Consider the following 115,343-nt stretch of genomic DNA (forward strand, 5'->3'; position numbering starts at 1 on the left):
ATCTGCCTTTTCGCCAATCGCTTTCTGATATATGTTTATTAACACTTGAAAGCACTTCACCAAGAAATCCGGCAGCAAATGCCTCAGTAGATGCCTTAGCTGATACTTCCAGGGATCTGAAATCCATAGGGTCTTTCAAAAATCTTTCTTCAGCCTCAACTAAACTATTAACTAATCCTTCCAATAGTGCTACAATGTTCATGAGAGTATCTTCCTCCTTGTTTTGGGTTTTTTGGTCAAAATCATTATATCAAAGAGGCTTGATACTCTCTCTTTATTTTTTTATTAAACTGACAAAAACTTTACTCTATTTGCCTTGTATTCAACCCCCACGTTAACACTAAAATTCGGATTATTTGAATTAATAGTGTATTGACTCATTTCTAGCGGATTAAATTGTTTATTAATCACAAAGCGATGACTTTTCAGCCTCTTCAACATCGAATTTTTCCATCACTTTTCGACCGTAAGCAATTTCCTTTGTATGGCTGTAGTGGCTATGCGGAGTCTGATTATATTTTTTTACACATCTAAGTACAAGTATTATTTCAAGGATAAGCGGTACAAAACTTACCGTTCCCAAAATGAACATAACATAAAATGTATTGCTTCTTGTAACCAGTGCAGATATAAAGTTTGCAATGCATACACCATTTATACTTACAAGCATATATTCAATACCGTAAAGCAAAAAGTTTCTTCCGATGACCTGGCGCCATTTTGCCTTTTCACCATTTTCGGAAACAATTTTAAGCTTTAGCATTTTCTGTCCAAAAGTTCTGCCCTTCATAAAGCAAGGAATAATAAGATAATACAGTATCATTGTTCCTGTCCATGCAAGAATAGTGGTTCTGAGTGAAACAGCGCTTGTAGGAATGATCGTAAATTCCATTAACGCAAATATAAAATTAAAGAATAATATATCTATTATAAATGCATATACTCTTCGTAAAAATGTTACTCGTTCTCCCTTCTTATATGAGATTCTATCAATCTCATCTCGCTTAGGAAGGAAAAAGGCTATCAGTGGCTCTATAAGAAAACCAATAGCCGCCCCAAGAGTATTGTTGATCAGATCATCCATTTCCGTAAATCGATATGCCTTTGGATAAATTCCGTAAAGTCCTGTATACTGAGTAACTTCGAAGAAAAGGCTTGCGCAAAATCCCATAAGCACTGTTTCTCTAAATGTAAATTTAAAATAATATCTGAGATACAACCCAAGTGGTATCGTCATTACGATATTACAAAGCACTTGAAGGAAATCGCTGCATTTGAAAAATGCTTTCCATGCACCTGCATCGAATAAATTTGAAAATGAAATGCCGCACTTCTTCATTCCTTGAACCATATCTTCATATGGTATCCATCCGATACCGTGTTTCGGCATGGCAAGTACTGCTTCTCTTGAAGGAAGTGGCAGTACCGTCAAAAGGAATGTACACATACAATAAAGAATAAATGAATAAACAATAACTGTTCTCATTATTGCTATGCCACCGAATTTTCTGTAATGTCTTATGACAAATGGCAATGTAAATACCGCTGCAATCGCCGGAAAAAGCATACATGCGACTGTTATTGGTTGTAAGTAAGAATTTAAGTATTTCAACATTTTGCTTAATCTCCGTTTCGTTCTAATTTCAACCTAAAAATTATAACACTATTCTACTGTCTACAGCTATTAAGATTTTTTACAAAATTAAAAAATCCCGGTCCTTAACAGGACCGGGATAACCTCCCCATAAACGAAATAAAATTATAACCTAATTTCTTTTTTGCCTGCTTCAACGAAAGTTGCTGCCTCTTCGTGATCATCAACTATTAATTTATAATCACCCTTAAATACATCAACTTCAGCGACACCATTATCATCTGTTGTAATCTCTGTATCTGTCCACCACTCTTCATGAGTAAGTTTCTTAAGCATTTCAAATGAAGGCTTCTTAGAATTATCTTTTCTTACGAAACCACTTGGTGCTCCAAGCCATGCACCGTCTCTGTAGTCCCAGGTTGTAATAGCCTGAACAAGCGGATTTTCAAAAAGTATTCTATACATCTCTTCAATCTCGCGAGCCTGTCTTTCTTCTCCTTCCGGAGTTGTCGGCCAGTCTTCAACCTGCCAGTCATTAAGATCTTCAATATATGCCGGTATTATATCTCCCGAGATAAGTGTATTCTCAGTAAAATGAATAGGTAAGCCAAAATGAGAAAATCTCTCAAGAACTTCATAAACTTTCTTGGCTCCCCAATATCCCTGATGCTGATGTGACTGAATACCTATAGCACTTATAGGAACTCCTGCTTCAAGACATCCATCAATAAGAATCTCATAGCTGATAGATGTATTGAAATCATTAAGGAGAAGCACCGCATCCGGATTCATCTTATAAGCCTCATCAAATACAGTTTTGATGAGTTTAACTCTTCCTTTATCTTTACAAATTCTTGTAACAGCATTGTCGTATTTATCAAAAATAGGCATGATCACAACTTCATTTATAACATCCCACATATCGATGACGCCCTTATATGAAGTTACTTCTCTGTCGATTCTTTCAAGCTGTTTCTTGAGAATAGTCTCATTATCATATTTCATAAGCCAGTCTGCACATACTGTATGCCAACAAAGCGGATGACCTTTAACAGTTATACCTTGACTTTTCATAAATTTGGCAGTTGCCATAAGCGCTTCGAAATTCGGCTTTCCTTCTTCAGGTTCATATTGTCCCCAGTAAAAAGGAAGTGTACCGTAATTAAATATTTCCTGCCAAGTATCTACAAGTTCTTTATGCTCTTCATCCTTATTCATCACATATGGAATAAAATCGAATGAACCGCATCCAAAAAGGAAGCTGTGTCTTGTCTGCTTAACCTTTATTTTCTTTCCCGCAGCCGGAGTTCCATCAGCATTAAAAACTCTGATCACTTCTCTTGCTTTTCTGTGTGAAATATTTGCACTATCTTTCATATTCTACACCCTCCAAACACATAAAATATTTGTCTTTGAGATTTACCTCCAAATCTCATTTACATATAAAATTGTACCAAAAGCTGATTATGTCTTAGATAAAAGATAAACAGACCGGACATACGCAGGTTATCGATACAATCTATAGAATTAAGTTGTTAATCCCCCGCAGATAAGACTATTTTTTGCCCAATTAGAGTAATTATATTAACTTTCAGCTTAATACTTTATCAAGATATTTATTTTTTTTACAAAAATATAGTCTAAATAGTTATTTTATTGTATAATTGGTTTACTAATTATTGCTCTTGCTAAAACTACAGTTATATCAATAATGGTTTTATTTTCAAAACTTATTAAAATAATAATTGTTTGAAAAAAAGAGGAATGCACTATGGATACAGGAAAAGAACTAATTTATAGATTATATATACAACGTGAAGAAGCTTTTGTCAGAACGGATATCAAAAGAGAATTTTCCAGATATGAAGATATCAAGAATGGCGATGTTGAAAAGGTTAAAGAGAATTTCAAAGAAATACGTAAAGATTTCTTCAAAGGAAAAGGTACTCTCTCTAAGAACCCGCTCAGAAACTGCATGTATCATTTTGTAGTATCCGTTGGCGTTATCGCAAGAATATGTCTCAATGCAGGTATGCCTCATGACGAAGCTTATACTATAAGTGATATTTATATTTTTGCCGCCGACGAATGTAAAACAACTGAGAAGATCATCGACCTTTTGGAACAGGCACATATAGATTTTGCAACAAGGATGAAAAAACTTAATATCAAGAATAACTATTCCGTATATGTCCGCCATGCAATTGATTACATTTATGATCATCTTCATGACCAGATCACACTTGAGCAGCTTTCAAAAAATGAAAATCTTAACCCAAGCTATTTCTCTAAGATTTTCTCTAAGGAAATCGGAATTCCTGTAAAATCTTATATTCTTTCTGTAAAAATAAATACAGCCAAGAATATGCTTAAGCGTTCTGATTATTCTATTTCGGATATCGCATTTTCACTTGGATTTTCGTCACAAAGCGCATTTACAGCTGCCTTTAAGAAACTTACCGGCAAGACACCTGCCAAGTATCGTAAAGAATTGTCATATATTGCACCATTCTAATATTTTGCTGTGGATCATCTATATCTCTTATCAGGATTTTTTTCATAATAATCCTTTTTGTTGATATACATATTTTCATCTGCTCTGCGCATTGCTTCTCTGAGATCATCACCCTCATGCAGAGTATATGATCCAACAGCAAGGAAAACCCCATAATATAACATCAATACATCTTAATTTTTTACCCCATATTATTACTATATCACAAACTGAAAATTTTTTATAGAAGTTTCATTAATTTACAGTTTTCTATTCCCGCACTCCAGAACTCTTCTCTCGGAAGTTTTTTTATCTGAGAAACGATACTCGAATTCATTGCCCCATGCCCAACAATAAGGACTGATTTTCCTTCTTCATGAAGAGGAAGAGCCTTCTCTCTAAGAAACTCTCCTGTTCTTTTCTCCAACTCCTCAAATGTTTCAGCTCCACCTATAGATTCAGTATACTTCTCAGGATTTTTAAATATTACATTGATCGGGCACCCCTCCAGACCAAATGAATCCTTAACTCCTTCAAACTCTCCAAAGCTCATCTCAAGAAGTCTGTCATCAAAAACAATAGGTACATTCCGGCCCTTAAGCAAAATCTCAGCCGTCTCTCTGGCTCTTATAAGCGGTGAGCAAAAGCAGATGTCGAAATGCACATTTTTATATAATTCTCCTGCATTAACTGCCATAGTCCTTCCTGTATCATTAAGTGGAATATCTGTTCTCCCCTGAAGTTTATGTTCATCATTCCAATCTGTTCGTCCGTGTCTTAAAACATATAGCATTTATCTTTTCTGCCTTTCGTTTTTTACTGATACTCTTTATTAATATTAATCATATGCGTTCTTTAGACTTCATTATCTAAAAAACCACCTGACTAAAGCCAAGTGGTTTTATATTATACCGATATATATTATTTTGCAAACTTGAAGAAATTAAAAAAAATAAGAAAACCAAAAACTAAAAACATAAATCAAAACTATCAATCTACTATTCTGTAAATTTTATATTCACCATTGTATTTTCCGACAATGCACTTCTTATTGTAATCTCTTGAGTATGTCTTATCCCCCTCGATCATTTTCATTTTACCTTTTACCTTCACATATTTCAGGTCTGATATCTTTATATCATCACTGCCGAAATAATCAGCTTCTTTTGCCTTTATCTTTTCAACCTGATTCTTATCAACTTTTCCGGCAACCTTTAATTTAACATCAAATTTAATCTTGACTCCACCTTTTTTGGTCTCTTCAAAGGCCTTACCATACGCTTCAAGTAATGTATCACCTTCATCATTTCTTTTTTCCATCATTCTTGGAATCCATAACTCTGACATGGTATCGGTATCAAATGATGAATAAGCATCAAAATATTTCTTTACAATCTTTTCATGCTGAGTCTCACGATTCTTAAAGACAAACCAAACAGCGAACCCTACGATGGCAATAAATCCGATAAATATCAGTGCTGCAACAGTATTTTTTTTCTTCTTATTATTTGAGTCGTTGTATAAATCCATCGTACGATTTGGTGTTTTTATAACAACATCATCAAATCCGACAGTCGGGTCGAAATCAGAATCCCCATTATTTCCGCTGATACTGCTTCCGTAATTTCCGACTTTTAAATCCAAATTATACTTATTAACATTACGACTTCCGCAAAATCCGCAAACCATCTGATCAGAATATATTTCTTTTCCGCAATTTGAACATTTCATATTAATTCCCCTTCTTATTCAATTACTTTTGGTTTTTCCAACGAATATATACTTTTATCTTCCACCAATGACCTTTTTACCATTCGATCACAAACATTTTCATTCTATAATCATATATTTTTTCATCATTCGAAGATAACATTTTTATCTTCTGAATATCAAATCAAAAATATATCGATACAGTATTCTGAATCTTCTCGGAATCCTATACCAGGCCGCTGTTGCATCGCTTCGCCTATAATTTTTTTTCACAGTGAGTCTCCTTTCATTTTTCATAGTATTCATGTCAACAAACAAATCTCTACCGGTATGAGATTAATTATAAGAACAATCTTTTCATGTGCTAAAAAGATTGTTCTTATGTAAATAATTCTAGTAAAATCACCTCATAAAAACAACCAATCCGAATATGTATTTTTGTCTACTTTCAGTTGCAAATGTTAAACTGAATTTCCATCAATATATTTTTTTCGAAAATCCAAAATAATTATCTATTATCTAAATTGTCCAAACAAAAAAGATCTAACGGAAAACCTTTAGGGTTTATCTAATCCATTAGACCTTTTTGTTAATTTCGATAATACTTAATTTTTGAATGCAAAAATCGAAATTCGAAAAAACAATAACAATTCATCAAATTACATTTACTTAGATTTTGCTGAAAGCTTCATTTAAATCATAAATGATGTCATCAATATGTTCTGTTCCTATAGACAATCTGATTGTATTCTGCTTGATACCCTGATCAAGAAGTTCCTCAGGACTGTCCTCAGAATGAGTTGTTGATGCCGGATGAATAGCCAGTGACTTAACATCGGCAACATTTGCAAGGAGTGAGAAAAGTTTTAACTCGTCGATAAATTTCTGTGCTTCCTCAGCGCCGCCCTTAATCTCAAATGTAAAGATTGAGCCGCCACCATTTGGAAGATACTTCTTGTAAAGTCTCTGCTGTTCAGGGTCAGAGCTTATTGAAGGATGATTTATCTTCTCAACCTTATCATTCTTACTTAAAAATTCTACAACTTTCAGCGTATTTTCAACATGTCTTTCCACACGAAGGGATAATGTCTCAAGTCCCTGAAGGAAAATGAATGCATGAACCGGTGAAAGTGTTGCACCTGTATCACGGAGAAGAATGGCTCTTATGTATGTAACATATGCTGCGGGTCCAACAGCATCTACAAAGCTTACACCATGATAACTTACATTTGGCTCATAAAGCCAAGGATGTTTTCCGGCTCCCTTCCAATCAAATTTACCTCCATCTATGATAACACCACCGATTGTGGTTCCATGTCCGCCTATAAACTTAGTTGCTGAATGAATAACTATATCTGCACCGTATTCCAGTGGTCTGATAAGGAATGGTGTTGCAAATGTATTGTCCACAATAAGTGGAACATTATGCGCATGTGCAATCTGTGCGATTCTCTCGATATCTACTACTTCAGAGTTTGGATTACCAAGTGTCTCGATCTCAACTGCTTTTGTATTATCCTTAAAAGCTACTTCTAAAGCGTCATAATCAAAAGGATCAACGAATGTTGTTTCGATTCCGTAATCAGGAAGTGTATGCTTAAGGAGGTTATATGTTCCTCCGTAAATATTCTTTGCTGCGATTATATGATCACCTGCATGAGCTACTGCCTGAATTGCATATGTGATAGCTGCTGCTCCGGAACCTACTGCAAGTGCTGCAACACCACCTTCAAGTGCTGCGATTCTCTGTTCAAATATATCCTGTGTAGGATTTGTAAGTCTTCCGTAAATATTTCCTGCATCTCTAAGACCAAATCTGTCTGCTGCATGTTTTGAGTTATGGAAAACATATGATGAAGTAAGATAAATAGGAACTGCTCTTGAATCTGTAACCGGATCCGGTTTCTCCTGTCCTACGTGTAACTGTAATGTTTCAAACTTTAAATTTCTTTCCTTTAATTCTGACATAATATATACCTCCACAATTTAAAAATCTCTTTTGTTTTTTGCGTGTTCAACTTATACGCTTATTATATTTAGTTTTTTCTGTAAGTGTTAATACCTATAACCATGAAATAGTTATAGCCGTGGCTTATACCTAAGGTATCTTGTTTCTTTTATTTCTTTTATTTGTTTATCCGTGTATTCAACGCTGATAATTTGCTGTTTTCAAATATATTCAATGCTATCTTTCACTGTATTTTATCCTTGTTTTACACCCTGTATCGTTATATATTTATGTTAGGTATTTATGTTTATAAACTATGAGATTCACTTTAAAAAACAGCAGAAAGGGGTTTATATGAAAGAATTTTTATTTGAGTCGTCCGATGATCTTAATCAGATTCATGCATATTTATGGGAACCGACATCGACTCCGATTGGAATCGTTCAGATCGTTCACGGTATGCAGGAACATATGGGCCGATATAATGAATTTGCAGAATATTTAACTAAGAGAGGATTTGTAGTTGTCGGCCATGACCAGTTAGGACATGGTAAGACCGCGGTTACTCCTGACCAGCTGGGATTTATCTCCAATCATCATCCATCAGATATACTCGTACATGATATTCACCGAGTTCGAAAAGGCGCTACCAAAAAGTATCCTTCTCTTCCGTATTTTATCTTCGGTCACAGCATGGGATCATATCTTCTCAGAAAATATATTTCTAAACATGGAGAAGGTCTTTCCGGTGCAATAATCTGCGGTACAGGAGAAGAAAATGTTGCAAAATCCAAAGCAGGTCTTGCTCTTATCGGAGCCCTTACCAAAAAATACGGTCCTTATCACAGAAGTAAATTCATAACACAAATGTTATTCTCAGGTCCATATAAAGAATTTGATATGACCGGAAATGATTTCGATAACAGCTGGCTTACCAAGGATGTAACTATCGTTCAGAAATATTATGACGATCCTTACTGCACAACTCCTTTTACACTTAACGGATACAATGCACTTGTTTCAACTGTTATATATGATGCCGGAAAAAATGCTTATAAGAAAGTTCCTTCTAACCTTCCGATACTTATCGTTGCCGGATACAGAGATCCTGTAGGTAATTTCGGTAAAGGTCCTAAGATTGTATATAATAATTATGTCAAAGCCGGTTTAACTGATGTAAGCTGTAAACTTTTCGATGATGACAGACATGAGATTCTGAACGAGCTTGACAGAGAAACTGTCTACGAATATTTAGAAAACTGGATAGCTAAACATCTTGTTAAGAAAACGAACGAATAAACATCCTCTTTAAAATATAAAAACCGGATAAACATCCGGTTTTTTTATATAAAAAATAAAAAAATCAGAATATCCACAACTTCCCCTCTTATAAGCTGTAGATATTCTGATATGATATCTTTTAAATATTTATTTGATATTCATATATTAACATGTATCATATAAAAAATCAACGTCTTTTTGTATATGATTTCCAACATTTTATGTGCGTTTTGTACAGATTATTTTTGAATATCATATGTTATGTAAACACTATATATGCTGTTTTTTAAGATTCCATTAAGATATTATGTATTTTGAATACTTCCCGGATATAGCATTATTACATATAACTTTTATATATGTTCCGTCTTCTTTATGGTTGATTTCTTGAACTTTTCCTGTTCTCATTATCTCTTCCAATGCTCGGCCATCCTTATATGGTATAAGAAATGTTTTCTCTGATTCATTTTCATTTCTCTTTTTTTCAATCAACTGAATTAGTTCAGGTATTCCTTCGCCGGTCTTGACAGACATATATATGCTGTCTCCATTTACATATGGCAGTTTATTGTTGCTACCCACTTCTTTGCCGCTTTCTATCACTTTATCAGCTTTATTGTAAACATAGATTCTCGAAATATCACCTGCACCTATCTCAGTAAGAGTTTCTTCCGTAACGCTTAAATGCTTCTTATATGCTTCATCTGAATAATCAATCATAATAAGTAAAACATCTGAATATACAACTTCTTCAAGCGTTGATCTGAATGCTTTAACAAGGGTATGCGGAAGTTCGTCTATAAATCCGACTGTATCTGACAGAAGGAAAGGACGCATATTCATATAAGATATCTTTCTTACAGTTGTATCAAGAGTTGCAAAAAGCATATCCTCTTCAAATACACTGTCATCTCTGTCTGAGTATTTGAGAAGCCTGTTCATAAGCGATGACTTTCCTGCATTTGTATATCCAACAAGTGCGCATTTCATTTCATTATTGGCTACTCTTCTGGCTCTTTGAGTGCTTCTCTCATGTCTGATACGTTCAAGTTCTTTAGATAGTTCGACTTTTCTTTTCTCGATATATCGTCTGTCCAGTTCTATCTTCTTCTCACCGAGACCTTTGTTACTCATGCTTCCGCTGGCGCCGCCCTGTCTTCCAAGCTTTGTTCTGAGTCCCACAAGTCGTGGAAGCATATATTCGAGTCTGGCTGACTCAACCTGAAGCTTCGCTTCTCTTGTATTTGCTCTTCTTGCAAATATATCAAGTATAAGTCCGGTACGGTCCATAACAGGAATCCCAAGGATATTTGATAAATTCCTTATCATCATAGGACTGAGTGTTTCGTCAAATATAACTGTATCAACCTCAAGGCTTTCAACTGCATTTTTAAGCTCTTCAGCCTTACCGCTGCCTATATAAGTGCTTTTATTGGCTGCAGCCGCATTCTGAGTCATCACAGCAACCACATCAAAATAATCAGCCTCAGCGAGTCCTGACAGTTCATCCATGGAATGCCTGAAATCCTCTTCATCTTTATCTATATTTAATCCAACAAGTATTACTTTTTCTCTATCTTCCATGTCTACTGCCTCTTAAATAAACTAAATCACTAATGTATCCTTACAGTAAAACGCGGTGCCAAAATACATTGACACCACGCAACTTTTTAAATCTATACTGCCTGCTCAAACTGACTGTTATAAAGATCTGCATAGAATCCGTCTTTTGCAAGAAGTTCTTCATGATTACCTGTCTCTAAGATATCTCCATCCTTCATAACAAGGATAAGATCTGCATTCTTTATGGTAGATAATCTATGTGCAATAACAAATGAAGTCCTTCCCTTTGTAAGCTTGTCCATAGCCTTCTGAACAGTTATTTCAGTTTTTGTATCTACTGAACTTGTCGCTTCATCAAGGATAAGAAGCGGTGCATTTTCAATCATTGCTCTTGCTATTGTAACAAGCTGCTTCTGACCTGCAGAAAGAGATGTCTGCTCATTGATCATAGTATCATATCCCTTTGGAAGTGATCTTACGAAATGATGAAGTCCTACTCGCTTACATACCTCATCAAGTTCTTCATCTGTAACACCTTCCTTAGAGTAAGCAAGATTTTCTCTAAGTGTTCCTTCAAATAACCATGTATCCTGAAGTACCATACAGAAAAGACTGTGAACATTCTCTCTTGTAATATCCTTTGTTGAAACACCGTCAATAAGAATATCACCATCATCAACTTCATAGAATCTCATAAGAAGATTTACCATAGTTGTCTTTCCTGCACCTGTAGGTCCAACGATAGCGACCTTCTGTCCGCTCTTTGCTACAGCACTGAAATCATGAATGATTGTCTTTTCAGGAACATATCCAAACTTAACATGTCTGAATTCAACTTCACCCTTGATATTTGCAGGATCAAGTTTTTTGGTCTTATTATCTTCTTTTTCCATTTCCTCTTCATCAAGGAATTCAAATACTCTTTCGCTGGCTGCAAGAGCTGACTGAAGAGTTGTTGAAACCTGAGCCATCTGTGAAAGTGGCTGAGTGAAGAGTCTGATATAGATCATAAATGATACTATCGTTCCGAATCCAATACTGTTCTTCTCAACAAGAACCGCACCAAGTACACAAACTGCAACGTAACCGAGGTTTCCGATAAATCCCATAAATGGCATCATAAGACCTGAGAAAAACTGGCTCTTCCATGCACTTTCATAAAGTTTATTATTTAACTCATCGAATGTCTTTTCAGCTTTTGCTTCACCATTATATGCCTTTACAACATTATGTCCTGTGTAAATCTCTTCAATGTGTCCGTCAAGAGCACCAAGCTGAACCTGCTGAGCTATGAAATATTTCTGGGAACGCTTCATTATCTGTCCCATAAATATAAATCCGATAATTGCTGATGCTATTGCCGCAAGGGTCATCCATACATTTGTAATAAACATCATGAATAACGATCCAAGGAAAAGTGTTACTGAAGATATAAGCTGACCGATACTCTGATTAAGAGTCTGTCCGATCATATCTACATCATTTGTAACTCTTGAAAGTACATCACCAAAGCTTGTCTTATCGAAATATCTAAGAGGTACTCTGTTGATCTTCTGTGATATATCACGTCTGAGTGACTTTGTTACTTTCTGTGTAACAGTTGTCATTATGAAGTTCTGAATATAACCGAATATCCAGCTTAGTATAAATATTGTAAGAACAAAAATACAGATGTTATTGATCTTCTTTATATTTAAGGCTCCGGCAAGTCCGATTTGAATCTCATTAACTATATCCGAAAGCTTGTCCGGACATATAACAGCTATTACAGAACTGATACCACCAAGTATTACTGCTACTACTATTGCCGGAACGTGTTTTTGTATATATCCGTATAATTTACCGAAAGCAGCTTTATTATTCTTAGCTTTCTCTCCCGGCATTCCCGGATGCCTACGAGGACCGCCTTGAGGACGGCGTCTCTCGAGATTTTTATTATTCTCTTCCATCTTCAAGTTCCTCCTTTGAAAGCTGCGAATATGCTATTTCCTGATATACCTGACAATTCTTCATAAGATCCTTGTGCTTACCGATACCGGCGATAGCACCGTCTTCAAGAACGATTATCTTATCAGCATCTCTGATAGTTCCAATTCTCTGTGCAACAATAAGCTTTGTTGCATCTCCTGTCTTATTCTTAAGTTCGGTTCTAAGGATTCTGTCTGTCTTATAATCAAGCGCAGAGAATGAATCGTCGAAGATATATATTTCAGGTTTTTTGTAAACTGCTCTTGCTATAGATAATCTCTGTCTCTGACCACCGGAAACATTTGTTCCGCCCTGAGAAATAGGTGACTCAATGCCTTCCGACATCTTACTTACAAACTCCTCAGCCTGAGCAATATCAATCGCTTCTTTTATTCCTTCTTCTGAAGGACTGTCAATGCTGTAAGCAACATTTGATGCAACAGTTCCCGAGAACATAATGGCCTTCTGACCGATATATCCGATCTTGTCTCTTAAAGCATGAATATCATATTCTTTTACGTTGATACCATCCACATAAACAGCACCTTCGTCAGCATCATAGAATCTCGGAATAAGATTTATAAGTGAACTCTTTCCGCTGGCTGTAGCACCGATGATCGCAACCGTTTCACCTTTATTTGCAGTAAATGAAATCTTGTGGAGAACATTATCACCACCGTCAGGATATTTGAAAGATACATCTCTAAACTCGATCGTTCCTTCCATACCCGGAAGACCTTTATCTGTATTACCGCTTGTGATACTGATATCTGTGTCTATTACTTCATTTACACGCTTAACCGAAACCATAACTCGTGGAAGTATTACAAACATGATTGAAAGCATCATGAATGACATAACGATCTGTATCGCATATGATGAAAAAACAACCATGTCAGAGAAAATATCAATTCTCTTTACTACTCCATCCATTTGCGGAACGCCTGATGCATCCACAACTTTAGTACCGTCAATGATATATGAACCTATCCAGTAAATAGCAAGTGAAATACCTGACATGATGATAGTCATTGTAGGTCCGATAAATGCCATTACTCTACCTGTAAAAAGATGTGTTTTTGTAAGTTCATCATTTACTTCTTCGAACTTATTCTCCTGGAAGTTCTCAGCATTATAAGCTCTTACTACTCTTATACCGATAAGGTTTTCTCTTGTAACTCTGTTGATTCCATCAGTAAGACTCTGGATAACCTTGAACTTTGGAAATGCTACAATTACTGTTACTGCGAACATTATAAGGATTACCATAACAGCGCAAAGTGTTACAACCGACCACTGCCACTGTTTATTGGAAATCTTTGTTATTGCCCAGACCATATGAATAGGTGCTTTGATAAGCGCCTGAAGTCCTATAGCAATAAGGAACTGAATCTGTGTAATATCATTCGTTGTTCTTGTGATAAGACTTGATGTAGAAAACTGTCCTATCTCCTTATTATTGAAAGTCATAACTTTCTTGAAGACTTTCTCTCTAAGTCCCATCGATAATCCTGAAGCTACTCTTGCTGCGAAGAAGCCGGTAATTACCGATGCAAACATACTGAATAATGCACAAAGAAGCATTAAACCACCATTTTTAAGAATGGCACTCATCTTTGAACCTTCGGTTTCTACGAGTCTTGTGATCTCATTCATGTAATCCGGCATTTTCAATTCCAACCACACCTGGACAACTATGAATGCCACAGCACATATGACCATCATAAGTTCTCTTTTTGTGAGATTTTTTAATAACTTACCCATACTGTTTACTAATTACTCTCCTTAATATCTTTAAACTACGTTTTCAATAACTCACATAATAAAGCAAAAAAAACTTGATGTAAAGATTTCTATTAAAAATGCATGTCCGACTTTAAATCTGACATGCATTTTAAATCATTTTAATGTTATTAACAACACTATTGTTACAATTTATACTACAGGGCTATTATGTCTGTCTTACCTGTTTTAGCAAGTTCTGTTGACTTTACTTCCGGCTTTGGCGGAACAGGGATTTCTTCCGGCGGAAGTTCCTCTAATATGTCATAAAGACTTACCGCAAGTATATCCGTAACAGCCGGGCTTTTCACAAATATATTTGTAATATGAACCCTTCTGTAAATACCATCTCCACCAATCTGTCTTACGACGAGATCTATAACTTCTTCTCCACGCTTATATGCCTCAATCTGATTCTCTACGCTAAATGTATTCTTATATAAATCTCTGTCCTCAGGATGAATCGAATCGATACTATTTGTAAGACGCTCCGCAAGTGAATTCACTACCGGTCTTACTCCGGAACCGAAATCATCATACTGTGTTACATAATAGCTATTCTTGGTAAGATTCATATATGTAACGGATTTATATTTTTTAAATATAGCCTCGACAAGAAGATTTGCAGCGGCAAGAGGTGCCTCAGTGAGAAGAATGTCTTCTACTTCAATATCGAGAAGATTATTCTTGAATTTCTCTATAAATACTGATTCCGGCATGGGTTTATCATAGATATAACCCTGAACAACCTTACATCCTGTTCCTTTCAGATATCCGAGCTGTTCAGTTGTTTCAATACCCTGAGCAACTGTATGAAGATTTCTTCCATTTGCATAATCAAATATACCCTGGAGTTCTTTCTGAACCTCTTCATCTTTTATATCTCTGTTCTGGAACATGGTTCTGTCCAACTTAAGAACATCAAATTCAAGTTCTGAAATGTAATCCAATGACTGACTTCCATTTCCGAAGTCATCGATAGCGACTCTGAAATCATGGCTTTTAAGTTCATCAAGCATAACCCTTATAACATCCGGATTATCGAGATATGTTGTTTCTGCAAGTTCAATGATTATAAGCTTATGCGGAATTTGGAAAGAATCTACTATCTCGCACAGTCTGCTGCATGTATTTACTTCATAAACATGTTTTCCGGAAAAGTTAATTGAAACAGGTACCTTCGGAATATTATTCTTATCAAGTTTATCAAGGAAAATACAAGCTTCCTCGACCATGTACCAGTCAAGTTTAAGAATGTCATTAGACATTTCAAGTTCAGGAATAAAATATCCCGGCATTATAACATTTCCATCGCTTTCAATCCATCTAGCAAGGATTTCAACCGACCACATCTTGTTGGACAATACATCATATTGCGGCTGAAAATACGGAACAAATTCACGTCTAGCCATAGCGTCTCTTACTTCTTCAATAACACCCATATTATAACCTCCTGTACAAACTCCCCAATTTAAGTACACGATAGAAATCTCTACATATGATTATATCAGTTTTTTCTGATAATTACATCATAAATATTATATTTTTGCGCATATTACTTGAAGCAATAATTTACTTTTGATAGAATACGACTGTTAGAAAATATATAAGGAAAAGATCATGATACTTTCAATTCAGAACATTACAAAATCATACGGAGACAATACCGTTTTAAAGAATATAAACTTCCAGATGGAAGCCGGTGAAAAGATTGCTCTTATCGGTATCAACGGTGCCGGCAAGACCACTCTTCTTAAAATGATCATCGGCGAAGAAACGCCTGACAGCGGAAATGTCATCTTCTCTAAGGATGTTTCTTTCGGATATCTCTCACAGCATCAGGACATTTCTTTTGATAATACAATTTATCAGGAAATGCTCGATACCAAAAAAGATATCATCAACACGAAAGAAAGAATACGTTCTATCGAGCATGAAATGACCGATAAAAGCGGCGCAGAACTGGATAAACTCTTAGAGGAATACAATAAACTTCAGACTATTTTCGACAGAGAAAACGGCTACGCTTACGAAAGTGAGATAACCGGTGTTCTTAAGGGTCTTGGATTCACAGAGGAAGATTATTCACGTAATATCAATACTCTTTCCGGCGGACAGAAAATGAGAATTGCTCTCGGACGTCTGCTTCTTGAGAGACCTGACATCCTCATCCTCGACGAGCCGACTAACCACCTTGATACGGATTCCGTAACATGGCTTGAAGGCTTTTTATCTTCTTATAGCGGTGCTGTGATCGTTGTCAGCCATGATAGATATTTTATCGACAGAGTATCCAATAAGATCGTTGAGATCGATCAAGGCGTTTCTGCTGTATATAAAGGCAGCTACTCTTTCTATGCAACTGAACGTGCAAAGATTCGTGAAGCAAAACTAAAGGCTTATCTTAATCAGCAGAAAGAGATCAAGCATCAGGAAGAAGTTATTACAAAGCTTAAAGAGTTCAATAGGGAAAAATCCATAAAGAGAGCAGAAAGCCGTGAAAAAATGCTTTCTAAGATTGACCGCCTCGAGAAACCTACAGAGCAAAGAGCTGACATGCGTCTCTCTCTCACTCCTGTAACCGAGTCCGGCGAAGATGTGCTTTATGTTTCGGAGCTTTCAAAATCATTTGGAAATAATCACCTTTTCTCCGATCTTACCATAGATATCAAAAGAGGTGAACATGTAGCTCTTATCGGCGGTAACGGAACCGGAAAGACTACTATACTTAAAATCATAAACCGTTTAACAAACTGTGATTCGGGACACATCACTTTAGGTGCCAGAGTCCACGTGGGATATTTCGATCAGGAACATCACAATCTGTCTCCTGAGAAAACTATTTTCGACGAAATATCAGATTCATTTCCGGATCTCAACAATACCAAGATAAGAAATGTACTCGCTGCATTTTTATTCACAGGGGATGATGTATTTAAGCAGATAAAGGATTTATCCGGTGGAGAAAGAGGACGTGTTTCACTCGCGAAACTTATGCTCTCTCCTGCTAATTTCCTTATCCTCGACGAGCCTACCAACCATCTTGATATTCAGTCAAAGGAAATACTTGAAGATGCTCTTGTCGGATATAAAGGCACACTCCTTTTCGTAAGCCATGACCGATATTTCATCAATAAGGTATCAACCAGGATCCTCGAGCTTCGCAATAAGGTTCTTACGAATTATAAGGGCAATTATGATTATTATGTCCTTCATAAAGACGAGATGTATAATCTCCAGCATCCACAGACTTCTGCAGCGGTTTCAACATCAAATGCACCTGTTCAGCAGGCAGCACCGCAAAGCAGTTCCAAGGAAAACTTCCTTAGATTTAAATCTGAGCAGGCTGCTCTTAAGAAAAAGGAAAATGAATTAAAGAAAACCGAAGAAAGAATCGCAGTTCTCGAAGAACAGATAGAAGCATTAAATGAAAAAATGAACGATCCGGAAATTGCTACAAATGTAGGTAAATTAACGGAAATATCAAAAGAACATGAAAAGCTTTCCGAAGAACTGGAAACTCTCTACGAAAAGTGGGAAGAACTTTCTGAGTAATATAAAAATACGGATTAGTATCTTAATGAGTGAATGATCACCTTTAGATATTAATCCGTATTTTATATATAAGATGCGAAAAGTCTAGATATAATATATCTTCCGAAGACTAAAATCTTCTTCTGATATTTTATTCTTCTTCATATCCGCTTATTACCTTACCTTTTTCAACGTCATATGTCTTGCCGTCAACTTCAACAGTACCTGTGAAATCAAATGCAACCTTACCTGCTTTGCAGTACCATACTCCGTCGGAATTCTTTGCTACACCATCTTCAAATACAACTTTACCCTTTTTAACAAGCCACCATCCGTTTTTATTCTGAGCAACTGTTGTTTTCTTGGCAAGCTTACCTTTCTCAACGTACCAGTATGCTTCTTTGCCATCGATAGGAGCTTTTACAAGTCCATTCTTATCATAATCTACAGCACCGGCAAATACATAATACCAATTGCTTTTATATCTGGCAAAACCATAATATTTCTTATGCTTAACACCATTCTTAGCGAAATACAGCTTTCCATCTTCACTATACTTCTGAAGTCCCTTCTTAGATGGGTCAAACGGATAGATAAAAGTATCTTCTTTCTTGATAACTTCCGTTCTTTCTTCATTTGTATAATATATTTTATTGGTTCTGTCAAACCAACATTCAATACGTCCTGCCTTAGTAAGAGTCGCTTCAGCCGGCTCAATATGCTTAATCTCGATAACTTCAATCTTATCCTTAGGGATGGCACTTGTTGAAGTTTCTGTTATTTTAGCTTCTGTTGTAGCTGATGACTCACTTGAAGCTTCTGACTTCATCATCTCACTTGTGATATTAGCAACAAGTTCTTTTTCTCTCTTATTATCATCTGAACTACCGCTTGTTAATGCGATCACAATGATCAAAACAAGTATCGTTGCAGCGGCTCCGATAAGAATCTTCTTCTTATCATCCATTACAAATCCCGGTTTAGATGTACGACCTGAATTACCGAAACTTGAAACAGTATTTGAATTATTAATACTTCCGGTATTACCTATACCATTTGAAGAATTTGCGTTATTAACAATATTTGAAGCATTTACTGCTACTCCGGTTGAAATATCATTTGACTCAACCGCCTCAACTGTATCCTTAACTTCAGTTGCAGCATCCGAAGAATCAGTTTCCGACTCCCCAACTTCTTTATCAGCCGAATTCTTATTCATATTAGCAACAGCATTACGTATAAGATCACCTGTATCGGAATCACTTTCCTTAGCCTTATCCTTGCTGTCTTTATCAGAATTATCTTCTTTATCTATCTGCTTATCAGATTGTTTAACAGGTGCGTCAGCAGATGTTATCATCTGAGTTTCATCATACGATTTCATATTAGCCGGCATATCGCTGGCTCTAAGGTTGATTGTCTCCTCATCATCAGGAGAAATCTCATCGCCATCACCGTAAGCACCACTGGTTTGTTTTGAATTATTATTTAAGTGTGGCATATAATCTCTATTATCGAAGCCGCATCTTTCGCAAATAATCTCATCGTCCCTAAGCTTATTCCCGCATTTAACACAAAACATCATGTCACCTCATACTTTCAAAAAATGCCCCTCTGATTTACTATAAATCATTTCCCTATATATTTCAATTATTTTTGTGGTTTTTAGTCAAAAAAACGGCAGAAATTTGTGATTTTCTATCTATGAAAAAGTCCTGATAGTCACTTATTTCAACCGTTTTTTTAGTCAGTATTTTAACAAAAATACAAATTATTCTATTTTGATTTTTTAAAATATTCTATCTTGTAGTTTTCTTTCCGTCGGAAGGTGATGCCGTATCAGGTAATTCAAGTCCCGATCTGCTCTTAACAATTTTCGCTTCGGAAGCATTTATTACTTTTGCCAAATCAGAATAAAGATCATCACTTCTCTTAAAGTCCACAAAAGTATCTTCTATAAGTTCAACATCTTTACTGTATGGTTTGATAGCACCTGTACCTGTTCCAACCCATAAATGATCCTCTCCTATCGAATAAATTATGAGTACTGTCTTTCCCTCAAGAGATAATTCGGCAAACTTTGCTTCAATATACTCACTCATCGGTACCTCAGGAAGTTCATCTATCACTAATAAAAATGGTCTTATTCCTGTCTTTTTGTAAAAGCTCTTTAATGCTTTTAAGATGGAATCTTCTCCTGAAGGGCTGAGTTTATTTCCTTTTCCCGATTCATCCAGGTAATAATCTTTCGGCTGTAAGTCATCAACCGAACCGATCTTTTTCTCGCTTTCAACTTTTCCATTAACAACATCATATAAAACGCCGTCAACATTATAAGTTCCCGAAATCTCAGGATCTATCTTTCCGTTTGTCACAAGCCACTTTTCACCATTTGCTTCGACGATATCATTTACAAATACAACTTTACCATGTCTTACATACCATAAGCCTTCTTCATTCTCAGCTATGGTATTGATAAATCTGACTTTACCATTTTCTACATACCACCAGTTCTTATCGTCATAAACCGATCCATATTCAATACCGGTGAAATGTATATTGGCAGTTCCGTCTTTAATATGATACCATTCATGTTCATACTCTACGAAATCATTATAAGATGTATCAACTACACCATCCGTAAGATAATACAGCTGGCCGTCTTCATCATATTTGATCACGCCATTTGCATCTTTTCCATACGCATATATTTCAACTTCATCAGGGATAAGTTCCTTCGTGCCCTTTTCATCTGCAAAATATTTATCGCAGTCGATACAGTACCAGCAGTCGATACTTCCTTTTTGAAATATCGTAGCTTCCTTTGCATCTACCCGGATCATATTATGCTTTGAAGAGCCTTTAAGCTTATTCTTGATAACAAATAAAAACACTCCGGCCAAAATAATGATTATCGCTGCCGCAATTATAAATGTGATCTTCTTATCTTTATTTTTGAAAACCTTGTCTTCTTTTTCGGAAGAGTCGATTGCTTCAACCACATCTTTAACTGCTTCTTTTTTGTTTGATTCAGCCTTATCAATTTCGACTTTTACGGTCTCTTCTGCATTTGCTTCGGTTTTATCTGACACAGTTTTATCTATCACAGCTTTATCCGACTCAGTTTTATTCTTAACCTTGTCGTCTTCATTTGTTGGACTTATTATTTCTTTATTAATACTTCCGGACTTTTCAGACAATGCCTTATTTCCTTTATTTCCGGACTTTTTCTTATTAACGTTCTTCAATTAAAATGATTCCTTTCGAAATAATCCTAAATAAGTTTATAACAATTATTAACTAATAAGTCAAGAAATGGTCTATTTTATAAGTCCCAAAGCTTCATTTATATTTGATACGGTATAGATCTTTATTCCCATCTTTTCCATGCTGCTCTTATCATAATTAGACGAAGGGATGATGCATGATGTGAATCCCATCTTCTCAGCTTCTCCGATTCTTTGAACTATATTTCGGATACCTCTTATCTCACCTGTAAGTCCTATCTCACCAATGATACATACAGAAGAATCGAGCGCTCTGTTCCTGAAACTTGAAGCTATAGCCATGGCAATACCTAAATCCGCCGAAGGATCGTTAAGTTTCATACCTCCTGCTATATTCACATAACAGTCCGATCCTGCAAGATTGAGTCCTGCTCTTTTCTCAAGAACAGCCATTAAAAGATTGACTCTGTTATAGTCCACACCAACCGCTGTTCTTCTGGCCATATTGAAGTTTGAATCACATACAAGAGCCTGGATTTCAAGCATAATAGCCCTGCTTCCTTCAACGACACTTACAACCACCGAACCCGGTGCATTTTCCGGTCTTCCGTTGAGGAACATCTTCGACGGATTGGAAACTTCCTCAAGACCCTTATCCGTCATGTTAAATACACCTATCTCATTTGTTGATCCAAATCTGTTTTTAACCGCTCTGAGAAGTCTGAAGCCGGCATTTCCGTCACCTTCAAAATACAATACACAGTCCACCATATGCTCAAGAGTTCTTGGTCCTGCAACCATTCCTTCTTTAGTAACATGACCAACTATAAATATTGCAACGTTAAGTCTTTTTGCCAACTGAAGCAGTCTATTCGTTACTTCTCTTACCTGTGTAACGGTTCCCGGCGCATTATCCGTATCAGCAGAAACCATGGTCTGAATCGAGTCAACTATCATAACCTCCGCCTGACAGTTTTCCATAGATGCAAATATATTATCAAGATCATTATCACTCTGAAGCATAAGATTCTTGCTGTTTGCACCGATTCTTTCACCTCTCATTTTAATCTGAGAAAGTGATTCTTCTCCCGACACATAGAAAACCTTAGTTCCTTTATCAGAAAGATTTCTGCACATTTCAAGAAGAAGAGTTGATTTACCGATTCCCGGATCACCGCCTACAAGAACAAGCGAACCTTTCACGATACCTCCACCGAGAACTCTGTCCAATTCATTGATTCCTGTGATCAGTCTTACCTCTTCGGTTACTGCAACCTCACCTATACTCACAGCCTTCGGTCTGTCACCGTAACTCACCTGTTTATTCTTACTTTTTGCAACCGTCTTTTCTTCTACAAATGTATTCCAGCTCTTGCAATTCGGACACTGTCCCATCCACTTTGAAGCCTCAAATCCACATTCACTGCAGAAGAATACCGTTTTCTCTTTTGCCAAATTATTTACTCCCTTTTACAATTCATTTAAAATTCAAAAATATTCAGATATAAAAAAGGAGATGATATATACATCGCTGCAGATATCCTCTCCTTATTTGTTCTAGATCTTCTCGATAACAACATTTACCTGATCGTTTTCTTCAAGTTCAACGCTTAAATTCAACTTTCCACCGAGATTTGTCTTCATCTTTCCGACATATACATCATTTACATGAACCTTATATTCTTTCTCAGGCTCAAGCTCTAATGTAATCTGAGCATCCTTGTCGCCTTCAACGGAAAATATAGTCTTTGTTGCATTAGCTCTGAAATCATGTACTGCTGTTCCCGGTACTGATTCATATACAAATGCTCCGTTCTTTTCAAGCTTTGTAATCTCGTAAAAAGTCTTTATCTTGTAACTGTCACCATTATATTTGAAACCATCCTGTTTGGTTTTTTCCTTTAATTCATAATTGCCAAAACTAAGGGCACCATTTTCTTCTTCACGTATTAATTCGCTAATTACTGCCACTGCTTAAACCTCCTCATTATTTAATTGTCATGACGCCTTCTCACATCATAGACAACCTCTTAGTGTCTATTTTGATTATATTATAATCGGTATTTTTTTTCTACTACTAATCGAATGAAATTTTGATGATTTTTTCTTTTCGAAAATGAAAAAAGTCCTGTAAATATTCATTTACAGGACTCCCCTCCCAATTCATTTATGGCTCAATTGATTTTCTTTTTGAAAATCACCTTGTCCGCATTTACACTGATACTTATACGGTCGCCTTCCTCAAATTCATTCTCAAGCATATAAAGTGACAAAGCATCCTCGATATGAGTCTGTATCGCCCTTCTAAGCGGTCTGGCACCGTATTTCGGATCATATCCTTTTTCATGGATAAACTTACGAAGCTTATCGCCATACATAAGAGTAACGCCGAGATTCTCCTTTGCTCTCTTCTTGAGATCTTTGAGCATAAGGTCAGCGATCTTCATTACATCATCCTTGGTAAGTGCCCTAAATACTATCACTTCGTCAATACGATTGATAAATTCAGGTCTGAAGAATCTCTTGATTTCTTCCATGACATTGGATTTCATCTCATCATGTTCTCTCTCTGCAGAATCATCACTGATAAAACCGATATGTTTTGAATCTATGATTCTTTCGGCACCTGCATTTGAAGTCATGATTATTATTGTATTCTTGAAACTTACCCTACGTCCGTGGGCGTCGGTAATGATTCCATCATCAAGCACCTGAAGAAGTACATTAAGTACATCAGGATGTGCCTTTTCAACTTCATCAAAAAGTATAACAGAATAAGGATTCTTTCTGACTTTTTCAGAAAGCTGTCCACCATCTTCAAATCCTACATAACCCGGAGGTGAACCAATAAGTCTGGATACACTGTACTTTTCCATATATTCAGACATATCAACTCTGATTATACTATTCTCATCTCCGAAAAGGGTTTCAGCCAATGCTTTTGAAAGTTCAGTCTTTCCGACACCGGTTGGTCCAAGGAACAGAAATGATCCAATCGGTCTTCCCGGACTCTTAAGTCCTACTCGACCTCTTCTTATAGCTGTAGCAACCGCCTTAACAGCCTCATCCTGCCCGATAACCCTTTCATGTAATTTATCCTCAAGTTTAATAAGTTTCTTGGTTTCTGACTCTGTAATCTTTGATACAGGGATCTTGGTCCAGATGGAAATAACATCAGCGATGTCATCTTCTGTGATCAGATTAACAGAAGACTCATCTTTGTTGCCTCTAAGCATTTCCTGATATTTCTTCTTAGCTCTGTCCAGACGCTTTTTGATGCTTCCCGCATCTCCGATCCTGTCCTCGATAATACATTTTTCAAGGAGTTCTTCCAGCTCTTTAATCTTATCTTTTTGATTCTGAATGACACTTATATCTGTTATGAATCCAAGATTTTTTCTGGCTCCTGCTTCATCAATAAGATCAATAGCCTTATCCGGAAGGAATCTGTCATTTATGTATCTTACCGAATAATCAATAGCAGCCTTAAGTGCCTCCTCAGAATATACGGTTCCATGATGCTCTTCATATTTATGCTTTATACCTTTAAGTATAAGGAGTGTTTCTTCCGGTGTAGGCTCTTCTACTGAAACCGGCTGGAATCTTCTTTCGAGAGCAGCATCTTTCTCAATGTATTTTCTGTATTCTTCTCTTGTAGTAGCACCGATAACCTGAATCTCACCTCTTGAAAGAGAAGGCTTCAAAATGTTCGAAGCATCCATAGAACCTTCGGCATTTCCGGCACCTACAAGGGTATGAAGTTCATCAATAAAAAGGATAACATTTCCTGCTGCCTTTACTTCATTGATGGTCTTCTTTATTCTATCTTCAAACTCGCCTCTATATTTCGAACCGGCAACCATACCGGAAAGATCTAGGCTTAGTATCTTTTTATCTCTGAGATTTTCAGGAACATTTCCTGATTCTATAAGCTGAGCAAGTCCCTCTACTATAGCAGTTTTTCCGACACCCGGCTCACCAACAAGACAGGCATTATTCTTCATTCTTCTGCAAAGAATCTGCATTACTCTCTTGGTCTCGATATCTCTACCGATAACAGGATCAAGATTTCCTCTCTCAGCCTCAGCATTGAGATTTCTTGAATACTGCATAAGAGCAGGCATAGGAAGTTTTCCCTTTGCCTTTTTATTTCTTAACTGCACAAATGAACTATAATCCTTTTCCGCACTTTCCGGATTCATACCACAGGATACAAGGATATCAAGATAAACCTTCTTAATATCAATCTTTAATCTGCTAAAGATTGATATTGCGGTACTTCCATCCGTCTTAATGAGCGCAAGAAGAATATGCTCAGTACCACATTTAAGCGATCTGAGTGCATATGCCTCTTTACCTGCATTATCCAGAACCTCTCTGGATTTACCCGTAAACTCATTATCACCTGAATTAAGCAGTTCTGTTGCATTATCATGTGTCTCTTCAGCCACACTTCTAAGCGTCTTCTCATCCACTCCTGCTTTCTCAAGTATCTTATATGCAATTCCTGTTCCGGCTGTAAAAAGACCACAAAGAATATGTGAAGTCTCTACCAAGCCTCTGCCTGATTTTTTTGAAAATGCACGTGCTTCATTTAATGCTTCCGAAGCAGCACCGGTAAACTCATATTTCAAGAGTATTGCCTCCAGTTTAAATAGGCCGCTAACGAATCTTACTGCTCGTCAATAGCCTTTCCTATATCATGTCTCATATATTTATTATCAAATGATACCCACTCTGTGGCATCATAAGCATTCTTTCTAGCTGTAACAAGGTCTTTTCCGAGAGCTGTTATACCAATAACACGTCCACCGTTTGTAACAACCTCATTATCCTTAAACTTAGTACCTGAATGGAATGCAAAATAATCTTTCTTATCTGCAAAATTTTCAAGTCCTTTAATTGGGAATCCCTTCTCATAAGAAACAGGATATCCGTCTGAAGCAAGCATAACGCATACTGCTGCATTGTCTTCGAACTGAAGATCAATCTTATCAAGAGTACCGTCAACACAAGCTTCCATTACATCGATGATGTCATTCTTCATACGAGGAATAACAACCTGAGCTTCAGGATCTCCGAAACGAGCATTATACTCAAGGATCTTTGGTCCGTCAGGTGTAAGCATAAGTCCACAGAAAAGAACTCCCTTGAATTCTCTTCCTTCAGCTCTCATGGCATCGATAGTTGGCTGATAAATATTCTTCATACAATAATCAGCAATCTCATCTGTGTAGAATGGGCTTGGTGAAAATGTACCCATACCACCTGTATTTAAACCTGTATCATTATCTCCGGCTCTCTTATGATCCTGAGCTGATGTCATAGGCTTAATTGTCTTACCGTCAGAGTAGCAAAGAACAGATACTTCTCTACCTGTCATGAACTCTTCAACAACCATTCTGTTACCTGCGCTACCGAACTTCTTGTCCTGCATGATCTCTTTAACGCCTTCTTTAGCTTCTTCTAAAGTATTGCAGATAAGAACTCCCTTTCCAAGTGCAAGTCCGTCTGCCTTAAGAACGATAGGCATTTTAGCTGTCTCAAGATATTTGAGAGCTAATTCAGCATCATCAAATGTCTCATAAGCAGCTGAAGGAATGTTGTATTTCTTCATAAGGTCCTTTGAGAAAGCCTTTGAAGCTTCGATTATAGCAGCATTCTTTCTTGGGCCGAATGTCTTTATGCCTTCATCAAGGAATGCATCTGCAACACCTGCAGCAAGTGGATCATCAGGTGCTACTATTACAAAATCAATAGCCTTTTCCTTTGCAAACTTAACAAGATTTTCAGCATCCATAACTGATATATCAACGCACTCCGCATACTGGGCAATACCTGCATTTCCGGGTGCAGCATAAATCTTCTCTACCTTTGGGCTCTTAGCAACTGCCCAGGCAATGGCATGTTCACGTCCACCGCCGCCTACCAATAAAACTTTCATCTCTGTCTCCTTTATCTATCCTTAAATTCTGCCATTAGCGATCATATCGATTGCTTCCGGAAGAATTATCCATTCAGCTTCTTCCATTACTCGCTGCTGAAGCACCTTTGCTGTATCTCCCGGCAGAACATTTACTGCCTTCTGGAGGATAATAGGACCTGTATCGGTTCCTTTATCAACAAAATGAACTGTAGCACCTGTAACCTTAACACCTCTTGCGAGAGCAGCCTCATGAACCTTTAATCCATAATATCCTGTTCCACAGAATGAAGGAATGAGTGATGGATGAATATTGATCATCCTGTTCTCATATTTATCGATCATTGCAGGTGGAATCACAACAAGGAATCCTGCCAAAACAACGAGGTCAGGATCAAAGCTATCCACCTTTTCAAGAAGTGCATTATTGAATTCTTCTCTTGTAGGGAAATCCTTTGCTGAAACAACCGCATTCGGAATGCCTGCATTTTCTGCTCTTGTCAGAGAATAAACATTATGATTATTGCTTATAACGCCGACTACTTCCGCATTCTTTACGGTTCCGTCTTTAATCTTATCAAGAATAGCCTGAAGGTTTGTTCCGCCACCTGAAACAAGAACTACAACTCTTAGCATAATTCTACTCCTTTTTCTCCGGCTTCAACATTACCGATAACAAATGCTGTATCACCTGTAGAGCTGAGTGCACTAAGAACCTTATCCTTATCTGCAGGATTGATAGCAAGTACCATACCGATACCCATATTGAATGTATTGTACATCATATGCTCATCGATATTACCCTTCTTTGCCATAAGCTTAAAGATTGCAGGAACTTCATAAGAGTCCTTCTTAACAACAGCCTTAACACCATCAGGAAGCATACGAGGGATATTCTCATAGAATCCACCACCTGTGATATGGCTGCATCCTTTAACTGTAACACCTGCCGCTTTAACAGCCTTAAGTGCCTTAACATATATTCTTGTCGGAGCGATAAGAGCTTCTCCGAGTGTCTTTCCAAGTTCATCATAATAAGTATCAAGAGATTCCTTAGTCATCTCAAATACTTTTCTAACAAGTGAGAATCCGTTGCTGTGAACACCTGTTGAAGCAATACCGATAAGCATATCTCCCGGCTTAATATTCTCACCTGTTATCATATCTTTTCTGTCAACTACGCCAACTGCAAATCCGGCAAGATCATAATCATCCTCAGGCATAAGTCCCGGATGCTCTGCTGTCTCTCCACCAACAAGTGCAGCTTCTGACTGTCTGCATCCTTCTGCTACACCGCCAACGATTGTAGCGATCTTTTCAGGATAATTCTTACCGCATGCTATATAGTCAAGGAAAAATAATGGTTCTCCACCGGAGCATGCTATATCATTTACACACATTGCAACTGCATCAATTCCGATAGTGTCATGCTTGTCCATAATGAATGCAAGCTTAACCTTGGTTCCGCATCCATCTGTACCTGAAAGAAGAACAGGATCTTCCATTTCTTTGATTTTTGCAAGGCTGAAAGCTCCTGCAAATCCACCAATACCGCCGAGAACTTCCGGACGTACCGTACTCTTTACAGCGTCCTTCATAAGTTCAACTGACTTGTATCCTGCTTCAATATCAACACCGGCATTCTTGTAATCCATTGTGTTTTCCTCCTAGATTTTCTTCTTTTATAGAAATAAAACTTAAAAGAGAGATCCGGGCTCTCTTCCGAAATCATTATAGTGTAAATGCCCTGTTTTGTAAACTCAAACAAATTATTTTTCAGATAAATAAAACATATGTGTAAACTGATTGTGAATTTTTATCTGTTTGCCTCTTATTTTTCTCTGAAAGCTTGTAAGTACTCATCTTAAATGTTAATATTTACTAAGATTTATTTATTAACCGATTGGTTTATTTTAAAGCAATCTATCAAGATTTTTGGGGTTTAAGGAGGGTTTATCTTGAAGACTGACAGACCAACCGTAGGCTTTTTCACATGTCATCTGGACAACAATTATGCTGCCGAGGTCAGCAAAGGTGTTATCTATGCCGCTGAAGAAGCTGATATTAACCTGGTAATATTTCCCGGCATGTTTCTGAATGCCAGCTACAACGATCCGGTTAATTCCAAATATGATTATCAATATAATTCAATATATTATTATGCATCGCAGCATACATTAGATGCACTTATAGTTTCCATCGGTTCAATAGGAAGCTTTCTTACTGTACGGGATAAAAAGGCTTTTCTTGACCACTTTAATCTTCCGGTTCTGACTCTTGAGATTGAAGTTCCTGGATACCCTTGCCTGTATACCGAAAGCACCACAGGAATGCGTGAAGTCGTTGAGCATGTTATAAAAACTCATCACAAGCGTCATATCGGCTTCGTAACAGGACGTCTCGAAAACGCAGATGCAAATGAAAGATTTGAAGTCTACAAAAATGTTCTGAAGGAAAATAATATAGAATACAGAGAAAAGCTCGTAGCTTACGGCGATTTTTCAGAATATACGGAAAATATAGTCGGCAGGCTTATCGACAGAAATCCCGATATCGAAGCAATCATTTTTGCAAATGATCAGATGACTATCGGCGGTTATAAAGCAATTAAAAAGCGCGGTCTTGAGATAGGTAAAGATATACTTGTTACGGGATTTGATAATTCCATAACTTCACTTACCCAGTCTCCGACACTTACAACAGTAGATAATAATCTCATGGATCTTGGATATCATTCTGTATACCAGGCTCTTGAGCTTCTTCATTCAGGAAAGACTTCCATAAATATGCTTAAGTCCCAGTTTATCCCAAGGCGTTCATGTCCTGCGGATCCACAGGAAAAGACTGCATTCATAGATGAAGTAAATACCAACCTTTCCAATATGAAGAGTACAGATCTTCTTCTGAGTTTCAAAAAGTTTTATCTAATTGAACATCAGGATATTTTCTTTGCAGACAGGCTTTTCAAAGCACTGGAATCATTTTACAGTTTATTTACTGAGATTGTTACTAAGGAAAGAGAAAGCCTTACCCAAAATGAGATAATAAACAGCCTTAATGAGCTTTATGAAAATCCTATTATAAAAGATTATTTTTCTCATACAAGGCTTACAAACGCATTGTCGAAATTCCATGAATTCATTTCAATGTTAAACCTCGACGAAAAGATAAGAAGCAACCTTTTCCATGCATTCAACATATCTTCTGTTCAGCTTTCTTATAATATAAGCAGAAGCTATTTTGACAGTATGAATACTTATAAATCCGGAATATGGACTTCCGAAAATATCACCAAGGACACTCTCATTTTCAGTGAGCAGAAAGACCTTTGCTACAATCTTATCCTTGATAAACTCAACAGAAAAGGATTCAAGAGTTCATATATTTATCTCTATAAAAATGATCCTATCAAACTTCAGGAAGACGGTTCCTGGGCTATACCGAATGATGTGATATTTAAGGCCTGCTCCAAAAATGGAGAAATCTCTGTATTTGATAACAGCAACCTTATTTCAACCAAAGATTTATTCCATAATGAGCATACCGAAAATGATGCAAGAACTACTCTTGCCATAACACCAATCTATACAAATGATACTCAGCACGGCATTTTCATATGTGAAGCCACTCTCGGGGATCTTCAGAAAATATATTCAAGTTGCCTGCAGCTCGGAACATCTCTTAAATTCATGATGCTTGTGGATCACCAGAATGATATTCATGCCCGACTTGAAAAGACCATGAATGAGATAAATATCAAAAATGATATGCTGAATACCCTTTATATCACGGATGAATTAACCGGTTTATATAATAGACGCGGTTTCTTCGAAGCAGCTGAAGGTATTATGAAAAATCCTTATACTTCCGGTCACAGAATCCTTGTTGCTTTTATTGATATGAATAACTTAAAGCAGGTAAATGATATATTCGGCCATACCGAAGGCGACTTTGCTCTTAAAAGCATCGCTGATACACTTAAGAAAAGTTTCCCTGAAAATACAGTTGTTGCAAGGATTGGCGGCGATGAATTTGCTGTATTTATGATGGATTTTGATGAAGAATCACCTGAAACTTTAAGACGAATCTTAGATAAGAATTCAGCTGAATTAAACGAAACCAGCAACAAGCCTTACTTTATTGAATTCAGTTACGGTTTCCATGATTTCATTTGTAAGACGGACTCAAAGCTTGATGACATGCTCATCAAAGCTGATGAAGAACTTTATATTGATAAAAAATGTAAAAGAAAAAGTGTGTTACGTCAGTCCTAAACTGTCGTAACACACTTTTTACTTATCTATCTAATAATACTATTTTAGAACAAAAATATTAGGTCAAATCATATACAACCGCTTCATATATTTCTCTTGTTACATCGAATTTATTCATGCAGTAAATATGTATACCGTCTACTCCATTTTTAATAAGATCCTCTGTCTGTCTTATAGCATACTCAACTCCCGCCTTACGCATAGAGATTGGATCCTCACTGTATTTGGCTATGATATTGCTGAGCTCTGTAGGAACCGAAGAACCTGAAAGAGCAACACTTGTTCCAAGCTGATTAGCTGCTGTTATTGGCATAATTCCCGCATGAACCGGAACATTTACATTTGCAGCTCCAAGCTTGTCCATAAAATCATAGAATTTATTATTATCGAAAAACATCTGAGTGATAAGCTCATCTGCACCGATCTCAACCTTCTCTTTAAGGTACTTTATATCTTCCGCGACAGTAGAAGCTTCAGGATGTTTCTCAGGATAACAAGCTGCAGCAATTTTGAAATTGCCATTATCTTTAATAACCTTAATAATGTCCGATGCATATTTGTAATATCTTTCCTTAAAATCCTCATCAGACATATCTCTTGGCTTATCGCCTCTTAATGCAAGAATTCTTCTGACATTTTTTCTTTCAAACTCTTCAAGCATACATGCAAGTTTCTCAGGATTAACTCCAACAGCTGTAACGTGCGCTAAAGCCTCAACTTCCGAAATATTCTGAATATATGTAGCTATCTGTGCTGTTCTTTTGCTGTTACTTCCTCCTGCCCCGTATGTTACACTTATGAAATCAGGATTAAGGAGCTTTATCTCATCAAGTGTTTTATATATGTCATACATATCTTCATTTCTTTTAGGTGGGAACACCTCGCAAGAAAATTCAATATTTTTTCCGTTACACTCTATCATGTCAATACCTCATAAATTTATTCCGTCGATATCAATTCTGCAATACATTTCAAAAATGTCTCAATCGGTAATCTTAATAATACAATACAGCCAATGTAAAATAAAATCTTAAAAAGCTATGGTTAATTATAGATAATACCTATAATTTTTCATTATTATAGAACGAACCGATAATAAAGCAGTATTATTTTCTATAACATCTGATTACTCGTCCTTGCTGAGTAATGCTTCGAACTGGGCATATACTTCCGGGAAACTCTTCTTGATATTGAAAGGCATAAATTTATCATTTACAAATGCATGACTTGAAGTTGCCTCACATCTAATCTCACCGGTCTCTGCATCTTTTATCTTATATTCAAGAGAAAATCTGACAGGTGTTAATTTATTCACTTTTATATCGATGGCGATAGTGTCGCCAAAATGAACAGCATATTTGAATTTGGTATTTATCTCAAGAACAGGAATGATTATCCCTTCATCCTCCATAGCTTTATAATCTATTCCGGATTGTTCCATAAGATCGAGTCTTGCCTCTTCAATATATCTAGCATAATTCGAATGATGAACCACCTTCATCTGATCTGTTTCATAGTAATTAACTTTTCTAATATATGGCTTAAGCATTCTTATTAACCTTCTTCGCTTTTATCTTCTTAATGTCTTCAGCTTCTTCTCTCTTAACCTTGATCTTAACCTGGGTTCTGTCAGGATTTATCACAGGCTTATCAGATTTCTGCTCTTCTTTAAAAGCAGTATCTTCATCAAAACGAATTCTGAACTGATTGATAGCCTCTTCTTCCCTTGACTTAGCCTTAGCTTTCTCAACATATATTTCATTTGATAAAAGCTGGCTTAACTCAAGTATCTGGCTATATCTGTCGTTTTTACTGAGTTCGCTAAGATTATTAAGCAACTCATTTTTATTTGAGGATATATTATCAATCTTATTCTTTAATGTATGAATAACTTTCTCATATTCAAGCTGAATACTTTCATATGCATTATTTATAAGATGATCAACCTCTGTAAGCATTTCATCTGTATAAATGAGAGATGCGGCATAAATATCATTTGCTGTTCTTAAAGCTTCCTTATCATCCTTGGATAAATCAGTTACTTTGAAAGGAAGAACTTCATCTTTTCTTCTCTTTGTAACTCTTATTCTGCTGGCGTTCTTTTCAGCCTCATAAACGATATTCTCGGCTTCTTTTTCAGCATCATTAATGATTCTGGCACGCTTATCATTAATCTCTCTATAAGTATTCATCTCAACATTTACCATACTGCTGAGACTTTCAAGTTTCTCTATGAATTCCTCCCTGTTGATCACTGCCTTTCCCTGAGAAAGCGGCATCGACTGTGCCTCAGTCACTTCTTTAATAAGCTCCTGTATAAGATTCTCAGCTCTGCCTTCTAAAGCTTTAACTTTGTTCATATATCCTCCGTAAGATATCCTCTACCGGATATCATATTATCAAACATATTTTTTTATACCGTAGAATGTATATGTAATCATATACCATAATCTTTTAGGAAAAGATATCCCGGCCTTCTTATATACATAATAAGTCATAATAGCAGAATTGATCTTCTTTCCGGATCTACTTGCCTTATATGACCTGTAATTCAGAAATGGTATATCTATACCGGCCGCAATCCCGCCATCTCTCAGCATCTCGATCCAGCACAGATAATCCTCATGGATATCACCGCATTTCATCGGATACTTAAGAGCCGTACTCCTCCTAAGCATAACTGAAGAGCAACTGATAAAATTGCTCTTTAACAAAGTTTTATAATCAACTTTTTCCTTTGCACCTATAACCTTTTTGGTTTTTCTTCCGTCCTCAGTGCAAAGTCTTCTAGCGGTAAAGCATAATCTGACTTTGTCATCCCGGACTGATTCCATAAGTTCAATCTGCTTTTTAAGCTTACCTTTTTCCCACCAGTCGTCAGCATCAAGAAATGATACATACTCACCCCTTGCTTCACTCACTCCCAGATTCCTTGCCTCTGCAACTTCAAGGTGCTTATCACCTTTAACAACTCTGAAATTTAAATCTTCACCAAATGAATATCTGTCCTTACTAAATGTCAAGGAAGCATCCACAAGTACAATTTCAAAGTTATATCCTTCACATTCCACAGATTTTATAGCTTTATCAATAGTTCCGGAATTATGAAAATATGGAATTATTACACTGACCTTTATATTATCACTCATTACTGTAATATTTCCTCATCAAGAAAAAATATGGGCGAGAAAACTTGTTCCCGCCCAATACGATAATCTAATTAATTATTAGCCTCTCTTAAGAAAATCAGGAATCTTAATAGCCTGTGTATTGTTCTTAAGTGGTGTAGGCTTCTTCTCAGGAATAGCACTATTTACAGGTTTTGTTTCCTTAACAGCACTGTTAACCGGCTGTGCAGGCTGTGCCTGAACTGTTGTAGGCTGTACAATAGTCTGCTGTGGCTGAGCCGGAGCCTGCTGAGCAGATTTAGCCTGAATATTAAGTGGAACAGGCTGAGCTCCTGTCTTAGGCTTATTTCCGAATACAGGCTGGCTGATAGTCTTCTTCTCTGAAGAATAGATTGAAGCAGACTTATGAACAGGAGCAGAAACCTTAAGTCCACCCTTTCCGCCTTCAAGACCTGTAGCGATGATTGTAATACTTACATCATCTCCTGCAACATCATTATCAACTGTACCGAAGATGATATTTGCCTCATCACCGGCAACTTCTGTAAGATATGTAATAGCATCATATGCTTCAACGATTCCGACATTACCTGAGAAGTTAACGATGATATCTGAAGCTCCGTTAACTGTTGTCTCAAGAAGTGGAGATTCCATAGCTGTCTTGATTGCATCAACAGCCTTGTTGTCACCGCTTCCTTTACCGATACCGATATGAGCGATACCCTTATCTCTCATTACTGTCTGAATATCAGCAAAGTCAAGGTTGATGAGACCAGGTTTATTGATAAGATCTGTCACACCCTGAACACCCTGCTGAAGAACTTCATCTGCTTTCTTGAGAGCATCAGGAATTGTTGTTCTCTTGTCACAAATCTGAAGAAGTTTGTCATTAGGAATAACAATGAGTGTATCAACATTTTCACGAAGTTTAGCAATACCGTTCATGGCATTGTTCATACGTGGCTTTCCTTCAAATGTAAATGGCTTTGTTACAACACCTACAGTAAGGATACCAAGGTTACGTGCGATCTCAGCAACAACCGGAGCTGCACCTGTACCTGTTCCGCCACCCATACCGCATGTGACAAATACCATATCTGCATCTTTGATTATATCATTGATTTCTTCTCTGTTCTCTTCAACTGCGCTGGCACCGACTTCAGGCTTTGCTCCCGCACCAAGACCCTTTGTAAGTTTCTCACCGATCTGAATCTTTGTTGTAGCCCTACTAAGTGAAAGAGCCTGCTTATCTGTATTTATAGCTATAAGCTCAACACCTTCAACATTTTCATCTATCATTCTGTTTACCGCATTATTACCGGCACCACCAACTCCTATAACAAGTATTCTTGCAGGTGTCTTCTCATCATTTGACTTAATCTCGAGCAAGGTTTCGTCCTCCTTAATTTGTATTTCTCTATATTTATAATTATATTTTGTAATTTATAGACATACTACGTTCTATAATAAACTTATTTTGATAAATAATCAACAAAAAAACATTTTTATTGATTATTCTTCTGAATACGCATCAGTATTAGATGCATCTTCCCAATCATCGCCGCTGTCTTCGTCATAATCACTGCTTTCGTCGTAATCGCTTTCATCATCGGCGTCTTCATCGTCACTGTCTTCGTCTTCTGTGGTCTCTTCCTCCTTCTTGTCTTTGCTCTGTTTCTTTTCAGATGCTTTCTTAGCTTCATTCTCCAACATCTGTTTTGTCTTGAAGCTTGCTACACCATCCGGAGTTTTGAAATCTTTCATATAAAGCACTCCGCTCTGGCCTTCAAACTGTTTCAGGATATTACCAAGGTTCATCATCTGAACCGCAAGATAAGATCCGTCACCAACCTCTATATCTATACCGTTCGAATGAAGGATAATCTCATTCTCCGGTGTAAAAGTCACCCCATCGATCGTCAAACCGAACTTTTCCTTAAGCTGAGTGACAGTAAGAATATTATTGAACTTATCCTTATCATCAACAGGAAGCTTTTTACCCATTTCCCAGCTTTCAAATGTAAGTCCCTCTATGTAAGGAACATCCTTCTTTTTCTCTGAAGAAGCCTCGAGCACGATACCGTCTTTATCGAAATAAATGAATTTCTCCATATATTCGATGCATCCTGCTATCTTCTTCTCGTAAACTTTGACTTTTATTTTATTCTTATTTACAAATGTAATATCAAGCTTAGCCACAAAAGGAATCTTCTTTATAGGCTTAAACTTATGTCTCCAGTAAAGGAGAATTGTATTATTCATATAAGCATATTTCTTTACTTCATCTTTGATCTGACTCTCCGAAGAATATACACATCCTTCTGTCTCGATCTCTTTAAGAGTATAAGTGCTCACATAAAGTGCACCTAACCCTATGATTGCCAGAAATACAAGAAATATAACCAGAACTTTCTTCATTTACATCTCCTTCATGGCCTTAAGCGGCTTTTCCCTGTACGGACGAATCTGTCTTGAAACAGAAAGCGCAAGGCCCATTTCCATTAAAAGGAACAGCAATGAACTACCTCCGTAACTTATAAACGGAAGTGTTACACCTGTATTAGGCATAATATTTGTTACAACGCACATATTTACCACAACCTGGAATCCAACGTGGATGATTATTCCCACAACTATAAGACTTCCAAACCTGTCCGGTGCACCTTCTGCTATAATCCTGAATCTCCACAGGAACATAACAAAGACAACTATAAGTCCTATGCCTCCGATTATTCCAAGTTCCTCACAGATAACAGAGAAGATCATATCGTTATGTGCTTCCGGTATGAATCCCATCTTCTGTATACTTTGTCCAAGGCCTCTTCCAAATAAGCCGCCCGAACCTATAGCATAAAGTGACTGCATCGTCTGATAACCATTTTCTGATGTTTCAGGATGAAGCCATGCCTCAATACGATTTCCACGATATCCCGCTTTTAAAATAAATACGAGAATTCCGGCCAAACCAAGTATACCGATTGCGATGATGTACTTAGTCTTAGGAGTTGCTACATACCACATACCTACCATGATAACACCACAGATTATGGCAGTACTCAGGTTTTCAACAGCAATGATGATTATAAGAAGTATCGGCGGAACAAACATTTTCGCCGTATCCAACATATTGTTAAGTCCCTTACTGTTCTGGGTACAAATATGTGCCATATAAATGATTATAGCCAGCTTCGCTATCTCCGAAGGCTGGAATGAAAAGCCTCCGATACTAAGCCATCTGGTAGAACCATTCGCACTTTCTCCTGTGAAATGAATGAGCACGAGAAGTGCCAATGCTCCGGCCAAAATAATATAAACGAACTGTCTGATCTTCTGATATCTCACAAAAGAGATTGCTGTCATAAGTCCTACACCGAGAAGGGCTACTACAGCCTGTCTCTTAAAGAAATATGCCGCATCGTCAGCCATTACTCTGCCCTTATATGAACTAGTGCTGTAAACCATCACAAGGCCGAAAACAGTCAGAAAGAGCACATAAAACAGCGCCGGATAATCAAAATATGTTCCGGCAAGAAAAAATGAACTTTTTTTCTTTCTACGTTTTGCCAATGCCCCTTCACCTCATATATTATTTGTCTGAATCGCTTATCTCATTTACGTACTTCTTGAAGAGTTCTCCTCTTTCTTCGTAACTCTTGAACATATCCCAGCTTGCACATGCCGGCGAAAGAAGTACATTGTCCTGAGGCATTGCATGTTCATTACAGAAAAGAACAGCATCCTTAAGACTATCCATAAATACTATATTGTTAAAGCCATGATTCTTTGCACATTTAGCTATATCCTCTGCCGTCTCACCAATTAGTACAAGATATCTGACTTTCTTTGCAAATTCATCAACCCACTCATCGTAAGTATTTTTCTTATCATAACCGCCGCCGATAAGAAGTGTTGTAGACTTCATAGCTCTTATGGCCTTAATGGCAGCGTCAGGGTTTGTACCCTTTGAATCGTTGTAGTAAGAAACACCGCCGATATTTCTTACAAATTCTATACGATGCTCAACACCCTTAAACTTTTCTATTACTTCTGCAATCGTCTCAACAGGTATTCCCATGTAATAACTGATTGCTACAGCAGCAAGTACATTTTCAATATTGTGATCACCAAGGATCTTGATATCCTTTAATTTGATAACAAATATTTCCTTACCGCCCTTTTTCTCTCTTATATAGATTGAATCTTTTTTAACATATACACCTGAATCAAGTACGTGGCATCTACTGAAAGTAACAACCTTTGCTTCCTTTACGTAGTCTCTTCTTGCCATTGTTTCAGGGTCATCATAATTTAAAATGCAGATATCATCTTTAGTCTGATTTTTTGCGATATCATACTTAGCTCTTGCATAATTCTCGAATGTATAATGTCTGTTAAGATGATCCGGTGTAAGATTAAGTATTGCAGAAACCTTAGGTCTGAAATCATGTATTGTCTCAAGCTGGAAGCTGCTTATCTCGGCAGCAACAAGTGTATCTTCATCTGTAGAATCCGCAAACATCGCAAATGGAATTCCGATATTTCCTACTACCACGCTATTCTCTGTATGAGCCTTAAATATCTCGCCTACAAGAGTTGTTGTGGTTGTCTTTCCGTTAGTTCCTGTAATAGCAGCTATATGTCCCTTATTGAAATGATAAGCAAGTTCTATCTCACTCCATACCGGTATACCTTTTTCTTTGATCTCAAGTACAAAAGGACTGTCAACCGGTATTCCCGGACTTATAACCATTATATATACGTCTTTCATATCTTCTTCAGATAACTTACCTGTGACTATCTGAATATTTTCATTATTAGTGAACCCCTGAAGAAGTTCTTCTTTATTTACCTTTTCATTCTGATCAAAAAGTATTACATTTGCCCCACTTCTGAGAAGAAGTCCTGCCGAGCTAACTCCACTCTTACCTGCTCCGGCAACTATAACTTTTTTGCCCTTCATTAGATTAATTCCTCCTAAAGATTATAATGCAATAAGTGCTAACATCATAAGAAGCATGGTTACTATTGTAAACATGGTTACTACTTTTGTCTCTTCCCATCCACCAAGTTCGAAATGATGATGGATAGGTGCCATTCTGAAAAATCTTCTCTGTCCCTTTGTTGCTTTGAATACGAGCACCTGTATTATAACCGATATTACTTCTATAAGATATATAAATGCTATAAGAATTATTATAAGCGGCTGTCTTATAACAAGAGCTGCTGCCGCTGTATATCCGCCAAGCATGAGCGAACCTGTATCGCCCATAAATACTTTTGCAGGATGACAGTTAAATACCAGGAAGCCAAGTAAGGCTCCAAGCATTGCCGCAGATGCAACAGAAACTCCTGCTGCTCTGTAAATAATTCCTGCAGCTATAAAAAATACTGCGATCACCGATGTCACTGATGAAGCAAGTCCATCAAGACCATCTGTGAAGTTTGATCCATTTACTGTTCCGATTACAGTTACGAAAAGAAGTACATAATAGAACCATCCAAGATCAATTGTTGCATCCGTAAACGGAATACAGATAACAGTATTCATTTTCATTTTAATTGTAAGATAAACCGCAAGACCGGCTGTTACCAAAAACTGTCCTGCCATCTTCTGTATAGGTGTAAGACCTTCAGAACGCTTAAGAACTATCTTAATGAAATCATCCAAAAGTCCGACAATACCAAAACCGCCTGCTGCGATAAGGATAGGAATGATCTCCTCATCCTTTGTCAAAAAATACATAACAACTGAAACGATTGCAAATGCCAGAAGTATCATGATTCCACCCATAGTCGGCGTTCCCGCTTTCTTCTTATGAGCTTCCGGTCCTTCCTCCCTGATATACTGCCCAAACTTTAATTTGTGCAATACAGGTATCATAATCTTGCAAAGGATCACACAAAGTACAAATGAAACAAGCACCGGTGTTGCTATATCCTTCTTAATATCAAGACCTTTTATTAAACCAAACATATTATTTTCCTCCTGCTCAACCGTTATAGCATACAACTATATTAAGACTAAATCAACACCTTATCTGTCCGCATCGGTCGGAGTAGGCACATAAAAGTCTCCTTCTGAGTTTGATGTTGCACCCATGGACTCATAATCATTTACACCGCCGCCTGCAACATCATTATCAGGTGCTTCACCATTATAAACAGGTGTAACCTGCTCATCATCGCTGGCTTCTCCTTCATAAGTATCATCCGATTTATAGATATTCATGTAAGGAAAAAGTTCTGTTGCTATCATATTAAATACAACTGCACCGGCACCACTTAAATACTGGCTGTCAACGTGAGGCTCATCTACCACGCAGTAAACAACCACCTTCGGATCCTCAACCGGCGCGAATCCGATAAACGAAAGAATATAATTATCATTTCCTCGAGGCTGTTTCTCGGCTGTTCCTGTCTTACCACCAATAGAGTAACCATCAATTCCGGCTCTCCATCCTGTACCGTCAGTAACAACTCTCTTGAGCATTCCTCTCATTTCTGCAGATGTCTCTTCAGAAATAGTTCTTCTTACAAGTATTCTGTCAAAACTTTTTACAAGGTTTCCGTCTTTATCCTGAATCCTGCTAACTACATGAGGTTTATAATAATATCCTCCGTTGATTGCAGAACAGAAAGCTGTTCCAAGCTGTATCATAGAAACAGTAACACCCTGTCCAAATGCAGAAGTAGCAAGTTCAACAGCATTAAGAGTATCCTTATGATAAATAAGGCTCGAAAGTGCAGATTCACCCTGTTCACCAGGAAGATCTACATTTGTTCTCTGTCCAAATCCGAAAAGCTGCTGATATTTATCAAATACTTCCGGACCTTCCATTGCAGCTATCTGCATAAGACAGTCATTACAAGACTGCTCAAGGGCTCCGGAAACAGTTAATGTTCCATGTCCGTCATGATTTACACAGTTAATATCCCAGTCGGCAACAGTCTGATGTCCATCACAGAAAAATGTTTCCGATCCATCAAGAACCTTATCCTCAAGGGCACCTGCTATTGTAAATACTTTAAATGTTGAACCCGGCTCAAAGTTATCACTTATAACATAACTTCTCCAGAGTCTGTTAAGTCTGTCGACCATCTCATCATCAGACATCTTCTTTACTGTTTCTTTAAATTCAGCATCTGTCTGAGTTGCGAACTGATATCTTAATCTGCTGGTGTCATAGGCATCATTCGGATCATACTGATGACCATTGCAAAGCGCAAGAATCTCACAGGTATTTGGATCCATAACAAGTACTGAAACATTTTCAGCGCCTACAGTTTCCATATATTCATCTACTTTACTCTGAACAATATTCTGAATCTCCGCATCGATGGTTGTTACAACTGTGTCACCGTCATTTGCAGGTTCTGTAGTTTTCTGTGTTGTATAATCATCTGTAAGATATACATATGTACGACCGTCTTCGCCATTGAGGTATTCGTTATATTCACCCTCGATACCACCAAGGCCTACATTTCCGCTTACAACGAAACCGAGCATATGGCATCCAAGTTCCTTATTCGGATATACACGAACATAACTTTCTTCAAACCATACACCCACAACGTCATCTTCATCTTTTTCATAATCAGTGAATTTCTTCACCTGATCATAACTAAGCCCTTTTCTTACAACATCATAAAGTGAATCTTTATCTTCCAAATATTTATCAAGTTCTTCTCTTGTAATATCAAAATATGTTGTCAGCGCCTTACATGTTTTCTCCTTCTTCTCATCATCACGAAGGATGTTTTTAGGCTCAATAATAAGATTATACACTTTACTGCTCATAGCAAGAACACTTCCGTTCCTGTCGAGGATCTCACCTCTTTTATAAGGAACTGCAGTACTTGTATAATTCCTCTGACTGAGAACTCTGGTCTCGTATTCTTTACCTTTTTTAACGTTTAACTGGATAAGTCTTACTGCAACCACAATAAGAGCGAGCGTTATGATTCCCATAACGACAAGAAGGTGTATCCTCATTCGTCTAAGGAACACCTTTCTTCTCTTTGTATGAATCTTGTTACCGGAATTACTCCCGTTTCGTTTATTATTTACATCACTCATTTTAACACTTCCATCCTAATAGATAGATGATCTGATTAATCATCCCCCGGAACATTTCGATACTGATTGACATAGTCTTCGCTTGTAGCATCATAATAAACTATCTGGCCTTTTTCTGAGTAAACCATCCCAAGTTCATTAACTGCAATATCACGAATTTCGTCAAGAGTGTAAGTGTTGCTGAGACTGTTCTCAAATGCTTCGTTGTCAGCCTTAACTTCTCTTATCTCACTCTGAAGACTTGCAATCTTGCTCTTCCTGTCATCTATCTCACTCTGCATTCTAATCATGTTCGCACATGATGCTATCATAATTATCATAGCAAGTGCAAGGAAAAAAGTATACTTAAAATCAAATGCTAATGAGTTTCTTGCCTTAATTGCTGATTTTCTGTATGTTACAGGTTTATTATTTTTTACCGGACGTCTTTCAACTCTTCTTTCAGGATCAGCTACTCTTCTCTGTGGTCCTCTTGCAGGCATCTGGCTGTATCTTCTTTCCGGATATCCTGATGGACGTCTTCCCGGTGTATATGCCGGAGCAGCACTGTAATATATATCTCTCTTCCTTACTGTACTACCATCTACATAATACATATCTCTTGTTATATTTCTTCTCTGCTCCATATTTTTCCCCTTCTTATTCTATGCCGGATAAAATCATAATGCCTTTTCAAATACCCTTAGCTTCGAACTCTTTGATCTACTATTTATCTCTAATTCTTCTTCTGATGGAACGATCGGCTTTCTGGTAATTACCGTTCCTTTTGACTTTCTTCCGCATACACACACCGGAAATTCCGGTGGGCATATGCAAGGATTCATGGCTGTTTTGAAAATATTCTTAACTATCCTGTCCTCCAGTGAATGGAAAGTTATGATGCATATCCTTCCACCCGGTGCCAGTAGGTCTATCATTTTTGTAAGAGCCTGTTCCAAAACTTCAAGTTCGTGATTAAGCTCTATTCTGATAGCCTGATATGTCTGCTTGGCAGGATGCCCTGTTTTTCTAAGAACCTTAGCAGGAAGTGCAGACTTTATAATGTCATTAAGCTGAAATGTAGTAGTAATCCTTCCTTCTTCTCTTGCATTTACGATTGCTCTTGCAATCTTCTGAGCAAATGGATCTTCGCCATAATCTCTTATAACTCTTGCCAGGTCTCTTTCTTCATAGTCATTAACTATATCTGCAGCAGTAAGACCTGTATCTTTATCCATTCTCATATCAAGGGGTGCATCCTCTCTGTATGAAAATCCTCTGTCCTTATTATCAAGCTGATATGATGAAACCCCAAGATCAAGAAGTATTCCGTCCAATTGTTCAATCCCAAGATCTTTGAGTATCGTATCCACATTTACAAAATTACTTTTTACTATAGTAAGTTTATCTGAATAATCCTTAAGTCTTTCCTTTGTTGATTCAATAGCCTCTCTATCCTGATCTGTGGCTATAAGGCGTCCATTCGGTCCAAGTCTTTTAAGAATCTCACCTGAATGTCCTCCACCACCGAGAGTACCGTCAAAATAAGTTCCGTCTTCTTTTATATTCAGATTTTCTATTACTTCATTTAATAAAACAGGTATATGGCTGAATTCCACCACTTCTCACCACCATTTCCGATATGCGCCGGCATTCAGTCTGATATCTGTCTTCTAGAATCCAAAATCAAAATCTGACTCTTCCAGCATCTTCTTAATATTCTCTTTCGAAAGTTCAGGCTGACTGAATATCTCATTCCATTTATCTTTACTCCAGATTTCAGCCTTCTCACCGTTACCAACAATAACTACTTCCTTATCAAGTCCAAGTTCATCTCTGAAGGACTGTGGAATAAGTGTTCTTCCCTGTGAATCTATCTCTGAATCACAAGCATTTGCCTGAAAAAGTCTTTTGATATTTCTTGCCAGTTCTTTCTTATTGCCTAAAGCTCTTAACTTTTCGGTGAAGTTATCCCATTCTTCAATACTGTAAAGATAGATACATTCTTCGAATCCGATTGTCATAACAAACTGTCTTCCTAAAGCATCTCTGAGTTTTGCAGGGATAATGACTCTGCCCTTGGCATCAATATTGTGATTGTAATTGCCTATCATACTTCTGGACAAAGTCTTCTCCTCCTTTCGACATACTTTTCGGAAATCTGGTTACGAAATGTTGTTTATAAGTTATCCACATTTCAAACAACTTATCCACCACTTCGCTCCCCACGATGGTATTTACCCACCATTTCACTCCACCTGACATTAATATTACATTAAACAATTAGCTTTTTCAAGTGCGATTTCCTATTTTTAAACATTATTTTTGCAACATTTTTCATAAAATTTACCCTTGTTTATTGGTAATTTGCACAACAAAAAAGCTACCCGAAGGTAGCTTTTTCTATATATAGTGTTGTGGCGCGATTTCCCACCTATATTTAGTTATTTTCCGTTTCTGTGGCCTTTTCCTCCACTTTGATCCTGTGACAAGGCAGCTCCTTACCACCGGCAATTCTTTTCCTATTATATATCATTACCCCAAGTGCACCGAAGAAACATATAAATGCAACAACCTGTGATATTTTAAACGGCCCCATCATAAGAGTGTCTGTTCTTATTCCTTCGATCCAGAATCTTCCAAGACCGTATCCCATTATATAAATGAGTGCCAGTTCACCATCATATTTCTTTTTCCTTCTATATAAGAAGATAAATATAAGAATGGCAAGATTCCAAAGTGCTTCAAAAAGGAATGTCGGATAAACCGTAATACATTTTTGTCCATTTATAATCTCAGGATTTTCAATCATTTTCCTACTGATTATTCCACTTTCCATATACATATCAAATGTATCATATTTATCATTTGCAAAATAATCAATTGGTAAAGCCATCCTGATAAATGAACTTGTATACTCACCAAATACTTCTCTGTTGAAGAAATTTCCTGTTCTTCCAAGAATCTGTCCAATCAACACTCCCATACAAACTGTATCGCCCATAAGAGGAAGACTGAGTTTTCTCTTCTTATTAAAAATATATGCAACTATAGCACCTGCTATCAGGCCGCCGTATATAGCAAGTCCGCCTCCTCTAATATTTATGAGATCAATTAAAGTTTCTTTGAAACCTCTTCCTTTGATGAAGTATTCTTTCCAGTTGAATATTATATAATATAATCTCGCTCCTAAAATGCATGGAATAATCATCCACAAAAAGAAATCAAGATAATCTTCCGGATCCTGACCACTCTTTTTTGCTTCTCTTCCGGAAATAAAAAGAGCTAAGAAGAATCCCAAAGTGATAACGAATGCATAAAGTTTAATCTCAATACCGAATATATATATCGAAGTAGGAACATTTCCAAATTTAATTCCTAACCCCGGAAAACTAATACCGTTCATTCTACCGCCTTTCTGTCCAAGTCCTGAATCTGTCCAAATGTATCCGTCCTATAAGTTTTCAATCATCTCAGGAACTCCCATTGGCTTTATTTATTAGACATTGAACTTGAAAAGTACTACATCGCCATCCTGAACAACGTACTCTTTTCCTTCCTGTCGAACAAGTCCTTTTTCCTTAGCAGCAGTCATGCTACCGGAATTAATAAGATCATCATAACTTACTACTTCTGCTTTGATAAATCCTCTTTCAAAATCAGAATGAATTTTACCAGCAGCCTGTGGTGCCTTAGTTCCTTTCTTAATTGTCCATGCTCTTGACTCTGTCTCACCTGCAGTAAGGTATGATATAAGTCCAAGTAAGCTGTAACTTGCTTTAATAAGCTTATCAAGTCCTGATTCTGTAAGTCCCAATGCATCAAGATATTCCATCTTCTCTGCATCATCAAGCTCTGATATTTCAGCCTCCATCTTTGCACAGACTGTAAATACTTCACAATCTGTTTCAGCTGCATAATCACGAACCTTTTTTACATATTCATTTGAAGCTCCCTCATCAGCCATATCATCTTCAGCAACATTTGCTGCAAATATAACAGGAAGAGCTGTAAGAAGGCTGTACTCATGAAGCCAGGCTTTTTCATCGTCATCATCTGAAAGTTCAAATGTTCTGATAGGCTGATTGTCCTCAAGATGCTTCTTAAGCTTGCCCTGGAATTCATACTCCTTAGCAGCTGTCTTATCATTTCTTGAAAGCTTAACTGTCTTAGCCATACGTCTCTCAAGCACTTCAAGATCCGAGAAAATAAGCTCAATATTGATTGTTTCAATATCACGGATCGGATCAACCGAACCTTCTACATGAACAACGTCTGTATCTTCAAAGCATCTTACAACATGTACGATCGCATCACATTCACGAATATTTGAAAGGAACTGGTTACCAAGTCCCTCACCTTTAGATGCTCCTTTAACAAGTCCGGCAATGTCTACGAACTCGATAACCGCCGGTGTTGTCTTAGCAGAATTATACATCTCAGTAAGTGTATCCAGACGTTTATCCGGAACAGCAACTATTCCAACATTCGGATCAATAGTAGCAAATGGATAATTAGCCGCAAGTGCTCCCGCCTTTGTAAGTGAATTGAAAAGTGTTGATTTTCCTACATTTGGTAAACCTACTATACCAAGTTTCATATTATTCTCATATCTCCTTTATCTGTCTATACGCCTTTTCAAGCGGTTTATTTAAAACTATGAGCTGATACAGTATTTTTTAACTGCACCAGCTCATCAATGTTATCATAATTATGGTTGCTTTTCAATCAATGACTTTAAGTTTCCTATTTCTCCGCCTCTACATATCCACCATTCTTATAGCTTGAATGAGTCTTTCCGATGACAAAACCAACTTTCTTCATTTCGTCAAGCAAGGTATAATCGTTGCATTTATCTTATCATTTATTTTATCATTTATCTTATCATTTGCATAGAAACAAATGATAAAATAAAAAAACTCTCGGGGATGTTAAAAGATTAGAAAAGCTTTCCCATCTTTTAATATTCCCGAGAGTGATATATTCGTATTAGGGCTCATATTGATATAACATCTATTTTCATTTTTGCGTACCATTTACGTACCAGTTTTCCCGAAAATATATAAAGATATATTGAATTATATCGGAATAGACGCCTTTGCTAAGTTCAGTATCTATAAGGCTTTATGAGCATTTAATCAACTATATGGAGATTTATATGAAACATCAATCAGCAATATTTTTCGTATCCGCACTGTTCGTGGACTTTTTTTCCAAGTAGTGTGATTGCCTGTTTCGGACAATTATCTATACAGCGATAACACATTGTGCAGTTAGGACCAGCAATCGCCTTCCCATCCTTTATTTCTAAATTATTCATAGGACAAAGTTTAGAACAAAGTCCACATCCGACACAACTATCACTAACTTTCACCTTATCTGTATAACCCGTAGTCTTGTTATAAAACCACAGTCTCTGTCCAAACAGACCAGCCATATGATAAAGGAAAGATAATCCTTCCTTTGGGTAAATTCCTTCTTCTCTTATCTTCTTTCCAACTCGTTCTATCTTTTCATCAGTTTTTACGATGGTCTGATGATTCTTATCAACAGGCTTTTTCAGTAACTTGACATCACCGATGGAGTCAGGCATCAGGAGATGAAGCCCGCCGATTATCTCAGCATTATATTTCTTAAGCAGTCTCGCTGCACAACCCGCTCCATCGCCCGAAAATAGAGCCATAGTCGAAACGCAGAATATCTTCTTCCCGCTCCAAATCGATGAATTCTTATTTATGTAGTCCCTGACCATATAAGGGATATTCGAAAACTGTGTTGGATATCCTAGTATAATTGAATCACTTTCTTTTATCTTATCTATAGAAATATCCGATTCTAAAGGAAATGCCTCTGCCCCCGGTTCTATTATCGAAAGCAGCTTTTCCACACAGTGTTTTGTATTTCCAGTTCCACTTAAATATATTCCTATCATATTGGGGATTCCTCCTAAACCCGAAAACAACCAGTTTCTTTAGAGGCTGAGCATATCTAGAACCTTCTCAACTTCTTTTTCCAGTTTTTCCTCTTCAAACATCTCACACACAGCACATATATCAGTAAGCCCCTGAACTGTCGCCCACAACAGAATCGTCTTGTAGAATACCTCTTTACCTTTGATTCCAAAAGCACCAAGAGTTTCCTTTACAGCTCCTGAAAATATCTGATAAGGGCGATACTCTTCCACAATAATCCCTTCATCTGAAAACATAAATTGATGATAATGTGGATTCTCTACGAAAAACATCACATAACATTTCCCCAGTTCCAAAAGACGTTTCTCAGGATTCTTGCAGTTATCAATACTTTTCTGAAGCACATCAGAGAATATATCTTCAACATAAGCTCTTGCCTGAATCAAAAAATCCCCTTTATTCTTAAAATGTGCATAGGGTGCTGCACTGCTGACACCACAGACAGTAGCCAATTTCCTCATAGACAGATTTTCTATCCCATTCAGACTGATATACTTTATTCCCTGTTCAATAAGTTCATTTTTCAGATTCCCATGATGGTAAGGTTTTTCACTCATAACACAACCTCCTAAATTCATTTTCATATCGATGCAAATAATCTTATCAGTGCATATAATCCTATCTAAAAATATAATCTTATCACTGTTTAGATACTATCATCCAATCTTATCACTGTCAAGATTGAAATTCACAATAAAAATACCCTCCTTACTGGTTATCTGTAAAGAGGGTACATATCATTTACTCATAGACGCCTTAACGCTGTTACATTTTCATTATTTAGATTCTTTTGAATATTACGGTGCGGTAACACCGCAATATTCAATTTTGCAACTGAACAAAATCACACACCTGCCGATCAAAGAAGCAAATGCATAGATGAAATCACTTTTAAATTACTATTGACAAATAAACTAATGTTCGTTAGTATAATAACTAATACACGTAAGCATAATTATAAATAGTTGTATATGACTATCCATAGTTATTCACGATTATTTATGGTTATTCGTAATTATTTATGATCGATATAGAATCTGTCAAAAGGAGAACAGTGAAAATGAACAGAAAAGAAGAAATACTCCATGCAACACTGACACTTGCAGCAGAGAATGGAATGAAGGGAGTATCCATGTCTCAGATAGCTGATAAGGTCGGGATTAAAGCGCCGTCACTGTACAATCATTTTAAATCTAAAGACGACATTATAAAGGAGATGTATCTATTCTTTAGAGAACAGGCCCAGAAAGGAAGCGGTTCAGTACAAATGGATATATCGAAACTGATGGATAAAAATATAGAAGAAATACTGCTTGGATCTGTTTCGGCATATATGGGAATTGTCACAGATAAAAATATGCTTCAATTCTTCAAAGTTCTCTATTCTGAAAGAACCACAAATCCTGTAGCAGCTCAGATAATCGTAGAAGAAACAGAGCGTATGATTAACGCTTCCAAAAACATGTTTTATGCATTTGTTGTTCACGGCAAAGCAAAAAAAGACAACATAGATGTTGCCGCGATGACGTATTCATTAACAATCCATTCACTTATAGATTACAGAATGGATATGTTAACCGCCGGAATAATAAATGAATTCGGAGAAGATGGGAATCCCGTCCCAAAAAACATAATAGATTTTATAAGATGGTTCAGCCATCAGATAGGAGTATACGATGAATAAGAAACTAATCAATTGGATAGGTCTTTTAGGTATAGGAGCACTTATATCATATGCTGTTGCAGCTTATTTTTGCAGAGCCGCATTTCCGGGATATAACTGGATGGAGTCTGCGGTAAGTGATCTCTCAGCAAGAACAGCACCTTCCAGTGCACTTTGGGATAAGCTTTCAGCAGTATTCGCTGTGGGTATAGTATGTGATACATGCGTTGCTATTTATGTAGCAGAAAAAAAAATCTCAACAAAACTTTTTCGAGTTGGAATATATATGTTTGTCATAAAAAGTTGGATATCTAAGATAGGATATACTATGTTTCCTCTTGATGATGCAGGTAAAGAAATCAAAGGTTTTAACGAAATAATGCATATGGTTGTTACTGCATTTGTCGTAGGACTTTCTGTTATATCTCTGATCATATTGTTTATCGTCGGCATCAAAAGAAAGGAAGTTAGAGACATTGGAATATGGGCAGCAATATCTTTTGTTATGATGTTAATAGGGCCTGTAGGAATGGCCTCTTTCCCACCGAAATATTTTGGTATAGCCGAAAGATTCAGCATTTATGCATCTATTATATTTAGTGCGATTCTCGGATTATATCTTTTTAGCGGTTTCAAAAAAGCCTTGATATGTACCCAACCGGATTGATATTATATTTACTGAGCAGTACCGATCCAATAATCCTCAATCTTCTTTATGATTTTTTTATCAAGTCCCTCTACACCCAAAAACTGATCATTAAGGCTTTCGATAACACCGTTATATGCACTTGCTCCGAAACTGTCTATAGCCACAAATGATTTCTTCATATTGTGGTAAAACTTGAAATTCCGAGCCACATCATTTGATGAATTCTCATCAAATTCAAGTGCAAGTTTTTTTCCGGTTTTCAGACATTCCAACATCATTTTATCGTCCTTTAAAGCTGCATATAAATATGCCTTCATAACCATAATCAAAACCTCATATTTATTGAAATATCCCACTTTATCTGTCTTATAGTATTCTATGGTCTGAAGCACTGAATCAGCAAGATTAAGTCCCTCATTATATTTATCTTTCTTACCGATGCCGGCAAGTGCCAGCATCATATATATTGCGGAAGTAATAAGACCGAAGAGATTTCCGATCATGGCATTTGTGCTGTAATTCAGCGACTCTTCCACATTCATGTCTTTTAGCAGAATGAAGGAAATCATCGAATTATTCACACCGGCGTAATTATTTTCCTTAAAAATCTTCAACGCTTTCCGGTTGTCAAAAAAAAGATAATTTGTCGCAATCATATTGCTGATGGTGAAATCATTTATATTCGGATCATCATTCTGTGCAAGATAATCTTTCGACTTTTCAAATAAATGAATTGATTCTTTCGCAGCCTCGATATCCTTACATTCAACAGCCTTAACATAATACATTTTGGCCGCTGTATAAACTACAGTAAAATCATGCGGATATCTGCTAAGCCCATCCTTTGCAATGGATTCTGCCTCCATAAACATATGCTTCACAGTATACGAGTTAATCTCATCTACAATATTCTTCACTCTCTTAGAAGATATTTCATAACCAAGCAGAACATCTACGGATACGTCAAAAAAATCAGCAAGTATTGTCAGCATAACAATGTCCGGAGTATTATTTCCATTCTCCCATTTGGAAACTGCACCCACTGTAACCCCCAGAAATTCAGCCAGCTCCTCCTGAGTCATCCCCTTATTTTTTCTAAGTTTCTTGATATTATCATATAGTGTTAACTTCATATATTTTCTCCTCATGTTTATCGAGTTTTGGATTTATCATCATAAGGATCACTGTAAATGTCACTGTTGCTATTCCGCAAATGATGATAAGTGTTGAAGTCGATAAGATAGATTTTGCCCATCCTACAGCCATCGATGTCACAGGTATTGCCGCCGTTGAAAGTGATACAAATACTGCAGACGAACGTGATATATATTTGGAATCAACATTCGAAATGAATTCAATATTTATTCTTCCTGAGATAAAACTTACGGAAAGTGTTATGATCACAATGCATACTCCGGCAAAAATGTATTTCAGCTGATCTATATTAATGATAATCCCCATCATAGGAAGAAGCATTGTTCCGAGTCCCAAAATAAAACTGAATACCAAAATTGTTTTCTTAACTGTGAACTTCTTGCTGACTACCGGTATCAATGCCGAACCAAGAATCGCCCCTACAGAACCTGCCATACCGATAACACTGAGAAGGCCGCTTCCCATTTTGTAGCATTCCTTTACAAGAGGTGCCTGAAGTGCATTTATCGGAACAAGCATAAAATTCAGCATAACTGCGATAATGCAGTAATTCCAAATAAGGGATTCTTTCTTGATATAGCAGAGCCCTTCCTTCAGAGTTGTAAAATACTTTTCTTTATTTACACTCTGCATCTCCTCTTCATTATTTCCTTTAACTTTTATAGTCATTATGATAAATGCAGCAATGAAAAATGTTACTATATCTATAATTACAACTGTGAAAATGCCTGTTTTTGCTATAAGAACTCCTGCTGTTCCTGTTCCCACAAATGAAACAACACCTGACATCATAGTATTGAAACTAAGTCCGTGTGAAAGAAGTTCCTGCTTTATAACTTTCGGAATAAATGCAGTACTTGCAGGCATATTAAATGCTTCGATTGAAGTTACAGCAAATGTAAATCCTGCCATTATCCAGCCATTCATCGTTCCTGAGAGATATACCGCAAGAAATCCAACCAGCAACAATCCTCTCATTATATGCGTAATGACTATCACCTTTTTCTTATCCAGTCTTTCTACTATTGCTCCTGCAAATGGCTGGACGATAACATTTGGAAGAATATTCATTCCAAAGATAATAGCTGACCAAACTCCACTGTGTGTCACCTGATAGACAAGCCATGTGAATGCAACGGCATCCAGAGAATCCCCAAATCTATTGATCATTGTTGATATAAGAAGTTTCCTATATCCTGATTCTTTTAAAATCGCCTTGTAATTTACCTTCTTATCAGTCATAAATCATACCTCCTAAATATTTATTGTTTATGACTTAATTCTAACTTGAAGGCAGTTTAATTATAACATACTCTTTGTACAACTAGTATATAAATTATTTTCCGTATCGGAAAGTTTATTTATTTACCCATAAAAATACCCTCCTTACCGTTTTACCGGTAAAGAGGGTCAGATCATACATAATTATTTAACATCTATAATAAATGACTGAGTACGTCTTTCTTCTTTACTATCATATTTGCTGATTGTAATTTTAAATTGTCCGGCATTATCTACTCCTACACAAGCCTGGGCATTGCATGTCTCTCCCACCGCAACTACATTAGGGTGATTTTCTACATTTCCCGGATAGTTGTAAGCAAGAAATCCTTTATTATCTATAATCGTATCAGTAATACTTACATATAAACCATCTTCATATTTACTTTCATAACCAAGATTTTTATAAGTATAATCAATCAAATAAACTGCTTCCGGGTTAAGTTCGCTAAACCCATTACGCTCTGTAACTTCTTTAACTCCATTAATTGTTATTTCCCACTGATCGTCAACTTTCCATGTTTCTCCAACCTTTAAAGTATTTTTTTCATCAAATGCCGACTTAGTACTGGTTGGAAAACTTTCACTTTTCGCTCCCGGCTCCATAACAAAACATGCCTTGTGACATTCATTGTCGGTATCATATCTCTCAACATAAACCTTAAATGTACCCTCATTCTCAACACCTACAGCATTATAGCAGATACAAGTCGAGCCGACAGTTGCCCGTCTAGGGTAGAAATCAATGGAAGCAGGATATGAATAACCTTCCACTCCCTTGTTATCTACTACATTTCCATCAAGTGAAATGTAAAGACCATCGGAATAATCCGGCTCAAAACCATTGTTAGAATATGCATATTTTATCTTGTAGACAGCCTTTGGATTTTTATCGCTGTATTCATTACGTTCATCTATTTTTTCTACACCGAGTACAGTTACTGTCCACTGATCATCAACTGTCCAGGTTTCTCCAACCTTGTACTCTTCCACATCTTCATCCGGCTGATAAGGTTGATTTACCCATGTACTTTCTTCTGTTGTCATACCAAAAATATCTTCTGTTGTTACACCGAAAATATCCGTAGTCGGATCCCCTGAAGCATACTTCTTATTGTCAGGCTTATCCGAATTCTGGCTGATTATAAGTATTACTACACCAATAATTATTATAAGACCAACAGCTATACAAGCATATTTGAGCATCTTAGGATTGCCCGTTTTACCTGCCGGATTATTATTGTTCATATTTGCCTGAATAGTTTCACGTACAGGTTGACTTACTCCCATATTCTGACCATTTGGTCGGGACGAATCTTTATATTCGAGAGCAGGCTTTCCTGACAATACCGGCTGGCCAAATCCTTGTGCACCATTTGGCTGCATTCCTTGATTAAATCCTGCCGTTCCATTTGGCTGCATTCCCGGATTAAATCCTGCCGCTCCGTTTGGCTGCATTCCCGGATCAAATCCTGCCGCTCCATTTGGCTGCATTCCCAGATTAAATCCTGCCGCTCCGTTTGGCTGCATTCCCGGATCAAATCCTGCCGCTCCGTTTGGCTGCATCCCCTGATTAAATCCTACCGCTCCGTTTGGCTGCATCCCCTGATTAAATCCTGCTGCTCCGTTTGGCTGCATCCCCTGATTAAATCCTGCTGCTCCGCCCGGCTGAGCCTGATCATCAAAATTCTGCGTATTTAACTGATTTTGATTATTAAATGTTGATGCGGCATCGCCTGCATTTTGAATAAAATTCTCCTGCGCCGAATCATCAATCGATTTACCGCACTTTGGACATGATGAGAGAGTTATAGGAATCTCTGCACCACAATATGGACATTTCATTACTTTTTCCTCCTAAATACTTTTTACCTTCATATTTGATCTTGTAGGATTTCCTACAAATATATGTCAAAAGAGGGCTAGTGATCAATTAAAAATTTATCCCTAACCCCTCCCATATATTCATATTAGAACGCCTGCAACCAGGTGAATGCTCCACATCGCCTACGCTATAGAAAAAAGAGTCACACAGGTTATCCGGCCGAAACCGGACTCGCAATGAACAGGCGTTACAATCTGATTTAAATCGAATCGTTTTTCTGCTTTAATTTATCATATCTGTTTTACTCTGACAAGATATATAAACCACTTCACTTTAACCAGTACCGATTCATGGACAAATTTTTTATATATACTCTATGTTGGTTATCTTTCCGTCATCCCATTCCAATTTTTTAATTATAGTCTCTTAGTATTCCTTTTTTATCTCTGTCAGCTTATATATCTCTTTAAACTTTGCTAAATCCCTATCATCTTTAATCAACATAACCTCAGTGAAATGCCCGTCTTCTTTGCTCTTAAAACCTGCTAACTGCTCCCCGTTACATATACTGCATTTAATTACAGCTATCTGTTTTTCCGGGTCAAACGGTATGTCTTCACTAAGATATTTCTCATAATATGGTTTCTTACCAAAATCCTGCTTCATTTCAATGATAAATACAATGAGGAATCCTAAAAGAATGATTCCTCCGGCGATACTGAATCCCCAATAGAAAACATCTGTGGCAACCCAAATAACAGCAGGTAGTAATAGCCCTATAACTAAAGATATTGCTATCCATGCCGGTCCAAAATGAATGGAATTGATTTTAGGAATCCTAATCTTACGCATACTTTTCAACCTTTTATTTATTGATCTCTTCTATAACTGATAATGGTTTTATAGTCATTTCAACCCAAGTCGGTATAAATCCGCACTTGATTGCATTTCCGACTGAACGGATATTTGACCAGGCTGTACAATAAAATGGAACCTTATCTCTCTTCAGTATCTCTTTAATAAGTCTGCCTGTTGTTGCTGAAGCTATACCTTTTCTTCTATAAGCCGGGAGTACATCAATACCTATCTGCCACATTTCATCTGCATCAGCCGAACATGCTGCAAATCCTATCAACTCACCGTCTTTATATGCTCCAACTCCAAGGACATCCAGTTCTTTTCTTGCTTCACAGAGCGCATTACTCCACTCAGGGAGATATAATCCTGAAAAATCTTTTTGCTCCAGAACCTTAAATTCAAGATCCGAAGGCTTTTCATTAAGCAGCTCCAGTCTTGGCAAGTAATACTCTGCCATATAGCAGACTCCGTATCCCAACGGTCTGATCTTATCATTTAACCAATCCATATTCGGCATTTCAAATAAATGATAAAATTCAAACTTATTCATATATTCTTCAACAATATCCTTTATATCATCCTGAACCGCTGCAACCACGTTATTGCCATAAGAAACAAAATTTCCCACAATCGGTTCACTGTAGTATTTCTTGGCATTTTTTCCAAGTTTGAATTGACAAAGGACATTTTCTGTCTTTGTAAAATCTTCGGCCTTACATCCCATGTCTTCTGCAGACTGTGCCATGGCAATCTGCATCATCTCTTCATTAGTCATTTTATTCCCCTTCTTTTAAACATTTCACGATTCACACAGGAAACATGCATATTCAAATTTAAATAGCCTTACTTCATTTCCAAATATTTCAAATGATCAAGGCTCTTTATATATACGTTCAGATTTCTGAATTTTCCGAACATAAAAAAATATTTCCGTCCTGAACAGAATCTCCGCTGATCAGATGACTGATACCTTCTCGGAATCCCGATTTATTTTACTTCAAATTTCATAACATCATTTGATTTAAGATCAGGTTTATCTTTGATCTTCTTAAGATGTGTATCAAAGAATTCAACGTGACATTTACATAAATTTTCATGCATTTTATCAGCCGGCAATTTTCCCACCATTGAACCGAACTTGATTGCATATTTCATATCAGAAAAACCGACATGCTTCATATTTTTGATAACCGCTTTATAAACCGGCTTACTATGATGCATATAACCTCTAGCCACAAGTTTCTCATTGGTTTCACTGGTTATCTGCATAAATGGTTTCTCCAGCGTTTTATCACTGTAATCACCGAAAAGCCCTCCATCTATATTGATTCCGCAGGCATATTTCGGATCATTCGTACAAAGGTAATATGCTATTGCCCCGCCAAATGAATGCCCTGTCAGACCGATCCCGTACTCAAAATCAATTATATCACTAAGATTCGTCTTTGCATAATCCACAACCGCATTTATGTCTTTCGCCCACTCAGGAAGACGTGATTTCATAAAGCCACCAAACCTATCCTGGTACTCATCAAATGCTTTTGCATTTTCCTCTTCCGTCCCCTTAAGTTTCATCAGCTTTCTCAAAGCAAGTAAATTGGCAATAAATGGTTTATTTGCATTTTTCAAAAGCTTATTGTCACAATATATAAATGTTCCATCATCATACTCTGTACAAAGTCCTTCAAGGGGATGGCCCACCGATATAACAACATATCCCTTTGATGCAAGTTCAATACAGAGAAATGAATTTCCCTCTCTGAACGACTGATAACCATGATTGAAAATGATCAGTGGAAACTTCTCTCCTTCTATCTTCGGCGCATCGGGATAGCATTCTGATTCATTATCTCCCGCTGCGGTCTTCTTGTCATAATTCATTGGAATCTTAAATGAATCCTTCAGTCCTTTAAACATTTCTCTGGACATATATTTAGATTTAGTAAGCCCTTTAACCGACTCCTTAAGTGCAGGATAATAAACTCTGGCCGATATACTTCTCATGGTCCCCGGACGAAGGATTTCCTCTCTATCGTCCATAACTGAGTATGTAAATGTTCCTACTGCATAAATTCCTGTTGGCTTTGGACCATTTTTCATTATTCTTTACCTCCGTATAAAAAGCAGTTCCCGCCCTAATAGAAACTGCTCAATTTATTTATGATCAATTCTATATTATCTTCATTATATTCTATCTGCTCGGACCAACGCCTCACTGCTTCAAGATCATCATGAAACTTATTAGCATAGAGCATAATAAATATAATACTGCAAATTGCATAATCTATAACTTTCTTATATCCATGCTGCTCTATCAGCTCCAGTTGTCTGAAAATAATATAATGATATATCACCTCAAATTTATTCAGATAATTATCATCTAAGTTTCCCGGAAAATCACTGAGACTTTCCTGAAGAAGCTTCACTTCATTTTCCCAGTTAGGATCAATAGGCTCAGTAGCAAGAAAAATATCCAATATTTTCTCCATTTGGCTTTCTTTCAGATGATCAGGAAGGATTTTTGAAAGCTCCAGGAATTTCTGTGGAATTTCTATTCCGAGCAGATCCAGCAGTTCTTTGAAACCAATCTTCTTCTTGGATTCACACATTATAAAATCCAAGTTTTTCTTTTCAAATATAAGTTCTGCAGCTCTTTCACAACTAAGACCAACACCTGCCATACTGTAGTCATTTATATCTACAAAAAATCTCGGATGAAGTCTGCATATATCACAAAGGCCATCCTCACCCAGCTCTTCGATTATCTTGCAAAGACCATTATCTTTAAGAAAAGGACATCTTTCATCCTCAGTCAACTTGAAGAAAGTATCTTCACCTTCCCGGATGTTCTGCCTTATCTCATTTCCAAGGTCCGTATTAATACTCATGTAATAATCAAGTGTATCATCATCTATATCTATCTCCCAGCCTTTACAACAGGAGTGTTTACATTTATCTGCCTTACATTTAAATTCCGTATATATCTCTGCATCTATATCTATCATCTATTCAGTATATCCTCTACACTCTAATAGCGTTTTTATTCCTCTGCCGTTACCTCTTCACTTATTAAGTCTTCAGTTGCAGCCATTGCCTGTAAAGTCATTGTAAGAAGCTTATCAAGTTCCCATCCTAACTGATCTGCACCACGCTCTATCACTTCTCTTGAACAACCTACAGCAAATCCTTTACTCTTGTATTTCTTCTTTAATGACTTAAGCTCCATATCTTTTGTGCTTTTGGATGGTCTCATCAGAGCCGCTGCCCATATAAGACCTGTAAGTTCGTCTGCAGCAAATAAAACCTTTTCCATCTCATGAATAGGCTCAACTTCGATTGTAACTCCATTTCCAACTGTTATTCCATATCCATGTGAACAAACAGAATGGATAATGTCATCGCCTACTCCACCATCTCTTAAAAGCTCCGGCGCCTTTAAGCAGTGCTCATCAGGATAGAGTTCAAAATCTATATCATGTAAAAGTCCGACTATCCCCCAATGTTCTGCCTCATCTGCGTATCCAAGTTCATTTGCATACCACTTCATAACGGCCTCAACTGTTAATGCATGGCGAATATGGAACATATCTTTATTATACTTCTTAAGTAACTCGAATGCCTCGTCTCTTGTTATCATTTTTTATTACCTCACTGCATATGATAATTTTATAATAAAGTTAAAAAGCATTTACTGCAAGAAGTAACCCATAACGTTTTTTTATACCCGATAATAGAATTTTCAAAAGTATAGAATAATTTATAAAAAACATTTATCTCTGACGTTACGTAATATTTTTATTGATATCATCACAGAGCAAGAGGAGGACTACAGGTAATACTACTGTTCAGATTTATTGCAGGTCCTAATGAAAAAATCAGAAGAAAAATCAAAGAATACTTTTCTTTTTCTTTAATATAAGTTATTATGAAGAGTGCAATTTTGTATAGTCTAAAATGAATAATTTATTTTAAAGAAAAGAGGTCAGTAAACATGGATAAAGTTGTTTTAGCCTATTCAGGCGGACTTGATACAACTGCGGTAATTCCGTGGTTAAAAGAAACATATGGTTATGAGGTTATCTGCTGCTGTATAGACTGCGGTCAGGGCGAAGAGCTTGATGGTCTTGAAGAGCGTGCACGTCTCTCAGGAGCTGCTAAGCTTTATATTGAAGATGTAGTTGATGATCTCTGCGAGAATTACATCATGCCATGTGTTCAGGCCGGTGCTGTATATGAGCATAAATATCTTATGGGTACTGCTATGGCAAGACCTACTATCGCTGCTAAGCTTGTTGAGATCGCTCGTAAAGAAAATGCAGTTGCAATCTGCCACGGTGCTACAGGTAAGGGAAATGATCAGATAAGATTCGAACTCGGAATCAAAGCACTTGCTCCTGATATCAAGGTTATTGCTCCATGGAGAGATGACAGATGGCAGATGGATTCACGCCAGGCCGAGATAGATTATTGTAAGGCTCACGGTATTGATCTTCCTTTCGGAACAGATCAGTCTTACAGCCGTGACAGAAATATTTGGCATATCAGCCATGAAGGACTTGAACTTGAAGATCCTTCACAGGCTCCTAACTATGATCATATGCTTGTTCTTGGAGTAACTCCTGAGAAAGCACCTGATGAAGATGTAGAGCTTACAATTAACTTTGAAAAAGGTATGCCTGTATCTCTTAATGGTAAGAAAATGAAGGTTTCTGATATCATCCGCGAACTTAATACAATCGGCGGAAAGCATGGTATCGGAATCGTTGATATCGTTGAGAACAGAGTTGTTGGTATGAAGAGCCGTGGAGTATATGAGACTCCTGGTGGAACAATTCTTATGGAAGCTCATCAGCAGCTCGAAGAACTTGTTCTTGATCGTGATACAATCGCTCTTAAGAAAGATCTTGGAAGCAAGCTTGCAAGCATCGTATATGAAGGTAAATGGTTTACTCCTGTCCGCGAAGCTATCTCAGCTTTCGTTGATGTAACTCAGCAGTATGTAACAGGTGAAGTTAAGCTTCGTCTTTACAAAGGTAACATTATTAAAGCAGGTACAACTTCTCCATATTCACTTTATAGCGAATCTCTTGCATCATTCACAACAGGTGATATGTATGATCATCATGATGCAGAAGGCTTCATCACACTTTGGGGACTTCCACTTAAGGTTCGTGCAATGAGAATGAATGAACTTAAGAAGGAAAACAAGAAATAATTCCAATAGGAATTTTTGAAATATGTACCATAAAGTACAAAGCAAAAATTGCCCACCGGTCTAATAAACCGGCGGGCATTTTTTATAATAAATCACGAATCATTTCTGCATCATAAACGACCGAATCAAGCTTTTCAACTTCTATTCTGTATAATGCATTTGCAGCTATATGCTCAGCTGCCTGTTCTATATCTCTTATACCTGATGTATTCTTGAATATATCCATTACCGCATCCAACGCTTCTTCTGTGATCACTATCTCTTCGCTTCGAAGTCCGATCCTCTTTAATACTTTCGGCATTGCAAAGCGTGAGAATATTACTCGTTTCTCTTCAAGCGTATAATCCGGAAGTTCAATAACAGCAAATCTTGACATAAGCGGTGCACTTATATCTGCCTTATTGTTAGCTGTTGCGATTGGATAAACACCGGTTGTTGGTATATTACATTCAACATAGTTATCTGTGAATCCCAGATTATCAAGCAGAGTCAGAAGAACATCGGCAGGATTTCCATTTCCTTTACCTGATGAAGCTTTATCAAGCTCATTTATGATAAATACCAAGTTTGAGCTTTCTGCATTCGCAAATGCTTCCATGATAAGTCCCGGTTTTGCATTTGCATATATACGTGAACTACCTGTAAGCTGCTCCGGATCATTTATCGAACTCATTTCCAGGGTAGTCCATGCCATTTTAAGAATTCTAGCTACGGCATATGCAATCTGTGACTTACCTGTTCCCGCAGGACCGATCAGAAGTATTCCGTATGCCGGTAATGTATGTGTACGATTTATCTGAATGATAGTTTCAATAATTCTCTGTTTTACGCTTTCAAGTCCATAGAGTTCGTCATCAAGGATTCGTCTTGCCTCAATCGGATCTATAGGCTGAAAATCTGTATTCTTCCACTGAATGCTGAGCATTATTGAAAGCGCTCTCTGAGCATGTCGTCTCTCTTCCGGAGTTACTTCCGAAGACTTTGCTACTGCAAGATTACGTCTTGCCCAGAGTCTTATATTATCCGGAAGTGTACTTCCCGCACATGTGAGATAATCTGTAATACTCTGAATGCTTGTAAGTCTCATATCATCTGCATCATCTACCTCATCCAGATCAACAGTCTCTTCTGATGGTGCATCGCTTTGAAGAAGGCGGTCAATCATAAACTGGAGGAATCCATTTTCTCCGGACAACTTTGATCCTCTAACAACCACTCCGGTTTCGAGAATCTTATATACTGCATAACCTCTTTCGGTTGTCTGACCCGAAAGACGTACCATTATATGATTATCACCAAGCCATTTTACAAGATTCTCAAATCTTGCATCGATCTCTAAGATATTATGTTTTGACTTTTCATCTTTATCATATATAAAGGCCGATCCTGCAGCCGGAACTTCAAACATACCATTTGAATGATGAACAAGCTTTGAATCTCTGTCTTCAAGAACCATTATCGGGTGCTGGGCACTTGTCGTTCTCTCACTTGAATACTGAAGTTTATAATTTCTCTCACCCTTTACTACTTCTTCCTTATTCCCATTAAAATCAAATACAGGCATGTAAATATTCTCCTCTCAAGGCGGTCCGTTTTAACCAAAATATCTGTATAAGTTTATCATACTGCATAGTTTTTGTTAAGTACTACGGTGATGTATTTCCGACTGAAAAAAAATATATGATCATTCAGATTTTGATCATTATTTCAGGCAGTAAGCTTTCTTCTAAGCTCGTTATATATATCCTCACCTACACCGATAGTTTTAAAGTATCCTTCCACACTTCCAAATTCTTCATAAAATAAATTCATAAAATCTTTTATATATGATTCCCTTGGAATGATGATATTCAGATCAAGGTCAGGATGATGTATTGCTGCCATCTTGAAACGTTCCTTGTTATATTCTTTGGTAAGCATATAATCATTCACAATTTCATCTTCAGGTACACCACAGAGCATAAGTAATATAGCTGATATAACACCGGTTCTATCCTTCCCGGCGGAGCAGTTAAACATCACTCCGGACTTGGCCTTCGCCATATAGGTAAATATATTCTTTAATGAAGGGGACTTGGCAATCTTCATATAGCTGCCAGGAACTGCCTCAACAGATTCAGGAACCTTTCCGCCTTCGACAATCGGGAAGTTTTTATAATCGAATCCTTCCATATCTGCAAAACCACTGGGACTACTACTAACTACATCTTCTTCCCTTACATCAATAATTGTTGTAATTCCATTTTCCTTTAAGAATTCTATATCATGTTCGCTAGGATAGTTTTGTTTATCACTTCTAAGTATTCTTAGATATTTTGTACTCTTACCATCTGAACAAAGATGACCTCCCAAATCTCTGGTATTCATCGTGGTTTCCAGTAAGCTTTTTGACTTCTCGTACCATTCCAATATATCTGCGACCTCACTAAGGCTGTCAGCTATAAAGTTTGGAAGTTCATCATCACTTTGTATCTTCCATAAACCACCGAACCCCTGCCTGATCCATAGAGTCTTCATTCCCAGTCCCTTTGCAGGAATGATATCATTATCTATTCTGTCTCCTATCATAAACGCTTGGTCAGCAGGACAATGCGAACGTTCTAGCGCTATCTCATATATTCTTTTATCCGGTTTTTCGACACCCTCTTCTGCAGATGCTATCACAAGATCTATGTATTTAAGCAGTCCAAATGCTTCAAGTCTATCAGCAGTTCCTAGTTTCTGATTAGCTATAATACCTATTTTATATCTCTGACTCAATTTCCTTAATACTTCTTCCGAATCTTTGTATAGTACTTCATATTCTGATTCCCACTTAGGAATAGGCACACCAAAAAACTTGGATATTTCCAAATCTCCCTTTTTATTCTGTGAATAAAACTCTAAAGCTTTATCAGTAATACTCTGAACCGAAACACCTGCTTCCTGAGCAATTTTTTCAAATCTTCGCTCATATACCTTTGATTCTTCCACTAGTGTTGAACCAACATCAAAAAATAACCATTTAATCTTATTCATGATTCTCCTTTATTTAAATCTTTGCTTCCCGTTATATGCCTTCAAGGTAAATCACTCAGTGTCTCTGAAGCCCCACAGCCAAATTCATATGTTTTCATTTCAAAGTCTCTTTTCTGTCTAATGCATTTAACAAATGTATTCCTCGAAGTTTTCTAAAGGTTCATCTTTCTCCGGCGCTTTTTGAAATGTAAACTTAAGTTCTTTTAGATCAAGACCACCATTCATGAACTTAAGTCTCATCACCCCGTACTTAGAATGAAAGAATATTTTCCTGCGGATACTAAGTTCTTCGCCGCCTCCATGGAAAGTGAAACTTCCGCAAGGGACACCTTGGAAGAATACTCCCACAGGTATCTGTGACAACCTGGACAGATCAGAATGCCCTATCATATCAATGTAGTAACATCCTCTCTTCTTCACATCAAAGCCAAGGAAATATACTGCTCCCTTGGTAGTATCAACCTGTGACAGATCGATCACTGTGCCATCTTCTACCTCAAAATACTCTACGTCAGATAAATCGTCACTTTCAAGTTCATCCTCGAATCCAACCACCTCAACCTTATAGTCTTCACCACAAAGTCTCTTCATAGCATTTGTATTCATAAGAACCCGGCAGATATTACCTGCCATTCTGGCAAGCTGACCTCTGGTGATAAGGCCTTCACTTAACGCCTGAAGAGTATCATCTCCCGTAGAATTAACTGAAGCATCAGGACATACGGCATAGAAATCATTTTGTGCAATAACAAGTCTCGAAAATGATGTTTTATCCACTACTCCGCCAACATCACCTATATTTGACCACCAGTCTGTCATCACGATGCCTTCGAAGCCCCATTCTTTTCTAAGTATATTTGTATTGAGATCATGACGCGAATTAGTCCAGATTCCATTTACCGGTCCATATGTTGTCATCACGGAATCAGCTCCCGCTTCTTTCACTGCAATCTCAAAGCCTTTAAGGTATATTTCTCTAAGTGCTCTTTCAGATATAACATTTTCTTCAGTATGTCTGCATGTTTCCTGATTATTACCACAAAAATGCTTAAGGGTTCCTGACACACCACTCTTCTTTAATCCTCTGATCTGAGCAGCCGCTATCTTACCTGTCACAAACGGATCTTCACTGAAGTATTCGAAATTTCTGCCGTTAAGCGGAAAACGATGAATATTCATACCGGGGCCAAGCAAAAAGTCTACATTATTTTTATTCATTTCCATACCTAGCATACTGTAGAGATCGGTATTAAGTTTTTCATTCCAGGTACAAGCTAAAAGTGTACCACTCGGAAGGCTGAATGCTCTGAATCCCGAATCAAGTCTCATACCGCTCGGTCCATCCGAACAGCATCCTGCAGGAATCCCAAAGTTCTTAAGGTTTTGGCTAAGTCCACCGAAAGCAGCAGCTGTACCCGGTGTGACCTTCGGACTTCCCATTCCCTCTCCTCTTATGATCACGGACAGATCCTCATCCGAAAGCTGTGCAAGAAAATCATCCATAGATGCCTTTCCGTCTCTTACATCCTTAAGTTTAATACCTTTGTCACCTGTATAATCTTTTGCAGAAGGCCTGTCTGCCATAGCTTCATCTGAATCTGAAAATGGCAATGCCTTAACTTCTTCTTTGCTGATAATAAATGCATTATCATTTGCAGCAGGTTTAATCCTCTCAAAGCTGACATTTGGTACCATCTGATGACTTAATTTCTCGATAATAACAGTTTCTTCCTGAGTATATGTTCCGACTTCTTTTATATCTCTGACATTCTGACCAACATAGAATGTATAATTACCTGCTTCCAATACATAGCATGCCTCGAAGCCTGTCACACCGGAGTCATCATATGAAGCAAATGTATATGGATCGATATCTATTGAAAGATTGCATTTTTCACCCGGCTTTAAAGTCTCGGTCTTAAGGAATCCAACAAGGCTAAGTGCAGGTTTTCCAAGCATACCCTGAGGTTTTGACACATAGAACTGCACCACTTCTTTACCGGCAACATTTCCGGTATTTGTGACTTCTGCATTTATACTTAATGAGTCGAGCTTCTCTAGATCTGTACTTCCCGGAGTCACATCGAAGCTTGTATACGATAATCCATATCCAAACGGGTACATCACCGCACTTTTATTGAAAGTCTCGTAATAACGGTATCCTACGTATATATCCTCTGCATAAATATTTCTTACAGTATCACCGAAATTGCCATATGCAGAAGCATCTTCTATATTTCTGATAATTGAGTCAGCCAATCGACCACTCGGACAAACTTTACCAATAAGAACATCAACACAGCCAAGTGCACCAACCTCGCCGCCCTGCCAAGCATAGAGTATTGCATCAGGAGATATCTCTTCAATCTCCTTCATATCAAGGATGGCACTTACATTCATGACAAGAACAACTTTGTCAAAAGCATTTCTTACTTTTCTGAGAAGATCAGCCTCATTCTCAGATAACTTGTACGCTCCTCTGTCATTTATATAATCCTGCTCCTCACCGGCAGTTCGTCCGATGATAACAAGCGCTGTATCCGAATCATCACTAGCCTTTTTGACCAGTTCCTCAGATACTTCCATTTCCACCTGAGACCATGGTTCATTGCCAAAGCCCACTCCGGGATCAAATGGATGTATCTCCTCAAACTGTTCATATATCTTATGAAGTTCCTCATTAATACAAATATTCTCAGCCTGCAACCCTTCTACAATACTCCAGACCTTCGGTACATTTACCATGCCTCCTGAGCCTGTTCCGCTCTTATAATAATTATTCTGCATTCGACCAAAGATTGAGATTTTCTCATTCTTCTTGATTGGAAGTACTTCTTTTTCATTTTTCAAAAGAACAACTCCCTCACATACAGCCTGTCTTGCAAGAGCCTCATACTTATCCCATTCCAATACCATAATACACTCTCCCAATCTGTATAATTCTATATTTGCAACCCTACTAAAGTTCCATCTTTATTATCAAGCAACTAACTGCATTAAACTGAAATATTCACAAATTATAACTCGTTCAGATTGTAGATGTAGGAAACCATATCGTAGTCCCGGTCCCCCCATTTATGAGTTCCGTATTTGTATTCCAAACCACCCATTTTCTCATAAAACTTTCTGGCTTCATAATTCTCCTTGAGGCACCAAATAATCATTCTTTTCTTTCCCTGCGACTTAAATTCCTCAACTGAATCAAGGAATAACCCTCTACCTATTCCACTTTTTCTTTCTTCATATTTAACATATAAAGCTATGATTTCACAATCAGAATCATCATTGTCATCGATTTCATTCCAGGTTAATCCCATTATTTTTTCATTTACCGCTGCGACCTTGTATATCTGGTATCTCTGTAATTCTCTTTGATACCGCTCTTCCACACTCATAGAATCTAAAAAGTCATCGTCTATTATGCCTCTATACGCATTTTTCCAATCTTCAACTATTATTTCCGCAATTTGTCTTGCATCATTTTGCATTGCCCTTCTTATAATCATTTGTTCTTTATCCATTTATCATTGTCTCCCCATTATTGACAAAGCCCTTCGCTTTCTTTAAATTTGTAATCCATAAGGACGGATTTATACTCTACTTGTTATATAATTTCCATAATCAGGTTTATTCCGATATATCTTACCATCACATCATCCCGACACATTTGAAATAGTTTATAAATCCAAATACATAATAAATTGCATTTCATCTCTTGAGTCAGACTGTGAATAATATGTATACATATCTAGAGAGTCTTAATACAATTATCCGATATAATGCATTAACGAGTAATTTCATCTAGTGCATTATTAAATGAAATCATAGCTTTTTCTAAATCGATTGATGGAATAGAACTAAAACCAACTAATATTTGATTTTCAGCACACTTCTCATGTAATATCCAGTAACGCTCCGTTGAATATATACCGATTCCATATTTTTCCATTATTTGCATAATCTGTGTTCTATTAAGATTCGTATTAATATTCATTAAAAAATGCAATCCTGCTTCTGTTCCTAATAACTCAATATCATCTCTCTTTAAATGTTCTAGAATATAATCATGCTTTCTTTTATAAAATGTTCTTATAGCTCTTAATCCATTTTCATATTCTCCGGATTCTATGTATTCGGCCAATGCCTCTTGAATGAGTGTTGGTACATTTGAATTTGATACTTTATATTTTTCGTTATAAGTCGACAATAGTTTTTCCGGTAGTACTAGATACGCTATTCGAAGATCAGGAGCTAACGATTTTGAAAATGTACCAAGATATATAACTCTATTTCCACCATCCAAAGATTGTAAAGATTGAATCGGATGTGAGTTATATCTCAACTCGCTATCATAATCATCTTCTATAATATAACTATCTGTTTTTTCCGCCCAGTCTATTATTCCCAACCTTTTACCTATTGGCAGTATACACCCCGTAGGAAACTGATGTGATGGAGTAACATAAACTATTTGATGTTTTTTGTTGTGCAATTCATCAATAGATATCCCATTATTTTCTACAGTGATAGGCTGAGCATTAAATCCATGTCGTTCAAAAACAACTCTACAGCCATCATATCCTGGATCCTCGATAGCAAAATCATATTTCATATCATCAAATAAAGTGCAGATAATATCTATTGCTGCCTGATGTCCATTGGTAATAACTATCTGTTCAAGATTACATTTAACTGCTCGAGATGACAGCAAAAAATCTGCCACAAACCGTCTCAAACGCTCACTTCCATTATGCAATAAATAATTAATGCTAGAATTCATGGATAATATATTCATAGAATTTATAAGACATTTACGCCATTTTCGATTTTGATAGCAATTATATTCGAGATTACCGTATCTAAAATTATATTTTGGTTCAACTATTTTTTTACTTGTCTCAACGGCATTACTATTTGTTTTCTTATCTGGCTGATATGGAATTTCTATTTTCTCAACGTAATATCCTGATCCTATAACAGTTCTAACAAAGCCTTCGACAAGTAGCTGTTCGTAGGCAGCAACAACAGAGTTCCTACTTATACCATATTCCTGCGCTAACACTCTAGTTGCTTGTAATCTGGTACCTGGTTTTAGTTCGCCCGACAGAATCTGTTTTTTTATCTGCTCATATAGTTGTTCATAGATTTTTTTATTGTGATCAATCACCAGCATGCAAAATTGGTCCCTTCAAAAATACTAAAATTGGTTCTTATCATAATACCAATCCTGATTATAATTGTATCATATTATTTTATACAATCAATCAGGAGGTAAAAATCATGACCAGATTAGCCGATATCTCAGATATCAAATCAATAATTCCATTACTCATGGAATACCGTAAATTTTATGGTATAAAAGAGCAAAACATCGAGGAAGTAGAACGATTCCTACATAACAGAATCACAAATAATGAAAGCATAATATTCATCACCTTCGATGATGAAACACCCGTTGGATTCATTCAATTATACCCTTCCTTTTCAACGGTATCTCTAAAACGCCAATGGCACTTAAATGATCTATATGTAAGGCCAGAATATAGACGAAAGGGATATGCATCAGCCTTAATGTCTGCAGCTAAAAAATACTTTTATGATAGAGCTAAAGGATTTACATTAATCACCGAAAAAACAAATACAACCGCTAAAGCTTTCTATAATGCTAATGGTTGGAAAACAGATGAATATGATTTTTACACATTCTTTTATTAAATAAATATGAGGATATCCTGTTTGGGATATCCTGTTTGGGATATCCTCTGAATATTGAAATTATATGTTCCCTTATACATTAACCTGAAAGTTATTTTAGACTTAAGATTTACACACTATTGTCTATAACAACTTCCTCATAACGGCTACACCATTTTGCTCTATGATTTGGGAAAATCCAGCCTTTTCGTAAAGATGGATAGGTCCCGTAAAATCATACTCATCACGATGTTCAATAGCTTTGGCATAACCTTCTACAGCAACATATCCCTTTGCCTTTGCATCTACACATACTTGTTCAATAAATGCTGAAGCTATACCTTGGCCCCTATATTCAGGAGCTATTTCAAAACACACAATCGAGATTGTTTTTCCGCACATATTATCTCTGGCAAAATCCGGCACAAATCCTTTGTAACTATCAATATCGGCTGCATTACACCAGCCTATTGATATATCACCATCAAACGCCAGATATCCTCTTATATTACCTTTATCAAGCATCTCTACTGCATATTTTCTAATGGTTTCTTTTACACCATTCGCTTGAAACTCACTAACCATTTGCTTTATAGTTTTTTCATCTTGATTCGGCGAAGTACAATAACAAGGTCCATTGGGATTATTATCAGAAAATGCTCGGTTATCAAAAAAATCAAGGTAATCGTCTTTTAATTCTAAGGACAATTTCTTTATAGTCACGTTTTTCATAACAATCTCCATCAATCGTAAAACTGGAATATATCAGTCAGCAAGTTCCTTATCCATATTAATGAAGGATTCTTCAAAACTGTTTGAAATCATATAGTATGTATCCTCATCCGTATTCATACTGTCAATCTGACAGTATATCTTCTTCTCTGGGTTATAAGCCCAAAGCGTATCGTCTATACCGCCCACTACTATATAGCCAGGCCAAGAGTTCTTTACATCGTATGCCTCATTAATCTCCTCGAGCTTTTCCAACTTATAGAAGTTACTTCATCTCCCGAATGGACATACTGAAGCTGTTCGCCCATAGAAAGTTTCATCACATTATATGCAAATTCACCGGTACAATGGCAGGTATAGAACATTGTAGGATATTTTTTCAGCTCTCTGCCAATATCCAAAATCTCGCGAATTTCCTCATCTGTATATTCCGTCTTCTTCATCAGATGAAATCCGCTGATTACTACATCCGGATAAGAGCCGTACTTCACCTTATAAACGTCAAGGATACTTAGAATCCCGTTATGTGCACATCCTGATATAAGGACCTTTTTATTAGCGTCACTGATCACCAGATAATGCTCATGTCTGAAATCATCCCGGACATACTCATCATTTTCTTTGATCAGAAGTCTCTTGTTCGTGAATGGCAGTTTATGTGTTCTTTCCTTCACAGTGAACAGTTCAAGCTCATCGTCAATCCTATGATACCCCTGTACAGTTTTAACCTGTGGCAGGTTCATAATGTCCCTGTCTATCCCGATATACCTGTAGCGTTCCTTATCTGCATTTTCACCATCATCGGCATAGTAATCATCTCCTGCTGATTCCTGCATATATATGACGGCATCAGGATTGATCTTTGTAAAAGCCATAATCCCACCTGAATGATCATAATGACCATGACTTAAGATAACTGTATCCACCTGTGTAAGATCAATTCCCAGCTTCTCAGCATTCTTAAGAGTCTCTTCTGACGGTCCGAGATCCATAAGAAGCTTATGCTTTTTTGTTTCAACATAGAATGACAGACCATGCGCATATGCACATCCCATGCTGCCTTCCGTATTTTCAATAAGATTTATTATCCTCATTCCACGAACTACCATCCATAAACTATCATTCCACATACTGCTGATACACATATTAGCAGTATAGGAGACATTTTCTTTTTTATAAACTTTCTTAATCCAAAATATAATCCACCCAAAGCTATAGTTAAAACAATAGCCGGGACATCAGTTTCTGCGCCCGAACAGATATTGAAATTCTTCCAGATCATATATATTCCAGTTGCAAGAATAATACCAATAATACAAGGTTTTAAACCACTTAATACCCCTTGAAACATTTTGTTTTTCAAAAGGCTCTTAAATAAAAGCAATATAATAAATATTATCAGAAATGCAGGAAGAACAACAGCTGCCGTAGCAATAAATGCACCAAGAATCCCACCTTGGGAACTCCCTATATATGTTGCCAGATTCACCATAATAGGTCCGGGTGTACTTTCACTTACGGCAATCATATAGGATAACATTTCATCATCCAACCATCCATACGATAAAACAATTTCTCGGATCAATGCTATAGAAACATATCCACCACCAAATGAAAAAAGACCAACCTTTAGAAATCCTATAAATAAAGCAATATATATCATTATTCAGCCTTGCTCCTTTCTGTTTTGTTATTTATCAGAAAGGATACCAGTCCGATTATTGCGGCAAAAAGCATAATTACAAATGATGCAATATGTAAAGAGAAAATGTTTATCACAAGCATTGCTATACATGATGCAATTATTATAATGATCTTAAGTGCTGTTAATTTAGCCTTTGAAAGCATCTTAACAGCTGCATCCAGTATTAGAATACCAACAGCTATTTTTATTCCGTGAAATGCATTATTTATCCAGGATATTTCAAGAAACCTATCTAGATATTTGGAAATTAGAAAGATAATAACAAACGATGGAAGAACCATTCCAATAGTTGCAAATATAGCTCCCAAGAACTTCTGCTTCTTATATCCTACATATGTAGCACAGTTAATAGCTATCGGTCCCGGTGTTGATTCAGCTATAACTGTAATATCCATCATTTCATCGTGTGTAATCCATTTTTTCTTTTCTACGCATATATCCTCAATCAGAGATATCATTGCGTATCCACCACCAAATGTAAATGCTCCTATTTTAGCAAATGTAAGAAACAACTCAATCAAACCATTCATTAATGACATCCACCATTACCAATCTATCCTTGATTTTTCTTATACTCGTCCATTTCCATATTTATAAAACTTGCAATCATCTCTCTATAAAGTTTTTCAACTATATCCGGACTAGCACCATGCTCTAATGCTCTTTTTCTCACCTTTTGAATTACAGCCTCAACACGATTAGGTGCCTTTACTCCACTTTCACTCTTTTTGAAAGATGACGCCTGTTTCACATATTCGGTTCTTTCAGCTATCAACTTGATGATTTCATTATCTATTCTATCGATATTGCTGCGTACTTCTTCCAAACTTGAACATATCATAAAATAACCTCCTTAAATACCGATTTGTCATCGTCTACAAAACTGAAAGTAAGCTTTTGCACATTCCCTAGCTTTTTCAGGGTACTCAAAACCTTCAATTTGAGCATACTCTACACTCAGTTTTTCAAATAGTTCCTGAGTTGCTATAAGCGCACTCTTTACATCTTCCTCATCATAATGAGCAAAAGTCTTTCTCAGTTCTTTTGTAATATCCTCTCCTGCCCACCTGTCGATAAATCTTCCATCATGCCATACATCTACTCCGGCAGCTTTATTGCGGTACAGTTCTATCATTCTGAGAAGATGGTTTTTAAGATATGAATCAACACACATTTTTGCAGCCCAGAGTTCGCCCCTTTTTAGCTTTTTGAATGCCCAGATATTATGAAAATAAAAATCATTAACCATGTTGTTGAATTCGGCCGCGTCCATTTCAGGATTTGAACTGCCTGGTTTAATATTTGTTTTCAGCAGTACATCATAATCCATTACATCATATAAAACCAAGTATCCTCTGTTCATAACACACTCAGCGACTCCATCTCTTACAGCAGTCTCAAACTGCTCCGGAGTCAGGATTATCATATCTACATCTTTATCTTCATCATAGATGCATCTTCGCTCTCTTCCACCTCCTAGAGTTGGTTCGATAAATGATATACTTACTTTTCCAAAGCGTTCAGGATATTCTCCTGAAAACCATGGCTCAGTATTACTTGTAACAATAAAAAGATCCAGATCAGAATATTCATCTGCCTTTACATCATTTCTTGTAGTGGATCCAATGGCAATTACTGCTTTTACATCGTCATCATTTTTTGCAAACTCTAATATCTTATTTTTGATATCACTATACTTATCCAATCCAAATCTCCTATCTTCTTGTATCGTACTATCCAATGCCATATTCTCCTGCTATTATGTATCATATTTCCATACTGTCTTATCAGACAGTTTCGTCCGGATAATCATAGAATCCACCCTTGTGGAAGTTCTCATTTCCAAGTGGTTTAGCTGTTAGTCTGAATATTACACAACCGTCCGGACATACGACGGTCTTAGTATACTTATCATCGCCTCCGATGTTTTCCAGATCACCGCCACTCCTCACAGCTTCCATTATCGGATATAACATCATCATAACCTTCGAACAGATTATTTTTCCATACTTATCCACTGTATAAATGCCGTCTTGTCACTACTGTTAAGTAATACTTTCTCATATATATACCACCTTTGCAACAAATATTAACATCTTATAGTTCTAATTTTATCTGTAAAAAAAAGAAATGTCCGCCAAGCAAAGCGAACATTTCCTTATATCTTTTGTTATATTTAGTTGCTTCTCACTGATACAGGTAACCTTCTCATAAATATCTTCATAAAAGAGAGTCTGATACATCACTGTAATTCCATCATCATCCTCGATAATCGTCTTCATAAACATGTTCTGCATTATCAATTTACCATTTCATGCTAATCTTTTTCACCGGATAATAAACTTCGGTAATATTATCCTTTGCATCAGCGACCTGAGATGGATCTGTTACATAAATCTCGAACAGCGGGCCATTACATTTGTAGCCTTCCTTTTCCGCCCACTCAGTCTGCTTGACATAGACTGAAGCAAGGTCAGAATAAGGTCCTTTCACAACTGTCTTAAGACAAAGTCCGGGAGTAAAATCTCTTGTGCCGGTGACTACTTCCTTCACAGGAATAGCAAACTCTGTATCAAGACCTGCCGGCGTATATTCTGAACTATGAAACAAAACCATGGGAGCCCCACACATGGTCAGATGTGTTGTGGCAATAGTCTTAAACAGCTTCTCATAACTTTTAGCATACTCTAGGGGGAAGTCATCCTGCTGAACCGATTTTCTTACATACAGAAGACACATCTGTGGAACATCAACCAGATGCACATTTATATCGTCCATGTAGGACATTATGGATTCACCCTGTTCTATCGCAGCCATATCCGAATCCAACTGATTTAGAAGCTGACTATAATCATAAAGCTGCTTTTCGATTTCTTGTTTTTTTCTAAGAAATGCAGTATAAAGCTTATCACTCTTTTCAGCATCATCTCTCAGTATATCCTTTACTTCTTCCAGCGAAAATGAATATGACTTCAGCCTGCTGATAAAAAGCATCTTCTCCAACTGGTCTATGGAATAATATCGATATCCGTTTTCCGGATTAACTTCACTTGGTTCCAGCAGACCTATCTCTGCATAATATCTGAGTGTCTTTGTAGAAACTTTACATATATTTGAAAACTCTCCGATTGATAACATGAAAATTCCTTTCGGTAAAATATAAACCATTATAATAATCCGTAATTACAAGTCATTAATAACCGAATAATGTGTATTTTTTATTATCTCAACCACTTACTCATAGCAAGGCAAAATATACTTCTCTATAAACTCTACTCTGTCTTTAGCCCTCGGATTAAAAAGCGATGTAATTGCAACCACCATATTCTTATCAGGCTTCACATAAATAATATTTCCTCCATCTCCCATAGCTGCATAACCACCGTCACTACCAATCCACCATAGATATCCGTAGGGCAGATTCATCTTTTCCCATCTACTATGCTCTGTGGTGCTCTCTTCAACCCATTTCCCTGAAACTATCTGCCGTCCGTTCCACTTACCCTTATTCAGAAAAAGCTGTCCTATCTTTGCCATATCAACAGGCGATATGGTAAGTCCCCAGCCAGCAGTATTTACGCCCTGTGGATCTGCAACCCATCCATTTGTATCAGTGGACTTGTAGAACTCCATCTGTTCTTCTTTACTGTCAAATGTTATGCTCCCCTCTATGTTAATATCTAAAGGGGCGAACAGATTTTCTGTTGCAAATTCAAGTACCGACTGTCCGGATGCCTTCACAAGAATTCCGGACAGGATATCCGGGCCTATGATTGGAGCATACCTGAATTCGCCTATCTTTCCCTTTCCTCCCAGCTTATCAAGTGAAAACTTTACCCAGTCCATACTGGTAAAATACTTGATATAAGGATTAAATTTATACTTATACGGTGCAGTCATTGTAAGTATATCTTTAATTCTGATATTCGGAAGAGTTTTTTCACCTCTTTTAACTGTATATTCCGGATAATAATCCAGGACTTTGTCATCTATACTTTTTATCAGTCCTTTATCAAGGGCTATTCCAATAAGTATTGACACAATACTTTTCGTCACAGAGAAAACATGTATGCGTGACTCAGCACTACATCCGTTATAGTAATTCTCGTAAATAGTTTCTCCGTCTTTAAGAATTACCATTCCGACCATGTTGTTGTAGTCAGTTGAAATGGCATCTTCCATTCTTTTTATCTGCTCTTCTTTCATTCTTACCTCCAAAACAGCGTAGTTTATGTTTTATGTGGACAAAGACATATTAATCCCTGTCATACCAAACTATAAACTTTGCCGTAAGGGAAAGGTCAAGACTTATTCTAATCCGTAATGTGACTTCCTGTAAGTTTTAAGAATTTCTTTTCGTTCATCTGCTCGTTTGTAACATACTTCCCATCATGGAATAACGCATAATTAGTGATCGGTGTCGGCGCATTCTGTGCTTCTACTTTGTTTTCAATATGTATTGCCTTGAATGCAATACCGTTTTCTTTTGCTGTCTGCTCCAAAACCGGAACATATTTTGCATTGAACGGGCACTGATTCGTGTAGTACAGAACATATCCCTTCTCGTCTATATGCGGATGTTTTGCACATTCCTTAAACACCGGAGCTTTTGCATTTTTATCGAACGGCATATACCAAAGCTGAATACCATTATCAGCTTCATCGCTCACGACAAATCCTTTGTACTTCAGAAACTTCGGATCGGCCAGAAACGGTTTCTTCTTTGAAGCGCAAAGAATACAAAGCCCTTTTTTCCCCTTTTCTTTACTATCCTCGATGCAGGCAGTAAGTAGATCAGTAGAATATCCATGTCCTTTGAAAGCCCCGGACACCCAGAGACAGTCAATGTACATATATCCATCTGCCTCTATCGGAATCCATGCGTTTTCCGCCGGGATATATTCGATAAAACACTTTCCACGCTCTACGCTCTTTAGGAAAACAAGTCCTTCATCAAACCTCTCCGAAAGCCATGCCTTCTTAGAAGAAACCTGAACATCCTTATTATTAGATATTGCACAGCAAATATGCTCTTTTTCGATATTATCTTTTGTTACCATGATATATTCCATAATCGCTCCTCGTATAATATGCCAAGGAGCACTTAAGCCCCTTGACACAAATCGTATTTACTCAAAAGGAAAACAGGCTTCCGTCACATACTCATCAGGATTCTGTGTCTGTGCCGGACCCACATGATAGATGTTGAACATTGGTCCGTTCATTTTGTAACCGTTTTCCTTGATCCATGACGCCACAGTCGCACATGCCTCACCCATCTGGTCGTAGCTGCCTTTAATGATACAACTTGCAACCTTTACTGCAGGAAGATTTTTAAACTTCACATGTTCCGTATCGTTATAAGAACCATTCACAGTCATCCACACAATGATCTCGACATTTTCTTCCTTGTACTCGGGATCGATGAACTCTGCCGCCGCAAGGCACGGGTCAGCCGGCACAAGATTCTTGCACTCGCTCATCATCGTATTCCAAAGCATTCTTTCATCCTCATAGTGAGGAACCACCATCTGAACCGTAGCCGCATATCTCTCCGGTATTGTTTTTACTGTTACATCAAAACTCATATTTTGCTCCTTCCTCAGCCTCTTTCTGGCTGTTTCCAGAAGCATCAGTTTGTACTCAGTTTCTTGGGAAAGTTTTGATAGTTCCTTCTGCCTCTCTGACAGAAATGCATCCATCTTTTCTTTATCATCGTAGCTCTCAAGGATTTTGTTGATATCTGCAAGGGCAAAGCCCATATCCTTGAGTGACGTTATCCTCCCGATGGTAAAAAGCTGTTCCTCACGATAATAACGGTACCCGGTGAAATCATCTATTTCTGCCGGTTTCAAAAGTCCGATATCATCATAGTAGCGTAACATCCTGATGCTTACTCTGGATAGTTTTGAAAATTCGCCTATTTTAAGCATTTGTTTCTACCTCCATGGATATATTTTCTTGAGCTCACTACAACAATAATCCCTCACATAATGTGAGAGTCAATATGCATTTTTTTCTCTATGCTTGCAAAAGATATTTCACAGCGTCAACCGCATTTCCTCCATTCCAAGCTCTACCAACCCAGTATCTACGAATCCTACTGATTCATACAGTTTCTTTGCCACATAATTACCAGGTACTACTCCGGTATATATTTCAGATGCATTAAATCTGTTTTGCAGATATTTTATTCCCAAATCGAGAGCCTGACGTCCATAGCCTTTATTCTGATACCGGATGTCTATCATGAATTTCCACAATGTGAAATATGCCTTTGCTTCGTAATACCCCATCATGATAAAACCCACAATTGTTGAATCTTCATACACAACAAACGGATATGCTGTTTCCGAATAAACATATGCCTGAGCAAGCGAATCTCCGTTGGTAGATACAAAGGATTTTTGACTCTCATCCACTTTCAGTGCAAGAACCTCGTCTATGTTTTCTCTTGTAATTTTCCCTAATCTAATCAACCATCCATCCTCATTTATAATAATCTCGCATTTAAATAAATCTCATTAACCAATTAGTTAAATCCAGTACTTTATTTCCTATTGTTAAATCTTATCTATTCTTTATCTCTATCCTGTCCAGTATTCCTTGAATACTAACTCCGGGATGCGTAAGATACATTCTATTAATATCCTCGATCAGCTCCCGGTCAGCTCCTGTTTTCTTTCTGATTCTATCCACATTATAACCCTTATCGATATACTTGATTACTCGTGAAACAAGCTTATATCCGAGCCCGTCTGAACTAATCTTATCATTTTCCTGAGTTTCAACCGGCATATCGTTTTCCGCAAATGTAGCTGTCTTCGCATGTCCGTAATATATCCTACTCGGATTAAATCTAAGAAGTTTATTCCACGACTTCTCAATATCAGTCCCCTTATGCATATCCAGTTCGTATAATGGATTTAGATCACCAACAAAAAGAGAGCCATCATCTAAATATAAAGAAATACTATCATCACTATGACCAGGTGTATATATAATCTCGCCATTTATGCCAATGCTTATTAGAAACGCTCTACTTTTATCAACACTTATGACTTTCAAATCATTTTCAGAAATAGGCTTAAAGAATCTGTTATTCTCTTTTCCAAAAATAACATCAGATGAATGTATATATGGAAGTTGCAGATCCATTATAAGTACTTTAGGACCACACTCTGCTATTTCTCCTGCTATACCCATGTGATCAGGATGAAAATGTGATATCAATAGATAATCAATATCCTGAAGAACCTTATGCTTTTCTCCTAACTCTCTGCAGAAAGCCGCAAATGTACCAGCCCATCCGGTATCAAAAAGAATCGTTCCCTTATCGCCTTCTATTAAGTATGTATTAGTATTCGAATATTTTAATTCAGTAATTGTCATCCTCTTAACCTATTTTTTAAGTCCAATATTTTTATTCCTTCATTCTACTTCTTTAACTGTAACCATTTCTGTATTCCTTAATATAATAAAGATTTAAGATTGCTCTCAATCTTAGTTATTGTCTGAATCGTAGTCACAATGTCTTTCTCCGGTATACCATCGAACATTTTATCCATTATATTTATACTCATCTCATTATTCTTCTCGCAGAACCTTCTGCAAGAATCAGTCAGTATTATCCGCTGTTTTCTTTTATCTGACTCATCAACCTTAAACTCAATAAAATTCTTTTTCTCCAGCTTCAGAAGAATCTGTTTAACATTCTGATGAGAACTCCCCAGAATATCTGAAAGCTCTTTTAATGTAGGTGGTTCTTTACACATATTTATACATATAATTGCAAAAAACTGTTTCCAGCTTATCTCCTTCATAGTACTGTCGGCCATAGCCTGAAAACGATTTTCAAAAGCACTTATAAGTCCAAGAAGATAATAACTCGGTGGTATTCCTGTAAAATCAACATTTATATTTTGGGTAACTTCTTCAATAGTCATAATCATCCCTCATTTTTACTTTTATTGTATCTACCAATTTTTCTCATAATTATAAAAAAGAAAATATATGAAGCAATGCATATCGGCCCAAATATAACAAAAGATGCCACATCAACTTCCACTCCCGATATTTTCATGTATATTGCCATTGCCAAAACAGCTGTCACCAGAGTAACGGCCTTAACTATTATCACCGGTCCGAGAATATAGCCCAGCTTATGCTTTATCCTCAGAAGATAAGCTATCACAAAACACGCTGGTACTATTATCCCCATATCCATTGCCTGTATAACCAACGAAGTACAATTATCCAAACCAGCCGGAGCAGTATCCTTACCTATAGTTGGCACAATCTTGCCAATCCACATGAAGAATATCATAACGCCGGAAACGAAAAGAAAAATCCGCAGCCCTTTCGTTGGCATGTCTGACTTCAAACGTTCAATCTTAATCTCATCAAGAAGCATCATAACACAAAGTACGAATCCATAAAATGATAATGTCATATTTGCCACATATAAAAGAAAAATGTCATTGTAGTACATTAGAAATGCATAGCTCATATATGTATATAGCATATATCCAAATAATCCTGTTAAAAGGAATTTCCCAATCATACGTTCCTTCCTGATCATAAGAAGTGCTGCAATCATTCCGGGTACAATCAAAATGAGAGTCACCATATCCTGTGCAATAGCCTGCACTGCACTTGAAACAGAGTTTCTTGCATACAGGCCCTTTCCATAAAGAGTTACTGTTTCTCCGAACGTTGATATAACAGTTTTATCTGCCAATTCATTCATTGTTATGAGCGGTAAAACAGAACATATTACAGAAAATACGATTACAATAATAGATATTATTACGACTATTTTCTTCCTATTCATTATCTTTTCCTCCTACATAATCAACAACCGGGTCAATAAATCTTTTGTCCGAGATATCATAAGACTTTGAAATCATTTCACCCTTTTTCCTATCATCTTCTGAAGAATTCTTATTATTCTTCAAAGAATTGGCAAACATTTTCATTGCTGTTCTTGATGGAAATTTCATCTTGTCATAATTGATACCCCCCTGACAGTAGAATGCCTTTATTAACGGTCTTTGTTCATCCGTTAATAAATTGTTTAAAAACTCATCAACTTCAGGATTATCATTTGGACTCGCCCCTACCGCAACAATAGAAAGCTTCTTATTCTTCCAGTAGGCAGCCTTTTCAAAAAACCATTTAACTTTTACAACCATTCCCGCCATACACCATCCTGCATAGATAATAGCTTCGTATGTTTCAAAAAAATCATTTGTTTTCTTTTTCACATCTTTAAGGTCATAAATATCTGCATTAAGCTCTTCAGAAATCCATTCGGCATATCTCTTTGTAAATCCAGTCTGAGACGTATAAATCACCAGTGTTTTCATATCATTAATCAATCCTTTCCAACCAAATAAAGGGTAATATATTACTCTTTTAACAAAGTAACATATTACCTTTTATGTGTCAAGTTTGATAATATTTTTTTTTCCTTCGCACGATATCCTGTAATTTATCTTACAGCTTCATCATAATATCTAATCAGACTAAATTTTGAAGCCGAGCTATTTTCTCCGTCTAGCAACAAATTAGCTTTTTCAAAATCATCCAAAAGAACACTCATCTGCATAATAAGAAAGCTTCCATCTCCTAATATAATCTTTGGGTAAACCTATTCACTCCAAAAAGCATTTATCTCATCTGGTAATATTTCTATGTTAATCCCAAAATATGTAACACACTCTGCCTCAATCATCACCGGAACGTTAAAAAATCGACCATTTTCATCTATTCCATATAATTCACCACCGCCATCAGATCCAATAATAATATGCCCAGGAAGATACTTCTCTATCTCATAATCATAGTTAATTTCCTCCAGTTCCTCTAAAGGAAACAACACAAGCCATGTTTCACCAATATCTCCTTCGCCACCATTATGTTCTCTCATGAACTCAAGATATTGTTTGGATAATTCTATACCATTAACAGATTCAATTGATTCACCATTATAAGGAACATTAAATTCAAAGTGCCCCCAATTTCCCATATAATACCTTACCTCCTATAAACCTCTAATTCTCACTCACTACAAACTCCGATTTGCAATAGTACGCAAAACAAATTGCCTCTTTACCAGAGTTCGTCCAAAATATTTTCCGCTAAAACGACTTAGTTATCGTTCTATGTCTTATTAATATTCCATTGCCAAAGTTACAAGTTTCTTTATGTGGATATCTACTGTGTCAAAACATTTAACAGGGCAATTGTCAGGATTAAGAATCAAAGGCAATTCTGTACATCCCAATATGATTCCTTCTATTCCATCGTCATCTTTCATTCTATTGATGATATTAACCAGTTCTGTTAATGTAGATTCTTTTACAACACCTACTTCAAGTTCCTCATAAATTCTTTTCCCTATAAGTTCTCGTTCCTTCTCCTTCGGAATAGTTACCTGTACACCCGCTGAAATCAGATCTTTCTTCATATATTCTTGTTCCATAGTGAAAACCGTTCCCAAAAGACCAATCCTTTTTATCCCCTGTGAAACTACTTCATCACAGACCACTTTTGGAATGCTTACAAGCGGAAAATCTGTTTTCTTTGATAATTCATCATATACCATATGCATGGTAATAGCAGTTAACGAAATGACTTCAGCTCCCCCAGAAATCAAACAGTTGACTTTTTCTGACAAATAATCTGTTAATGAATCATATTTTGAATTTGTAACATAATCCCATGCTCTTCGGAAATTCACACTTTCTATGCTAATGTCCGGCATCGCCTTCCCGTCTGTAATCTTATCAATTTCATCATTAAGTTTTTTATAATACATCACAGTGGATTCAGGTCCTGTACCTCCCACTAATCCTATTTTTTTCATATTCCACAATACTCCAATGCTCTCTCGATATCTTTTTTCCGGTATACTTGTCGTTATTCATTACCTGAATAACTTTAATTATTCTGTTGGTTGCTCAAATACAATTTATTTTCTTCATCTTAAACACCTTGCATCTTAAGGTCAAATGGTTCTTCTTCAGCAATTCCCGACCCGTTTTACAAACTATGGTGTCTAAATGTATTCTTTTAACTAATTCGTCATCTCGATCCCATCTTGGTTTTTAAACCGAAACCACATTTTAAATATAACATATCGTAAATTATTACACTATAATGCGTTAATAAATCTTTTTTAAAGGATGTAACATACGCTTTTTAATCGGTCATATTTTATGCAGCATCTCCTTCCTTATTACGCTTCAAAAATCGCTGATATGTAAGGTCTATTCCAAATGCTCCCATTGGTGCTGTTAATAGGATTGCAATTACCGATACCGTCAGCACTATCTGTCCGCATGGAAGTCCCATTGCAAGCGGAAGTCCTCCAATCGCAGCCTGTACAGTTGCTTTCGGTGTGTAAGCAATAATACAGAACAGTTTCTCTTTTATATTCAGTTTTGTTCCTAATACACATACAAATACACCAAGCATTCTGAACAATAGTACGCCTAATACCAGAATAATCGAACTAACTCCGGCAGATACTGCACTATCGATAGCTACAGAAGCTCCCACCAGTACAAAGAGAAATATCTCTGCCACAGCCCACATTTTGTCATATTTTTCGGAAAGTTCTTTAGCGTAATGTGAGCTCCATTTTTTTATCCCGATTCCTATAGCCATAATGGCTATTAGTGAAGCAAAAGGAACCACTTTAAAATTATCCTCAAATGCCGATAAAGCAAATGATACCGAAAGAACTATTATAGCCTTAACAGTTGCTCTTATCTTGATCTTCAAAAACCATTTTACAAATATGAATCCAACAACAAGTCCTACTATGATTCCTGTAATGATACTGACCGGAATATTTACAAAGCGCAGAATTGAAACTTCTCCACCTTGTGCAAGCCCTGTAAATGTCGTAAACATTACTATAACAAAAACATCATCCACCGATGCACCTGCAAGGATCATCTGTGGAATTCCCTTGTCTGTTCCATACCCTTCATCTATAAGCCTGATCATTCTCGGAACAATAACTGCCGGTGAAACCGCTCCTATAACCGCTCCCATGACGGCGGCATCAAGTACGGAAATATCCAGCAAAATTGGTGCAAGAATAACCATCCCTATAATTTCAAAACAAGCCGGAACAAAACACATGAGAATGGCAGAACGCCCTACCTTCTTCAGATCAGAAAGATCAAGTTTAAGTCCTGCGCGGAGCAATATAACAATCAATGCAATTCTGCGGATATCTGTTGATACATCAAGAACAGACTGATCTATAAGATTTAAAGAATATGGACCGATGATAATTCCTGCTATGATCATCCCAAACAGGCTTGGGAAATGTATTTTCTTACAGATCCAACCCAAAAACAGTCCTAACAACATAATTACAGATAAACTTATCAGCATAATATTTACCTCCTTCATAATGCAGAAAAGCTGATAATTTCTGCATCAAAATAAAAGATGCAGAAGTCATCAGCCTAATAAGCGGTTTAAGCAGGCATGCTGCTTTGGGAGACCTCATTCCCAATACCAATAAATCGGATTATATCACCGAATTTTGAAATTGTATAGCATTATACGTTCATAGAACTTATTCTGTTATCTCAATGCTGTTTCCATCCGGATCCGATATCTTACTCTCAAAATAACCATCGCCGGTTGTTCTTGGCTGAGATACTATCTCATAACCATCATCTTCAAGCTGTTTTGTAAGCGCAATCACATTCTCTTTTGTTCCCACAGAAAATGCCAGATGATTCATGCCGGATTCTAAATCTACGAACTTATGATACTCAAGCTTTGTATTTGCCATTATCTCAACTCTGACATCACTGTCAAATGTAAGGAAATAGCTTGAAAAGCCTTTACTATTTACATATTTATCATTGCATTTTGCGTCAAAATATTTTATATAAAAATCCTTTAATCTCTCCAGATCCGGAGTATATATTCCTATGTGTGTAACTTTTGTTTTCATAACATGTACCTCTTTCTATTTATAAAATTATCAAGCAACATAAGAAGTACCGCTATGTGTCATCCGCATGAAAGCATACTGAAACAGCTCTGTAATATCCTGCATAGCCAGTTTCATAATCCTGTAACTGTTAAATCTTCCATAGCATGACATTATTAAGTTTCTTTTATTAACATCAGTCATAAAACGATTCAGCATAGCTTATACTGCTTTCTTCTTTTCCTGACCAACAATACGCCATATGCTTTTTTCTGATAAGCAAAATCTTTCAGATAATTCCGTTATCTTGCAGCCTGATAAATATGCTTTATAAATCGAAGCATTTCTATCTCGAAGCATTTTTCTTGTCTGGTTTTTTTCACCCCAGCCACTTCTTACTTCGTCTCTACGCGGAATATAAATATTTGTCCCATCAGTATATTGCTGGATTATTACTATTAATTCACGTGGAAGAACTTCTTCCGCTCTTAAATAGCCCATTCGTGCGCCTCCAAAATTTTATTTTTCTTTTAGGGAGCATCGGCTATTACGTAATATTGTTTATTTAATCGCTATAGCCAATGCTATGCGCAAAAGTAAGGTGTTGTCATATAAAACTTCCTCCTTCTCCATATCTAATTTGTACCTTACACAAACCACATATAAAAGTCAACTATTGTCATTAATCATGTCGCAACTGCTTTCTAACCATCTTATATTTTTTTCTTATCCTTTAGTTTAATACATTTTCATTCAAATACTTAATCACTTCGTCGGTAGTAAAATAATCCTCATGTTTAATCCCATGGAATATCTGGCAATCTGCGTTTTGGTAACATCCTGCAAGTTTCTTTTGCATATCAGCATCAAGTGTTGTATCTGCATCCGATCCAATAACAGTCACCGGACACTGAGTATTAACTGCATATTTATCAACTCGGATATTATTCTTTATGAATACATCCAGCGGTCCCCAAAAGATAGGAATTATCTTATTATACATATCTGCACTTGTCCGATAGCCGGATGCAAGAACTAAATGTTTGCATTCACGCACGCTTGCAAGGTATGCCGCCATACCGCATCCATAACTATGTCCAAAAATATAAATATCCTTATCCGGATACTTCGCCCTGGCATAATCATACAGTTCCTCGGCTGATTGCTGCATCGTCTTCAAATTCATTTTCCCTTTACTGTTCTGAGTACCATAATAATCCACTGAAAGGAATGATGAGTCAAATCTTCCACCATACATTCCAGCTGTATTATAAGCTATGTACATCGACCCACCAAAGAATAAAATCACCTTATCTGAATCAGCGTCAAGATTGTAACCAAATCCTGATAAAGAATCATTTATCTGAATCTCTTCCGGCTTATAATCTACATTCTTTAGGCGTTTATCACCTTTGTAAAATGAGTACGATATGAACTGCATGATTGAATCTGTTGCAAAATACACAATCAACACCCACATAATAGTTTTTAAAATTATATATCCGGCACTCACTTTTTTCCTTCCTTTTCCTCTCATCGTAACATCCGTTTTGCCTTAGCACACCACTTTAAATACGCTTCATATGTATCAACTCCGAACGAAACTGTAAGATAGTAATACATATGGTCCTCATTATCCAAATTCTTTTCCAAATTCCGGCAATATGTCTTTAAGATTTTTAAATCATTTTCTATCTGTTCTTCAAATACTTCAATATTACGAACAGCCACTTCCTTACTACCCGCTCCTCCAAAGAATAGCTTTAAAAGCGTTTCATATTTCAGTTCATTACTCGCCTGTTCTTCTTTTAACCAGTTCCTTAGGGTCTCTTCTCCCGTCTTCGTAATATGATACGTAAGCTTTTCACGTCCTCCCACTGATGTATCATTCTTGATGATCATGCCGCTATTTTCCATATCTTTAAGAGCAGGATATATATTTCCAAAGCTTCCCTTCCAAAAGAAACTGATAGCACCGTCAATTCGTTTCTTGATTTCATATCCTGATAAATCCTCATGACTAAGTAGCCCGAGGATAACCATATCTATTTTTCTTTCTCTTGCCATATTGCGCCCTCTTTATGTATCTTTTTGATATATCTGTTTGATATATATTATCATTATACAAATATTTAGTCAATAAAAAAAATGCCCTGTCACACTAAAGTGTGACGGGCGTCTTTATTATCAACCTCATCTTTTATTATACATAAACTCTAGAGTAAAATCATTACCCCCCATATCCGATATTATCTTATCTTTCCTCCATGAAATACACATTCATATACTTTAACATCATTCAGGTATATTTCTTCAAATCCCTGGAACCAAGTAAAATCTCCTGTCACTTTACACCTGTATGTATATTCACCGGACTGATAGATTTCGGGACCTCTGTAAGGCATCCTCTTATCTGCCGCACGCAGAGCTTCCTTTAAGAAATCTCCGCTGAATCTGTCATCCAAAACTCTGCCGATATAGTTCATAGCCCAAACAGTGACATCCTTCTTCCAGACAGCCTCTTCTCCGGCAAACTCTTCGCCACCCACATATGTATCATGATACATATAGTCCCCATCTTCGTATCTGAAGTCATGGGATGCAGGTCTTGTAGCATCCACTTCATTCATAAATCCCGCATAGGTATTTACATTTGCCTTCAGCCTAAACTCTATCAATTCATCGATATCAGTCTGCTCTTCCGTAGAAATATTAACCGCACAATCCTGATCTTTCACCAGATAATCTACACTGACATTCATCAAATTACTTATCTGGATAAGATTGTAAATGTCCGGATAAACCAGCGATGATTCCCACTTCGCCACAGCCTGTCTGGAAACGCCAAGTTTCTCGGCTAACTCCTCCTGGGTTAATCCCTTATTCTTTCTTAGTATTTGTAATTTTTCGGAAAATACCATTTTTATCACCTCCGAAATTATCATACAAGATTATTCCGGTTCATAACATGAACCTGTAGTAGCATTTCTGCTACTTATGTTATACAGGCACTGCGACTGTTCCTTTTATAATATCATATATACAAAACTGAATCCAAATATAATCCACTATAAAAGAGAGCAGGCATAAACCTGCTCTCCGTTAATCAACCATTTTAAATTAATAACCTAACAAAGCGCCGGCATAAACTTGGCAAACAGATAGAGTCCTTCATCTCCTGCATGCACTTCATGATGAACTTTAGCAAGCATAACGGATATTACTCCCGGCTCATATTGAATCTTTACTCCGTCATTCAGAGCGTATCCGCTTCCCGCAATAACCTCATGAGTTTCGAGCTGAGGATCGTGTATATGATCCAATATGCTCTTCCCCGGAGCTATTCTTACAAGATGATAACTATATGCACCACCGGTTTCCGCGGATGTTAAAATATGCTTTAACTCTACTCCCTCAAATGTAGGATGCTTAGACCATGGGATATTGCCAAAATCCACGGTCCTCCCTGGAACTAAAAATCTTCCCTGATTAAATGCTTCAAATAATCTGTTTTCCATAATGATCACCTCTCTTTTTTTGATGAAATGATCATAATATAATTATCATGTTATGACTTGGATAAAATTGCGGAGTTTATATACTGTTCCGGTGATATACCCACCTGCTTCTTGAACACCCTGTCCAAATGACTCTGATCACAGAAGCCGACCATATGCGCCACATCTATAACTTTATATCCTTCTCGTAAAAGTTCCTGAGCTTTCCGAACCCGACATTGCATCTGGAACTTATGCGGAGTTAGCCCATTTTCCGAAGCAAATTTTCTAATCATATGATAAGAAGAAATGTTTACCTTCTTAGCCATTTCCTCAATACTTATCTCCAGCTCCGGATTACCTATTATCTCGTTCTTAATAATATCAAGCTCACCGCTTATATCTCCATCCACCGGCAGGCATGTTGTAATCATTGAATAATACTCAGTTACAGGATTTATGGAATGGACAATGTCAGGTGCCACAGTAAAGTATTCCCCTTCATGACATTCAAAATCCTCCGATCCGATACCAATTGATACTACACCTTCTGTAATTATCCCGAAGACATAATGATCTATATGAGTATGACGCGGATAAGATATTTTCACATGCTCCATACTCACTATTTCAATACCTGTTGACTTGTCTTCTATAAATTCGAGTTTATCCATAGCTCTTAAATATCCGATATTCCCTAATCTTTCTTCAATGAAACACACAATCCAAATGCTTCTTCTGCCAAAACAACTGTCGCATCCTTCCATAATACAATATCTTCCGACATATAAAACTAATCCATAACTTTTTTACATACAAATATATTTCCAACTCATTGTGATTTCTCCCTATCATAGTTATTTTATAAATCGGAAAAATGTTTATTTATTTCTTTACTATACCATAATTCTTTTTCCTTTACAGTTATATATTCATTTTATAGTCAAAGGTTTAGGGATTCGTCCCCAAGTATCTTACAAAAAAGAAAAGTCCCATAAACACTGGGTTTACAGGACTTTATATCTTATCTATAATTCAATCACTATATGGTTTGTAATTAGCAAACTCCCTGAGCGATCATTGCTTCAACTACCTTCTTGAATCCGGCGATGTTAGCACCTGCAACATAGTTGCCTTCCATACCGTATTCCTTAGCAGCATCATCGATATTGTGATAGATACCAACCATGATATTCTTAAGCTTAGCATCAACCTCTTCGAAGCTCCATGAAAGTCTCTCTGAGTTCTGGCTCATCTCAAGTGCTGATGTAGCAACACCACCTGCGTTAGCAGCCTTACCACCAACGAAAGGTACGTTGTTTGCCTGGAAGTACTCTGTAGCTTCGATTGTTGTAGGCATGTTAGCACCTTCTGCAACATACTGAACACCATTAGCTACAAGTGCCTTAGCATCATCAAGATCAAGTTCGTTCTGTGTAGCACATGGAAGAGCGATATCTACCTTGTACTGCCATACGCCATGCTCACCATTCTTCTTCTCATGATACTCAGCTGATGGACGAGCTGCAGCATACTCTGTAAGACGAGCTCTCTTAACTTCCTTAACTTCCTTAAGAAGATCTACATCGATTCCTTCTGGATCATAAATCCATCCTGTTGAATCTGAAACTGTAACAACCTTAGCGCCAAGCTGCTGAGCCTTCTGTGTAGCGTAGATAGCAACGTTTCCTGAACCTGAAACTGCAACTGTCTTACCTTCCATCTTATCGCCATGGCACTTAACCATTTCCTCTGTGAGGTAAAGAAGACCATAACCTGTAGCTTCTGTACGAGCAAGTGATCCACCATATGTAAGACCCTTACCTGTAAGAACTCCTTCGTAAAGTCCCTTAATTCTCTTATACTGACCAAACATGAAACCGATTTCACGAGCACCTGTTCCGATATCACCTGCAGGAACGTCTTCATCAGCTCCGATATATTTTGAAAGCTCTGTCATGAAGCTCTGGCAGAATTTCATAATTTCATTGTCTGACTTACCCTTAGGATCAAAGTCAGAACCACCTTTACCACCACCGATTGGAAGTGTTGTAAGTGAGTTCTTGAAAATCTGCTCGAAACCAAGGAACTTAATGATACCAAGGTTTACTGATGGATGAAGTCTGAGTCCTCCCTTGTAAGGTCCGATTGCGTTATTGAACTGTACACGGAAACCTCTGTTTACCTGAACGTTACCGTTATCATCTACCCAAGGAACTCTGAACATGATCTGACGATCTGGCTCTGTAATTCTCTCAAGAATTGCGAGCTTACGATATTTCTCCTCATCCTGCTCGATTACAGGTCTAAGTGAATTAAGAACCTCTGTTACTGCCTGGATAAACTCAGGCTGGCTAGCATCTCTCTTCTGGACAAGTTCCAGAACTTCATCAACATATGACATAACTATACTCTCCTTTAAATCGTTATTTGTTTACAGTGGATACACCTTCTGTTTAACATCTGAAACGAATTATATAACATGAAAGTAAAGTTGTAAATAATTTTTTTAAGTTTTTTTATTATTTTTTTGATTTTATTTTGTATAATACAAAATTAAGTATATTTTTTTTGGTAAACATAATTTATATGGACTAAAATGACACAATTGAAGATATTTGATAAGAATGGTATATTATATTAAGTATAAATATTGATTTTTGACGGAATTCCGTTATGTTTTTATAGGAAAAGGCAAAAGCATGGAATATTATGTTAACAAAATTGCATGGGACAGAATCTGGATATTATTTAATGTAGACTTTATTTCGGAAAGTGAAGATGATATCTACCTTGTTAATTCCGATAATACAGCTCATTACTTATTAAAGAAAGGTTCCAAACCATCTGAGTACAAACTTAATATTACAAATCCCGGTAATTGCGCCATGCTTCCTCCGGGAATTTATACTCTTAAATCTTCATGCGACCTTGATGGTTCGGATTCAAAGAAGCAAATACTGTCTCCTCTTCTTCCGTCGAAGGATTTGGACATTTCCAATCTCAATCGTCAGTTTATTTATTTTCATAAAGAACGTTCATACCGAGTTCAGTTCTCTGTTAAAAACGGGTTAAAGATCAAAATATCCGATATAAGATTGAAAAGCAGCAGTTTCTCCGACAGAATACGTTCATTTATCAGAGACTCCAAGAATAAATCGCTCAAATCCATACTTCGAGCAATTTATAATTTTGAATATATTAAATATCATAAGAAGAACAATAAATCGGGACACTCTCCAAATATACTTCTTATGTCTGATCAAAGCGAACAAATGGGGTCAAATATGTCAGCCCTTAAGGACAGGCTTATCAGCCGGGGATATAAACCCTATGAAGCTCTTCGTGCAATCACCACAAAACATTACAGCTTTATGCACTGGATAAAAACTCTTAAATCCATTGCCCGAGCTGATTATATTTTTCTCGATGATCATAGCCAGACTACCGATTGGCTGAAAATTAAAGGAGCTGTCATCACACAGCTATGGCATGCTGGCGCAGGTTTCAAGGCAACCGGTTATGCAAGATTCGGTATGCCGGCCAGCCCGGCACCTTATTCGGGGCACCGCCAATATACTTACGGAATTGCAGGCTCATTGAAAATCCGCCATTTCTTCTCTGAAGTATGGGGTATAAATGATGAAATGGTTCTCCCTACAGGAATGCCGAGAATAGACGTATTCCTTAATGAAGATCACATCAGTAAGACCAAAACACTTTTATATAAGAAGCTTGCAGATTCAACAGGACTCGATATTACAACTCTTCATGATAAGAAGATTATGCTTTTTGCTCCGACATATCGCGGCGAAAATAAACGTCATGCCTATTATCCGTATGACAAACTTAATCTCGATGACCTGTACAAACTATGTAAAAATAAAAACTATATAGTCATATTTAAAATGCATCCTTTTGTAGAAACTCCTGTTCCTATACCTGCCGGTTATAAGGATTTTATGATTGATATGACTTCATATGAAAATATAAATGATCTTTTTTATATTACAGATCTTCTCATAACCGACTACTCATCCAATATTTACGAGTTTTCGCTTATGAAAAAACCTATGCTATTCTATAGTTTTGATATTAAAGAGTATTCAAAAGAAAGAGGTTTCCACCGGGACTACCTTTCAAATGTTCCCGGAAAAGTTGTTGAATCATTTTCCGACTTGTTGAAAGCCATATCAGATGAAAACTTTCAATTTGAAAAAGTTAGCGAATATATCGACAATAATTTTGAATATATCGATGCTCATGCGTGTGACAGAATTATCGATATTATCATAGAAAACAAAAAAGACATCATACAATAATGATATGATGTCTTTTTTGTTACTCAACCCAGTCAAGGCTTCTGCTTACAGCTTTATGCCATCCTGAAAGTTTTATCTCTCTATCAACTTCACTGATATCAGCTTTAAATATTCTATCGATACTTATAACATTTTTCAGATCATCCACTGATTCCCAGTATCCAACGGCAAGCCCTGCAAGAAATGCTGCTCCTATGGCTGTACTTTCAAGACAGCTGGATCTTATAACCGTCGCATTTATAACATCTGCCTGTGTCTGCATAAGGAAATTATTGGCTGAGGCGCCGCCGTCAACTTTAAGTTCTTTGATATTTACACCCGAATCTTTTTCCATCGCCGAGAGCACATCGCTTGTTGAAAATGCAATAGATTCCAGTGTAGCTCTGATAATATGATATTTATTTACTCCTCTTGTTATTCCGACAATTGTTCCTCTCGCATACTGATTCCAATATGGTGCTCCAAGTCCTGTGAAAGCCGGAACTACGTAACATCCATTGGAATCACTTACCTTTCTAGCCATGAACTCCGAATCCTCAGCGCTCTCTATAAGCTTCATTTCATCACGAAGCCACTGTATTGAAGCTCCTGCGATAAATACAGAACCTTCAAGAGCATAACTGACTTTTCCATCGATACCCCATGCTATGGTTGTTACAAGTCCATTTTCCGAAAATACAGGTTTATCGCCTGTGTTCATAAGTAAGAAACAACCTGTTCCGTATGTATTTTTAGCACTTCCTTTATCCCAGCACTGCTGTCCGAAAAGTGCTGCCTGCTGATCTCCTGCAATTCCGGCAATCGGTATCTCCGCTCCAAGAAGTGTACCGCTTGAACTACCGTATATTTCACTTGAGTTTCTTACTTCAGGAAGCATGCATGCGGGAATACCTAATTCATCAAGGATATCCTGATCCCAGCATAACTTCTGAATGTTATACATCATAGTACGAGACGCATTTGAATAATCAGTCACATGGACTCTTCCCTGAGTCAGCTTCCATATAAGCCATGTATCAATTGTTCCGAAAAGCAATTCACCTCTTTGGGCTCTATCTTTTGCACCCTCTACATTTTCAAGGATCCATCTAAGCTTTGTTGCAGAAAAATAAGCATCAATTACAAGTCCCGTCTTATCACGGATGATCTTTTCGAGCCCCTTTTTCTTAAGTGTGTCGCAGTATTCCGATGTTCTTCTGCACTGCCAAACTATGGCATTATATATCGGTTCGCCCGTAGTTTTATCCCAAACAACAGTTGTTTCTCTCTGATTGGTAATTCCTATACCTGCTATATCCGAAGCACTTATACTTGCTTTTGCAATGGCTTCCACCGCTACTCCGAGCATCGATGACCATATTTCATTCGCACTATGCTCAACCCATCCCGGCTTTGGAAATATCTGCTCAAATTCTTTTTGTGCCACGGAAACTATCTGTCCTTCTTTATCAAAAATGATGCATCTGTTACTTGTAGTTCCTGCGTCAAGCGCCATTATGTATTTCCCCATAACAACCTCCATCCTTTGCTTTCCCGATTTGTCTTTTACTATATGAAATATAACACTTTTACGTTTATCCCATTACAGAATACATGTTTCATATACATGCTGAAATATCCCCATGTCATATCATATATATTATCAACGTCGTTTCGTACATGCTATCAGCAGCCTGCCATTAATATCCTCAATGTCTCATACAATTTACATTTGGAATATAAGTTCCATCTCATCATAGAGTTTGCCAAGTCTTTCATCAGAAAGATCAGTTTCATTTAGTATTGTATATCTGTCCGCTCTTGTCTCAGCCGCCTGCTGCCATGCTCCGATAAATATCTCTTTGGTTATTTTCCAATCAGATGGTTTTACAGGAATATTATAATCCTTTATGACTTTTGTGATCTTGCCAATATTTCTCTTCTGGAAGATACATGCCCCATAACTTCCCATAGCAACCGCAATTCCATGAGGAACATTTGTTTCCTCGCTGAATCTTTCTTCAAGTGCGTGACAGAAAAGATGTTCTGAACCTGAACTCGGTCTTGACGAACCGGCTATTTCCATAGCAAGTCCTCCCATAACGAGCGCCTGTGTAAGTCTTTTTATGAAATCCTTACTCTTCAGCTCTTTCTGGTCATTGTAACAAATAGAGTTAAATGCCATCTTCGATATCATATATGCAAAATCATCTACATATTCCTTACCTTTTGTATAAGCAATCTTCCAGTCATTTAAAGCAGTATATTTACTGATGGTATCGCCTATACCTGCAAGCAACTGTCTGTCAGGTGCACTGATAATGACATTTACATCAACAATTATCGCATCCGGTATCTTGCATTTAAATGTCTTTCTCGCTTTTCCCTCTGTACCGAGAACTGCCACAGGAGATGCCAGGCTGTCGTTGCTTAATGTTGTCGGAAGTGAGATAAGACTTGTTTTACTTACAAATGCCGCAAATTTGGCGAGGTCAAGAACCGTTCCTCCACCAAACCCGATAACTATCTGAATGTCATTCATAGTAATATACTTTGCCAGTGCAACCGCTGCATCATATGTCGCTGATTGTATAAGATATGTCTCTATATTTGTAAAATCAGCCGTGATATCATTTATTATATTTTCAAAAATCCCTTTGAGATTCTCTTCCGTCACAAGGATAGTTTTCTTGCTATGAATATCAGGAATAACATCATTCATGACATCAGGAATATGTGAAAATATTCCTTCCTCTACAACCAGATGATATGGGAGTGTAAATCTATTCATCAATATATCCTCCAAACATTTATATTTTAAATTATCAACTCTATTTATTTTACTATACCTTCATTTATTTATCTATACGGCAAATATATTCCTACACCTTTTTTTACTCACAATATATAATCTCAAATCACTTTATCCACTATCAAAAAAATGACCCCTTGTGCAGGGAAGCGACTATATAACAAATCGCTGATCCTGCAAAGGGATCAATTTAACTTTTCAAATATTTATAATTCAATATTAAGTTCTACAGGACAATGATCCGAACCGTAAACATTTTGAAGAATCTTCGAATCAACTATCTTATCTTTAACATCAGACGATACAAGGAAATAATCGATACGCCATCCCACATTTCTTTCTCTTGCTTTCATGCGGTATGACCACCATGAATATTCATCCTTTGCATCAGGATATTTATATCTGAAACTATCGATAAATCCTGAATCAAGAAGCTCTGTCATCTTCTGTCTTTCCTCATCTGAAAAGCCCGGATTTTTATGATTTGTATCAGGATTCTTAATATCGATTTCCTGATGAGCAACATTCATATCACCGCAAATGATAACAGGTTTTTCCTTCTTAAGTTCACCTACAAACTTTCTGAAGTCATCTTCCCACTGCATTCTGTACGACAGTCTCTTAAGCTCTGTCTGTGAATTCGGAACATAAACCGTTATAAAATAATATGTTCCCATATCAAGTTTTATAAGTCGTCCTTCGTGGTCATGGATATCAATACCCATTCCCTTTTCTACAGATACAGGCTCCTTCTTGGTAAAGACAGCCGTTCCCGAATAACCCTTTTTATCTGCAGAATACCAATACTGCAAATGATTTGGAGTATCAAGTTTTAACTGTCCCTCCTGCATCTTACTTTCCTGTATGCAAAAGATATCAGCATCGGATTCATTGAAAAAGTCCATAAATCCTTTGCCGGAACAAGCTCTTATACCATTAACATTCCAAGATACAAATTTCATTTTTATTCCTCGTTTCCATCTGCTCCTGATTCAATCTCAGGAAGAGAAAAATCAAGTGCTGAAGCAATTTCTTTAAGCGCTTCTGCTGAAGCCATGAGTTTTGTAATCTCATCCTCATCAAGTGAGATAGGAACTTTCTCCTCAACACCGTCAGATCCAACGATTGTTGGCATTGAAAGGCATATATCTTTAAGTCCGTACTGTCCCTGCATCAAACTTGATACAGAAAGTATTGACTTCTCATCACGTGCGATAGCTTCGCATATTCTTCTTACAGCCATGGCAACACCATAGTATGTAGCCTTCTTACGTTCAATGATCTCATAAGCACTATTCTTAACCATTTCCTGAATATGTCTTTCAGACTCATCATGGTTAAAATGTCCTCTCATCTCACAGAACTTAGAAAGAGGTACACCGGAAACTGCGGCACTGCTCCATGCAGCAAGTTCACTGTCACCATGTTCACCGATGATAAATGCATGAACAGTTCTGCTATCGATATCAAGATGTTCACTAAGCATTGACTTAAGTCTTGCTGTATCAAGAACTGTTCCTGAACCGATTACTCTATTTACAGGGAATCCCGAAAGCTTCTGTGCAACATATGTAAGGATATCAACAGGGTTTGAAACAATGAGAAGAACACCTTCACATTTTCTTCTGCTGATCTCCGGTATGATTGATTTGAAAATACTAACATTTTTCTGAACCAGCTGAAGTCTTGTTTCACCCGGCTTCTGAGCTGCGCCTGCTGTTATGATAATGATAGATGCATCTACAATATCATCATAATCGCCGGCATATATCTTCATAGGTTTAACAAAAGGAATACCATGACTTATATCCATTGCTTCTCCCTCTGCTCTGCTATGATCAACATCTATAAGAACTATTTCAGAAAAGAGTCCGCTTTCCATAAGCGCAAATGCTGTTGATGAACCAACAAATCCACAACCTATTATAGCTACCTTTCTAATATCAACATTTCTATCTGTCAAATTTTTATGTAACTTTTCCATTTTGCCCTCCCGTCTAAATCAATATACTAGTATATCAACACTTGTAACAGCTTATATTTTACTCCAATAAACCGGCCTATATCAACTGTTATTTGAACAAGGCTATAGTATTTTCCATATCTTCTTCCGATTTGGTTCTGAAAGTCAGAATTGCTACATAACGTCCATTTACAAGAGCAAATTGTCTCTCGTAAATAGTTTCTCCATCACGGGTTGCAACAAGATTTATCATTTCTCTTGTTCTTCCGCAAAACTTATCTTCGATGATTTCCGAACTTATATCCGTATAACCCTGCTGTCTCAAAATATCTGCCGATGTATCAACCCCCGACTCAGTGAATTCTTTCTCAGAAACTTCATATCCACCTGTAGACTGAGCTATAACGGTAACTACTGATCTTTCATCCTGTGTAACCGCTTCCATATCAAGAAGATGGCTTGTTTCAAGAACAGCGGCAACATTTTCATCTATTGCAGACCCCGGCTGAAATTCATTTATCTCATCTATCTTTTCATCGGTAAATAATACCCAGTCCTCACCAAACTCGCAGGAAAAACCAAAATAATCATTTATATATCGATTACCGTATGCCCTTCCTCTTTTGTATGGTTTAGACATTGAGATTACCGAACTCCCGGTCTCTGTCGTTAAAGTCATTTGTTCCTCAGAGACTGCGTCATTTTGTGTAGCAGTAACTTCAGTAGTTTCTTTAGTATCCTCTGACTTTCCCTTCTTTCCGCATCCGGACATAATAAGAAGACTTGAGAATAAAACCAAAGACACTTTTTTAATTTTGTAATGGTTTAAACATTGACTCAATATTCTCAATCTTATCGCCCTCATTCAAAGAAAATGAAATGATAACTATCAGATCATTCACCTTTGTCGCATACATTACCTGAGTGACTGTCGAACCTTCTTCCGGAGGAATTATCAACGCATCAAAATCTTTATCTACAAACTTAACTGTTTTGAATTCCGCATTCTCATGACGCTTTGCAGCAACAGAAAGGTAATACTGTGATGTAGTTTCCTTATTGATGTCAGTTGATACATAGTAATAATCAACTATGATATTTGATCCGTTTTTCTTATTGGCTGCAATGGCACATACTGCCATATTTGAATCCTTCTGATCATATGGTGACTTTTTGCCTTCCCAAAGATCCTTTATATCTTTTTCTTCAAGTCCCATGGACTTTGCAACTTCTTCGGCACTTAAGAAATTCCAGTTAACTTCATCTACAACCAACTTAAAACCTGCAAGTTCATTGACGTAAGTATTGCTGCCTTCATAATAACCAACAATATTGTGAGCTGTCTTAACTGTTGCATCTCCACGTGTTGCATCTGAAGTTGTTGCATTATTTCCGTTCCTTTCAGTTGTAACCTGTTCTGTCTTATCATTAACTGTAGGAAGATCATCTACATCATTCTTCTTTCCACATGCAGAAAGAGATACAATAATAAATGAACATGCCAATAATAATGAAAGCTTTTTTCTCATTCTTATACCTCTTAAAATATAAAATCCTATTTAGATAAAAAGCCCGATAGGTTAAACCATATCGGGCACAAATGCATATTATTTATCACTATCTTCATCAGTTACTTCAGCAGTTCCGGCTTTCTCAACCTCTGCGATAGCCCTCTTGTGCATAGGAATTCTACAGTTTTTGTTGTTACCAAACTCCACGATAACTGTTGTTTCATCAACTACATCAAGTATAGTTCCATAAAAACCGCTTGATGTCATGATGCTATCACCCGGCTCGATAGAGTTCATAAGATCTTCTTGCTTTTTTCTCTGCTTCTTCTGAGGTCTGATGAGCATGAAGTATAAGATCAGGCCGAAAAATGCGATGTAAATAAGTAAACCTACTATACCCATTCCTCCGGTCATTGCGCCGTTGCCTGCTCCTGCATCAGCTCCTGCTTCATCTGCTAAAATACCTAAACTGTATAACATTTTCTGACTCCTTCATTATTTATTCTCTTCAAAGCCCTGAAGTCTCATCTTTTTATATTCACTGAATCGATGTTCCTCAATTGCTTCTCTGATTTCCTTCATCATATTATTATAAAAGTGCAAATCACGCAAGAACTTTTCAAAAATTCCCTTTAAAATTGCGGGGTGCGAGACTTTGAAATTTGTTTGACGCCATTTTTACGCCATGTTTTCAAATGTGTCCATAGCTTCATAAATTTGGTCGTCATATACATGACAGTAAAGATCCATGGTTGTTTGTATTTGATTGTGTCCTATAATTTTTTGTAATACTTTTGGCTTGACTCCCGCAGCAATCATTTTTGTTGCGAAAGTATGACGAAAACTATGTGGTGAAAAATTCTTAAAATCCGGATAATCTTGGCGAATTTTATCTCGAATTCTATCTGATAACTTTGAAATTGAAGCTCTATACTGCGGAGTATTATTCCTTGTGGCAAAAACAAATTCGGAATTTTTAGGGAACTTTATTACGTCTTTGTCCTCCCGAAGTTCTCTAAGAATTTCTTTTGTTTCTTTAGTCATTGGTATATCTCTGATTCCCGCCTTGCTTTTAGGCTTGTGAACTTCCAATACCCACTTTTTTGTTTTAGGATCTTTTGTTGTAACAAGCTGCTGAACAACATGGATTACATTTTTTTCATAATCAATATTATCCCAAGTTAATCCGGTGACTTCGCCAATTCTCATGCCCGTCTGAAGTATTAATCTGTAAATATTTTTTATACAACTATTCTCCGAGTATTTCATTATGATTTGTATTTCATCATCGGTTAAGAAAGTTGCTTCAGAATCTTCATCATCTATTCTACGAATGTCTAGATTTAATGCGGGATTTTTCGCCACAACTTCCGAAGCCACTGCGTACTTAAATAGATTGGTTAAAACTGCTCGTATTAGTTCTCTTGTACCTTTCGCATCTGCTTTGTTGATTATTCGTTGAAGATGTATTGGTAATACTTTAATCATTTTCATATTGCCGATTTCCGGAGAAATTTTCAATCTAAATATTCTATCATATGACTCTAATGTTGTATTCCTACACTTATTAACTTTAAATGTATCTCTCCACACCGAATACCATTGATCAACCGTTATTGTTTCATCAGAACTGTTTAAATTTCGAGAGTTTTCATATTCCTTATCACGCAGTAATTTCCGCACATCGTTTAATGTTTCACCATATACACTTTTTCTTTTGCCAAATCTGTCTATGTATCTTCCTTGGTATCTGCCATCTTTGCGCTGAATAATATTTTTTCCTAATTCTTTGCCCTTTAGATTTTTGCCCATATACTCTCCTTTCTATAACATGGTGCAAAATTAAAGGTCGTAATGTCTTAGACATTATAACCTTATTGCAAATTATTATCAATCCACTTATTTAGTTTTTCCAGATCTGCATACCATTTTGCACCAATTTGTATTCCAAAACCGTTGTGACCTCGCACGAGTTCTCGTGCTTTGGTCATTCCGATTCCTAAATAATCACAGAGTTCTTTGAGGGTAAGTAATCTTTTATTTACCGGTGCTTCCAATACCACCTTCACCTCTTTCTGACTCTGATAATTTATCTGTTTCTTCTATATCAAATAAAACATATGGAAGAAGAATCATCTGTGCTAATCTTTCTCCCGGACAGATTTCCTGAGCTTGATTTCCATGGTTATAAAAAGCCAGCATTATCTCGCCCTTATAATCTTCATCTATAATGGCAGCCCCCTGCGGGATATTAAGGTGTCTCTTTATTCCTACACTACTTCTTGGTACTATCATGCCGAAATATCCTTCTGGAAAATCGCAGGCTATTCCACTACCAAACATTTTGGTTTCTCCCGGTATAATTGTTATAGGCTCGTCTATACATGCGTACATATCTATTCCCGCTGCCTTTTCTGATCCTCTAGTTGGTAACTGTGCTTTTTCGTTTACTTTCTTGATTTTTAACTTCATCTAAATAAATCCTCTCCTTTTTCTTTCATGATGCATTTAATTGTAAATTCATATCTATACCACTTCTGCTCGTTTTCGACATCGCTAGTACTCATATGATCTTTCATGTTTAGAAAGAAACGGAATTTTTCCGCACTTTCAAATTCTTTTTTTAATTCATCTAAAGACATAGCCTTTAATTCTTCATCGCTATACATTATGTATTAATTACCTCCTCTTTGAGTAATTTTTTTAAAGAAAGCATTTTCTCAAATAATTCCTTATCACGTTTAAAGTCTTCTGATGTCCACTTTTCTTTCGTGTTCATCATCAATTTCTCGGCATCTATATGTCTAAGTTCTGTCTCTATTTCTTCTTTTGTCACGAAAATCTTGCCTCCTTATGAATTATGACGAGTGTGTAGTTGGTAGGTGTCTTACCCACCTTAATCACACCCATCATTTGCACTCCGGCAAGGCTTTTCACCTACTGCACAATCCATGTGGAGTTACACAACGTTGTTGACGGAGTTCGTCCTCCGAGTGTTCCACGACAAGGACTCCTATTGTCTTAGTTGCTATATCTTTGCATACGGAGCGTATTGTTATTGATTATATTCGATAGTAACATTTTTTTAATTTGTAACCTTTTTTTTGTTATTATTTAAATTTTATGTATAGACCGCAATGGCATTCGCCATTTAATAATGATATTTGGATGCATTTTAATTCTCTCCGTTTTATGTATTGCGGTTTGCCATCACTTATTTGTGTGAATTAATTAACTCAATTACAAATCTTCTTATAGATTCTTTTGAATTGCACAAATTTATTTGTTCAAATATTTCTTCGTCATTTTGAGTATTTCTAAATTCTCCGAATATTTCACATTCAGCAATATATCTTGCATATACTGCGTCGCAAAGATTTTTATAGTTTCCAAAATGATAATTTTTTGTCTTGTTTCGTAGCTGTACATGCCATTTATTCTTATTTTTAACAACCCCAGTAAATCCAGATGTATTATTTGTTTGTAATCCATGATTCATTTGATTTTGACTTCTAGTTGCTCTTCTAAGATTTGATAAACAGTTATTTAGAGGATTATTGTCTGTATGATCAACAATAATATCTTTGTCTTCTATGTTTAAAAGATACCTTCCTAAGATAATTGTTGGATGTTTACCAGTAACTACCCTATATTTAGTTCTTCCGTTAACAATATTATCCTCAACTATTATCCATTTATACTTTTTTACTTTATCAATTTCTGAGGTATCAATTGTAAAAGTATTTATATATTTTCCATAAGCATCAAAAACTTTGACATCCGTAATTCCGTCATTTCTATCTATATATTCATTAGTATTATCATGGCATGTCCACACGGGAATATTATATAAATCCATATACTTTCTTACTGTAGTATTATTTCTATTAGTTTCTTTTGCGATTTGAAGCATACTTTTATGTTTAATTATATGTTCGTTATATAAAAATTCCTTTGTAAAAACTGGTTCAGCTTTTCGCAAAATACCAAAGTTATTGCAATTGCGAACAATCGTTTCTTGTCGAACAGAGAATTGTTTTGCTATATCTTTTGTTGTTCTTCCCTTCACAATATATTCATTATATAACCATTCATATTCTTGATATGGTTTAATTAAGGTCTTTTTTATACCATAATCTGATAACTTATGAGCCAACGTATCTTTGCTATATCCACATTTATCTGCAATTTGACGAACGGTTTTGTTTTGTACAATATATTGATCATAAAGCCATTCTTTCGAAACATTTATCAATAAACCACCTTCTTTACTCAGCTAAATATGTTGGTGTACCAACGTGCAGTACACGAGCTTTTATTTCTTTGGTCTTTCCTAAGTTCCAGAAATTCTCTCCAAGATATCCACAAGTTCTTCTTGTAACATTCATCTTAGAATGATCTTTATTATGACAACAAGGACACTCCCACTCATTGTCATCATTAATTATTATTTCACCATCATATCCGCATACATGACAGTAGTCAGACTTGGTATTGAACTCTGCGTACTGGATGTTATCATATATGAATTTAACTAATTCACGAAGTCCTTCTATGTTTTTGTTCATGTTGGGTATCTCGCAGTAAGATATTGAGCCTCCCGATGATATTGTCTGAAACTGACTCTCAAAAGATAACTTTTCAAATGCGTCTATATTTTCTCTAACATCTACGTGATATGAGTTTGTGTAATATCCTTTATCGGTAACATCTTTAATATCTCCAAACTGTTCTTTATCAAGTCGTGCAAACCTATAACATAAGGACTCCGCAGGAGTGCCATATAATGCAAACCCAAGTCCGGTTTCTTTTTTCCATGAATCACAAGCATTCCTCATATGATTCATTACTTTTAAGGCAAACTCTAATCCCTCTGGGGCAGTATGACTTACCCCTTTCATTAACTTAGTGACTTCATATAACCCAATATATCCAAGTGAAAGAGTTGAATATCCACCGTGAAGTAACTTATCAATCTTCTCACCTTTTTTTAATCTTGCTAATGCTCCATATTGCCAATGAATAGGACTGATATCTGATGTAATTCCTTCTAATGCTTTATGCCTACAGATCAATGCATCTTTACATAACTGTAATCTCTCATCAAATAATTTCCAAAATAATTTCTCATCACCTTTAGCAACAATTCCAATCTGCGGAAGATTAATACTTACAACGCCTTGATTGAAACGTCCCTCGAATTTATAATTCCCCTTCTCATCCTTCCAAGGAGAAAGGAAGCTGCGACAGCCCATGGGCGAGAATACATTCCCTTCATAATTCTCACGCATCTTCTTAGCTGAGATATAGTCAGGGTACATTCTCTTAGCCGAACACTTAACAGCCATCTCTGTGACATAATCGTATTTACCACCTTTAAGACAATTACATTCGTCAAGAACATAAACAAGTTTAGGAAATGCTGGAGTAATAAACACTCCTTTTTCATTTTTAATTCCTTCGTATCTTTGTCTAAGAATTTCATAGATAATTCTTGCATTTTCCTCTTGATATTCACAATTGTCACCTAAATTTAAAAACAAGGTGACAAACGGACTCTGACCGTTGGTTGTCATAAGCGTATTGATTTGGAATTGAATGGTCTGAACACCACTTCTTAATTCCTCTTCAAGTTTATCTTGAACAAGATTTTCTATTATTTCTTCAGATAGTTTATTTTTGTATTTATCTGTAATTCTCTTTTTGTACTTATCGTAACTACGTCTCAAGTACTTACCTAACCATTTAATGTCTACAGATTGACCACCATATTGATTAGATGCAACTGCAGCTATTATCTGTGTCATTACAGTACATGCTACTTGGAACGATTTTGGAGACTCTATTAATTTGCCGTTCATAACAGTGCCATTGTCTAACATATTTCCTATATCTATCAGACAACAATTGAAGATTGGTTGAATAAAATAATCCATGTCATGAAAATGTAAAACGCCTTTTTCATGAGCATCAACTATTTTTTTAGGCAACAGTTTTCTTTTTGTTGTATCAGTAGAAACCGCTCCAGCAATATAATCTCTTTGAGTAGATGCTAATCGTGGATTCTTATTTGAGTTTTCATTATTCCAATAATCACTTTGTCCTCTTACAATTTCTGATATAGATTTATCAATTGTATTTTCTCGTGCATTAGTTCTTGTATTTCTATAAATAACGTAGGCTCTAGCAACATCTTTTCTTGCACAAGCCATTAACTTTTCTTCGATAATATTCTGTATTTCTTCAACCTTAAAATTTTTGTTTAAATCTTCTATATAATCAGCAATATCATTAGCTTTGTTCTTAGCATAAGTTGTGATATCACCATCTACTTCTTCAAATGCTTTAAGTATCGCATTAACAATTTTGTCTTTATTAAAGCTTACTCTTCTGCCATCACGTTTATATACTTTCATAAGTTTCGATCTCCAATCTTTAGTTTTTAACAGTAGTCTTCCAGATCAATATCATCTAACCCAAAAAGCTTCTTGAATACATCTATTGTGTCGTCAACCTCTTTTTTTCTTTCCGGTGATATTTTCTTTCCCGTTCCAATTTCAGGATCAACAATCTGTACTTTGTATCCAAGTTCTTTCTCAATATCCTGAAGAGACATCTTCTTTACTTCGGGCTTAAGCTTCCAAATATCCTCATGAAAAAGAAGATTAATAAATGGTGACACCTTGCACTTCATGTCGATTACATCGCCATAAAACTCAAACCCTTTTTCCTTACTGTAAGTGCCATATTTACACTCATATGTTTTGCCGTTTTCATCGGCAATTCCAATCATCTGATATGTATACATATTAATTCACTGCTACTAAAAACATATACAAATGTGTATATGATAGATGATTCGCTACAATCTCACGATTCGTAGTTACTGCTTCAACGTGTATGCTTTAGTAATCTATAAACGGATATACTACTCACAAGTTCTTGTACACTCCACAGTCGTTAATTCCCGACTAAGCCATCGGTACATATCCATATTGCCTTGTATGTGGTGTAATATGAATTTCATCTAGATAGTAGACTCTCCTTTCTTAATATTTTAATTTGCTACTTGGTTTTTGTAGTCTTATACCATTACTCAAACACAACCATCAGGTTTCTACACCATAGTTAGCAGGACTATTTCAAACTGCTCTGGTATTTCCTGTGTTTCCAGTGGTTTTAAGTTACCAACTAATACTCTGGCTTTTGAGTATCTTTACTCACATTTGATAATATTATTAGTTACTTAAGGAATCCTCCTTATAATCTCGTTATGCCGAGAAGTTCAATATCAAACATAAACCTCTCTCTTTCACTTGGCTCTTTTTCAATGAATTCCAACTCAAAAGTTTTATATAATCCAAGTGCTATTAATCCCATTATAGATTCGCCATCTATAGTGGTTCGACCATCATGGATTATGATGTCGCTTTTATAGTGCGAAGCTATATCTGCAAACTTCTTCAAAACTTCCACATTTTTAAACCTAATCTTGATCAATCTTTAGCTCCTCCTCATGTAAATAATTTTCAAGATCATACCAGTTATTACATCTCACTCCCGTCCAATTTTTATTCCAAGAGTATTCGTCGCCAAAACAAACTTTTTTAGCTGCGTTACTGTTGATAAGATTACTAACCGAATCGTCGATAATAATCCCATCCGACATATCTACATCGCTTTTGTCAACATGTTCGCCAAACACAACCGGCATAAATTTAGCATATGGCATATTCTTTAATAACCATATCTGTTTACCAACAAGGTTTTCATGATTACCCATGGATACAACTTTAATTTCATACTTTTCTGATAAACGCTGCAGTACTTCCTGAGCATTATCCATCCATTCTACGTTAGCGAAAAAACGTGGCTGATTGAAGTATCTATCTATAACTGAATATGGTTCAAGATATAGTTCTTCAAATCTCCAAGTATCAATACTTGTCCAATCTACCGGCGAAAATTTCTCATAATACTTATGGTCTTCATTATACAGTTCTGTAATACATTTAACGGTATTTACAATTACTCCGTCAAAATCGACATATAATGTTTTTATCATAATTTTACCTCACAATTTCCTGAACGAAAAGATTAACGCGACTTTTAAGATCCTCCATGGTACGAGAATTATTTAATATTTCGTAGTCAAATTTAAAATTATCAAGGGCGGTTTCTGACGGATGTTTCTTCTGTTCATCAGTAAGACCATTGTTATAATTGTCCGAATACACCCTTACGGCAATTGTTGGGAAGCAGTTTTTAACGGCGATAATTTCATTTTCGAATCTCGCATCCGGGATAATTACAAAATCCCATTCGTCACAATACATCTTTAACATATCAATAACATACTGTGCCCAATAGTTCTCATTTTTCTTACGAACTATATCAGTACCTAATCTTTGCAGGAGGGATCTTCCGACTTCATCTTTTTCCCCATTCCACCCAAATAAAGTTTTGGCTTGGTATTTGAGAAGATCGGCATAGTGTGTTATCAATACACTATACCCCATATCTTCTAACTGTTCTTTGAGTAGCTTCGCAGTAGTATCTTTGCCCGACTGAGCTTTACCACTAATTGTAATCACATTCATATGCAATCTCCTTTATTATTTATAGAAATGATGCCCCGCATCATCTGTAAATATATAATCTGCCCCACAGAATTCATCACTGTATTCCCCACTATGGAAAAACAACGCACCATCTGTGGTATCGGCAGAATTCATAGCTTCATTAACTGCGTCAATTGTGCTCTGATCCACATCGCCTCGTGTGGCGAACTGATTAGGTGATAAACAAACATCATATATATTATTTGGAAAAGAGTCTGAATTAACCCTATTCATAATTACATGAGCTACATGCATCTTGTCTTCCTTGCTTGCCCCACGAACTTCGGCTTCTACCACCTCATACATTATCCACGGAATATCCGACGAAGCTTCCGGAGATTCTTCGTGAATTTCCTCCGATTCATAAATAGACTCTTCATATTCAGGTTCCAGGGATTCTTCATAATAGAAATTCTCAGTTGATTCTTCCACCTCAGAAGACTGAGGACTTTCCACTTTCTCCTCTTCATTTTTCTTTTCTTTTTCGATTAAGAGCGTTGAAAGTTTTTTGACTTCTGCGTTTAAAGATTCAATTTCTTCTTTTGAAGCGGTAAGTTTAACGGATAAATCCGCAGCTTCCGTCTCTCTAATTTCCAATTCTTTTTTAATTTCTTCCTTTTCTGTTTTTAGTTTCTTGTTTCGATTGTGTAGTTTTGCAATATTTAATATACTTAACGTACCACATATTCCGGTAATTAATAAACATACCAAAACAACAACAATCAGTTTGTTTTCTTTTTTCATATAAAGTACCTTCCTTTCAACCACATTATATCCTATCATGTTTTATGTGTCAATATTAATTCCTTCCTTTATATCGTAATCGTACAGCCACCATTCTTTATTCATATAATCTCTTGTCCATTCTCCATCCACCATTTTGGCTTTAGGTTCTTTTTTGCATTTCTTCATATATAGAATATCTCCATTTTCGAATGGTTGCTCTTTGAATGTGGTATATACTAAAGACCCTTTTCCGGAACGAGTTTTTCGCACCTTCATTACTTCTGTTTTACCATTTTTTAAACAGTACGCTGCAAATTTTGGAGAATATGATGTATCTAACTGAGTTACGACTACATATCTTGGATCTAGATTTGGATTAATATAATCTATATACGACATAAATTCTTGTTGTGCACTTACTAACTGCTTGACCGAGAATGGTTTGCCCATATACTTTATATTCGTTAATAATTTATATGCATCTATGTTTTTATATTCAGCTTCGGATATTTTAGTAGCAAAACGCTGTTTAACATCCTCTGGCATTTCAGTAAGTTTAAAAAGTTTTTCATAATTATACCCATTAAACTCACCGGTTTTTTTATGCTTTTCACACTGTTTAACTATTTCACGATACTTTTGTTGGCGATCAGAATCAGTTATGGCAGTTGCTATAGCGTTTATATTAACTTCTTTAACCTCAGCTGCTTTATACTCTTCGCAATATGGTATTACAAATTCTGGATCAAGACCGAGCTTGGCTTGTTTAATGCTTTTTTTAAACCCTTTGTTTTTATCATACAAAATATTAAATTTGCTTGTTATGTATGTTAACTCGTTGACTTCACCAAAATCTGAGAAGTAATCAAGTTTAATAAGAATATCAAGCTGATCGTTCTGTAGCGATGTTGTATTTTTAATATCAATTAATAAATCTATAAAATTGTTGTATCTCTTATTTTGCGACAGTTCATATAACTCTTCTGCTACTTTACCATTTAAATTCTTGATTGCAGCTACACCCTGATAAATACTATTGCCACTTCGATCATAGAAAAATTTACTTCGTGATTTACCAAATTTGATTGGATTAATAGTTATGTTTTTACTCTTAATATATTCTTTTATATTTTCAAGTTTTTGTTTTGCTGCATCACTATTACCACCAGAATAAATATTGAGTGCTTCAGTTAATGTTTCAAGTGGATAATAATGCCTAAGCCATGCACAAGCATATCCTAGCATAGAATACGGTATAGAATGATTACGACTAAATAGATAATCTGAAGCATCCTTAATAACTACAAGAAAGTTTGTAATAATATGTTCTGCTTCTTCTTCTGATATATTATAATCGGTTGTCATTGTATGAACAAAACCTTCTTTAATCATAGGTATGTCGTTTTCAGTACCAGTCTTCTTACTAAAATGTCTTCTTACTACATCTGCTTGACCCATTGTATATCCGCAGAACTTATTAAGAAATCCAATAATCTGCTCTTGATATACTAAATAACCAAGTGTTGGAGCAAGAAAGTTATTAAGCTGTTTATTACCATTATCATTAAATACACCTTTAGATAATTCATCTCTATACGATGCACCTGCTGGTCTAATAGCACCAGAAGCCATAGCCATCACATCTAAATAAGAAAAGTTTGGATTATACTTTTTGATATTATTGATTGTTTTTTCACTTAAACATTGTTTTAAAAAGTCACTAGCAAATCCAGATTCAAACTGAAATACAAGTGCTGTATCTTTTGCAATGTCTTTCCACACTTCCTCATCGTTAAAATTTAAAGTGTCCGGGGAGAGATATGGAATGCCAATATCTCTACATGTATTTTCAATAAGTCCAACACAATCAAGTCCAAGTATATCAAGCTTAACATAGTTTAGGGCATCTATTTCTTTCATATAAATTTGTGACACCGGTCTAGGATCAGTTGAGAGTGAAAGTGTACCAAAGTCTGCTTCAAGATCATTTGTTGAAACTACAAGTCCAGCTGCATGTCTACCAATGCTTGTGATAGTTCCTACAACTATATCAACATACTTAAATAATTCCTTATGTTTATTACGAACCTCGTCAGGAACTGTTTCTTTTCCACTTTCTTCATCTACATAAACACTATTGGCAATATCTTGAGCTTCGCCAACAGAATATCCCAATGCTCTACCAACATCTTTAATTGCTCCTTTTAACTGAATGGTATTAAAAGTAATTATGTTACAACAATTAAGTCTTGCGTCGTTAAATAGGTGTTCTCTAACCACATATCTTTCGTTATCAAACCAATCACTGTCTACATCGGCTAACGATACACGCTCCACATTCATAAATCTATCAAAGTTTAAATCGTATTTGATAGAATCAACATCTGTTATTCCAAGTATATAAGCAATGATACTTCCGCTAACAGAACCTCTTGACCACCCACAGTGAATGTCTTCTTTTCTAACCTCGGATTTATAATCCTGTTCAAGAATAATAAAATCTAAAGCCTTGTTATGTTTGTATGCGTCCATCTCTCGCTCTATTTGCTCAAGATATTCGTTGTAATTAGGGTATTTATCTATACCTTTTTCTTTTATGCCCTCCGCTATTTTTTGGCGTATATATTGCTCATTATCTTCAACAAGTTTAGGATATTTATAACTCTTATCCATTTTGAATTCTTCAATCATATCAGCTAACACATTAGTGTTATTAATAGCTTCTTTTACGACATCCATTGGTAATGCATTTTGAACTTCATATGCTTTTAATAGTTCTTCATATGTTTTAAAGGTTAAATCCCATCCATCTTCATCATCAAAATGTATGTCTTTAGATTTTTGAAGAATACTTCTTCCCTTTAAGTGTTCTTCATTTAAAGCGTGGGTATCTGTACCGGTAATTATTGGAACGTTAGTTTCTTGAGATAGTTTCCACAATGCTATATTATAATCTTTTTGTTTTTGCACATTATGATGTTGTATTTCCAGAAAGCACCTATGTTTGTTTTGAGTTAGAAATGAGATAAATTGATCCTTAAGAAAAGTGTTGTCAGATGCTAAGATGGAAGCCAAACACCCTGTACAAATTATAATATTGTCAGAAGTGTTAATTAATTCTTTAAATGTAATTCTTGGTGTGTAATAATAATGTCCATCTTCTCTATTAAATGCTATACTTGAAAGTTTATTTAATTCACGCACTCCATCATAGTTTTTTGCAATAAGTACGCAGTGGTAGTTATCACGCTTTTGTTTTCTTGTGGATAACATATATTCGTATATTTTTTCTTGCGCTTCTTTTTCGTCACATCCCAATAAAGATTCTGCATATTTATTTATTTCATTCTCATCATTCCACCATATTTTTTCGGTAACATAAAATTCTTCAGCATGAATATACTTCATACCCTTTGCTTCTATCTTAGCCTTTTTAAAAGTCCATTCAAGTACGTTTCCGTGTTCAGCGAATCCCATAGCCTTCATCCCAAGAGAAGCTGCGTAATCTACGTATTCATTATATTTTGTTATCGAATCTATGTTAGTAACCCCATTACTTAAATCGCTATGAAGATGGTATACTACATAATTATTATCTCTTTTCATCCTTATCCCTTCTTTTAAGAATTATCGGCAGTAAAACTTATTTACTGCCGTTATTTGTATTAATTATATTGCTCTCGAATTTCCTGAGGTATTTCCGGAGTTTCACCCCAAGCAATCACTTTGTCTACTTCGTAATATCCATATTCACTGTCGAAATCGTAGAATCCCGGACGTTTTTTATATTTAAAACTGTACTGGTCTAGATTGCTTAAATCACTGGCAAAATACATAGTGTCTACGCTAAGATGTTTGAAGATTAAACGTATTACAAGATATTTACCACTCTTAAGTGGCAATCCGTTTTTACACATATTCCATTCCATTAACTAAACTCTCCTTTTGCCCAATCTATACAATAATCCGGATCATTATGAGAATAGAAATCGTTGTGTTCTCTCCATTGATTCCACACTCCAAATTTTTTTGCAGCTTTTATTTCTGTTTCCGCATATTCAAGGTGGTTAAATGGTTCAAATATCTCAGCTTCATCCGGATTACAATCTATAAGGTGCAATCTGGGTTGTGGGTCACTCGTATGTTCACGGTCATAATCCGTTATATCATATGTCCACTTCAGAGGCGTTGGATGATCATCAACACCATGAGTCGTAACTATTTTTTTGTATTGATTCCATGTATACTTATCACCATATTCATCCTGTATCCTGAGATACTTCTTATACTTCTGATAAAATTCTTCAAGTTTTTTAAATGTATCCCATTCACGATGTATTTGAAACAATGGTCTCCATCCGCAACTACACTTATTAAGATGTACACTAAAATGCAAGTCGGGATTTTCTCCAATTTCATATTCTCCGTCGTAATAATAATTACTGTAGTTTGATTTCGTTGCAAAATGTTCGTGTGCAAATTGTGAATTTTTAATTATGAAATAATAATTCGTTCCCATTTCTCACCTCACTACTCCCAAACAACAAGCCAATCATCCTGATACAACTCATAGCGAACAATCTCGTCGCTTAAATGATAACTATCTCCATCTAGCGACTGTAGCATTTTATTCTTATATGCTGCCATCCCGACGAGAATTTCCTCATTAGAATTTCCCGCCGGAACAATCGCTCTATATTCAATAACTTTAAAATTTTTGTTGTCGAAATTTTTTAACACATCTCGTAGTGTCACTGCAACCCCTCCACTAAATGAATTCTTTTAGGATCTTGTCGACAAATCCCAACTCAATCCCCTCCTCAGAAAATACCCACCAATCATCACGACTCTTTTCTTTGTAAATTTCTTCGGTGACATTAGTGTTTTTAATAAGATAATTTTTCATCTTGAGGATGAGACTATTGTAATAAGTGGCGAAATTCTTGAATTTTCCCGCATCCATCTCTCCCGTAGTAGTGGATCCTTCGTGGAAGAGAAAACTTGCCGATGGATAACAAAATCTCTTATGTCCACAAATAAATACAATCAATCCACCCGAGTAGGCTTTTCCAGTATTAATTGTGTATACTGGGGTTTTTGATAATGTTATTGCATCTGATATAGTAAGGGCGGATACTAAATCTCCACCGCTTGAATTTACAATAATCTTTATTGGCTGTCTTTTTTTAACTGGAATATTCTTATCTACCATATTCCAAAACCTTATAAGATGTGAAAATACATCCCCGGTGGCTTCTTCAATATCCCCTAAGTGGAGAGTTCTATCTAAAAAATCCACTTTCTCTAAAATACAATCTAAATCTCTAATTTCTCCCGTATTGTTAAAATATTCAGTTATAATATCATTAATTGTAATATCGGCGATTTCCTTGCCGTCCATAAATTTTTCTTCTGCCACGAATAATCTCCTTTCTATTTTCGTTTATTTGCCACTATATATATTATTGCCATTGCCATCAGTAATAAGAATGAAATCCAAAGTGGAGAAAGCACCCATATCCATGACCACTTAATGACCTTACCAAGTTTGAGACATATAAATAATAGCTGTAGTCCTCCAATGAATCCTATGCTCCAATTTCCTTTGGTATTGTCCACATCTATTTTGACACCTCCCATTAGATATTCGCCCGCTATCAGTAAAGCGCAAATTATTAGTAATAATATGAACACAAGTACAATCATATATTAATTTCCTCCTTTATTAATAATATATTACGAAATCAGTCTATTGTCAATATTAATTCCTTACCTTCATCGGTACACTCGTAAGCTTCATCATATATTGCCTTGTATAGATGTTCTGTAATCAATTCTACACAGTTGGTAATTAAACCATTTCCGGCAATACGGTATAACTGAGTATCGCTACATCCAACTTCTCGACATTTTTGACAATCATCTTCCGTTAATCCCATCAGTTTAAAACATTCCTCTGGAATAAGTTTTCGAATCTTCAACTTTCTTTCCTGATCTTCCATTATATGTGATTTCCTTTCTTCATCAATTTCGATTATTAACGGCATTCTCAGCCCCCCTCCTGCGGTATTAATGGCGGGAGCGAGTCCGTCAGGATCATACACAAGTCCAGCAAAACTACCGCCTGTATGTCCAAACAAACTGCCTAACCTTTTAATATCATCCATTTTCATCCTCCAACACCACGATTAAACGTGGCGATTTATAATCTCTTGCAGTAATGGTTGGTGCTATTCCTTCTACTCCGTAAATATAGTCTTGTAAATGTACTATTCCGCTACCATTCTCAGGTTGCATAATTGCCAAAATTTGTATTTTAGATTCTTGCATTATTACCTCTTTATCTCAATTACTCCTGTCATAGCATATGTGGGAAACCCCTTGTAATCTCTTTGCATTATTGTACCGGCGAAGTCTGTGAATTTTTCTAATTGTCCAGCTTTACCACTCAACAATGCCGGTTCCAATCTGACCTCTGTTTGAAATTCCTCTGTCTTCTTTTCTTGTAATGCAGTTTGCGAATTCTCTACATTGGGGATGGTAGATTGACAAATCGACTCCTGTCTGTCTGTCTGTCTGTCTGTCTGTCTGTCTGTCTGTAGAATTTTCGTCTGTTATTCCATAATCGTCAAGTTTTATTTTACCATTCAATACTAAGTCATCACAAAGTTTTTTGGCTCTATCTGTAGTGATATA

General features: G+C 36.6%; 115 protein-coding genes, 1 pseudogene and 1 riboswitch (1 of these 117 running past the window's edge). Of the genes and pseudogenes, 9 read left to right on the forward strand and 107 right to left on the reverse strand.

Annotated elements, in window-relative coordinates; all coding sequences use genetic code 11:
• The 3 genes from B5D25_RS08395 to B5D25_RS08405 form a co-directional block, all read right to left on the reverse strand.
• Window positions 1–202 (reverse strand): hypothetical protein (locus B5D25_RS08395; protein WP_341465078.1); only part of this gene is annotated, 202 nt, incomplete at its 3' end.
• 201 nt (window positions 203–403) lie between these two features.
• Window positions 404–1,615, reverse strand: a complete 1,212-nt coding sequence (locus tag B5D25_RS08400) for a VanZ family protein (protein ID WP_078787523.1) — start codon at window positions 1,613–1,615, stop codon at window positions 404–406.
• A gap of 144 nt (window positions 1,616–1,759) precedes the next feature.
• Window positions 1,760–2,971 (reverse strand): endo-1,4-beta-xylanase, encoded by a 1,212-nt coding sequence (locus B5D25_RS08405; RefSeq protein ID WP_078787524.1) that lies wholly within the window; start codon window positions 2,969–2,971, stop codon window positions 1,760–1,762.
• 394 nt (window positions 2,972–3,365) lie between these two features.
• Here B5D25_RS08405 and B5D25_RS08410 point away from each other — a divergent pair, with 394 nt between their 5' ends.
• Complete coding sequence (locus tag B5D25_RS08410) at window positions 3,366–4,109, forward strand: helix-turn-helix domain-containing protein (protein WP_078787525.1); 744 nt, start codon at window positions 3,366–3,368, stop codon at window positions 4,107–4,109.
• Window positions 4,110–4,123: 14 nt separating this feature from the next.
• Here the strand turns inward: B5D25_RS08410 and B5D25_RS12870 are convergent, their stop codons facing one another.
• The 4 genes from B5D25_RS12870 to B5D25_RS08425 form a co-directional block, all read right to left on the reverse strand.
• A complete protein-coding gene (locus tag B5D25_RS12870; protein WP_159444121.1) occupies window positions 4,124–4,273 on the reverse strand; it encodes a hypothetical protein in 150 nt (49 codons plus the stop codon).
• A gap of 56 nt (window positions 4,274–4,329) precedes the next feature.
• Window positions 4,330–4,881 carry a histidine phosphatase family protein gene (locus B5D25_RS08415; protein WP_078787526.1) on the reverse strand — a complete coding sequence of 184 codons (552 nt, stop codon included), beginning with the start codon at window positions 4,879–4,881 and terminating at the stop codon, window positions 4,330–4,332.
• Window positions 4,882–5,078: 197 nt separating this feature from the next.
• On the reverse strand, window positions 5,079–5,819 hold the full coding sequence (locus tag B5D25_RS08420) for a zinc ribbon domain-containing protein (RefSeq protein ID WP_078787527.1): 741 nt from the start codon (window positions 5,817–5,819) through the stop codon (window positions 5,079–5,081).
• A gap of 648 nt (window positions 5,820–6,467) precedes the next feature.
• Complete coding sequence (locus B5D25_RS08425; protein WP_078787528.1) at window positions 6,468–7,766, reverse strand: O-acetylhomoserine aminocarboxypropyltransferase/cysteine synthase family protein; 1,299 nt, start codon at window positions 7,764–7,766, stop codon at window positions 6,468–6,470.
• A gap of 334 nt (window positions 7,767–8,100) precedes the next feature.
• Between B5D25_RS08425 and B5D25_RS08430 the strand changes: the two genes are divergently transcribed.
• On the forward strand, window positions 8,101–9,045 hold the full coding sequence (locus tag B5D25_RS08430) for an alpha/beta fold hydrolase (RefSeq protein ID WP_159444122.1): 945 nt from the start codon (window positions 8,101–8,103) through the stop codon (window positions 9,043–9,045).
• A 279-nt stretch (window positions 9,046–9,324) separates the two neighbouring features.
• Here the strand turns inward: B5D25_RS08430 and hflX are convergent, their stop codons facing one another.
• From hflX to B5D25_RS08450, 4 genes are all read right to left on the reverse strand, one after another.
• On the reverse strand, window positions 9,325–10,611 hold the full coding sequence (hflX, locus tag B5D25_RS08435; RefSeq protein ID WP_078787530.1) for a GTPase HflX: 1,287 nt from the start codon (window positions 10,609–10,611) through the stop codon (window positions 9,325–9,327).
• Between the two features lie 92 nt (window positions 10,612–10,703).
• Window positions 10,704–12,539: an ABC transporter ATP-binding protein gene (locus tag B5D25_RS08440; RefSeq protein WP_078787531.1), complete on the reverse strand. Its 1,836-nt coding sequence runs from the start codon at window positions 12,537–12,539 to the stop codon at window positions 10,704–10,706.
• The gene (locus B5D25_RS08445; protein WP_078787532.1) at window positions 12,526–14,322 is read right to left on the reverse strand and encodes an ABC transporter ATP-binding protein; all 1,797 of its coding nucleotides are present in this window, start codon (window positions 14,320–14,322) and stop codon (window positions 12,526–12,528) included. Before B5D25_RS08445 ends, B5D25_RS08440 begins: the two co-directional genes overlap by 14 nt.
• A gap of 176 nt (window positions 14,323–14,498) precedes the next feature.
• Window positions 14,499–15,782: an EAL domain-containing protein gene (locus B5D25_RS08450; RefSeq protein WP_078787533.1), complete on the reverse strand. Its 1,284-nt coding sequence runs from the start codon at window positions 15,780–15,782 to the stop codon at window positions 14,499–14,501.
• Window positions 15,783–15,960: 178 nt separating this feature from the next.
• Between B5D25_RS08450 and B5D25_RS08455 the strand changes: the two genes are divergently transcribed.
• Window positions 15,961–17,895 carry an ABC-F family ATP-binding cassette domain-containing protein gene (locus B5D25_RS08455; RefSeq protein WP_078787534.1) on the forward strand — a complete coding sequence of 645 codons (1,935 nt, stop codon included), beginning with the start codon at window positions 15,961–15,963 and terminating at the stop codon, window positions 17,893–17,895.
• Between the two features lie 130 nt (window positions 17,896–18,025).
• Here the strand turns inward: B5D25_RS08455 and B5D25_RS08460 are convergent, their stop codons facing one another.
• From B5D25_RS08460 to purM, 8 genes are all read right to left on the reverse strand, one after another.
• Window positions 18,026–19,456: a zinc ribbon domain-containing protein gene (locus B5D25_RS08460; protein WP_078787535.1), complete on the reverse strand. Its 1,431-nt coding sequence runs from the start codon at window positions 19,454–19,456 to the stop codon at window positions 18,026–18,028.
• 217 nt (window positions 19,457–19,673) lie between these two features.
• A complete protein-coding gene (locus B5D25_RS08465) occupies window positions 19,674–21,122 on the reverse strand; it encodes a TPM domain-containing protein (RefSeq protein WP_078787536.1) in 1,449 nt (482 codons plus the stop codon).
• Window positions 21,123–21,194: 72 nt separating this feature from the next.
• Window positions 21,195–22,556: a DNA repair protein RadA gene (gene radA / locus B5D25_RS08470; protein WP_078787537.1), complete on the reverse strand. Its 1,362-nt coding sequence runs from the start codon at window positions 22,554–22,556 to the stop codon at window positions 21,195–21,197.
• A gap of 102 nt (window positions 22,557–22,658) precedes the next feature.
• Entirely contained in the window at window positions 22,659–23,072 is a 414-nt protein-coding gene (locus B5D25_RS08475) for an endosialidase (RefSeq protein ID WP_078787538.1), read from the reverse strand.
• Window positions 23,073–23,275: 203 nt separating this feature from the next.
• The gene (locus B5D25_RS08480) at window positions 23,276–25,735 is read right to left on the reverse strand and encodes an ATP-dependent Clp protease ATP-binding subunit (protein ID WP_078787539.1); all 2,460 of its coding nucleotides are present in this window, start codon (window positions 25,733–25,735) and stop codon (window positions 23,276–23,278) included.
• Between the two features lie 38 nt (window positions 25,736–25,773).
• On the reverse strand, window positions 25,774–27,045 hold the full coding sequence (gene purD / locus B5D25_RS08485) for a phosphoribosylamine--glycine ligase (RefSeq protein ID WP_078787540.1): 1,272 nt from the start codon (window positions 27,043–27,045) through the stop codon (window positions 25,774–25,776).
• Window positions 27,046–27,066: 21 nt separating this feature from the next.
• Window positions 27,067–27,660 (reverse strand): phosphoribosylglycinamide formyltransferase, encoded by a 594-nt coding sequence (purN, locus tag B5D25_RS08490; RefSeq protein ID WP_078787541.1) that lies wholly within the window; start codon window positions 27,658–27,660, stop codon window positions 27,067–27,069.
• Complete coding sequence (purM, locus tag B5D25_RS08495; RefSeq protein ID WP_078787542.1) at window positions 27,654–28,679, reverse strand: phosphoribosylformylglycinamidine cyclo-ligase; 1,026 nt, start codon at window positions 28,677–28,679, stop codon at window positions 27,654–27,656. Before purM ends, purN begins: the two co-directional genes overlap by 7 nt.
• A gap of 303 nt (window positions 28,680–28,982) precedes the next feature.
• Between purM and B5D25_RS08500 the strand changes: the two genes are divergently transcribed.
• Window positions 28,983–31,298 carry a diguanylate cyclase domain-containing protein gene (locus B5D25_RS08500; protein ID WP_078787543.1) on the forward strand — a complete coding sequence of 772 codons (2,316 nt, stop codon included), beginning with the start codon at window positions 28,983–28,985 and terminating at the stop codon, window positions 31,296–31,298.
• Between the two features lie 58 nt (window positions 31,299–31,356).
• Here B5D25_RS08500 and metF read toward each other — a convergent pair whose 3' ends face one another.
• The 17 genes from metF to B5D25_RS08585 all read right to left on the reverse strand — a co-directional run bounded on the left by metF (window position 31,357) and on the right by B5D25_RS08585 (window position 49,011).
• Window positions 31,357–32,220, reverse strand: coding sequence for a methylenetetrahydrofolate reductase [NAD(P)H] (gene metF, locus B5D25_RS08505; protein WP_078787544.1), 864 nt, complete (start codon window positions 32,218–32,220; stop codon window positions 31,357–31,359).
• Between the two features lie 204 nt (window positions 32,221–32,424).
• Window positions 32,425–32,847, reverse strand: a complete 423-nt coding sequence (locus B5D25_RS08510; protein ID WP_078787545.1) for an acyl-CoA thioesterase — start codon at window positions 32,845–32,847, stop codon at window positions 32,425–32,427.
• Window positions 32,840–33,658 carry a V-type ATP synthase subunit I domain-containing protein gene (locus tag B5D25_RS08515; RefSeq protein ID WP_078787546.1) on the reverse strand — a complete coding sequence of 273 codons (819 nt, stop codon included), beginning with the start codon at window positions 33,656–33,658 and terminating at the stop codon, window positions 32,840–32,842. Before B5D25_RS08515 ends, B5D25_RS08510 begins: the two co-directional genes overlap by 8 nt.
• A 39-nt stretch (window positions 33,659–33,697) precedes the next feature.
• Complete coding sequence (locus B5D25_RS08520) at window positions 33,698–34,447, reverse strand: glycosyltransferase family 2 protein (RefSeq protein WP_078787547.1); 750 nt, start codon at window positions 34,445–34,447, stop codon at window positions 33,698–33,700.
• A 78-nt stretch (window positions 34,448–34,525) separates the two neighbouring features.
• Window positions 34,526–35,815: a cell division protein FtsZ gene (gene ftsZ / locus B5D25_RS08525; RefSeq protein ID WP_078787548.1), complete on the reverse strand. Its 1,290-nt coding sequence runs from the start codon at window positions 35,813–35,815 to the stop codon at window positions 34,526–34,528.
• 123 nt (window positions 35,816–35,938) lie between these two features.
• The gene (locus tag B5D25_RS08530) at window positions 35,939–36,844 is read right to left on the reverse strand and encodes a cell division protein FtsQ/DivIB (RefSeq protein WP_078787549.1); all 906 of its coding nucleotides are present in this window, start codon (window positions 36,842–36,844) and stop codon (window positions 35,939–35,941) included.
• A complete protein-coding gene (locus tag B5D25_RS08535; protein WP_242870216.1) occupies window positions 36,845–37,993 on the reverse strand; it encodes an FtsW/RodA/SpoVE family cell cycle protein in 1,149 nt (382 codons plus the stop codon).
• Window positions 37,994–38,012: 19 nt separating this feature from the next.
• Entirely contained in the window at window positions 38,013–39,386 is a 1,374-nt protein-coding gene (gene murD / locus B5D25_RS08540; protein ID WP_078787550.1) for a UDP-N-acetylmuramoyl-L-alanine--D-glutamate ligase, read from the reverse strand.
• 21 nt (window positions 39,387–39,407) lie between these two features.
• Window positions 39,408–40,400 (reverse strand): phospho-N-acetylmuramoyl-pentapeptide-transferase, encoded by a 993-nt coding sequence (gene mraY, locus B5D25_RS08545; RefSeq protein ID WP_078787551.1) that lies wholly within the window; start codon window positions 40,398–40,400, stop codon window positions 39,408–39,410.
• A gap of 60 nt (window positions 40,401–40,460) precedes the next feature.
• Window positions 40,461–42,503: a peptidoglycan D,D-transpeptidase FtsI family protein gene (locus tag B5D25_RS08550; protein ID WP_078787552.1), complete on the reverse strand. Its 2,043-nt coding sequence runs from the start codon at window positions 42,501–42,503 to the stop codon at window positions 40,461–40,463.
• 35 nt (window positions 42,504–42,538) lie between these two features.
• Window positions 42,539–43,129: an FtsB/FtsL family cell division protein gene (locus B5D25_RS08555; RefSeq protein ID WP_078787553.1), complete on the reverse strand. Its 591-nt coding sequence runs from the start codon at window positions 43,127–43,129 to the stop codon at window positions 42,539–42,541.
• 33 nt (window positions 43,130–43,162) lie between these two features.
• The gene (gene rsmH / locus B5D25_RS08560; RefSeq protein ID WP_078787554.1) at window positions 43,163–44,101 is read right to left on the reverse strand and encodes a 16S rRNA (cytosine(1402)-N(4))-methyltransferase RsmH; all 939 of its coding nucleotides are present in this window, start codon (window positions 44,099–44,101) and stop codon (window positions 43,163–43,165) included.
• A 54-nt stretch (window positions 44,102–44,155) separates the two neighbouring features.
• The gene (gene mraZ / locus B5D25_RS08565) at window positions 44,156–44,608 is read right to left on the reverse strand and encodes a division/cell wall cluster transcriptional repressor MraZ (RefSeq protein ID WP_242870217.1); all 453 of its coding nucleotides are present in this window, start codon (window positions 44,606–44,608) and stop codon (window positions 44,156–44,158) included.
• Between the two features lie 314 nt (window positions 44,609–44,922).
• Window positions 44,923–45,888 (reverse strand): prolipoprotein diacylglyceryl transferase, encoded by a 966-nt coding sequence (gene lgt, locus B5D25_RS08570; RefSeq protein WP_078787555.1) that lies wholly within the window; start codon window positions 45,886–45,888, stop codon window positions 44,923–44,925.
• 93 nt (window positions 45,889–45,981) lie between these two features.
• Window positions 45,982–47,082 (reverse strand): redox-regulated ATPase YchF, encoded by a 1,101-nt coding sequence (gene ychF / locus B5D25_RS08575; RefSeq protein ID WP_078787556.1) that lies wholly within the window; start codon window positions 47,080–47,082, stop codon window positions 45,982–45,984.
• Window positions 47,083–47,652: 570 nt separating this feature from the next.
• The gene (locus B5D25_RS08580) at window positions 47,653–48,414 is read right to left on the reverse strand and encodes an EFR1 family ferrodoxin (RefSeq protein WP_078787557.1); all 762 of its coding nucleotides are present in this window, start codon (window positions 48,412–48,414) and stop codon (window positions 47,653–47,655) included.
• Between the two features lie 39 nt (window positions 48,415–48,453).
• The gene (locus tag B5D25_RS08585) at window positions 48,454–49,011 is read right to left on the reverse strand and encodes a TetR/AcrR family transcriptional regulator (protein WP_159444123.1); all 558 of its coding nucleotides are present in this window, start codon (window positions 49,009–49,011) and stop codon (window positions 48,454–48,456) included.
• A 503-nt stretch (window positions 49,012–49,514) separates the two neighbouring features.
• On the opposite strand from B5D25_RS08585, the gene B5D25_RS08590 reads away from it, so the two are divergent.
• Together B5D25_RS08590 and B5D25_RS08595 are read left to right on the forward strand one after the other, a co-directional pair.
• Entirely contained in the window at window positions 49,515–50,138 is a 624-nt protein-coding gene (locus B5D25_RS08590) for a TetR/AcrR family transcriptional regulator (protein ID WP_078787559.1), read from the forward strand.
• Window positions 50,131–50,784 (forward strand): DUF998 domain-containing protein, encoded by a 654-nt coding sequence (locus B5D25_RS08595; protein WP_078787560.1) that lies wholly within the window; start codon window positions 50,131–50,133, stop codon window positions 50,782–50,784. Before B5D25_RS08590 ends, B5D25_RS08595 begins: the two co-directional genes overlap by 8 nt.
• A gap of 8 nt (window positions 50,785–50,792) precedes the next feature.
• On the opposite strand, the gene B5D25_RS08600 is transcribed toward B5D25_RS08595, so the two are convergent.
• The 8 genes from B5D25_RS08600 to B5D25_RS08635 form a co-directional block, all read right to left on the reverse strand.
• Window positions 50,793–51,899, reverse strand: a complete 1,107-nt coding sequence (locus tag B5D25_RS08600; protein ID WP_159444124.1) for a helix-turn-helix domain-containing protein — start codon at window positions 51,897–51,899, stop codon at window positions 50,793–50,795.
• Window positions 51,880–53,163, reverse strand: coding sequence for an MFS transporter (locus B5D25_RS08605; protein ID WP_078787562.1), 1,284 nt, complete (start codon window positions 53,161–53,163; stop codon window positions 51,880–51,882). Before B5D25_RS08605 ends, B5D25_RS08600 begins: the two co-directional genes overlap by 20 nt.
• Window positions 53,164–53,346: 183 nt before the next feature.
• A complete protein-coding gene (locus B5D25_RS08610; RefSeq protein WP_078787563.1) occupies window positions 53,347–55,047 on the reverse strand; it encodes a FliH/SctL family protein in 1,701 nt (566 codons plus the stop codon).
• Window positions 55,048–55,453: 406 nt separating this feature from the next.
• On the reverse strand, window positions 55,454–55,879 hold the full coding sequence (locus tag B5D25_RS13245) for a hypothetical protein (RefSeq protein WP_341443639.1): 426 nt from the start codon (window positions 55,877–55,879) through the stop codon (window positions 55,454–55,456).
• A gap of 13 nt (window positions 55,880–55,892) precedes the next feature.
• A complete protein-coding gene (locus B5D25_RS08620; protein WP_078787564.1) occupies window positions 55,893–56,660 on the reverse strand; it encodes a GNAT family N-acetyltransferase in 768 nt (255 codons plus the stop codon).
• A 212-nt stretch (window positions 56,661–56,872) separates the two neighbouring features.
• Window positions 56,873–57,985 carry an alpha/beta hydrolase gene (locus B5D25_RS08625; RefSeq protein ID WP_078787565.1) on the reverse strand — a complete coding sequence of 371 codons (1,113 nt, stop codon included), beginning with the start codon at window positions 57,983–57,985 and terminating at the stop codon, window positions 56,873–56,875.
• 35 nt (window positions 57,986–58,020) lie between these two features.
• A complete protein-coding gene (gene fliB, locus B5D25_RS08630; RefSeq protein ID WP_078787566.1) occupies window positions 58,021–58,890 on the reverse strand; it encodes a flagellin lysine-N-methylase in 870 nt (289 codons plus the stop codon).
• Between the two features lie 35 nt (window positions 58,891–58,925).
• A complete protein-coding gene (locus B5D25_RS08635) occupies window positions 58,926–59,522 on the reverse strand; it encodes a hydrolase (protein ID WP_078787567.1) in 597 nt (198 codons plus the stop codon).
• A 354-nt stretch (window positions 59,523–59,876) separates the two neighbouring features.
• Here B5D25_RS08635 and B5D25_RS08640 point away from each other — a divergent pair, with 354 nt between their 5' ends.
• Window positions 59,877–61,100: an argininosuccinate synthase gene (locus B5D25_RS08640; protein ID WP_078787568.1), complete on the forward strand. Its 1,224-nt coding sequence runs from the start codon at window positions 59,877–59,879 to the stop codon at window positions 61,098–61,100.
• Window positions 61,101–61,182: 82 nt separating this feature from the next.
• Here the strand turns inward: B5D25_RS08640 and B5D25_RS08645 are convergent, their stop codons facing one another.
• From B5D25_RS08645 to pdxR, 5 genes are all read right to left on the reverse strand, one after another.
• Complete coding sequence (locus B5D25_RS08645; RefSeq protein WP_078787569.1) at window positions 61,183–62,664, reverse strand: AAA family ATPase; 1,482 nt, start codon at window positions 62,662–62,664, stop codon at window positions 61,183–61,185.
• A gap of 143 nt (window positions 62,665–62,807) precedes the next feature.
• Entirely contained in the window at window positions 62,808–64,118 is a 1,311-nt protein-coding gene (locus tag B5D25_RS13115) for an HAD-IA family hydrolase (RefSeq protein ID WP_242870218.1), read from the reverse strand.
• Between the two features lie 126 nt (window positions 64,119–64,244).
• The gene (locus tag B5D25_RS08660) at window positions 64,245–67,034 is read right to left on the reverse strand and encodes a glycoside hydrolase family 3 protein (RefSeq protein ID WP_078787570.1); all 2,790 of its coding nucleotides are present in this window, start codon (window positions 67,032–67,034) and stop codon (window positions 64,245–64,247) included.
• Window positions 67,035–67,135: 101 nt separating this feature from the next.
• Window positions 67,136–67,639, reverse strand: a complete 504-nt coding sequence (locus B5D25_RS08665; protein WP_078787571.1) for a GNAT family N-acetyltransferase — start codon at window positions 67,637–67,639, stop codon at window positions 67,136–67,138.
• 263 nt (window positions 67,640–67,902) lie between these two features.
• Entirely contained in the window at window positions 67,903–69,291 is a 1,389-nt protein-coding gene (gene pdxR, locus B5D25_RS08670) for a MocR-like pyridoxine biosynthesis transcription factor PdxR (RefSeq protein WP_078787572.1), read from the reverse strand.
• A 107-nt stretch (window positions 69,292–69,398) separates the two neighbouring features.
• Between pdxR and B5D25_RS08675 the strand changes: the two genes are divergently transcribed.
• The gene (locus B5D25_RS08675) at window positions 69,399–69,833 is read left to right on the forward strand and encodes a GNAT family N-acetyltransferase (RefSeq protein WP_078787573.1); all 435 of its coding nucleotides are present in this window, start codon (window positions 69,399–69,401) and stop codon (window positions 69,831–69,833) included.
• Window positions 69,834–69,956: 123 nt separating this feature from the next.
• Here the strand turns inward: B5D25_RS08675 and B5D25_RS08680 are convergent, their stop codons facing one another.
• The 30 genes and pseudogenes from B5D25_RS08680 to gdhA form a co-directional block, all read right to left on the reverse strand.
• Window positions 69,957–70,544, reverse strand: coding sequence for a GNAT family N-acetyltransferase (locus B5D25_RS08680; RefSeq protein WP_159444125.1), 588 nt, complete (start codon window positions 70,542–70,544; stop codon window positions 69,957–69,959).
• Between the two features lie 33 nt (window positions 70,545–70,577).
• The gene (locus tag B5D25_RS08685; RefSeq protein ID WP_078787575.1) at window positions 70,578–70,799 is read right to left on the reverse strand and encodes a hypothetical protein; all 222 of its coding nucleotides are present in this window, start codon (window positions 70,797–70,799) and stop codon (window positions 70,578–70,580) included.
• Window positions 70,760–71,674 carry an MBL fold metallo-hydrolase gene (locus B5D25_RS08690; RefSeq protein WP_242870364.1) on the reverse strand — a complete coding sequence of 305 codons (915 nt, stop codon included), beginning with the start codon at window positions 71,672–71,674 and terminating at the stop codon, window positions 70,760–70,762. Before B5D25_RS08690 ends, B5D25_RS08685 begins: the two co-directional genes overlap by 40 nt.
• Window positions 71,647–72,207 (reverse strand): chromate transporter, encoded by a 561-nt coding sequence (locus B5D25_RS08695; protein ID WP_078787576.1) that lies wholly within the window; start codon window positions 72,205–72,207, stop codon window positions 71,647–71,649. The genes B5D25_RS08690 and B5D25_RS08695 overlap by 28 nt, the downstream gene beginning before the upstream one ends.
• Entirely contained in the window at window positions 72,207–72,779 is a 573-nt protein-coding gene (locus tag B5D25_RS08700) for a chromate transporter (RefSeq protein WP_078787577.1), read from the reverse strand. Before B5D25_RS08700 ends, B5D25_RS08695 begins: the two co-directional genes overlap by 1 nt.
• Before the next feature lie 23 nt (window positions 72,780–72,802).
• Window positions 72,803–73,090, reverse strand: a complete 288-nt coding sequence (locus B5D25_RS08705; RefSeq protein WP_078787578.1) for a chorismate mutase — start codon at window positions 73,088–73,090, stop codon at window positions 72,803–72,805.
• Window positions 73,091–73,117: 27 nt separating this feature from the next.
• Window positions 73,118–73,954, reverse strand: a complete 837-nt coding sequence (locus B5D25_RS08710; protein ID WP_159444127.1) for an aminoglycoside 6-adenylyltransferase — start codon at window positions 73,952–73,954, stop codon at window positions 73,118–73,120.
• Between the two features lie 82 nt (window positions 73,955–74,036).
• A pseudogene (locus tag B5D25_RS08715) lies at window positions 74,037–74,255 on the reverse strand (TIGR04076 family protein); the annotation flags it as partial.
• Between the two features lie 105 nt (window positions 74,256–74,360).
• A complete protein-coding gene (locus tag B5D25_RS12875) occupies window positions 74,361–74,531 on the reverse strand; it encodes a hypothetical protein (protein ID WP_159444128.1) in 171 nt (56 codons plus the stop codon).
• A 22-nt stretch (window positions 74,532–74,553) separates the two neighbouring features.
• Window positions 74,554–75,387 (reverse strand): MerR family transcriptional regulator, encoded by an 834-nt coding sequence (locus B5D25_RS08725; RefSeq protein ID WP_078787581.1) that lies wholly within the window; start codon window positions 75,385–75,387, stop codon window positions 74,554–74,556.
• A gap of 96 nt (window positions 75,388–75,483) precedes the next feature.
• Window positions 75,484–76,455 carry a serine hydrolase domain-containing protein gene (locus B5D25_RS08730; protein ID WP_078787582.1) on the reverse strand — a complete coding sequence of 324 codons (972 nt, stop codon included), beginning with the start codon at window positions 76,453–76,455 and terminating at the stop codon, window positions 75,484–75,486.
• A gap of 107 nt (window positions 76,456–76,562) precedes the next feature.
• Entirely contained in the window at window positions 76,563–77,321 is a 759-nt protein-coding gene (locus B5D25_RS08735) for an N-acetyltransferase (protein WP_078787583.1), read from the reverse strand.
• A gap of 57 nt (window positions 77,322–77,378) precedes the next feature.
• Window positions 77,379–78,182 (reverse strand): MerR family transcriptional regulator, encoded by an 804-nt coding sequence (locus B5D25_RS08740; RefSeq protein ID WP_078787584.1) that lies wholly within the window; start codon window positions 78,180–78,182, stop codon window positions 77,379–77,381.
• A gap of 108 nt (window positions 78,183–78,290) precedes the next feature.
• The gene (locus B5D25_RS08745; protein WP_159444129.1) at window positions 78,291–78,728 is read right to left on the reverse strand and encodes a GNAT family N-acetyltransferase; all 438 of its coding nucleotides are present in this window, start codon (window positions 78,726–78,728) and stop codon (window positions 78,291–78,293) included.
• A gap of 91 nt (window positions 78,729–78,819) precedes the next feature.
• The gene (locus tag B5D25_RS08750; protein ID WP_078787586.1) at window positions 78,820–79,641 is read right to left on the reverse strand and encodes an MBL fold metallo-hydrolase; all 822 of its coding nucleotides are present in this window, start codon (window positions 79,639–79,641) and stop codon (window positions 78,820–78,822) included.
• A 77-nt stretch (window positions 79,642–79,718) separates the two neighbouring features.
• Window positions 79,719–80,195, reverse strand: coding sequence for a MarR family winged helix-turn-helix transcriptional regulator (locus B5D25_RS08755; protein ID WP_078787587.1), 477 nt, complete (start codon window positions 80,193–80,195; stop codon window positions 79,719–79,721).
• A 2-nt stretch (window positions 80,196–80,197) separates the two neighbouring features.
• Window positions 80,198–81,082 carry a hypothetical protein gene (locus tag B5D25_RS08760; protein WP_078787588.1) on the reverse strand — a complete coding sequence of 295 codons (885 nt, stop codon included), beginning with the start codon at window positions 81,080–81,082 and terminating at the stop codon, window positions 80,198–80,200.
• Window positions 81,075–81,617 carry a flavodoxin domain-containing protein gene (locus B5D25_RS08765; protein ID WP_078787589.1) on the reverse strand — a complete coding sequence of 181 codons (543 nt, stop codon included), beginning with the start codon at window positions 81,615–81,617 and terminating at the stop codon, window positions 81,075–81,077. Before B5D25_RS08765 ends, B5D25_RS08760 begins: the two co-directional genes overlap by 8 nt.
• A 284-nt stretch (window positions 81,618–81,901) precedes the next feature.
• Complete coding sequence (locus B5D25_RS08770; RefSeq protein ID WP_078787590.1) at window positions 81,902–82,279, reverse strand: SMI1/KNR4 family protein; 378 nt, start codon at window positions 82,277–82,279, stop codon at window positions 81,902–81,904.
• A 144-nt stretch (window positions 82,280–82,423) separates the two neighbouring features.
• Window positions 82,424–83,119 carry an aspartate/glutamate racemase family protein gene (locus B5D25_RS08775; RefSeq protein ID WP_078787591.1) on the reverse strand — a complete coding sequence of 232 codons (696 nt, stop codon included), beginning with the start codon at window positions 83,117–83,119 and terminating at the stop codon, window positions 82,424–82,426.
• Between the two features lie 350 nt (window positions 83,120–83,469).
• The gene (locus B5D25_RS08780) at window positions 83,470–84,663 is read right to left on the reverse strand and encodes a cation:proton antiporter (RefSeq protein WP_078787592.1); all 1,194 of its coding nucleotides are present in this window, start codon (window positions 84,661–84,663) and stop codon (window positions 83,470–83,472) included.
• A gap of 53 nt (window positions 84,664–84,716) precedes the next feature.
• Window positions 84,717–84,794, reverse strand: a riboswitch (Fluoride riboswitch).
• Between the two features lie 56 nt (window positions 84,795–84,850).
• Window positions 84,851–85,237, reverse strand: coding sequence for a VOC family protein (locus B5D25_RS08785; protein ID WP_078787593.1), 387 nt, complete (start codon window positions 85,235–85,237; stop codon window positions 84,851–84,853).
• Window positions 85,238–85,267: 30 nt separating this feature from the next.
• Window positions 85,268–85,435: a hypothetical protein gene (locus B5D25_RS12880; protein WP_159444130.1), complete on the reverse strand. Its 168-nt coding sequence runs from the start codon at window positions 85,433–85,435 to the stop codon at window positions 85,268–85,270.
• 3 nt (window positions 85,436–85,438) lie between these two features.
• A complete protein-coding gene (locus B5D25_RS08790) occupies window positions 85,439–85,717 on the reverse strand; it encodes a CD3324 family protein (protein WP_078787594.1) in 279 nt (92 codons plus the stop codon).
• 232 nt (window positions 85,718–85,949) lie between these two features.
• Window positions 85,950–86,753, reverse strand: a complete 804-nt coding sequence (locus B5D25_RS08795; RefSeq protein WP_242870365.1) for an alpha/beta hydrolase — start codon at window positions 86,751–86,753, stop codon at window positions 85,950–85,952.
• Window positions 86,750–87,283, reverse strand: a complete 534-nt coding sequence (locus tag B5D25_RS08800) for a PadR family transcriptional regulator (RefSeq protein ID WP_078787595.1) — start codon at window positions 87,281–87,283, stop codon at window positions 86,750–86,752. The genes B5D25_RS08795 and B5D25_RS08800 overlap by 4 nt, the downstream gene beginning before the upstream one ends.
• A gap of 182 nt (window positions 87,284–87,465) precedes the next feature.
• A complete protein-coding gene (locus B5D25_RS08805) occupies window positions 87,466–88,137 on the reverse strand; it encodes a DUF5680 domain-containing protein (RefSeq protein ID WP_078787596.1) in 672 nt (223 codons plus the stop codon).
• 207 nt (window positions 88,138–88,344) lie between these two features.
• A complete protein-coding gene (locus tag B5D25_RS08810) occupies window positions 88,345–88,734 on the reverse strand; it encodes a cupin (RefSeq protein ID WP_078787597.1) in 390 nt (129 codons plus the stop codon).
• A 50-nt stretch (window positions 88,735–88,784) separates the two neighbouring features.
• Window positions 88,785–89,480 (reverse strand): AraC family transcriptional regulator, encoded by a 696-nt coding sequence (locus B5D25_RS08815; protein ID WP_078787598.1) that lies wholly within the window; start codon window positions 89,478–89,480, stop codon window positions 88,785–88,787.
• A gap of 290 nt (window positions 89,481–89,770) precedes the next feature.
• A complete protein-coding gene (gene gdhA, locus B5D25_RS08820) occupies window positions 89,771–91,117 on the reverse strand; it encodes an NADP-specific glutamate dehydrogenase (RefSeq protein WP_078787599.1) in 1,347 nt (448 codons plus the stop codon).
• 298 nt (window positions 91,118–91,415) lie between these two features.
• Between gdhA and B5D25_RS08825 the strand changes: the two genes are divergently transcribed.
• Window positions 91,416–93,035, forward strand: a complete 1,620-nt coding sequence (locus B5D25_RS08825; protein ID WP_078787600.1) for a CDP-glycerol glycerophosphotransferase family protein — start codon at window positions 91,416–91,418, stop codon at window positions 93,033–93,035.
• Window positions 93,036–93,054: 19 nt separating this feature from the next.
• On the opposite strand, the gene glpK is transcribed toward B5D25_RS08825, so the two are convergent.
• The 28 genes from glpK to dcm form a co-directional block, all read right to left on the reverse strand.
• A complete protein-coding gene (gene glpK, locus B5D25_RS08830; protein WP_078787601.1) occupies window positions 93,055–94,545 on the reverse strand; it encodes a glycerol kinase GlpK in 1,491 nt (496 codons plus the stop codon).
• 195 nt (window positions 94,546–94,740) lie between these two features.
• Window positions 94,741–95,805 (reverse strand): iron-containing alcohol dehydrogenase family protein, encoded by a 1,065-nt coding sequence (locus tag B5D25_RS08835; protein ID WP_078787602.1) that lies wholly within the window; start codon window positions 95,803–95,805, stop codon window positions 94,741–94,743.
• Window positions 95,806–96,032: 227 nt separating this feature from the next.
• Window positions 96,033–96,788, reverse strand: a complete 756-nt coding sequence (locus B5D25_RS08840; RefSeq protein WP_078787603.1) for an exodeoxyribonuclease III — start codon at window positions 96,786–96,788, stop codon at window positions 96,033–96,035.
• Between the two features lie 2 nt (window positions 96,789–96,790).
• A complete protein-coding gene (locus B5D25_RS08845) occupies window positions 96,791–97,810 on the reverse strand; it encodes an L-lactate dehydrogenase (protein WP_078787604.1) in 1,020 nt (339 codons plus the stop codon).
• 88 nt (window positions 97,811–97,898) lie between these two features.
• Window positions 97,899–98,594, reverse strand: coding sequence for a hypothetical protein (locus B5D25_RS08850; RefSeq protein WP_143000659.1), 696 nt, complete (start codon window positions 98,592–98,594; stop codon window positions 97,899–97,901).
• A 4-nt stretch (window positions 98,595–98,598) separates the two neighbouring features.
• Window positions 98,599–99,318 carry a hypothetical protein gene (locus B5D25_RS08855; RefSeq protein WP_078787606.1) on the reverse strand — a complete coding sequence of 240 codons (720 nt, stop codon included), beginning with the start codon at window positions 99,316–99,318 and terminating at the stop codon, window positions 98,599–98,601.
• Between the two features lie 78 nt (window positions 99,319–99,396).
• Complete coding sequence (gene yajC, locus B5D25_RS08860) at window positions 99,397–99,780, reverse strand: preprotein translocase subunit YajC (RefSeq protein WP_090168609.1); 384 nt, start codon at window positions 99,778–99,780, stop codon at window positions 99,397–99,399.
• A gap of 198 nt (window positions 99,781–99,978) precedes the next feature.
• Entirely contained in the window at window positions 99,979–101,112 is a 1,134-nt protein-coding gene (locus B5D25_RS08865; protein ID WP_078787607.1) for a tyrosine-type recombinase/integrase, read from the reverse strand.
• A gap of 62 nt (window positions 101,113–101,174) precedes the next feature.
• The gene (locus tag B5D25_RS12740; protein ID WP_143000660.1) at window positions 101,175–101,357 is read right to left on the reverse strand and encodes a helix-turn-helix domain-containing protein; all 183 of its coding nucleotides are present in this window, start codon (window positions 101,355–101,357) and stop codon (window positions 101,175–101,177) included.
• Window positions 101,338–101,772: a dUTP diphosphatase gene (gene dut, locus B5D25_RS08875; protein ID WP_078787608.1), complete on the reverse strand. Its 435-nt coding sequence runs from the start codon at window positions 101,770–101,772 to the stop codon at window positions 101,338–101,340. Before dut ends, B5D25_RS12740 begins: the two co-directional genes overlap by 20 nt.
• A complete protein-coding gene (locus B5D25_RS08880) occupies window positions 101,769–101,969 on the reverse strand; it encodes a hypothetical protein (RefSeq protein ID WP_078787609.1) in 201 nt (66 codons plus the stop codon). The genes dut and B5D25_RS08880 overlap by 4 nt, the downstream gene beginning before the upstream one ends.
• Complete coding sequence (locus B5D25_RS12885) at window positions 101,969–102,136, reverse strand: hypothetical protein (protein WP_159444131.1); 168 nt, start codon at window positions 102,134–102,136, stop codon at window positions 101,969–101,971. The genes B5D25_RS08880 and B5D25_RS12885 overlap by 1 nt, the downstream gene beginning before the upstream one ends.
• A gap of 378 nt (window positions 102,137–102,514) precedes the next feature.
• Window positions 102,515–103,555, reverse strand: coding sequence for an HNH endonuclease (locus B5D25_RS08885; RefSeq protein ID WP_078787610.1), 1,041 nt, complete (start codon window positions 103,553–103,555; stop codon window positions 102,515–102,517).
• Between the two features lie 13 nt (window positions 103,556–103,568).
• Window positions 103,569–105,716, reverse strand: a complete 2,148-nt coding sequence (nrdD, locus tag B5D25_RS08890; protein ID WP_078787611.1) for an anaerobic ribonucleoside-triphosphate reductase — start codon at window positions 105,714–105,716, stop codon at window positions 103,569–103,571.
• A 26-nt stretch (window positions 105,717–105,742) separates the two neighbouring features.
• Window positions 105,743–106,108 carry a hypothetical protein gene (locus tag B5D25_RS08895; protein WP_078787612.1) on the reverse strand — a complete coding sequence of 122 codons (366 nt, stop codon included), beginning with the start codon at window positions 106,106–106,108 and terminating at the stop codon, window positions 105,743–105,745.
• 452 nt (window positions 106,109–106,560) lie between these two features.
• A complete protein-coding gene (locus B5D25_RS08900) occupies window positions 106,561–106,800 on the reverse strand; it encodes an HPr family phosphocarrier protein (protein ID WP_078787613.1) in 240 nt (79 codons plus the stop codon).
• Window positions 106,787–107,365, reverse strand: a complete 579-nt coding sequence (locus tag B5D25_RS08905) for a 5' nucleotidase, NT5C type (RefSeq protein WP_078787614.1) — start codon at window positions 107,363–107,365, stop codon at window positions 106,787–106,789. The genes B5D25_RS08900 and B5D25_RS08905 overlap by 14 nt, the downstream gene beginning before the upstream one ends.
• Window positions 107,366–107,369: 4 nt before the next feature.
• On the reverse strand, window positions 107,370–107,900 hold the full coding sequence (locus B5D25_RS08910) for a deoxynucleotide monophosphate kinase family protein (RefSeq protein ID WP_078787615.1): 531 nt from the start codon (window positions 107,898–107,900) through the stop codon (window positions 107,370–107,372).
• Window positions 107,901–107,915: 15 nt separating this feature from the next.
• Window positions 107,916–108,665, reverse strand: a complete 750-nt coding sequence (locus B5D25_RS08915; protein WP_159444132.1) for a cell wall hydrolase — start codon at window positions 108,663–108,665, stop codon at window positions 107,916–107,918.
• Window positions 108,666–108,707: 42 nt separating this feature from the next.
• On the reverse strand, window positions 108,708–112,253 hold the full coding sequence (locus tag B5D25_RS08920) for a PHP domain-containing protein (protein WP_078787617.1): 3,546 nt from the start codon (window positions 112,251–112,253) through the stop codon (window positions 108,708–108,710).
• Window positions 112,254–112,312: 59 nt separating this feature from the next.
• A complete protein-coding gene (locus B5D25_RS08925; RefSeq protein ID WP_078787618.1) occupies window positions 112,313–112,576 on the reverse strand; it encodes a hypothetical protein in 264 nt (87 codons plus the stop codon).
• Entirely contained in the window at window positions 112,576–113,166 is a 591-nt protein-coding gene (locus B5D25_RS08930; protein ID WP_078787619.1) for a hypothetical protein, read from the reverse strand. Before B5D25_RS08930 ends, B5D25_RS08925 begins: the two co-directional genes overlap by 1 nt.
• 11 nt (window positions 113,167–113,177) lie before the next feature.
• Entirely contained in the window at window positions 113,178–113,402 is a 225-nt protein-coding gene (locus tag B5D25_RS08935) for a hypothetical protein (RefSeq protein WP_078787620.1), read from the reverse strand.
• A 13-nt stretch (window positions 113,403–113,415) separates the two neighbouring features.
• Window positions 113,416–114,066 (reverse strand): ClpP family protease, encoded by a 651-nt coding sequence (locus B5D25_RS08940; protein ID WP_078787621.1) that lies wholly within the window; start codon window positions 114,064–114,066, stop codon window positions 113,416–113,418.
• Window positions 114,067–114,080: 14 nt separating this feature from the next.
• A complete protein-coding gene (locus tag B5D25_RS08945; protein ID WP_200803237.1) occupies window positions 114,081–114,353 on the reverse strand; it encodes a hypothetical protein in 273 nt (90 codons plus the stop codon).
• Window positions 114,354–114,391: 38 nt separating this feature from the next.
• Entirely contained in the window at window positions 114,392–114,814 is a 423-nt protein-coding gene (locus B5D25_RS08950) for a class I SAM-dependent methyltransferase (protein ID WP_078787622.1), read from the reverse strand.
• Entirely contained in the window at window positions 114,807–114,977 is a 171-nt protein-coding gene (locus tag B5D25_RS12890; RefSeq protein WP_159444133.1) for a hypothetical protein, read from the reverse strand. Before B5D25_RS12890 ends, B5D25_RS08950 begins: the two co-directional genes overlap by 8 nt.
• Window positions 114,978–115,088: 111 nt before the next feature.
• Window positions 115,089–115,343, reverse strand: partial view of a DNA (cytosine-5-)-methyltransferase gene (gene dcm / locus B5D25_RS08955; protein WP_078787623.1) — the 3' portion only. 795 nt of this gene lie beyond the right edge of the window; 255 of the gene's 1,050 nt are visible here — the last part of the coding sequence; its start codon lies beyond the right edge, outside the window; its stop codon occupies window positions 115,089–115,091.

Source organism: Eubacterium ruminantium (genome assembly GCF_900167085.1).
Classification (GTDB): domain Bacteria; phylum Bacillota; class Clostridia; order Lachnospirales; family Lachnospiraceae; genus Eubacterium_Q; species Eubacterium_Q ruminantium.

Bases quoted from the DNA above. Each gene is read 5' to 3' on its own strand.
- B5D25_RS08400 (WP_078787523.1), bottom strand. From the start codon at position 1,615: ATGTTGAAATACTTAAATTCTTACTTACAACCAATAACAGTCGCATGT.
- B5D25_RS08405 (WP_078787524.1), bottom strand. From the start codon at position 2,971: ATGAAAGATAGTGCAAATATTTCACACAGAAAAGCAAGAGAAGTGATC.
- B5D25_RS08410 (WP_078787525.1), top strand. From the start codon at position 3,366: ATGGATACAGGAAAAGAACTAATTTATAGATTATATATACAACGTGAA.
- B5D25_RS12870 (WP_159444121.1), bottom strand. From the start codon at position 4,273: ATGTTATATTATGGGGTTTTCCTTGCTGTTGGATCATATACTCTGCAT.
- B5D25_RS08415 (WP_078787526.1), bottom strand. From the start codon at position 4,881: ATGCTATATGTTTTAAGACACGGACGAACAGATTGGAATGATGAACAT.
- B5D25_RS08420 (WP_078787527.1), bottom strand. From the start codon at position 5,819: ATGAAATGTTCAAATTGCGGAAAAGAAATATATTCTGATCAGATGGTT.
- B5D25_RS08425 (WP_078787528.1), bottom strand. From the start codon at position 7,766: ATGTCAGAATTAAAGGAAAGAAATTTAAAGTTTGAAACATTACAGTTA.
- B5D25_RS08430 (WP_159444122.1), top strand. From the start codon at position 8,101: ATGAAAGAATTTTTATTTGAGTCGTCCGATGATCTTAATCAGATTCAT.
- hflX (WP_078787530.1), bottom strand. From the start codon at position 10,611: ATGGAAGATAGAGAAAAAGTAATACTTGTTGGATTAAATATAGATAAA.
- B5D25_RS08440 (WP_078787531.1), bottom strand. From the start codon at position 12,539: ATGGAAGAGAATAATAAAAATCTCGAGAGACGCCGTCCTCAAGGCGGT.
- B5D25_RS08445 (WP_078787532.1), bottom strand. From the start codon at position 14,322: ATGGGTAAGTTATTAAAAAATCTCACAAAAAGAGAACTTATGATGGTC.
- B5D25_RS08450 (WP_078787533.1), bottom strand. From the start codon at position 15,782: ATGGGTGTTATTGAAGAAGTAAGAGACGCTATGGCTAGACGTGAATTT.
- B5D25_RS08455 (WP_078787534.1), top strand. From the start codon at position 15,961: ATGATACTTTCAATTCAGAACATTACAAAATCATACGGAGACAATACC.
- B5D25_RS08460 (WP_078787535.1), bottom strand. From the start codon at position 19,456: ATGTTTTGTGTTAAATGCGGGAATAAGCTTAGGGACGATGAGATTATT.
- purD (WP_078787540.1), bottom strand. From the start codon at position 27,045: ATGAAAGTTTTATTGGTAGGCGGCGGTGGACGTGAACATGCCATTGCC.
- purN (WP_078787541.1), bottom strand. From the start codon at position 27,660: ATGCTAAGAGTTGTAGTTCTTGTTTCAGGTGGCGGAACAAACCTTCAG.
- purM (WP_078787542.1), bottom strand. From the start codon at position 28,679: ATGGATTACAAGAATGCCGGTGTTGATATTGAAGCAGGATACAAGTCA.
- metF (WP_078787544.1), bottom strand. From the start codon at position 32,220: ATGATAGAGTGTAACGGAAAAAATATTGAATTTTCTTGCGAGGTGTTC.
- B5D25_RS08510 (WP_078787545.1), bottom strand. From the start codon at position 32,847: ATGCTTAAGCCATATATTAGAAAAGTTAATTACTATGAAACAGATCAG.
- B5D25_RS08515 (WP_078787546.1), bottom strand. From the start codon at position 33,658: ATGAACAAAGTTAAAGCTTTAGAAGGCAGAGCTGAGAATCTTATACAG.
- B5D25_RS08520 (WP_078787547.1), bottom strand. From the start codon at position 34,447: ATGAGTGATAATATAAAGGTCAGTGTAATAATTCCATATTTTCATAAT.
- B5D25_RS08530 (WP_078787549.1), bottom strand. From the start codon at position 36,844: ATGAAGAAAGTTCTGGTTATATTTCTTGTATTTCTGGCAATCATAGGG.
- murD (WP_078787550.1), bottom strand. From the start codon at position 39,386: ATGAAGGGCAAAAAAGTTATAGTTGCCGGAGCAGGTAAGAGTGGAGTT.
- mraY (WP_078787551.1), bottom strand. From the start codon at position 40,400: ATGTTTGGTTTAATAAAAGGTCTTGATATTAAGAAGGATATAGCAACA.
- B5D25_RS08550 (WP_078787552.1), bottom strand. From the start codon at position 42,503: ATGAGTGATGTAAATAATAAACGAAACGGGAGTAATTCCGGTAACAAG.
- B5D25_RS08555 (WP_078787553.1), bottom strand. From the start codon at position 43,129: ATGGAGCAGAGAAGAAATATAACAAGAGATATGTATTATGTAGATGGT.
- lgt (WP_078787555.1), bottom strand. From the start codon at position 45,888: ATGAACGGTATTAGTTTTCCGGGGTTAGGAATTAAATTTGGAAATGTT.
- ychF (WP_078787556.1), bottom strand. From the start codon at position 47,082: ATGAAACTTGGTATAGTAGGTTTACCAAATGTAGGAAAATCAACACTT.
- B5D25_RS08580 (WP_078787557.1), bottom strand. From the start codon at position 48,414: ATGATAGGAATATATTTAAGTGGAACTGGAAATACAAAACACTGTGTG.
- B5D25_RS08585 (WP_159444123.1), bottom strand. From the start codon at position 49,011: ATGAGTGAAAAACCTTACCATCATGGGAATCTGAAAAATGAACTTATT.
- B5D25_RS08590 (WP_078787559.1), top strand. From the start codon at position 49,515: ATGAACAGAAAAGAAGAAATACTCCATGCAACACTGACACTTGCAGCA.
- B5D25_RS08595 (WP_078787560.1), top strand. From the start codon at position 50,131: ATGAATAAGAAACTAATCAATTGGATAGGTCTTTTAGGTATAGGAGCA.
- B5D25_RS08600 (WP_159444124.1), bottom strand. From the start codon at position 51,899: ATGAAGTTAACACTATATGATAATATCAAGAAACTTAGAAAAAATAAG.
- B5D25_RS08605 (WP_078787562.1), bottom strand. From the start codon at position 53,163: ATGACTGATAAGAAGGTAAATTACAAGGCGATTTTAAAAGAATCAGGA.
- B5D25_RS08610 (WP_078787563.1), bottom strand. From the start codon at position 55,047: ATGAAATGTCCATATTGTGGTGCAGAGATTCCTATAACTCTCTCATCA.
- B5D25_RS13245 (WP_341443639.1), bottom strand. From the start codon at position 55,879: ATGCGTAAGATTAGGATTCCTAAAATCAATTCCATTCATTTTGGACCG.
- B5D25_RS08620 (WP_078787564.1), bottom strand. From the start codon at position 56,660: ATGACTAATGAAGAGATGATGCAGATTGCCATGGCACAGTCTGCAGAA.
- B5D25_RS08625 (WP_078787565.1), bottom strand. From the start codon at position 57,985: ATGAAAAATGGTCCAAAGCCAACAGGAATTTATGCAGTAGGAACATTT.
- fliB (WP_078787566.1), bottom strand. From the start codon at position 58,890: ATGATAGATATAGATGCAGAGATATATACGGAATTTAAATGTAAGGCA.
- B5D25_RS08635 (WP_078787567.1), bottom strand. From the start codon at position 59,522: ATGATAACAAGAGACGAGGCATTCGAGTTACTTAAGAAGTATAATAAA.
- B5D25_RS08640 (WP_078787568.1), top strand. From the start codon at position 59,877: ATGGATAAAGTTGTTTTAGCCTATTCAGGCGGACTTGATACAACTGCG.
- B5D25_RS08645 (WP_078787569.1), bottom strand. From the start codon at position 62,664: ATGCCTGTATTTGATTTTAATGGGAATAAGGAAGAAGTAGTAAAGGGT.
- B5D25_RS13115 (WP_242870218.1), bottom strand. From the start codon at position 64,118: ATGAATAAGATTAAATGGTTATTTTTTGATGTTGGTTCAACACTAGTG.
- B5D25_RS08660 (WP_078787570.1), bottom strand. From the start codon at position 67,034: ATGGTATTGGAATGGGATAAGTATGAGGCTCTTGCAAGACAGGCTGTA.
- B5D25_RS08665 (WP_078787571.1), bottom strand. From the start codon at position 67,639: ATGGATAAAGAACAAATGATTATAAGAAGGGCAATGCAAAATGATGCA.
- pdxR (WP_078787572.1), bottom strand. From the start codon at position 69,291: ATGCTGGTGATTGATCACAATAAAAAAATCTATGAACAACTATATGAG.
- B5D25_RS08675 (WP_078787573.1), top strand. From the start codon at position 69,399: ATGACCAGATTAGCCGATATCTCAGATATCAAATCAATAATTCCATTA.
- B5D25_RS08680 (WP_159444125.1), bottom strand. From the start codon at position 70,544: ATGAAAAACGTGACTATAAAGAAATTGTCCTTAGAATTAAAAGACGAT.
- B5D25_RS08690 (WP_242870364.1), bottom strand. From the start codon at position 71,674: ATGTGGAATGATAGTTTATGGATGGTAGTTCGTGGAATGAGGATAATA.
- B5D25_RS08695 (WP_078787576.1), bottom strand. From the start codon at position 72,207: ATGATATATATTGCTTTATTTATAGGATTTCTAAAGGTTGGTCTTTTT.
- B5D25_RS08700 (WP_078787577.1), bottom strand. From the start codon at position 72,779: ATGAATGGTTTGATTGAGTTGTTTCTTACATTTGCTAAAATAGGAGCA.
- B5D25_RS08705 (WP_078787578.1), bottom strand. From the start codon at position 73,090: ATGATATGTTCAAGTTTGGAAGAAGTACGCAGCAATATCGATAGAATA.
- B5D25_RS12875 (WP_159444128.1), bottom strand. From the start codon at position 74,531: ATGAAGACGATTATCGAGGATGATGATGGAATTACAGTGATGTATCAG.
- B5D25_RS08725 (WP_078787581.1), bottom strand. From the start codon at position 75,387: ATGTTATCAATCGGAGAGTTTTCAAATATATGTAAAGTTTCTACAAAG.
- B5D25_RS08730 (WP_078787582.1), bottom strand. From the start codon at position 76,455: ATGAAAGAAGAGCAGATAAAAAGAATGGAAGATGCCATTTCAACTGAC.
- B5D25_RS08735 (WP_078787583.1), bottom strand. From the start codon at position 77,321: ATGGAATATATCATGGTAACAAAAGATAATATCGAAAAAGAGCATATT.
- B5D25_RS08740 (WP_078787584.1), bottom strand. From the start codon at position 78,182: ATGCTTAAAATAGGCGAATTTTCAAAACTATCCAGAGTAAGCATCAGG.
- B5D25_RS08750 (WP_078787586.1), bottom strand. From the start codon at position 79,641: ATGACAATTACTGAATTAAAATATTCGAATACTAATACATACTTAATA.
- B5D25_RS08755 (WP_078787587.1), bottom strand. From the start codon at position 80,195: ATGACTATTGAAGAAGTTACCCAAAATATAAATGTTGATTTTACAGGA.
- B5D25_RS08760 (WP_078787588.1), bottom strand. From the start codon at position 81,082: ATGAATAGGAAGAAAATAGTCGTAATAATATCTATTATTGTAATCGTA.
- B5D25_RS08765 (WP_078787589.1), bottom strand. From the start codon at position 81,617: ATGAAAACACTGGTGATTTATACGTCTCAGACTGGATTTACAAAGAGA.
- B5D25_RS08770 (WP_078787590.1), bottom strand. From the start codon at position 82,279: ATGGGAAATTGGGGGCACTTTGAATTTAATGTTCCTTATAATGGTGAA.
- B5D25_RS08775 (WP_078787591.1), bottom strand. From the start codon at position 83,119: ATGAAAAAAATAGGATTAGTGGGAGGTACAGGACCTGAATCCACTGTG.
- B5D25_RS08780 (WP_078787592.1), bottom strand. From the start codon at position 84,663: ATGCTGATAAGTTTATCTGTAATTATGTTGTTAGGACTGTTTTTGGGT.
- B5D25_RS08785 (WP_078787593.1), bottom strand. From the start codon at position 85,237: ATGAAAACAAAAGTTACACACATAGGAATATATACTCCGGATCTGGAG.
- B5D25_RS12880 (WP_159444130.1), bottom strand. From the start codon at position 85,435: ATGCTGAATCGTTTTATGACTGATGTTAATAAAAGAAACTTAATAATG.
- B5D25_RS08790 (WP_078787594.1), bottom strand. From the start codon at position 85,717: ATGGGCTATTTAAGAGCGGAAGAAGTTCTTCCACGTGAATTAATAGTA.
- B5D25_RS08795 (WP_242870365.1), bottom strand. From the start codon at position 86,753: ATGAGAGGAAAAGGAAGGAAAAAAGTGAGTGCCGGATATATAATTTTA.
- B5D25_RS08800 (WP_078787595.1), bottom strand. From the start codon at position 87,283: ATGGCAAGAGAAAGAAAAATAGATATGGTTATCCTCGGGCTACTTAGT.
- B5D25_RS08805 (WP_078787596.1), bottom strand. From the start codon at position 88,137: ATGGTATTTTCCGAAAAATTACAAATACTAAGAAAGAATAAGGGATTA.
- B5D25_RS08810 (WP_078787597.1), bottom strand. From the start codon at position 88,734: ATGGAAAACAGATTATTTGAAGCATTTAATCAGGGAAGATTTTTAGTT.
- B5D25_RS08815 (WP_078787598.1), bottom strand. From the start codon at position 89,480: ATGGAAGGATGCGACAGTTGTTTTGGCAGAAGAAGCATTTGGATTGTG.
- gdhA (WP_078787599.1), bottom strand. From the start codon at position 91,117: ATGTCATATGTTGATGAAGTTCTGGAACTTGTCCAGAAGAGAGATGCT.
- B5D25_RS08825 (WP_078787600.1), top strand. From the start codon at position 91,416: ATGGAATATTATGTTAACAAAATTGCATGGGACAGAATCTGGATATTA.
- glpK (WP_078787601.1), bottom strand. From the start codon at position 94,545: ATGGGGAAATACATAATGGCGCTTGACGCAGGAACTACAAGTAACAGA.
- B5D25_RS08835 (WP_078787602.1), bottom strand. From the start codon at position 95,805: ATGAATAGATTTACACTCCCATATCATCTGGTTGTAGAGGAAGGAATA.
- B5D25_RS08840 (WP_078787603.1), bottom strand. From the start codon at position 96,788: ATGAAATTTGTATCTTGGAATGTTAATGGTATAAGAGCTTGTTCCGGC.
- B5D25_RS08845 (WP_078787604.1), bottom strand. From the start codon at position 97,810: ATGGAAAAGTTACATAAAAATTTGACAGATAGAAATGTTGATATTAGA.
- B5D25_RS08855 (WP_078787606.1), bottom strand. From the start codon at position 99,318: ATGAGAAAAAAGCTTTCATTATTATTGGCATGTTCATTTATTATTGTA.
- yajC (WP_090168609.1), bottom strand. From the start codon at position 99,780: ATGTTATACAGTTTAGGTATTTTAGCAGATGAAGCAGGAGCTGATGCA.
- B5D25_RS08865 (WP_078787607.1), bottom strand. From the start codon at position 101,112: ATGGGCAAAAATCTAAAGGGCAAAGAATTAGGAAAAAATATTATTCAG.
- dut (WP_078787608.1), bottom strand. From the start codon at position 101,772: ATGAAGTTAAAAATCAAGAAAGTAAACGAAAAAGCACAGTTACCAACT.
- B5D25_RS08880 (WP_078787609.1), bottom strand. From the start codon at position 101,969: ATGTATAGCGATGAAGAATTAAAGGCTATGTCTTTAGATGAATTAAAA.
- nrdD (WP_078787611.1), bottom strand. From the start codon at position 105,716: ATGAAAGTATATAAACGTGATGGCAGAAGAGTAAGCTTTAATAAAGAC.
- B5D25_RS08895 (WP_078787612.1), bottom strand. From the start codon at position 106,108: ATGTATACATATCAGATGATTGGAATTGCCGATGAAAACGGCAAAACA.
- B5D25_RS08905 (WP_078787614.1), bottom strand. From the start codon at position 107,365: ATGATAAAAACATTATATGTCGATTTTGACGGAGTAATTGTAAATACC.
- B5D25_RS08910 (WP_078787615.1), bottom strand. From the start codon at position 107,900: ATGAATGTGATTACAATTAGTGGTAAAGCTCAGTCGGGCAAAGATACT.
- B5D25_RS08915 (WP_159444132.1), bottom strand. From the start codon at position 108,665: ATGAAAAAAGAAAACAAACTGATTGTTGTTGTTTTGGTATGTTTATTA.
- B5D25_RS08920 (WP_078787617.1), bottom strand. From the start codon at position 112,253: ATGAAAAGAGATAATAATTATGTAGTATACCATCTTCATAGCGATTTA.
- B5D25_RS08925 (WP_078787618.1), bottom strand. From the start codon at position 112,576: ATGGAATGGAATATGTGTAAAAACGGATTGCCACTTAAGAGTGGTAAA.
- B5D25_RS08930 (WP_078787619.1), bottom strand. From the start codon at position 113,166: ATGGGAACGAATTATTATTTCATAATTAAAAATTCACAATTTGCACAC.
- B5D25_RS08945 (WP_200803237.1), bottom strand. From the start codon at position 114,353: ATGATTGTACTTGTGTTCATATTATTACTAATAATTTGCGCTTTACTG.
- B5D25_RS08950 (WP_078787622.1), bottom strand. From the start codon at position 114,814: ATGGATGATATTAAAAGGTTAGGCAGTTTGTTTGGACATACAGGCGGT.
- B5D25_RS12890 (WP_159444133.1), bottom strand. From the start codon at position 114,977: ATGCAAGAATCTAAAATACAAATTTTGGCAATTATGCAACCTGAGAAT.